General features: G+C 41.7%; 120 protein-coding genes, 2 tRNA genes, 1 other RNA gene and 1 pseudogene (2 of these 124 cut by a window edge). 59 read left to right on the plus strand and 65 right to left on the minus strand.

What is annotated here, in order from left to right:
• On the minus strand, positions 1–857 hold the 5' portion of the coding sequence (locus tag FJ354_00660; protein ID MBM3905183.1) for an ABC transporter ATP-binding protein. The gene continues 73 nt to the left of window position 1, outside the view; 857 of the gene's 930 nt are visible here — the first part of the coding sequence; it begins with the start codon at positions 855–857; its stop codon lies off the left edge, out of view.
• A gap of 54 nt (positions 858–911) precedes the next feature.
• Here FJ354_00660 and FJ354_00665 point away from each other — a divergent pair, with 54 nt between their 5' ends.
• The 4 genes from FJ354_00665 to FJ354_00680 all read left to right on the plus strand — a co-directional run bounded on the left by FJ354_00665 (position 912) and on the right by FJ354_00680 (position 3,959).
• Entirely contained in the window at positions 912–1,424 is a 513-nt protein-coding gene (locus tag FJ354_00665) for a transcription elongation factor NusA (GenBank protein MBM3905184.1), read from the plus strand.
• Positions 1,421–2,701 (plus strand): aspartate--tRNA(Asn) ligase, encoded by a 1,281-nt coding sequence (aspS, locus tag FJ354_00670; protein MBM3905185.1) that lies wholly within the window; start codon positions 1,421–1,423, stop codon positions 2,699–2,701. Before FJ354_00665 ends, aspS begins: the two co-directional genes overlap by 4 nt.
• Positions 2,702–3,250: 549 nt before the next feature.
• Positions 3,251–3,514 carry a hypothetical protein gene (locus tag FJ354_00675; protein ID MBM3905186.1) on the plus strand — a complete coding sequence of 88 codons (264 nt, stop codon included), beginning with the start codon at positions 3,251–3,253 and terminating at the stop codon, positions 3,512–3,514.
• 124 nt (positions 3,515–3,638) lie between these two features.
• The gene (locus tag FJ354_00680; protein MBM3905187.1) at positions 3,639–3,959 is read left to right on the plus strand and encodes a hypothetical protein; all 321 of its coding nucleotides are present in this window, start codon (positions 3,639–3,641) and stop codon (positions 3,957–3,959) included.
• Positions 3,960–3,979: 20 nt separating this feature from the next.
• Here the strand turns inward: FJ354_00680 and FJ354_00685 are convergent, their stop codons facing one another.
• The 6 genes from FJ354_00685 to ilvB all read right to left on the minus strand — a co-directional run bounded on the left by FJ354_00685 (position 3,980) and on the right by ilvB (position 9,599).
• Positions 3,980–4,156 (minus strand): class I SAM-dependent methyltransferase, encoded by a 177-nt coding sequence (locus tag FJ354_00685; protein MBM3905188.1) that lies wholly within the window; start codon positions 4,154–4,156, stop codon positions 3,980–3,982.
• 358 nt (positions 4,157–4,514) lie between these two features.
• A complete protein-coding gene (locus FJ354_00690; GenBank protein ID MBM3905189.1) occupies positions 4,515–4,784 on the minus strand; it encodes a hypothetical protein in 270 nt (89 codons plus the stop codon).
• 95 nt (positions 4,785–4,879) lie between these two features.
• The gene (locus FJ354_00695; GenBank protein MBM3905190.1) at positions 4,880–5,896 is read right to left on the minus strand and encodes an isocitrate/isopropylmalate dehydrogenase family protein; all 1,017 of its coding nucleotides are present in this window, start codon (positions 5,894–5,896) and stop codon (positions 4,880–4,882) included.
• A 2-nt stretch (positions 5,897–5,898) separates the two neighbouring features.
• The gene (locus tag FJ354_00700; protein ID MBM3905191.1) at positions 5,899–7,416 is read right to left on the minus strand and encodes a 2-isopropylmalate synthase; all 1,518 of its coding nucleotides are present in this window, start codon (positions 7,414–7,416) and stop codon (positions 5,899–5,901) included.
• A complete protein-coding gene (gene ilvN, locus FJ354_00705; GenBank protein MBM3905192.1) occupies positions 7,416–7,898 on the minus strand; it encodes an acetolactate synthase small subunit in 483 nt (160 codons plus the stop codon). Before ilvN ends, FJ354_00700 begins: the two co-directional genes overlap by 1 nt.
• A gap of 12 nt (positions 7,899–7,910) precedes the next feature.
• Positions 7,911–9,599 (minus strand): biosynthetic-type acetolactate synthase large subunit, encoded by a 1,689-nt coding sequence (gene ilvB, locus FJ354_00710; GenBank protein ID MBM3905193.1) that lies wholly within the window; start codon positions 9,597–9,599, stop codon positions 7,911–7,913.
• Between the two features lie 192 nt (positions 9,600–9,791).
• On the opposite strand from ilvB, the gene FJ354_00715 reads away from it, so the two are divergent.
• Complete coding sequence (locus tag FJ354_00715; GenBank protein MBM3905194.1) at positions 9,792–10,190, plus strand: nuclear transport factor 2 family protein; 399 nt, start codon at positions 9,792–9,794, stop codon at positions 10,188–10,190.
• Positions 10,191–10,274: 84 nt separating this feature from the next.
• Here the strand turns inward: FJ354_00715 and lsrF are convergent, their stop codons facing one another.
• The 3 genes from lsrF to FJ354_00730 form a co-directional block, all read right to left on the minus strand.
• Positions 10,275–11,504 (minus strand): 3-hydroxy-5-phosphonooxypentane-2,4-dione thiolase, encoded by a 1,230-nt coding sequence (lsrF, locus tag FJ354_00720; GenBank protein MBM3905195.1) that lies wholly within the window; start codon positions 11,502–11,504, stop codon positions 10,275–10,277.
• A gap of 43 nt (positions 11,505–11,547) precedes the next feature.
• The gene (locus FJ354_00725; protein ID MBM3905196.1) at positions 11,548–12,573 is read right to left on the minus strand and encodes a zinc-binding dehydrogenase; all 1,026 of its coding nucleotides are present in this window, start codon (positions 12,571–12,573) and stop codon (positions 11,548–11,550) included.
• 254 nt (positions 12,574–12,827) lie between these two features.
• The gene (locus FJ354_00730) at positions 12,828–13,067 is read right to left on the minus strand and encodes a hypothetical protein (protein ID MBM3905197.1); all 240 of its coding nucleotides are present in this window, start codon (positions 13,065–13,067) and stop codon (positions 12,828–12,830) included.
• Positions 13,068–13,422: 355 nt separating this feature from the next.
• Between FJ354_00730 and FJ354_00735 the strand changes: the two genes are divergently transcribed.
• Together FJ354_00735 and FJ354_00740 are read left to right on the plus strand one after the other, a co-directional pair.
• Complete coding sequence (locus FJ354_00735) at positions 13,423–14,469, plus strand: ABC transporter permease (protein MBM3905198.1); 1,047 nt, start codon at positions 13,423–13,425, stop codon at positions 14,467–14,469.
• On the plus strand, positions 14,470–15,816 hold the full coding sequence (locus FJ354_00740) for an ABC transporter permease subunit (GenBank protein MBM3905199.1): 1,347 nt from the start codon (positions 14,470–14,472) through the stop codon (positions 15,814–15,816).
• Here the strand turns inward: FJ354_00740 and FJ354_00745 are convergent.
• Together FJ354_00745 and FJ354_00750 are read right to left on the minus strand one after the other, a co-directional pair.
• The gene (locus tag FJ354_00745) at positions 15,806–16,135 is read right to left on the minus strand and encodes a hypothetical protein (protein ID MBM3905200.1); all 330 of its coding nucleotides are present in this window, start codon (positions 16,133–16,135) and stop codon (positions 15,806–15,808) included. The genes FJ354_00740 and FJ354_00745 overlap by 11 nt on opposite strands.
• Positions 16,136–16,474, minus strand: a complete 339-nt coding sequence (locus tag FJ354_00750) for a hypothetical protein (GenBank protein MBM3905201.1) — start codon at positions 16,472–16,474, stop codon at positions 16,136–16,138.
• A gap of 455 nt (positions 16,475–16,929) precedes the next feature.
• On the opposite strand from FJ354_00750, the gene FJ354_00755 reads away from it, so the two are divergent.
• Positions 16,930–17,328, plus strand: a complete 399-nt coding sequence (locus tag FJ354_00755) for a hypothetical protein (GenBank protein ID MBM3905202.1) — start codon at positions 16,930–16,932, stop codon at positions 17,326–17,328.
• Positions 17,329–17,330: 2 nt separating this feature from the next.
• Here the strand turns inward: FJ354_00755 and FJ354_00760 are convergent, their stop codons facing one another.
• The 7 genes from FJ354_00760 to FJ354_00790 form a co-directional block, all read right to left on the minus strand.
• A complete protein-coding gene (locus FJ354_00760) occupies positions 17,331–17,963 on the minus strand; it encodes a DNA-3-methyladenine glycosylase 2 family protein (protein MBM3905203.1) in 633 nt (210 codons plus the stop codon).
• A 3-nt stretch (positions 17,964–17,966) separates the two neighbouring features.
• Positions 17,967–18,335: a PPOX class F420-dependent oxidoreductase gene (locus FJ354_00765; GenBank protein ID MBM3905204.1), complete on the minus strand. Its 369-nt coding sequence runs from the start codon at positions 18,333–18,335 to the stop codon at positions 17,967–17,969.
• Entirely contained in the window at positions 18,328–18,729 is a 402-nt protein-coding gene (locus FJ354_00770; GenBank protein ID MBM3905205.1) for a hypothetical protein, read from the minus strand. Before FJ354_00770 ends, FJ354_00765 begins: the two co-directional genes overlap by 8 nt.
• A 28-nt stretch (positions 18,730–18,757) precedes the next feature.
• Positions 18,758–19,081: a hypothetical protein gene (locus FJ354_00775; GenBank protein MBM3905206.1), complete on the minus strand. Its 324-nt coding sequence runs from the start codon at positions 19,079–19,081 to the stop codon at positions 18,758–18,760.
• Positions 19,082–19,336: 255 nt separating this feature from the next.
• Complete coding sequence (locus FJ354_00780; GenBank protein MBM3905207.1) at positions 19,337–20,668, minus strand: protoporphyrinogen oxidase; 1,332 nt, start codon at positions 20,666–20,668, stop codon at positions 19,337–19,339.
• A 108-nt stretch (positions 20,669–20,776) separates the two neighbouring features.
• The gene (locus FJ354_00785) at positions 20,777–21,190 is read right to left on the minus strand and encodes a peptidase (protein MBM3905208.1); all 414 of its coding nucleotides are present in this window, start codon (positions 21,188–21,190) and stop codon (positions 20,777–20,779) included.
• A complete protein-coding gene (locus tag FJ354_00790) occupies positions 21,190–22,458 on the minus strand; it encodes a hypothetical protein (GenBank protein ID MBM3905209.1) in 1,269 nt (422 codons plus the stop codon). Before FJ354_00790 ends, FJ354_00785 begins: the two co-directional genes overlap by 1 nt.
• On the opposite strand from FJ354_00790, the gene FJ354_00795 reads away from it, so the two are divergent.
• Both FJ354_00795 and FJ354_00800 read left to right on the plus strand, forming a co-directional pair.
• Entirely contained in the window at positions 22,439–23,011 is a 573-nt protein-coding gene (locus FJ354_00795; GenBank protein ID MBM3905210.1) for an SRPBCC family protein, read from the plus strand. The two genes, FJ354_00790 and FJ354_00795, sit on opposite strands and share 20 nt — an antisense overlap.
• A 22-nt stretch (positions 23,012–23,033) precedes the next feature.
• On the plus strand, positions 23,034–23,351 hold the full coding sequence (locus FJ354_00800; protein ID MBM3905211.1) for a hypothetical protein: 318 nt from the start codon (positions 23,034–23,036) through the stop codon (positions 23,349–23,351).
• Positions 23,352–23,865: 514 nt separating this feature from the next.
• Here FJ354_00800 and FJ354_00805 read toward each other — a convergent pair.
• Together FJ354_00805 and FJ354_00810 are read right to left on the minus strand one after the other, a co-directional pair.
• On the minus strand, positions 23,866–24,672 hold the full coding sequence (locus tag FJ354_00805) for a ParB/RepB/Spo0J family partition protein (GenBank protein MBM3905212.1): 807 nt from the start codon (positions 24,670–24,672) through the stop codon (positions 23,866–23,868).
• A 101-nt stretch (positions 24,673–24,773) separates the two neighbouring features.
• A tRNA-Ser gene (locus tag FJ354_00810) sits at positions 24,774–24,871 on the minus strand.
• A gap of 77 nt (positions 24,872–24,948) precedes the next feature.
• On the opposite strand from FJ354_00810, the gene FJ354_00815 reads away from it, so the two are divergent.
• Positions 24,949–25,974, plus strand: a complete 1,026-nt coding sequence (locus tag FJ354_00815; GenBank protein ID MBM3905213.1) for a flap endonuclease-1 — start codon at positions 24,949–24,951, stop codon at positions 25,972–25,974.
• 130 nt (positions 25,975–26,104) lie between these two features.
• The gene (locus FJ354_00820) at positions 26,105–26,449 is read left to right on the plus strand and encodes a hypothetical protein (GenBank protein MBM3905214.1); all 345 of its coding nucleotides are present in this window, start codon (positions 26,105–26,107) and stop codon (positions 26,447–26,449) included.
• An 11-nt stretch (positions 26,450–26,460) separates the two neighbouring features.
• Here the strand turns inward: FJ354_00820 and acs are convergent, their stop codons facing one another.
• Positions 26,461–28,353: an acetate--CoA ligase gene (gene acs / locus FJ354_00825; GenBank protein MBM3905215.1), complete on the minus strand. Its 1,893-nt coding sequence runs from the start codon at positions 28,351–28,353 to the stop codon at positions 26,461–26,463.
• 193 nt (positions 28,354–28,546) lie between these two features.
• The gene (locus FJ354_00830; protein ID MBM3905216.1) at positions 28,547–29,365 is read right to left on the minus strand and encodes a hypothetical protein; all 819 of its coding nucleotides are present in this window, start codon (positions 29,363–29,365) and stop codon (positions 28,547–28,549) included.
• Between the two features lie 186 nt (positions 29,366–29,551).
• Between FJ354_00830 and FJ354_00835 the strand changes: the two genes are divergently transcribed.
• From FJ354_00835 to FJ354_00855, 5 genes are read left to right on the plus strand one after another with little or no spacing between them, the layout of a single operon-like run.
• Positions 29,552–29,830: a hypothetical protein gene (locus FJ354_00835; protein ID MBM3905217.1), complete on the plus strand. Its 279-nt coding sequence runs from the start codon at positions 29,552–29,554 to the stop codon at positions 29,828–29,830.
• 30 nt (positions 29,831–29,860) lie between these two features.
• Positions 29,861–31,474 carry a thymidylate synthase gene (locus FJ354_00840; GenBank protein MBM3905218.1) on the plus strand — a complete coding sequence of 538 codons (1,614 nt, stop codon included), beginning with the start codon at positions 29,861–29,863 and terminating at the stop codon, positions 31,472–31,474.
• Between the two features lie 37 nt (positions 31,475–31,511).
• A complete protein-coding gene (msrB, locus tag FJ354_00845; protein ID MBM3905219.1) occupies positions 31,512–31,904 on the plus strand; it encodes a peptide-methionine (R)-S-oxide reductase MsrB in 393 nt (130 codons plus the stop codon).
• Positions 31,905–31,948: 44 nt separating this feature from the next.
• Positions 31,949–32,959, plus strand: coding sequence for a homoserine dehydrogenase (locus FJ354_00850; protein ID MBM3905220.1), 1,011 nt, complete (start codon positions 31,949–31,951; stop codon positions 32,957–32,959).
• A complete protein-coding gene (locus tag FJ354_00855) occupies positions 32,956–33,429 on the plus strand; it encodes an RNA-binding protein (GenBank protein ID MBM3905221.1) in 474 nt (157 codons plus the stop codon). The genes FJ354_00850 and FJ354_00855 overlap by 4 nt, the downstream gene beginning before the upstream one ends.
• Before the next feature lie 387 nt (positions 33,430–33,816).
• On the opposite strand, the gene FJ354_00860 is transcribed toward FJ354_00855, so the two are convergent.
• The 7 genes from FJ354_00860 to FJ354_00890 all read right to left on the minus strand — a co-directional run bounded on the left by FJ354_00860 (position 33,817) and on the right by FJ354_00890 (position 40,858).
• Positions 33,817–34,398 (minus strand): proteasome subunit beta, encoded by a 582-nt coding sequence (locus tag FJ354_00860; protein ID MBM3905222.1) that lies wholly within the window; start codon positions 34,396–34,398, stop codon positions 33,817–33,819.
• Between the two features lie 63 nt (positions 34,399–34,461).
• Complete coding sequence (locus FJ354_00865; GenBank protein ID MBM3905223.1) at positions 34,462–35,772, minus strand: M20/M25/M40 family metallo-hydrolase; 1,311 nt, start codon at positions 35,770–35,772, stop codon at positions 34,462–34,464.
• A gap of 29 nt (positions 35,773–35,801) precedes the next feature.
• Complete coding sequence (locus FJ354_00870) at positions 35,802–36,665, minus strand: NAD(P)H-hydrate dehydratase (GenBank protein MBM3905224.1); 864 nt, start codon at positions 36,663–36,665, stop codon at positions 35,802–35,804.
• Between the two features lie 240 nt (positions 36,666–36,905).
• The gene (locus FJ354_00875; GenBank protein MBM3905225.1) at positions 36,906–37,106 is read right to left on the minus strand and encodes a hypothetical protein; all 201 of its coding nucleotides are present in this window, start codon (positions 37,104–37,106) and stop codon (positions 36,906–36,908) included.
• A 164-nt stretch (positions 37,107–37,270) separates the two neighbouring features.
• Positions 37,271–38,104, minus strand: coding sequence for a methyltransferase domain-containing protein (locus FJ354_00880; GenBank protein MBM3905226.1), 834 nt, complete (start codon positions 38,102–38,104; stop codon positions 37,271–37,273).
• A 177-nt stretch (positions 38,105–38,281) separates the two neighbouring features.
• On the minus strand, positions 38,282–40,159 hold the full coding sequence (locus FJ354_00885) for an arginine--tRNA ligase (protein ID MBM3905227.1): 1,878 nt from the start codon (positions 40,157–40,159) through the stop codon (positions 38,282–38,284).
• Positions 40,160–40,162: 3 nt separating this feature from the next.
• Positions 40,163–40,858 (minus strand): phosphoglycolate phosphatase, encoded by a 696-nt coding sequence (locus FJ354_00890; protein ID MBM3905228.1) that lies wholly within the window; start codon positions 40,856–40,858, stop codon positions 40,163–40,165.
• 79 nt (positions 40,859–40,937) lie between these two features.
• Between FJ354_00890 and FJ354_00895 the strand changes: the two genes are divergently transcribed.
• Positions 40,938–42,041 carry a TGS domain-containing protein gene (locus tag FJ354_00895; protein ID MBM3905229.1) on the plus strand — a complete coding sequence of 368 codons (1,104 nt, stop codon included), beginning with the start codon at positions 40,938–40,940 and terminating at the stop codon, positions 42,039–42,041.
• A 303-nt stretch (positions 42,042–42,344) separates the two neighbouring features.
• Positions 42,345–42,461, plus strand: a pseudogene (locus FJ354_00900) (histone).
• A 47-nt stretch (positions 42,462–42,508) separates the two neighbouring features.
• On the opposite strand, the gene FJ354_00905 reads toward FJ354_00900, so the two are convergent.
• Both FJ354_00905 and FJ354_00910 read right to left on the minus strand, forming a co-directional pair.
• On the minus strand, positions 42,509–42,793 hold the full coding sequence (locus FJ354_00905) for a hypothetical protein (GenBank protein ID MBM3905230.1): 285 nt from the start codon (positions 42,791–42,793) through the stop codon (positions 42,509–42,511).
• A gap of 1 nt (position 42,794) precedes the next feature.
• Positions 42,795–44,375 (minus strand): collagen-like protein, encoded by a 1,581-nt coding sequence (locus FJ354_00910; GenBank protein MBM3905231.1) that lies wholly within the window; start codon positions 44,373–44,375, stop codon positions 42,795–42,797.
• A 110-nt stretch (positions 44,376–44,485) separates the two neighbouring features.
• Between FJ354_00910 and FJ354_00915 the strand changes: the two genes are divergently transcribed.
• Complete coding sequence (locus FJ354_00915; GenBank protein ID MBM3905232.1) at positions 44,486–45,592, plus strand: tetratricopeptide repeat protein; 1,107 nt, start codon at positions 44,486–44,488, stop codon at positions 45,590–45,592.
• Here FJ354_00915 and FJ354_00920 read toward each other — a convergent pair whose 3' ends face one another.
• Both FJ354_00920 and FJ354_00925 read right to left on the minus strand, forming a co-directional pair.
• Entirely contained in the window at positions 45,593–46,390 is a 798-nt protein-coding gene (locus FJ354_00920) for a sulfurtransferase (protein MBM3905233.1), read from the minus strand.
• The gene (locus FJ354_00925) at positions 46,378–48,180 is read right to left on the minus strand and encodes a nitrite/sulfite reductase (GenBank protein MBM3905234.1); all 1,803 of its coding nucleotides are present in this window, start codon (positions 48,178–48,180) and stop codon (positions 46,378–46,380) included. Before FJ354_00925 ends, FJ354_00920 begins: the two co-directional genes overlap by 13 nt.
• Positions 48,181–48,346: 166 nt before the next feature.
• Between FJ354_00925 and FJ354_00930 the strand changes: the two genes are divergently transcribed.
• The 3 genes from FJ354_00930 to trxB are packed head-to-tail and all read left to right on the plus strand — an operon-like array spanning position 48,347 to position 50,949.
• Complete coding sequence (locus FJ354_00930) at positions 48,347–49,159, plus strand: thiazole biosynthesis protein (GenBank protein MBM3905235.1); 813 nt, start codon at positions 48,347–48,349, stop codon at positions 49,157–49,159.
• A 24-nt stretch (positions 49,160–49,183) separates the two neighbouring features.
• Positions 49,184–49,942 (plus strand): hypothetical protein, encoded by a 759-nt coding sequence (locus FJ354_00935; protein MBM3905236.1) that lies wholly within the window; start codon positions 49,184–49,186, stop codon positions 49,940–49,942.
• Between the two features lie 20 nt (positions 49,943–49,962).
• Positions 49,963–50,949 carry a thioredoxin-disulfide reductase gene (gene trxB / locus FJ354_00940; GenBank protein ID MBM3905237.1) on the plus strand — a complete coding sequence of 329 codons (987 nt, stop codon included), beginning with the start codon at positions 49,963–49,965 and terminating at the stop codon, positions 50,947–50,949.
• 6 nt (positions 50,950–50,955) lie between these two features.
• Here the strand turns inward: trxB and FJ354_00945 are convergent, their stop codons facing one another.
• The 5 genes from FJ354_00945 to serB all read right to left on the minus strand — a co-directional run bounded on the left by FJ354_00945 (position 50,956) and on the right by serB (position 55,008).
• Positions 50,956–51,945, minus strand: coding sequence for a PLP-dependent cysteine synthase family protein (locus tag FJ354_00945; protein ID MBM3905238.1), 990 nt, complete (start codon positions 51,943–51,945; stop codon positions 50,956–50,958).
• A 9-nt stretch (positions 51,946–51,954) separates the two neighbouring features.
• Entirely contained in the window at positions 51,955–52,191 is a 237-nt protein-coding gene (locus FJ354_00950; GenBank protein MBM3905239.1) for a sulfurtransferase TusA family protein, read from the minus strand.
• Between the two features lie 349 nt (positions 52,192–52,540).
• Positions 52,541–53,458, minus strand: a complete 918-nt coding sequence (locus FJ354_00955) for a PHP domain-containing protein (protein MBM3905240.1) — start codon at positions 53,456–53,458, stop codon at positions 52,541–52,543.
• Between the two features lie 43 nt (positions 53,459–53,501).
• Positions 53,502–54,233 carry a coenzyme F420-0:L-glutamate ligase gene (gene cofE / locus FJ354_00960; protein MBM3905241.1) on the minus strand — a complete coding sequence of 244 codons (732 nt, stop codon included), beginning with the start codon at positions 54,231–54,233 and terminating at the stop codon, positions 53,502–53,504.
• A gap of 127 nt (positions 54,234–54,360) precedes the next feature.
• Positions 54,361–55,008: a phosphoserine phosphatase SerB gene (gene serB, locus FJ354_00965; protein ID MBM3905242.1), complete on the minus strand. Its 648-nt coding sequence runs from the start codon at positions 55,006–55,008 to the stop codon at positions 54,361–54,363.
• A 102-nt stretch (positions 55,009–55,110) separates the two neighbouring features.
• Between serB and FJ354_00970 the strand changes: the two genes are divergently transcribed.
• Complete coding sequence (locus FJ354_00970; protein MBM3905243.1) at positions 55,111–55,401, plus strand: hypothetical protein; 291 nt, start codon at positions 55,111–55,113, stop codon at positions 55,399–55,401.
• Positions 55,402–55,410: 9 nt separating this feature from the next.
• On the opposite strand, the gene FJ354_00975 is transcribed toward FJ354_00970, so the two are convergent.
• The gene (locus FJ354_00975) at positions 55,411–56,616 is read right to left on the minus strand and encodes a PEFG-CTERM sorting domain-containing protein (protein ID MBM3905244.1); all 1,206 of its coding nucleotides are present in this window, start codon (positions 56,614–56,616) and stop codon (positions 55,411–55,413) included.
• 115 nt (positions 56,617–56,731) lie between these two features.
• On the opposite strand from FJ354_00975, the gene FJ354_00980 reads away from it, so the two are divergent.
• On the plus strand, positions 56,732–58,174 hold the full coding sequence (locus tag FJ354_00980) for a proline--tRNA ligase (GenBank protein ID MBM3905245.1): 1,443 nt from the start codon (positions 56,732–56,734) through the stop codon (positions 58,172–58,174).
• 28 nt (positions 58,175–58,202) lie between these two features.
• The gene (locus FJ354_00985; protein MBM3905246.1) at positions 58,203–59,033 is read left to right on the plus strand and encodes an ABC transporter ATP-binding protein; all 831 of its coding nucleotides are present in this window, start codon (positions 58,203–58,205) and stop codon (positions 59,031–59,033) included.
• A 107-nt stretch (positions 59,034–59,140) separates the two neighbouring features.
• Here FJ354_00985 and FJ354_00990 read toward each other — a convergent pair whose 3' ends face one another.
• Positions 59,141–62,665, minus strand: coding sequence for a chromosome segregation protein SMC (locus FJ354_00990; GenBank protein MBM3905247.1), 3,525 nt, complete (start codon positions 62,663–62,665; stop codon positions 59,141–59,143).
• A gap of 139 nt (positions 62,666–62,804) precedes the next feature.
• On the opposite strand from FJ354_00990, the gene FJ354_00995 reads away from it, so the two are divergent.
• The 3 genes from FJ354_00995 to FJ354_01005 all read left to right on the plus strand — a co-directional run bounded on the left by FJ354_00995 (position 62,805) and on the right by FJ354_01005 (position 65,148).
• Positions 62,805–63,542 (plus strand): carbon-nitrogen hydrolase family protein, encoded by a 738-nt coding sequence (locus FJ354_00995; protein MBM3905248.1) that lies wholly within the window; start codon positions 62,805–62,807, stop codon positions 63,540–63,542.
• A gap of 280 nt (positions 63,543–63,822) precedes the next feature.
• Positions 63,823–64,539, plus strand: coding sequence for a proteasome assembly chaperone family protein (locus FJ354_01000; protein ID MBM3905249.1), 717 nt, complete (start codon positions 63,823–63,825; stop codon positions 64,537–64,539).
• A complete protein-coding gene (locus tag FJ354_01005; GenBank protein ID MBM3905250.1) occupies positions 64,540–65,148 on the plus strand; it encodes a lysine transporter LysE in 609 nt (202 codons plus the stop codon).
• Here FJ354_01005 and FJ354_01010 read toward each other — a convergent pair.
• From FJ354_01010 to FJ354_01020, 3 genes are all read right to left on the minus strand, one after another.
• Positions 65,145–65,381: a hypothetical protein gene (locus FJ354_01010; GenBank protein ID MBM3905251.1), complete on the minus strand. Its 237-nt coding sequence runs from the start codon at positions 65,379–65,381 to the stop codon at positions 65,145–65,147. The genes FJ354_01005 and FJ354_01010 overlap by 4 nt on opposite strands.
• The gene (locus tag FJ354_01015; GenBank protein ID MBM3905252.1) at positions 65,365–65,667 is read right to left on the minus strand and encodes a DNA-binding protein; all 303 of its coding nucleotides are present in this window, start codon (positions 65,665–65,667) and stop codon (positions 65,365–65,367) included. Before FJ354_01015 ends, FJ354_01010 begins: the two co-directional genes overlap by 17 nt.
• Positions 65,668–65,749: 82 nt before the next feature.
• Positions 65,750–66,001, minus strand: coding sequence for a hypothetical protein (locus FJ354_01020; GenBank protein ID MBM3905253.1), 252 nt, complete (start codon positions 65,999–66,001; stop codon positions 65,750–65,752).
• A gap of 75 nt (positions 66,002–66,076) precedes the next feature.
• Here FJ354_01020 and dinB point away from each other — a divergent pair, with 75 nt between their 5' ends.
• Positions 66,077–67,165 (plus strand): DNA polymerase IV, encoded by a 1,089-nt coding sequence (gene dinB / locus FJ354_01025; GenBank protein ID MBM3905254.1) that lies wholly within the window; start codon positions 66,077–66,079, stop codon positions 67,163–67,165.
• Here dinB and artG read toward each other — a convergent pair.
• The 4 genes from artG to FJ354_01045 all read right to left on the minus strand — a co-directional run bounded on the left by artG (position 67,162) and on the right by FJ354_01045 (position 71,369).
• The gene (gene artG, locus FJ354_01030; GenBank protein ID MBM3905255.1) at positions 67,162–68,079 is read right to left on the minus strand and encodes a thaumarchaeosortase; all 918 of its coding nucleotides are present in this window, start codon (positions 68,077–68,079) and stop codon (positions 67,162–67,164) included. The two genes, dinB and artG, sit on opposite strands and share 4 nt — an antisense overlap.
• 34 nt (positions 68,080–68,113) lie before the next feature.
• Positions 68,114–68,659 (minus strand): hypothetical protein, encoded by a 546-nt coding sequence (locus FJ354_01035; protein ID MBM3905256.1) that lies wholly within the window; start codon positions 68,657–68,659, stop codon positions 68,114–68,116.
• Positions 68,660–68,666: 7 nt separating this feature from the next.
• Positions 68,667–70,061 (minus strand): cell division protein FtsZ, encoded by a 1,395-nt coding sequence (locus FJ354_01040; protein ID MBM3905257.1) that lies wholly within the window; start codon positions 70,059–70,061, stop codon positions 68,667–68,669.
• A 147-nt stretch (positions 70,062–70,208) separates the two neighbouring features.
• Positions 70,209–71,369, minus strand: a complete 1,161-nt coding sequence (locus FJ354_01045; protein MBM3905258.1) for a hypothetical protein — start codon at positions 71,367–71,369, stop codon at positions 70,209–70,211.
• 82 nt (positions 71,370–71,451) lie between these two features.
• Between FJ354_01045 and FJ354_01050 the strand changes: the two genes are divergently transcribed.
• Entirely contained in the window at positions 71,452–72,384 is a 933-nt protein-coding gene (locus FJ354_01050) for a cobalamin-binding protein (GenBank protein ID MBM3905259.1), read from the plus strand.
• A gap of 87 nt (positions 72,385–72,471) precedes the next feature.
• Here the strand turns inward: FJ354_01050 and FJ354_01055 are convergent, their stop codons facing one another.
• A complete protein-coding gene (locus FJ354_01055; protein ID MBM3905260.1) occupies positions 72,472–72,948 on the minus strand; it encodes a hypothetical protein in 477 nt (158 codons plus the stop codon).
• A gap of 209 nt (positions 72,949–73,157) precedes the next feature.
• On the opposite strand from FJ354_01055, the gene FJ354_01060 reads away from it, so the two are divergent.
• Complete coding sequence (locus tag FJ354_01060) at positions 73,158–73,430, plus strand: hypothetical protein (protein MBM3905261.1); 273 nt, start codon at positions 73,158–73,160, stop codon at positions 73,428–73,430.
• On the opposite strand, the gene FJ354_01065 is transcribed toward FJ354_01060, so the two are convergent.
• Positions 73,421–73,789 carry a C2H2-type zinc finger protein gene (locus tag FJ354_01065; protein ID MBM3905262.1) on the minus strand — a complete coding sequence of 123 codons (369 nt, stop codon included), beginning with the start codon at positions 73,787–73,789 and terminating at the stop codon, positions 73,421–73,423. The two genes, FJ354_01060 and FJ354_01065, sit on opposite strands and share 10 nt — an antisense overlap.
• A gap of 269 nt (positions 73,790–74,058) precedes the next feature.
• On the minus strand, positions 74,059–75,315 hold the full coding sequence (locus FJ354_01070) for an MFS transporter (protein ID MBM3905263.1): 1,257 nt from the start codon (positions 75,313–75,315) through the stop codon (positions 74,059–74,061).
• Positions 75,316–75,703: 388 nt separating this feature from the next.
• Here FJ354_01070 and FJ354_01075 point away from each other — a divergent pair, with 388 nt between their 5' ends.
• From FJ354_01075 to FJ354_01095, 5 genes are all read left to right on the plus strand, one after another.
• Entirely contained in the window at positions 75,704–76,084 is a 381-nt protein-coding gene (locus FJ354_01075) for a hypothetical protein (GenBank protein ID MBM3905264.1), read from the plus strand.
• A gap of 23 nt (positions 76,085–76,107) precedes the next feature.
• Positions 76,108–76,980, plus strand: coding sequence for an NAD(P)-dependent oxidoreductase (locus tag FJ354_01080; GenBank protein MBM3905265.1), 873 nt, complete (start codon positions 76,108–76,110; stop codon positions 76,978–76,980).
• Between the two features lie 165 nt (positions 76,981–77,145).
• Positions 77,146–77,352 carry a hypothetical protein gene (locus FJ354_01085; GenBank protein ID MBM3905266.1) on the plus strand — a complete coding sequence of 69 codons (207 nt, stop codon included), beginning with the start codon at positions 77,146–77,148 and terminating at the stop codon, positions 77,350–77,352.
• Entirely contained in the window at positions 77,353–77,832 is a 480-nt protein-coding gene (locus tag FJ354_01090; GenBank protein ID MBM3905267.1) for a tetratricopeptide repeat protein, read from the plus strand.
• A 33-nt stretch (positions 77,833–77,865) separates the two neighbouring features.
• Positions 77,866–79,083, plus strand: a complete 1,218-nt coding sequence (locus tag FJ354_01095; GenBank protein MBM3905268.1) for an NAD(P)/FAD-dependent oxidoreductase — start codon at positions 77,866–77,868, stop codon at positions 79,081–79,083.
• A gap of 296 nt (positions 79,084–79,379) precedes the next feature.
• On the opposite strand, the gene FJ354_01100 is transcribed toward FJ354_01095, so the two are convergent.
• Complete coding sequence (locus FJ354_01100) at positions 79,380–81,839, minus strand: ABC transporter substrate-binding protein (protein ID MBM3905269.1); 2,460 nt, start codon at positions 81,837–81,839, stop codon at positions 79,380–79,382.
• A gap of 112 nt (positions 81,840–81,951) precedes the next feature.
• Here FJ354_01100 and FJ354_01105 point away from each other — a divergent pair, with 112 nt between their 5' ends.
• Complete coding sequence (locus tag FJ354_01105) at positions 81,952–82,590, plus strand: hypothetical protein (GenBank protein MBM3905270.1); 639 nt, start codon at positions 81,952–81,954, stop codon at positions 82,588–82,590.
• Here the strand turns inward: FJ354_01105 and FJ354_01110 are convergent.
• The 3 genes from FJ354_01110 to FJ354_01120 all read right to left on the minus strand — a co-directional run bounded on the left by FJ354_01110 (position 82,568) and on the right by FJ354_01120 (position 84,945).
• Positions 82,568–84,310, minus strand: coding sequence for a DUF2070 family protein (locus FJ354_01110; GenBank protein ID MBM3905271.1), 1,743 nt, complete (start codon positions 84,308–84,310; stop codon positions 82,568–82,570). The genes FJ354_01105 and FJ354_01110 overlap by 23 nt on opposite strands.
• Positions 84,311–84,319: 9 nt before the next feature.
• A complete protein-coding gene (locus FJ354_01115; GenBank protein ID MBM3905272.1) occupies positions 84,320–84,490 on the minus strand; it encodes a preprotein translocase subunit Sec61beta in 171 nt (56 codons plus the stop codon).
• A 128-nt stretch (positions 84,491–84,618) separates the two neighbouring features.
• Positions 84,619–84,945, minus strand: a complete 327-nt coding sequence (locus tag FJ354_01120) for a hypothetical protein (GenBank protein MBM3905273.1) — start codon at positions 84,943–84,945, stop codon at positions 84,619–84,621.
• A 91-nt stretch (positions 84,946–85,036) separates the two neighbouring features.
• Between FJ354_01120 and yciH the strand changes: the two genes are divergently transcribed.
• Both yciH and FJ354_01130 read left to right on the plus strand, forming a co-directional pair.
• Entirely contained in the window at positions 85,037–85,345 is a 309-nt protein-coding gene (gene yciH, locus FJ354_01125) for a stress response translation initiation inhibitor YciH (GenBank protein MBM3905274.1), read from the plus strand.
• Positions 85,346–86,329 (plus strand): CPBP family intramembrane metalloprotease, encoded by a 984-nt coding sequence (locus FJ354_01130; protein ID MBM3905275.1) that lies wholly within the window; start codon positions 85,346–85,348, stop codon positions 86,327–86,329.
• 7 nt (positions 86,330–86,336) lie between these two features.
• Here the strand turns inward: FJ354_01130 and FJ354_01135 are convergent, their stop codons facing one another.
• Positions 86,337–87,695: a hypothetical protein gene (locus FJ354_01135; GenBank protein ID MBM3905276.1), complete on the minus strand. Its 1,359-nt coding sequence runs from the start codon at positions 87,693–87,695 to the stop codon at positions 86,337–86,339.
• Positions 87,696–87,821: 126 nt separating this feature from the next.
• On the opposite strand from FJ354_01135, the gene FJ354_01140 reads away from it, so the two are divergent.
• From FJ354_01140 to FJ354_01150, 3 genes are read left to right on the plus strand one after another with little or no spacing between them, the layout of a single operon-like run.
• Positions 87,822–88,739: a 2-phospho-L-lactate transferase gene (locus FJ354_01140; protein ID MBM3905277.1), complete on the plus strand. Its 918-nt coding sequence runs from the start codon at positions 87,822–87,824 to the stop codon at positions 88,737–88,739.
• A 1-nt stretch (position 88,740) separates the two neighbouring features.
• Positions 88,741–89,367, plus strand: a complete 627-nt coding sequence (cofC, locus tag FJ354_01145) for a 2-phospho-L-lactate guanylyltransferase (protein ID MBM3905278.1) — start codon at positions 88,741–88,743, stop codon at positions 89,365–89,367.
• A 3-nt stretch (positions 89,368–89,370) separates the two neighbouring features.
• Complete coding sequence (locus tag FJ354_01150) at positions 89,371–90,105, plus strand: hypothetical protein (protein MBM3905279.1); 735 nt, start codon at positions 89,371–89,373, stop codon at positions 90,103–90,105.
• A gap of 4 nt (positions 90,106–90,109) precedes the next feature.
• Here the strand turns inward: FJ354_01150 and rnpB are convergent.
• The 6 genes from rnpB to FJ354_01180 form a co-directional block, all read right to left on the minus strand.
• An RNA gene (gene rnpB / locus FJ354_01155) (RNase P RNA component) lies at positions 90,110–90,388 on the minus strand.
• A 30-nt stretch (positions 90,389–90,418) separates the two neighbouring features.
• On the minus strand, positions 90,419–92,767 hold the full coding sequence (locus tag FJ354_01160; GenBank protein ID MBM3905280.1) for an amino acid permease: 2,349 nt from the start codon (positions 92,765–92,767) through the stop codon (positions 90,419–90,421).
• 60 nt (positions 92,768–92,827) lie between these two features.
• Positions 92,828–93,331: a DUF367 family protein gene (locus FJ354_01165; protein MBM3905281.1), complete on the minus strand. Its 504-nt coding sequence runs from the start codon at positions 93,329–93,331 to the stop codon at positions 92,828–92,830.
• A 31-nt stretch (positions 93,332–93,362) separates the two neighbouring features.
• Entirely contained in the window at positions 93,363–96,641 is a 3,279-nt protein-coding gene (locus tag FJ354_01170) for a hypothetical protein (GenBank protein ID MBM3905282.1), read from the minus strand.
• 133 nt (positions 96,642–96,774) lie between these two features.
• Positions 96,775–96,969, minus strand: a complete 195-nt coding sequence (locus FJ354_01175; GenBank protein ID MBM3905283.1) for a hypothetical protein — start codon at positions 96,967–96,969, stop codon at positions 96,775–96,777.
• A 92-nt stretch (positions 96,970–97,061) separates the two neighbouring features.
• A tRNA-Pro gene (locus FJ354_01180) sits at positions 97,062–97,135 on the minus strand.
• A gap of 74 nt (positions 97,136–97,209) precedes the next feature.
• Here FJ354_01180 and FJ354_01185 point away from each other — a divergent pair.
• The gene (locus tag FJ354_01185) at positions 97,210–98,100 is read left to right on the plus strand and encodes a type II methionyl aminopeptidase (GenBank protein MBM3905284.1); all 891 of its coding nucleotides are present in this window, start codon (positions 97,210–97,212) and stop codon (positions 98,098–98,100) included.
• On the opposite strand, the gene FJ354_01190 is transcribed toward FJ354_01185, so the two are convergent.
• Both FJ354_01190 and FJ354_01195 read right to left on the minus strand, forming a co-directional pair.
• Positions 98,090–98,272: a hypothetical protein gene (locus FJ354_01190; protein ID MBM3905285.1), complete on the minus strand. Its 183-nt coding sequence runs from the start codon at positions 98,270–98,272 to the stop codon at positions 98,090–98,092. The genes FJ354_01185 and FJ354_01190 overlap by 11 nt on opposite strands.
• The gene (locus FJ354_01195; protein MBM3905286.1) at positions 98,269–99,321 is read right to left on the minus strand and encodes a DUF1512 domain-containing protein; all 1,053 of its coding nucleotides are present in this window, start codon (positions 99,319–99,321) and stop codon (positions 98,269–98,271) included. Before FJ354_01195 ends, FJ354_01190 begins: the two co-directional genes overlap by 4 nt.
• Positions 99,322–99,533: 212 nt before the next feature.
• Between FJ354_01195 and FJ354_01200 the strand changes: the two genes are divergently transcribed.
• Positions 99,534–100,094, plus strand: coding sequence for a TATA box-binding protein (locus FJ354_01200; GenBank protein MBM3905287.1), 561 nt, complete (start codon positions 99,534–99,536; stop codon positions 100,092–100,094).
• A gap of 5 nt (positions 100,095–100,099) precedes the next feature.
• On the opposite strand, the gene FJ354_01205 is transcribed toward FJ354_01200, so the two are convergent.
• Positions 100,100–100,423 (minus strand): tRNA-binding protein, encoded by a 324-nt coding sequence (locus FJ354_01205; GenBank protein MBM3905288.1) that lies wholly within the window; start codon positions 100,421–100,423, stop codon positions 100,100–100,102.
• Between the two features lie 128 nt (positions 100,424–100,551).
• Between FJ354_01205 and FJ354_01210 the strand changes: the two genes are divergently transcribed.
• The 14 genes from FJ354_01210 to lysS form a co-directional block, all read left to right on the plus strand.
• Positions 100,552–101,244, plus strand: coding sequence for a hypothetical protein (locus FJ354_01210; protein MBM3905289.1), 693 nt, complete (start codon positions 100,552–100,554; stop codon positions 101,242–101,244).
• 35 nt (positions 101,245–101,279) lie between these two features.
• The gene (locus FJ354_01215; protein ID MBM3905290.1) at positions 101,280–101,696 is read left to right on the plus strand and encodes an SRPBCC family protein; all 417 of its coding nucleotides are present in this window, start codon (positions 101,280–101,282) and stop codon (positions 101,694–101,696) included.
• A 3-nt stretch (positions 101,697–101,699) separates the two neighbouring features.
• The gene (locus tag FJ354_01220) at positions 101,700–102,899 is read left to right on the plus strand and encodes a glycosyltransferase (GenBank protein MBM3905291.1); all 1,200 of its coding nucleotides are present in this window, start codon (positions 101,700–101,702) and stop codon (positions 102,897–102,899) included.
• Between the two features lie 36 nt (positions 102,900–102,935).
• Complete coding sequence (locus tag FJ354_01225) at positions 102,936–104,111, plus strand: trypsin-like serine protease (GenBank protein MBM3905292.1); 1,176 nt, start codon at positions 102,936–102,938, stop codon at positions 104,109–104,111.
• Positions 104,112–104,136: 25 nt separating this feature from the next.
• A complete protein-coding gene (gene cofG / locus FJ354_01230) occupies positions 104,137–105,306 on the plus strand; it encodes a 7,8-didemethyl-8-hydroxy-5-deazariboflavin synthase subunit CofG (protein MBM3905293.1) in 1,170 nt (389 codons plus the stop codon).
• Positions 105,297–106,550, plus strand: a complete 1,254-nt coding sequence (gene cofH / locus FJ354_01235) for a 7,8-didemethyl-8-hydroxy-5-deazariboflavin synthase subunit CofH (GenBank protein ID MBM3905294.1) — start codon at positions 105,297–105,299, stop codon at positions 106,548–106,550. The genes cofG and cofH overlap by 10 nt, the downstream gene beginning before the upstream one ends.
• A gap of 21 nt (positions 106,551–106,571) precedes the next feature.
• A complete protein-coding gene (locus FJ354_01240; protein MBM3905295.1) occupies positions 106,572–107,897 on the plus strand; it encodes a TldD/PmbA family protein in 1,326 nt (441 codons plus the stop codon).
• A 429-nt stretch (positions 107,898–108,326) separates the two neighbouring features.
• Positions 108,327–108,671 carry a hypothetical protein gene (locus FJ354_01245; protein ID MBM3905296.1) on the plus strand — a complete coding sequence of 115 codons (345 nt, stop codon included), beginning with the start codon at positions 108,327–108,329 and terminating at the stop codon, positions 108,669–108,671.
• A gap of 24 nt (positions 108,672–108,695) precedes the next feature.
• Complete coding sequence (locus FJ354_01250; GenBank protein MBM3905297.1) at positions 108,696–109,421, plus strand: proteasome assembly chaperone family protein; 726 nt, start codon at positions 108,696–108,698, stop codon at positions 109,419–109,421.
• A gap of 21 nt (positions 109,422–109,442) precedes the next feature.
• Complete coding sequence (locus tag FJ354_01255) at positions 109,443–110,450, plus strand: phosphoribosylformylglycinamidine cyclo-ligase (GenBank protein MBM3905298.1); 1,008 nt, start codon at positions 109,443–109,445, stop codon at positions 110,448–110,450.
• A 53-nt stretch (positions 110,451–110,503) separates the two neighbouring features.
• Entirely contained in the window at positions 110,504–111,715 is a 1,212-nt protein-coding gene (locus FJ354_01260) for a cation:proton antiporter (protein MBM3905299.1), read from the plus strand.
• A gap of 51 nt (positions 111,716–111,766) precedes the next feature.
• On the plus strand, positions 111,767–112,138 hold the full coding sequence (locus tag FJ354_01265) for a hypothetical protein (GenBank protein MBM3905300.1): 372 nt from the start codon (positions 111,767–111,769) through the stop codon (positions 112,136–112,138).
• Between the two features lie 39 nt (positions 112,139–112,177).
• Positions 112,178–113,752 (plus strand): tRNA uridine(34) 5-carboxymethylaminomethyl modification radical SAM/GNAT enzyme Elp3, encoded by a 1,575-nt coding sequence (locus FJ354_01270; protein MBM3905301.1) that lies wholly within the window; start codon positions 112,178–112,180, stop codon positions 113,750–113,752.
• A 5-nt stretch (positions 113,753–113,757) separates the two neighbouring features.
• On the plus strand, positions 113,758–115,343 hold the 5' portion of the coding sequence (gene lysS / locus FJ354_01275) for a lysine--tRNA ligase (GenBank protein MBM3905302.1). 7 nt of this gene lie beyond the right edge of the window; only the first 1,586 of its 1,593 coding nucleotides appear in the window; its start codon is at positions 113,758–113,760; the stop codon falls past the right edge of the window.

Below are 115,343 nucleotides of genomic sequence, written 5' to 3' on the forward strand. Positions count from 1 at the left end.
ATTACACGATTGCACCTTGATGCGAACCGGCATCCAGATTTCGGGTTTACTAGTCCTGGGGGGGATCCCGTGATGTATTGTGGCTTTTGTAAATCGTTCATCCTTGGGATAGATTTGATTAGCGCCTGCGTGTATGGATGATTTGGATTTTGTATAATTTGCTGCGCTGTTCCAAACTCTACCATCTGCCCCGCATACATGATTCCTATTTTTTCGCAGACCTCGGATATAACCGCCAGGTCATGTGATATTACAACAAAGGAGACTCCTTGCTTTTTTAGCGACTTAAACAGATTTAGAATTTGGGACTGAACCAAAACATCCAGTGCAGTTGTTGGCTCATCAGCAATGACTATTTTTGGTTTTAGTAGTAACGCCATTGCTATCACTATTCTCTGCTTCATCCCACCTGAGAGTTCGTGTGGGTATTTTGTCAGTATGGATTCGTCGAGGCCGACTTTAGACAATAATGAATCGATTATTTCTTTATCATCGGATTGGTGTTGTCTTTGAATGAATGAGAATTGCTGCGATATTGTATAAACTGGGTCCAGCGAGTTCATTGCCCCCTGGAATATCATAGCGATTTTCTTCCAACGATATTCTGAGTCAAACTCGGATTCGGACAGATCCAAAATGGATTTGCCTTCTAGAGTAATATTACCTGACTCAATTTTGCCTCCAGGAATAGTCCTGATTATGGATAGTCCAAGCGTGCTTTTGCCGCATGCGCTCTCGCCTACTATTCCCACTGACTCACCCGGATTGATAGAAAAAGAGACATCCTGCACCGCCCTAACCGGCCCTTGTTCAGTAGGATATACTGCATTTAGATTTTGTATTGAAAGAAAACTCATGGATCGTTGAGCCAAGGGCAACATTTAACTTTGTTTTATTTTTGACTTGGAATGTTGCAAGTACCCATCTGTGTCTTTGATGCAAAAAACTCGGTTCTCTGTCCACAATGCGAGTCGAAGCTGGAATCTGGTCTTCTCACGCAGGCAGACGTTGACGCGTCAATGAAGCTTGCCAAGCTTGCCAAGACAATTCCGGAAATAGAGAAATTCTCAATGAATTCGTGTCGGCAAGTTATGTTGAATCATGTTTTGTATTTATCAAAGCATGATATTGACGCTACAAGAAAGAGCCGCACATTATACCGGACAATATCTAGCGAGTTTTCAGGTAAGGTCTGGCTTGTGGAATCGGAGGCATCTGACAGGAAATTCATAGAGGACTTGTTCTTTCCTGCCAAGCTATTGTCAATTAACGCTGTTTGGGTACCTGGAGGCCTACAGAAAACAAAGGTAATTGTGTCTGGCAAACGAACCAGCCGATTCCCAATTGACACAGAGCAGGTGGCAAAGATTGTAAAAGAGCTGCGCCAGTTGGATATTGTAATAGAATTTGAGGAAAAGAAATGAAGTTTAAAAAAACGCACGACATTGAATCCATATCAATATCGCTAGAAGGAAAGCAGATAGTAATTGGCGGTTGGATAGAAGACCTACGTAAACTGGGCAAAATGTCGTTTCTCACCGTGCGAGATGTAACTGGTCTAGCACAAGTAATAGTCAAAGACATTACACTGCCTGAGGACATGACTCGCCAGACCGTAGTAATGGTACAGGGAATAGTGCAAGCAACAAAGGCGCGTGACTTTGCGTATGAGATTAAGGCCGAGGCAATCGACATTTTAACCAGGGCGATCCACCCATTACCAATAGACCCAATTGGAAGGTTGGAGTCAAACATTGACAATCGACTAAATGCTCGTGCACTTGACTTGCGAAACCAGCGAGTCGCCGCAATATTCAAGATTCGCTCTGCTGTTTTGGCGTCACTGCGAAAGACATTCTTGGAGAAAAAATTCATCGAAATTACAACGCCGAAAATAATTGGTAGTGCAAGTGAAGGTGGTGCCAACCTGTTTTCATTGGAATATTTTGGAAAAAAAGCTTACCTTGCTCAATCACCACAACTATACAAAGAACAGATGACTATTGGATTAGAACGCGTATTTGAGATTGCGGCATTTTACAGAGCAGAAAAATCCCATACAGGTCGACACCTATCAGAATTTACATCAATCGATTTGGAGGCCGCATTCATTGACTATACCGATGTCATACAGATCCTAGAGGATCTGGTGATGCAGGTATTTCGCGATGTCATTGCAAACTGCCAAAAAGAGCTTGTCATATTGGAGAGAAAGTTGGAAGTTCCTAAAACACCATTTGATAGAATAACATACTCGCAATTAATTGATGAGCTCAAAACCAAAGGAGTCGATTTGAAATGGGGAGATGATCTATTGGATTCTCATCTAAGATTGGTTGGCGAGTCCCATCCAGGACTGTTCTTTTTGCTTGACTGGCCTATGGCGCTAAAGCCGTTCTATATCCATCCAAAAGATGACGACCCCAAGGTTTCACGCTCATTTGATTTGCAGTTTGGGCATTTGGAGCTGTCATCTGGAGGTAGAAGACTGCACGATCCTGCCATGCTCAAATCCAGAATAGCAGAGCAGGGACTGGACACTGCAACATTTGAGGATCACTTGCGTGCGTTTGACTGGGGCATGCCGCCTCACTCTGGATGTGGAATGGGACTAGATAGACTGATGACTGTGATAGTTGGAACGGACAATGTCCGCGAAGTAGTGCTGTATCCTCGCGACCCAGATAGATTATCGCCATAATTTAAATTCATAATTGAAATCTTTGATTATCAAAATTAGATCATTATTTAGTAATTTTACAATAACGAAAATTTGTGTGGACATAGTTCTAGAAGACATATCTGTCAAAACCAGAACCTCGTGAGTTTATGAGTCATTCAGATGGAATTATTTTTGTCTGTGTAAAAATCTTAATTATTGACGTACAAGTGATACATTTAGAGATACCCCTCGTATTTCTAAAATATCACAATCGCACTGATTGAATCTTCTGAGATCTTTTCTAGATAATCTATATACATTTACAATCTTCAATCATTCCTTCATCCTTCATTACATTTCTTTGTGAACGGATGTCACCTATTGCATCTTCTACATTGTTAAATCTGCTGGTGTATTATCAAGTCACTTTGCGAATTAATATTACAAGTTATTGAGCCATGAAAATTATAGAAAAAAGTAATAAGGTACAAAGTTCAATTGGTGTAATTGGGTATCTGTGAATTTTGTAATTCTCCATTCGGCGACAGAAAGTGTTACTTTTGCGGAAAAACATCTTGTACCTCATGCATGACCGATGACAGAACCCGCTGCAAAAAGTGCTACATCGGAAAGGCTAAGCTGTCATGGAAGCAAATAATCAGAAGAAATAAGCTCATAGTGGGCTTTGTCGCATTCATTTGGTTTTATGCAGTGTTTCCAGGGCCACTGATTCCAGGCCTGCACACGGGATACTATGTGGTGTTTGTCATTGCTGGTGTAGTATGCATGATACCATTATGTCTGATGATGTTTTTTTGGTCGCGCAATCCCCCGTCATCTGATGTAAAATAATCTTTGCGTTGATGCAGATTGGATAATTTCTAGTTTTGTATTTTTAGAAAAATTAGCACTAGAAGATTATTTCTCCACTTGGTTTTAATGTAAAAATAACGTATTATTGACCGAGGAGAAAAACATGCAAACACGAGTTCTAAAACTAGTGACTCCTCGAGTGCTTTTCACTGCACTCGGTGTCGCTGTGTTTTCCGTACTGGTATTGACTACCATAGCTCCAATAGCACACTGGCTCCCAGTCAGTGTCACAGAGACTGCAACCGTAATTGCAGTAACTGAAAAGGGTTGTGTGGTTGATGGAAGCAACGGATACCCAATATTGGTGGCTGACTGCAAATCAAGCCCTGGTGAGAGCATAAAGTTCTCTTACATGAGGCCCGCAATAACAGACAGCCAATACATGCAAAGAGTTCACGCAAGAGCTGACTATGTCACTCCCTAAACTTTTTGTTTTTTTCTAAACTATCTCCAACTATACTTGTTTGAGCGGTTTGTGCACCGTGAGCATTTGAGGCCGTCTGTCTTTGTGCCACATTTTTGGCAAAACATCTCAAATGAGTTTGATGGGAAAAGTATCTTTTTGAGGAGAAATATGGCAACTAGTATTGCAATTCCAATTCCAATATAGGCAAAAACCATAGATTATGATACACAGTCATTGCATAAAAAAAGCTCGCGTTATTCTATTGTACTAGTTCCCAGTCGTTTTTTGCGCACTTGCACACAAAACCGGAATCTTTGATATAGGATTGAAATTCCAAATCCGTGCAAGGTCCCATATCAGGGATGGTAAATTCGGTTTTGCAGTTACGGCATTTTGCCAAAAATCCTGTCATTACATAGACTATACTATACCACTTAACAATGTAGTGCAATGTTATATCTAATGAATTAATGGTGATACAGTTGAGTTTTCGTAAGTGTGCCCACAAAATAGGGAATTTGAGGACGTATTTGAAAAATATTTCTACTCTAGGGCATGCGAGTGCCAGATCTTCTAGACCTTTCTTAGCTTATACTTAATTTTTTTGCCACAGAAAGGACAGTGACTAATTGGAGTTTGCGTCGTGCCGTCATACGATATTGTGTTTACTATTGTGAATCGCCCCAATTCATAGCTCCAACTAGGGAACATTTTACAAAACTCTTCAAATGCAGTACAGCAGTATATTGTGTTTTTCGACAGGGTATGATCATTGTAGGACTTGCTCTCCGAGTTTGGGTCAGGCCTGCTAATCCTAGTGTATAGTGCATCCACGCATAACATTGGTAATGGTTCTATTTAGAATAGAAATGTGCAAAATCTAACCTCATAACTATACTCCCCTCACTAATGTGCACGGATCCAAATTTGAACCGAATCTATCGTAGTAACGAGATAATTTCTTTTGTAAATTCTGATGTTGTCTTTGTTCCACCAATATCCTGTGTCTTGATTCCTTTATTTACAACCCCATATACTGCAGACTCTAACTTTTTTGCCACAACAAAGCACTTCGAATCATTGTATTTTTTTCCTAGCCATTCCAGCATCATTTTTGAGGATAGTATAAATGAAGACGGATTTGCAATTCCTTTTCCTGCAATATCAAATGCCGCACCATGAACTGGTTCAAATAGTGCAAAATTATCACCGATGTTTGCAGCTGGCGCCATTCCCAATCCACCTACTACCTCAGATGACTCATCAGATAAAATGTCGCCAAATAAATTAGTGGTTACAATGACATCAAATGTCTCTGGTTTTCGAATTAGATTCATTGCGCATGCATCGACATACATTTGATCAAATTGTATGTCAGGATAGGATTTTGCGACATCTGCGCAAACCCTAGAAAATAATCCATCCGTCTTTCTCATAACATTTGATTTATGAACACATGTTACTCTTTTTTTGCCATTTCTAATCCTAGCTGTTTCAAATGCATATTTTGCAATCTTCTCAGACGCCTTCTCCGAAATAATCCTAAATGCCACTGCGGCACCTGACGTTTCAAATTCTTGTCCAGTATACAAGTCCTCTGTATTTTCGCGAACTATTACCATATCGATGTTGTCTTTTAGTGCATTCATGCCAGGATACGACTTTGCAGGGCGAATATTTGCATACAGGTCCAGTATTCTGCGCAATACCACTATAACATCTGCAGCTGATTCTCCAACTGGCGCCTTCATGCAAACATCTGACTTTTTGATTGATTCCAAAGTTTGATCCGGTAATGCTTTTCCGTATTGTTTTAGGGCAATGTCGCCTGCAAGTGATTTCTGAATGTCGAATTTTACATCCAGCTTGTCATGGATTATATTCAAAACAGAAATGACAGATTCGGATAATTCAGGGCCTATGCCGTCTCCGGTGATTAATGAAATCTTGTACATGGCTAACCCAGCTTTTTCTGCTTTAGCGTGTTTTTGAACATGATTCGGTTTATTCCCTCTATTACTGCCTGGACGCTTGTTGTGACGATATCCTCACCAATGGACTTTGCAGACGCTACATTTCCGTATGCATCCTCTACTTTTATTGTAACCTCACATAGTGCGTCTGCTCCACCAGAAATGGAATCAAGCTTGTATTCTTTTACTCGCACCTTTGCTATTTCTCCAGTGGTCTTCTGTATAGCATTGATTGCCGCATCAACTGGGCCTACCCCAAAGTCGGTTCCGCTATAGTCAGAGCCATCAATGTTTAGTTTGACAAATGCATACGGCATTGTACCAATACCAGTAGATACTGAGAATCCCGCCAATTGTACTATTCTTTTGATTGGGTGCTCAGATAAGATATCATTTGCAATTGACACTAGCTCCACTTCGGTTACCTGCTTTCCTTGGTCGCCTATTGCCTTGACCTTGTCTAGGATTTGCTTTAGCTGGTTCTCGTTTGGTTTCACACCATATTCTTCTAGCATTGCGGAGACTCCGTGGATTCCTGCGTGCTTTCCTACTTGGAGCCAGCGTGTTCTGCCAACTAGCTCAGGGCTAATTGGTTCATACGTCAAGGGATTATTCAAAATACCATGTGTATGAATTCCTGATTCGTGGCCAAATGCGTTCTCGCCCACTATAGCCTTGTTTGGTTGGACCTTGATTCCAACTAGGTTTGATACAAATTTCGAAGTCTCATATAGTAGCTTGGTGTTGATTCCAGTTTCCCATTTTTGTTCACCAAACTGTAGGCATTGCAATGCCATTACGAATTCCTCTAGCGATGCGTTTCCTGCCCGCTCTCCAATTCCGTTAATTGTTACATGTGCGCATGCCGCACCTGCCTGTATACCAGATATCGCATTTGCAACTGCTAATCCAAAGTCATTGTGACAGTGAACTGATATTGGTAGATTGGTTGCGATAATTGCATCTCTGGTTATTTCTGCAATATATTGTGGTGTGGAATATCCTACCGTATCTGGAATGTCTATTCTGTCTGCTCCAGCCTTTGCTACTTCGCCAAAGACATGCTTTAGAAATGCCCGGTCCGTTCTTGTCGCATCCTCTGCTGAAAACTCTACCTTCAATCCGTGGGATTTGCCGTATTCTACTGCCTCAATTGCCTTTGCCAGTGCCTGCTCTCGACTCATCTTTAGCTTGTACTGCAAGTGAATATCGGATGTTGCAATAAACGTGTGAATGTATTTCAAACCACAGTCAATTGCTGCATCAATATCTTTTTTGTTAGTTCTAGCCAGCCCACAAATCTCGGCTTTCAGTCCTGCTTTTGCGATTAGTTTGATTCCTTGTTGCTCACCTTCAGAAATTACTGGAAAGCCTGCCTCGATTGCATCCACTCCCAATTCATCTAGTCTTTTTGCTATTGCTAGCTTTTTTTCTGGGGATAGTGCAACTCCCGGGGTTTGCTCTCCATCCCGTAATGTAGTATCAAATATTCTAACTCGCATCAGTCTCCGCCCCTTTGTAGTGCTGCAACACCGGTCCTTGCAATGTCTAGTATTTCATAGGGAGCAAGTAATTCTTGAAGATTGTTGATCTGCTCAGGCGTGGCAGTGAGTGCTACCATTATAGAATCGCGTCTTGCATCATGAACCTTGGCACCAAAAGAGTTTGCTATATTGTTGATTTCCATGGAATCCGATGGTTTTGACACTTTGACTCTAAACAACGACAATTCTCTGAATACTGTTTTTTTGTCGTCTAACCGCTTTACCTCTATTGTGTCAATCATTTTGTCCAGTTGCTTTACAATTTGCTCTATTTGCTTTTCATCGCCTATTGTGGTAATTGTCATCTTTGAAAATTCCGGATTCTGAGTCACACCAACAGATATTGAATCAATGTTAAAGTTTCTGGAGCGAAACAAGTGAGTCACCTTGAATAGTATTCCAGGTTTGTTTTCTACTAAAATTGAAAGTATTGCCCACACCATTGTACACACCTAGGATGGTAGGATCATGTCCTTAAGTGATGTTCCAGGTGCCACAAACGGTAACACGTCTTCTTCTGGGTCGATTGGAATGTCAATTACTGTTGCAACATTAGATTTTAGTCCTGCCTTGATTGCTTGGCCTAACTCATTTAGATCGCCCACTCTGATTCCCTGCGCCCCATATGATTCTGCTAACTTGCAATAGTCGGGGCATTGTTTTTGGTCAACTCCAATCATTCTTCTGTCATAGAAAGTTCTCTGCCACTGGGCAACCATACCAAGGGTGTAATTATTTACCAAAAATACGATTACCGGTAAATTGTCTAGGACAGATGTAGCTAGTGAGTTTTCCGTCATGTTAAAGCTGCCATCACCTGCAATGTCCACTACTGGCAAGTCCGGTCTAGCTGCTTTTGCACCTATTGCTGCTGGGAAACCCCAACCCATGGTACCAAGACCAGTTGAGCTAAAGAAAGTGCCAGGAGATATTACATCATAGAATAATGACGCCCACATTTGGTGCTGGCCTACCTCTGTTGTGACTATAGATTGTGCTGGCATTACCTCACGTAGTTTGCGTAGTATTTTCGCTGCAGTTAATTCCCCCGGATGTAATTTTAGATTGTCTCGCCAGTATTGCTTTACTTCGGTTACGTGTTTTAGCCATTCGTTTTCTTCTGTCTTTTTGAATGCCTTCTGCATCAATAATTTGACAAATATTCTCAAGGATGCCTTGACATCGCCCACTATGGCAACACTCGTTGTCTGGTTTTTGCCGATTTCTGCCGGGTCGACATCTAGGTGTATGATTTTGAGATTTTTCTCAAATTCATCAAATCTTCCTACTGATCTGTCAGAGAATCTGGTTCCTATTGCCAGCACACAGTCGGCTTCAGACATTATCTTGTTTGCTTCTGCGTGTCCGTGCATGCCTATAGGACCTAGAGATAGGGTATGGTTTTCTGGAAATGCCCCCTTGCCCTTGAATGTAGACACCACTGGAATCATTAGCATTTCAGCCAATGACTGCAATTCCGCAAATGCGGATGATATTATGACACCACCGCCAGCTAGAATTACTGGCTTTGTAGATGATAGTAACAACTTGATTGCTTTTTCGATTGCGACAATGTCTGGGTCAGTCCACGGATGGTATCCGCGGATTTTGACTTCTTCTGGGAATGGAATCTCCGCTTCGTTTGTTTGAACGTCCTTAGGAATATCGATTAGTACTGCGCCTGGTCTTCCTGTCTCTGCAATGTAGAATCCTTTTTTGACTACCTCTGGAACGTCGGTTGCCTTGGTTGGCTGGAATGAATATTTTACAACGGGGTTTGCTATTCCAATAATGTCGCTTTCCTGGAAAGCATCGCGACCTATCATTGCAGTTGGCACCTGTCCGGTTATTGCCACCATTGGAGACGAGTCTGCGTTTGCAGTTGCAAGGCCTGTCACGATATTAGTAGCGCCAGGGCCTGATGTTGCAAAGCACACACCGGCTCGTCTTGAGACTCTTCCAAATCCGTCTGCCATGTGTGCGGCTGATTGCTCATGTCTAACTAGAATATGCCGAATGTTGCTCTTGTAGAGCTCATCGTACATTGGAAGGTTTGCACCTCCCGGTAGCCCGAAGATTTCTTTTACTCCTTGTTTTTCTAATGCTTTGATTAACGATCTTGCGCCTGAAATTTTTTCCATGATTTATTCACCACAAAAGCGCGCTGTAGTATAAATTTACAGCACCAGCTCGACTAGCAGTCCTACAAATGGTGCTGTCAAGCTAAATGACATATTCAAGATTAACGAACAAAATTAATCTTATAAAGATTGCTTGGTAATGCACAGTCAAACCCCAAGGCTTAAACTCTGACTCAGGCTCAAAAAAATCACTTGTCAGACAGAGAAGACATAATCAAAACTATAGAGACATTCTTTGAGGTAGGCAAGACCAAAGACCTAACACCGTTGCAGGAAATACAGCTAAATGATCCGGCATTTTCATCATACTCAGATTTACCACCATATGACCTCAAAGACTACAAGACATCAGTTGAATTACAAGAATTACGATTTGTCTCAATATCAGATTATGATTATTCCATTAGAAATCCAAAGATAAGTATCTTTGACTATGTTGCGGTGGTGGCATTTGAGCTGACACAAAAGGGAATGCTAGTTGACACAAAGGCATACACCGGCGAATTCATGGAAATACAGGGGCGAGCTACCTTTGTCCTAGTTAGAAAAGAGAATTGGAAGATAGTCCACATCCATCTGTCAAAGATCTAAAACATAGTTAGTCACATAAACAAAGGAAAGTGTTCAAAAGAACATACTGAATTCATGGGATATCTCTGAAAATAAAATGCAGTTTTATTGTGATTTTGGAGCTGCTGGTGCCGGAGTCGCCGGTTGTGCATCTGGTTTTGGTTGTTGTGTTGGTTTTGGTTGGTTTGGTTTTTGTTGTGATTTACTTTGCTGCTTGTTTTGGTTTTGTGGTTTTCCTTGGTTTGGTTTGCTTTGTGGTTTTTGTTGTGGTTTTTGTCCTTGTTTTTGCTGAGGTTTGTTCTGCGGTTGGTTTTGGTTTTGTGGTTTTCCTTGGTTTGGTTTTTGATTTGGTTTAGTTTGATTTAGTTGTCCTAGTTTTTGATTTGGTCGATTTTGATTGTTTGGTCTGTTTTGTTGTGGATGTTTTTGTAGTTGGTTTCTGTTTTGGTTTTGCCTGTTTCCTTGTGGATTTGGTCTGTTTACTTGGGGGCGGTTTTGGTTTCTATTTTGGTTTGGATTAAAGTTTCCCCGGTTTTGTGGTATTGGTTGTCCTTTTGATAGTTGTTGGAACAGCTTGTACGCTTGGTCCAAGTTGTAATTAGAGTGAACGATAGCTCGAACTGCCCTAATCATTGCCACGGGGTATTGTGATTGCCAAATATTTCGTCCCATATCAACGCCTGCAGCACCTGCCTTGATTGAATTGTATGTCAGGGCTAGTGCTTCGCGCTCTGGGATTTTTGGTCCACCAGCTACTATAATTGGAACTGGGCAAGAGTTGACTACTTTTTGAAAGTCATCGCAATAATATGTCTTAACCATATGTGCACCAAATTCTGCTGCAATTCTGCATGATAATGACAGGTATCTAGCGTCCCGCTTTGCCAGTTCTTTTCCAACTGCTGTAACAGCTAGTACCGGTAAGCCATATTCTTCTGCCTCGTTTACCAGATGCCCTAGACCGACTAGAGATTTGTGCTCATATTTTGCACCTACAAAAATAGACATTGTCACTGCGGTTGCGTTAATTCTAATTGCGTCTTTGATGCTTGTTGTGATTTCTTCATTGGACAAGTCTTCGCCAATGATGCTTGCGCCACCTGAGACTCGAAGCACTATTGGTACCGGGAAATTTGGATCAACTGAGCTTCTAACGACGCCTCTTGTTACCATCAGAGAGTCACAGTATCTCACAATTGGAGAAATTGTTCTTTTTGGTACTTCGAGTTTTTCTGTTGGTCCAAGAAAATAACCGTGATCTACTGCAAGCATTACTCCTCTACCGTTGTTTGGTTTCAGAATGCTTGCTATTCTGCTTTTTAATCCGTAATCCATATCTGTAAAATCCGACCTACCCAGACCCTTCTTAATCTTTTCTTCAGCCGTTTATTACTATCTTCATGGCATTGTGGCCAGTATGTGCATGCTCAAATGCTTTTTGTGATTCTGCCAGTGCATATCGATGTGTGATGAGCTTTTTTGCTGGAACTTTGCCTGAGGAAATTAGATCGAGTGCCTGCTTTGTGTCCATGTCTGATGCCGCATAGCTGGTGACTATTGTCAGTTCCTTAGAGTAAACAACACTCATGTCAATACTTAGTGTGGCGCCCTTTGATGGGACACCGAACATAACTACTGTGCCTCCCTTTCTTGTGAGCGCTATGGCATCAGTTACCGCAGACAATGCACCTGTTGCCACAATCGATACGTCGACTCCTTGATTTGCTGTTTCCTCTAGGATTTTTTGAATCGATTGAGGTGTGCCTGACTTAAGAGGAATCGCACAAATTGATTTTGCATAATCCAGCCTAAAGTCATTAATGTCGAGTGCAAATATTTTGGAGAATTCTTGCGCCTGTGCAAGCATCACATGCATCATGCCGGTCGGTCCTGCCCCAAAGATCGCCACAGTATCGCCTTTTTGGGACTTGAACTTGTTCCAGGACCTAATACAGCATGCAAGGGGCTCTATCAATGCCGCCTCGTCAAATGACATGGAATCGGGTATTTTCAGCACCCCGCCATGCGAGACATTCCATTCCGGCACGACGTATTCCTCTGATAATCCACATGGGGACAGATTAGTCTCAGAATATTTCTGGCACATGGTCTCATTTCCATGGTTACACAAATGACATGAATAACACGGTACATGATGATGTGTAAAGACTCGGTCTCCTTTTTTGAAATCTGCGACATTGGCGCCGACTTCGACTATTACTCCTGCTGGCTCGTGTCCTAGCCGCATTGATGGTTGACCGTATTTACCAAATACCTTTTCCACGTCAGAGCCACAAATTCCGCAGGAATGCATTTTTACTAAAATTTCGCCAGCGCCCACAGGCGGCTTTGTTATTTCGGTAACATCAACAAGAGCGGGCCCTTTGACTGATGCAGTCTTCATATTGTATGACATTCTTTTAGGGTATATGTAGTCTTTTAGATGATCAGACTTGCAGGTACAATTTTTCTGCATTAGGATTTTGTTTTGATCCTCATAAGAATCAACAAATATTTCAAGTAAATTCTCCTGTTCCAATCTAGAACTAAAAAACCCAATCTAGTTCCGCAAGAGATAGCCAGACCTAAAGAATGGATGACGTAACGTCATTACGAATAAGTCTAGTGACACCTAAACGATGATGGAATGATTCAGATCTAGTTTTTTTGCAAAAATATTCTCACGGCTTCTAGGTGTGAGCAGTTTGCTTTGATTCCTTTTCCGTGGTGAAACTTGTAAAAATTCTTAAAGCCAAGACAGTCGCACGAGTCAGGCGTCACCATATAGGACTTTTCGGGGTCAGACGATGATCTTACCTGAAAGATGTCATCTTCTACCTTGATTACATTTCCCTCATCGACAAGCTTTTTTGCCTTGCGTATTGTGCTTGCGCTCATGGGTATTTTAGAACGGCTGCGTTAGAATAGATTTCGATCATTGTAGGTTTTTTCTGCAAATAATTTACTCTGGGACACATAACAATAACAATCTGATTTTGATTTGAGGGTAGAGTGAAAATTCAATCAACCATCAGGAAACGCCAACATGCCATACTTGAGTATCTATCAAAGGTTTGAACATAGATGAATTTGAGGCAAATCACCACTGGAGCCACGAGCCCACCTAATCAGACAAAGACTTGGAGTCATTCTGGGGCTGTTAGCCATGGCGAACCTATTGGTCCAACTAGACATCAACCGACATTGGGCAAATAAGATTTTAAGCTAAATTTGCTAGTTTGATGTGATGGGCATCAAGCGGTATTTTGCCAAACGCGCGCTGGTTTTGTTTGGAGTCTTGATGGCAACCCTGTTTTTGACGGTTTTGCTTGTCGGCTCTAATATGGATTCCATACTAAAAAAGGGAATCGCAATACAGGTCCGAGCAGAAATAGTGGAAAATAAGGAGTTGATGTCTGGCTTTATTGGGACTGATGAGCTAAATCAGTACATTGAATCCCAGATAGAAAAGCGTACCAAGGCACTTGGTTTAGATGAGCCGTGGCATTCGCCAAACAGAATAGGCATTTCAATGTACAAGATTCTGATTTTGGATTTTGGGCATTCTGCGTTTCTGACTAGCGGCTCTGGCTCCACCAGTGTCGGGGACATAATTCTAGAAAAGATGCCAAGAACAATTCTTCTTTTTACAACTGCCACAATAATCATTTCAATAATTGGGATTTTGGTTGGTGCTGTAGCCGGAAGTAAGATAGGCTCTATGACAGACAAGATAACATCATCGTTTGCTATTATCAGTAGTAGTTTTCCCGTCTGGTGGATTGGACTCCTCATGATCTTTACGTTTTCATTTTGGTATGCAATATTTCCAGCAAGGGCAACACCACTCATTCCGCCAACAGACCCAGACTATGTGGCATCGTTATTGTACCACATGACACTCCCAATAATCACAATTGTTCTAATCGGATTTGGGACATGGGCATATTTGGTTAGAAACTTTATGGCAGGAGTAATGCAGGAAGATTTCATATTTGTAAAAAAGGCAATCGGTATCAAGCAACGCAAAATAATTTTTGGTAGCGCACTTAAGAACGCGGCGCCGCCAATTGTCACCATTCTCGCTCTAAGCCTATCCGGATCATTGGGTGGAGCAATAATCACAGAGGCAGTTTTTGATTGGCCTGGTATGGGTCGACTCTACTTTGAGGCAATCACGCTAATGGACTTACCAGTGATAATTGGTGCCACATATGTTTTGACTGTGTTCTTTTTGGTGAGCATCTTTGTTTCTGACTTGTTGTACGGGTACTTGGACCCAAGAATCAGGACTGGTTAGATGGATTATTCCGAAATCAAGGGTAGTTTTACAAAAAGCAGGATAGGTCTGGTAGGCCTTGCCATGCTCTCATGCTTAGTAGTTGCATCCACAGTTACTATATTTGCAATACCTGTTGATACCTACAAGCAATGGAATAATCCTGCAATGTGGACGGAGTTTCCCAAGTCTGCCCAGCCAGAATGGGTAAACTGGTTTTTGAGCAAAAAAATACCAGAGCACAAGATTCTTGATTCCCCAAACATAACGCTCAGGCAGGGACAAACAGAATCTACCATTATTCAAAAATTTGACACCGACTATACATCGGATTATTTTCCAGGCGAGTTTTTGCTTAATTTTAAATCAGAATATTCCGGCTCACCGATTCTCCAAATCAGTGTGATACGACCAGACGGAATAACTCTGAAGGTGTTATCATCATCGCTCCCATACTCTGAACACAAGGTAAATTATTTGGATAAGATATTTTCTACAAACGAGTCCATCAAAAAAAACCTCAGGCTACAGTCGGACTATTTTGCATATCCAATCCAGGAACTTAGTGCGAAAGAGATAATCTTTGCAAAAACAGACAGATATGAGATACTAAAAGGGAAATATGAATTTGTAATTACAGTATCCGATGTAGACAATTTTGACTCCAAGATTGTGCTTGGCGGCAAAGTATTTGGGCTTGCAGGAACAGACGAGCTAAGGCGCGATTTGGCAATAGGACTGCTCTGGGGAACACCAGTTGCATTGTTCATTGGAATTGTGGTGGCATTCGGCTCCGTCATTTCAGGACTAGTTTTTGGGGTTTATGCAGGATACAAGGGAGGAAAGACTGACGAGTCCATGATGCGTTTCAATGATGTGATTTATGCGCTCCCCGCCTTGCCATTTTTGATAATTCTTTCAGTAACGACATCAAACAGCATATTTTTGATGATCGGATTTTTGATGATTTTTGGATGGGTCGGAGTCGCCAAAGTCTCTCGCAGTATGGCACTGCAAATCAAGACGCGGCAATTTGTAGACGCTGCAAAGGCAATGGGGCAAAAGGATTCCAAGATTATTTTCAGGCACATTATTCCGCAGATAATGCCCTATGCGCTTGCGAGTATTGCAATTTCTGTTCCCGCAGCAATAACGACAGAGGCAGGCCTTAGCTTTTTGGGTCTAGGAGACCCAACATATCCAACGTGGGGCCAAATTCTGCATGATGCCAAATCCCACGGGGCAGCAGCTAGAGGATTGTGGTGGTGGATTGTGCCACCAGGAGTCATGGTTGCAATAACTGGCCTTGCCTTTGTATTTATTGGAAACTCGCTCGAGTCCACGGTAAACCCAAAACTTAGGCGTTAGTTTGAGAAGTGAAGTCGCGGATGACTTTGAGTGCACTGTCGTTAAGTTTTATTGTGTAAGCTGCGGCATTAGGATCTGTCAGTTGTGCCAAGGATTCTGCAAATGTGGTCTTGTCTTTTCCACGCTCGTACATTCCTCCAGTTTCCTTTATACAGAGTGGGAATTTTTTGAGTGACAGTCCGTGTTGGAGTAGGTGGGCGATAAATTTTTTATAATTTTCCGGCTCGTACCAGTCTACATTTTTTTCCTCGCATGCTGCAATCCAAGTATCTATTGAATTCTGATAGATTGCCTTTGTCCTAAGAGCATCAAGAGTCATTTAGAAATCTGCGCGCTTCATTTTGGAGCCGCATCTTGGACATGTGGCACCCTTGAATTTGTGGTTGCATGTAAGGCAGACATATTTTACTCCACCTCCACCCCCTTCAGAATTGAATCCAAAGAATCCTCCTCCTCCACCTGACGAGTCTCCTCCGTATCCGCGCATCTTGCTCATTTGGCTTCGTCTAATCCACAGTGGCAAGAGAATGAAAACTGCCAGCGCCACACCAAGACCCACATATGATGGAAGGCCCATGGCTGTGAACAATAATTGAATTCCTATGCTAAATCCAAGCGATGCAAGTAGGTAAATGAGGTATCTCTTGTAAGTATACAACACGTTATTTACCTTTAAAAAGGATTTATAGTTTTGTCGTAAATCTAAGAAAACTTTAAGGCCTGATTATGAATCAAGGGTATTTTGTTAATTCATCTTGAATCATAGTCATAATACGACGCTAAGAATTAATGATATTTTGCTTTCTTGGAATTACGTTTCTTATTCCGTCTATGGATTAGCCGTATCGCCCTTTCTTGTTGGAATGATGTGGATGTAACAGAGAAAAATTGTCTGTCCTGCATACATTCGGTCATTGAATCCAACAGTTTATCCTGTGATACCTTGTCTTTTTACGATAGTGTTTTTTTAGCCACCAGCTAGGTTTAGACATGGATTTACTTCTGCTGGAATAATCGCAAATTATGATTTGACATATTTCTGAATTGTGAGTCATCTTACCACTAGCAACCAAACCTACTCTATTTTATATCCAGGAATATATCAAAAAATTCGTGAATCTAGCACTTGTTTTGATCTTAATATCGCTGGGATTTATCGCCCTGTATGCGATCGACTACGGTATATCGTGGGTTAATCCTGAAGGGCTAATTCCAATTGATCCATTTAGCAAGGGCGTTGTAATCGGTGTGCCATCACTGGTATTGCCACTGATTTCATTTGCCATGCAAAAAAATAACCCATCAGCAAAACTCTCGCAACTCTTACTCACAAATGGAGGACTAGTGATTTTGGGAGGATTGGTAATGGCGGTAACTACAGCTGGAGAATCTTTTGATGCCATTAGATACCGTGTGATTTCAGAGCTTGTACTAATCTTAGCATTAGGAATAATTCAAATTATTTTGGGCTTTAAGAGTGGTAGAGCTTTGAAAGTAAAAGCGACGCGATAATTTCAAACATTTTTGAAATTTTTTACTCCCTTCCAGATATACCACGTGGCAATAGTTCTGTACGGACGCCAATTTGATGCAATCTTTGTAATCTGAACATCCGTGGGTTTTTCAATATCAAATAGTATGGCAATTCCATTTCTGAGCCCCAAATCACCTAGTGGAAGAATGTCTTGTCTTCCCATTCCAAAAATTAGAAACATTTCTGCAGTCCATCTTCCTATTCCGCGAATCTTTACCAGCTCGGAAATAATCTGCTCATCGTCTTGTTCATTTAGATATTCAAAATCTATTTTTTTTGAATCCACAATTTCGGCGATATTGTAAATGTATTCTGCTTTCATCCTTGATAATCCGGCCTTTTTGATTTGATGTATTTTTTTCTCTAGTACTTGGTGAGGTCGTGGAAAATTCCCGCCAAACAAATCCCTGAATCTGGAAGCAATGGCCTTACCAGCTGCATCAGATACTTGCTGTGTTATGATTCCATCAACTAGTGCCTCAAATTTGTTCTCAATAACCCTAATCTGACAGTTTCCAACCTGTTTAATTATTCTCCCAAGTTTTTTGTCTTTTTGAAGGTGGGCAACTGCCTTTTCGTAGGGATTAACTTTCACAGGAGGATCTTTATGCATTTTCTATTTTGAGTCATCCAGATCTATGGAAAATACTACATAACTTCCCTTTTTTGCAGAAAAAATTCCGACTAGTTTAGCCATGAATCCGTATTTTTTGTTCCTTTTTTGAATTATCTTGTTCGCAATATCACCCTGAACAATTGCTGCTATTCCTGCAGTCCAGGCAGACTTTGGCTCACCGGAAAAATTGGAAACTGCAATATTGACTTTGGGATTGTTCTTTATGCGCTTTACTTTGCCGGTTTTTTCCCTAGTGACGACCCAGACTAGTCCATCTTCTTCAACAAACCAAACGGGTGTCTTTACTCCGATCCCGTTTTTTCTGAAAGTTTCAACTGCAATGTATTTCTGGTTGGGAAATCTATCCATACCTTTTCAAAAAGGCAGATTCATCTAAATCTTGTTGGTATTTTGCCTCTACGGGCATATTGTTTGAATTATACGAAGAGTCAATCTGGTTTCCCATGAGATAAATTTTTGGAGGTTGCAAAAAATTGTATGATATAATTTTGAAATTATCCGGGTTGTGGATTTTTGGAAATCCCGCGGTTACGGTTTTAATGATATCTACTGCACCTTGATTATCAGATAATGGAGTTACCTGAAATGACAGTCCAAGTCTTTCCTGGTCTGACACTAAAACCTGTAGTATGGACTCGACAGTGCTAAGATCAACATTAGAATCGATTTGCGGAAAGACTAACACAGTAAATGCAATAAATGTCGGAAGTATTGTCGCGCAAAAAGGATAGACTTTTTTCAATGTTTACAATAGTATGGTGTCGGATTTATTATGTAAGTCCAGTAACGATTTCCAGATTGTCAAATTCATCCTGGTTGTCTGCAATAAAGTTTGTAATTTCATTTGAATCAATTTCTATCCATTCTGATTCTCCAGCAAAGGTCAAAAAATCCTCTACGTGCTTTTTAGAGCCAGTAAATGAAACTAGGATTTTCTCGCCAATTTTTTCCCTTGATGAAGGCAATAGTATTGCCTTGCCATATCTCCCCTCGTGTTGAATGTTAATGGTGTATTCGTTTCCTAATAGTTCTGCCTTGCCGACAAAATAGCTCTCTTGAATGTCCAGTTTTTTAATTTTAAGAGAATATTTCATAGTACTATTGAATTTTTTGGGTTATAGGTTACAATTATACATATCCAATGTCAGAAACAGAGTCCCATTTTAAACCACTTAAGTTCAAACTTTGTGTAGCGGATTTATAGAAGGAGAGTCTGACTCAAAGTTTGCTTACGATGCAGACGATAGTATGGATTTGTAGTCAAGATAGCCAGAGTTCTATGCAGACAGTACATGTCATTATAATAATCAATTAGGTGCTCTATTTCAGAATCTGAATAGGGGGAGAATTTATCCATATGTCAAATGTTCAATTATTTTTGGGTAGCAAAGAAAAGAGCTTTGTGCTGCAGAATCCGTACCAATACCATAGCTAATAGTTGAATCGCCAACAAAAAACAATCCGGTCACATTTGTCTGGTGTGGGAATTTTTGCTTCCAGACAAGTCCAGGTTCTTTGACTACAGATTCTACTAGATTCCATGCCATAGAGCGCTCCCAGATTAGAGATTTTGTAAAATTTGGATATATTTGCGAGATTTCATCTTTCATTTTTTCTGTAAGTTGTTTGATTTTTTGTGGATTCTTAGTATCTTCAGATGGAACTGGCGCTCCTGCCATGATAAGATATTCTCCTTTGGGTGAGACAGCACTTGCGATATTTGTTACAAAAAATATTCCTTTTGTCATGTAATCACCAACGGGAAAGACTAGTTGTCGAGTATCAAGCCTATCAGAGCAACAAAAATGCGCTTCAATTACGGATGTTGTTTTTTCTAGTTTTTTTGCCATTGAATATAATGACTGGTCCAGTAAATTTGGCTCAAAGAGCTCCTTTATTGCCAGATAAGCAGGATTTGTAACTACAACACAGTCAGAGTTCACATTAGTTCCATCTTCTAGTATAATTCCTTCTACCTTAGTATTTTGGATTTTGACCTGCTTTACTGATTTGCCTAGAAAAATTTTCCCACCGTTGCTGGTGATATAATTAGAGACTAGCTTGCATATGGTATCGTATCCTCCTTGTGCAGGATATGCAAGCTCGCTAGTTCCTCCTTTGAACGGATTAGCCCTGATGATCATTCTCATAAATTCACCGAGTGCGACATGCTCGGGGCTGTCTGCAAATGCAAGAATGCAGACCGCATCAAAAAATGCCCTAGTTTTTCTATCAAGCTTATCAATTATTTGCATCATTGATGTATTGTCAAATTTCTCCGATTTTTCTACAGATGTGAAGGCCATTGGTAGCATTACTTTCAATAAAGAAATTCTTCCAGATAATGGTAAAAGCGAGAATTTTAAAATGTCTGTAATTCCCTTCGGATATTTATGATATTTCTTGTTTTCATAAAACGCAATATCATTTACTTTGGCAAGCTTTAGATCATTTACAATCCCAATTTCTTCAAGCAGTTTGTATACAGCCGAAGTTTTGTAAAACGGCATTATGTGAAATCCATTATCTAGTATGTGGTTTTTGTATATTGAAGACTTAGTTCTACCTCCTACAAATCTGGATTTTTCATAAATAGAGATATCAAATCCTTTTTTAACTAAAAGAGCACCCATACAAAGACCTGATATTCCGCTGCCGATTATTGATACTGATTTATTCATATCTGATTTTGCTGAAATTATATAATTAAAATGAGTTTGCTTTAGCTAATACTTTGAAATTAATTTTTGCAACTTTTATGGTTTTACAATTGATTGACTGTTAATTATCTAAAAATTTTGTTCATCAGATGACTCGAAAATTATCGGGATTTGGTTTCCTTGACTATCCCATGCAAAAATGTCAGTATCATTCTCATATGGGGATTGCACAATTATTGACACTAACCCAAAAAAATTATGGAGATCCGTAATAGATGGCTCTGCTGAACCGCTTGGATGAGAGTGAGCGGTTCCCACATATGCCAAGTCTAATGGTAAGAACGACTGTGGAAAGCCAGCAAAGGTTTGGTCGCTGTAGGAAAACGGTGGAATTGAAAGTCCATCTATTGTGATCAGACCCTTTTTGGACTTGCCCTTGAGAATCAAAATTGCTTCGTATGGGTGCTTCATTTTACAATATGACAGAATACTGTCGTGTACTTCTTTTTTCAAAAATACCTTACGCTCTGGCTTTCCACCCATTATTGCGTCAGCTCGCCTTTTATTCCAAGTCTTTCTAGTGAGGTGTTTAGGTCTTGGTATAGTTTTTCTCTTTGTAATGATTTTTCCTCCAGCTCGGATTGTAGATATTTTATTTTTGCCTGAGCATCATCTACATCGGATTTGGATTTTGATAATTGTTTTTCAAGTGATTCAAGTTTTTTGCGATCAAATCCCGATGCTTGTTTTTCGAGTTCTTGGAACTTGGGCTGGATACTCTTTTTTTGCTGTATTAGATTGTCAAGAATTGACATCAGGTGTTTGATATTATCTACGGATTTGTCAGTTTCCTTGACAGATACCGTCCCAGCAACAATTCCTTTCAAGCATGATTCCAAAATTATGATTATAGACTCTTTGCTTTCTTTCGTAATTACTTGGGATGGTCGTTCCACTAATCTTTCAAGTATTGACTTGAGGTCCTTGTCCAGAGATGTTACATAGATGTACTTTCCAAGCGGGCGCGAAACCCTGGAGAACTCATCGTCAATTTGCCTGTCTAATTTTTCTTCCTGGGATTTTATCTGTGCAATTTTGTTTTCTGTCTCCAAGAGTTCGGCATACTCTGAGGAGGTATGTGTGTCTATGATTTGTTTTTGTGTGGATTCACAGATATTTTGTGCCGATTCCTGAGATTTGTGCAGCAGTGAAATATGATTTTCAATTTCTAATAGCTCCTGTGCGGAATTTTGGATTTTCGACATGGTGTCTTTGATCACCCCAGATGAGGATTCAAGTGTTGAATAGTCGGTAAGCATTTTTGTTATCAAGGTGTTGTTTTCTCTCAGCAATGCGAGGTGGTTTTTGAGGTCTTGGGCATATTTTTTAGCAAAAACGTGAATGATGCGACTGTGTTTGCCCAAAACATCTCCGATTTTTTTTAGGGTGTGTGATGATGCATCTGCGGTTTTTTCCACATCTTCAAATGTCGATATGGCAGGTAGTGACTTGATGGATTCTTTTGATATTATGTCGATTACTTCCGTTTTGGCCCTGACTACTACGACACGCAGAATCTTATCAATGTCATCTACTTTGAGATCGTCGTTTTTTAGATGATCAATTATCTTGTAGATGTGATTCAGCTCGCGCTCTATCTCAGAAAATAACGGCTTTGATTGTATTGTGATTTTTTTGCGCAATTCTTCCTTTCTCGAAGCCAGAATTGGCTCTAGATCGTCTATTCTTATAGTGTGAGATTGTGTAGGCGGTTGCTCTTCTTGCTTTTTTTTGCCCCAGCCAAAAACCATGTTTTCTGTGAATCTAGTTACAATGTATATTTGTCGTATCTTAAATTTTAAAGCCAGTCAGATCTTGAGCAAAAGTATGTCATCTGAGATTCTAAGCCAAAACAAAAACGGGAGTATTTGCGCAACGGTAAGCCAGAGCACCATAATCAACACGTCAATTTCAGCGTTGTGGAGGATTGTTGGGAACTATACTGGTCTGTCAGAATGGGTGCTCGATGTCAAAAAAACACAGTCTCTTTCTATGATCAAAAATGAGGTTGGTGCAGCACGAGACATAACCTTTGCAGACGGCAGCCATGTAATAGAATATGCTGTTGGTTGGAAGGACAAAGAATATCTATCATATGTTGCGACGAGTGGTCTACCACTGACTGGATATCACGCAACAATATCCATTTTAAAAAAAGGCAAGGCCTCCCAGATAACCTGGACTTCGTTTTTGATCAGTAATGACTCGGATAAAACACAGTTCCTAGAGTTTCTGGGCTTTATGGAATCGTTTTATGTCAAATCCCTAGAACGCCTCAAGGCAAAGATGGAAAAAACAACATAAGCAGGGACAATCCAGGAGTATCATGAGTGATATTCGTCTAACCTTGATTGGTGTGGTACTTGTTTTTGCAGGATTCTTAGTTCTTGGGATATTTGGTCAGGATCATTACAATTTTGCAATCCAAGAAAAAGAATTTGGCGATTGTTTTACATATGAAGATGGAAAACAAATCGAAGTCAGTTGTGCGGATCATATGCAGAATCGGGTGTTGTTTTTTGGTCTAGTCATTTCTATAATTGGTGCGGGAATATTTTTCCTAATCAAAGGAATACGGGGAAAGTGGGACCAGGACGTAAAGCCGCAAGATAAGGTTGGTCCGGATTCTAGCTTCCCAGGCTAATCCCAATCATTCCGTTTTGTATTAAATATTATTGTCCTTGAGCAAAGTTGCCGTTGTTTATTTTTCCTTCTGACCACCATTGCGTGTTGCTTTCCATGCAACCGGAAAACCAATTTAATCATCATATATCAATCTCGGAATTCGTTCTAGAAGTACTATTTTCATTCCACTTGAGCGAACAACTGAGCTTGGCAATCCGAACAGTTGGGTATTTTCTTGTTTTATTTAATTTTTGAATGTTTTATAGGCACTACAAAGTCAGACGATTGTAAACAGATAACGACGAATCTTTATTTTCATCAGATGTTTTTTTAAAATTTTTGATTCGCTCCCGAACCAGTACATTGACAAATTTTTGATATTGGTTTTTATTGCTTAGATTATCCTTTGTTTCTTCTGATTTTTCTCGACTATTTCCTACTTTTCTTGTGTTTTGGGCTTGTTTGCATAATTAATCTGTCAGTTACCGCATTGGCCAAATCAAACAGACAGTTTTTTGAAATTATGATGTGAACTATCGCTTTCTCTTTGCCAGCCAAGAAACCACGATTTGTTGGGCCAGCTTTTCTGGGTCTTCTTCCCTATACATTGAGATCCGCTCAAGTCTTTTTGCATAAGTCTTGGGTAGAGTGACAGGCACCGTCTGTCGGATAGCAAGTAATCGTGCCTGTCGTAGTAAAGTTGTATGGTTTGCTCTCGGGTGCCTGGATAAGGCCCTAAGGTAGGATCTCTGCATCCTAGCGTCAAGCCTGGATATTCTATGAGCTATTTTGACTGACTTTTTGACATTTGGGACTAACTGGTGTAATTGTATGGCAGTACCGCTAGTAATTGTTCCGGGAACTAGGCTCTTGAGCTGTCCTGGCAGGGCTGCAAAGCCGACATATTTTTTGAACGTTTTTCGTGAAATGCCTAGAGAGCTTGCGCCTTTGGATACGCCCATCTTTTCTGCCAAAAAGTTGCACGAGTGAGCCATGTCCTTAGGATTCATGCTTTTTCTGTGCAAATTCTCAATGACTGATGCCGCCTTAGCATTTTCTAGATCATAACCTTTAGTTAAAACCAAGACTGGTATCTTTTTTGCTCGCAGTCGTTTGAGTGCTGCCAGTCGTCTTTGGCCAGACATTAGTAAGAATTGTCCACGTCCGTCCTTTTGAACCATAGGTGGATTTTGGAGTCCTTCATTTTTTATCGATTTTGCTAGCTCTGCAATTCCTTCCCGGTCAAGGGATCTTGCTTGTGCTTCGTCCCAAACGCGGATCCTTTTAATTGGAATGATTTTTACTCGGTAGTGGATTTTTTGTCGGTATCTTGCAGACATCAACTGAGTTATGATGGAAACGGAGCTAGTAAATGGGTGGGTTAAATTGAATTTGCCTTTGTGTGTGAATTTTTCCTCTAGATTTTTGTGAAATTGAAAAGCGCCGGGTAAGGGATTCGAACCCCTGAGTGCAAATGCACAACCGCTATCCTGTGAGATTGATCTCGAGGCGGTCGCCTTACCGCTTGGCTAACCCGGCACCTACCCAACAAACAAAATCGTCCCTAATATAGCAAATCACACAATACAAAAACAGGTAAAAATAATACCATACCAATGGGCTTAGATCTAAAGGGACTGATCACCAAAGAAAAAACCACTCTAGATTCCTTTGCGTCCAAGGTAATCGCAGTTGATGCATACAATACCATCTACCAGTTTCTCTCAATTATTCGCGGACCCGATGGAATGTTGCTTTCCGATTCACAGGGGCGAGTGACAAGTCATCTAAGTGGACTGTTCTATAGGAGCATCAATTTTTTGTCATTGGGCATAAAGCCTGTTTTTGTATTTGATGGTAAGTCTCCTTCCTTGAAGGCAGCAGAAATAGAGAGAAGAAAACAGATCAAAAAAGATGCCACAGTAAAATATGAAAAGGCACTCGCCGAAGGAAACATGGAAGATATTCGAAAATACGCCCAGCAGACAACATCCATGCAGGACGGCATGGTAGATGACGCAAAGCACTTGCTGGAATTGTTTGGGATTCCATCGATTCAGGCGACAGCTGAAGGCGAGGCAACGGCAGCCCATCTGACCAAAACGGGTTTGGCTTATGCCTCTGCAAGCCAGGACTATGACTCCATACTGTTTGGGGCTAAAAAGCTGGTCCGCAATTTCACAAACTCTGGCAGGCGAAAGCTACCTAATAGGAACACCTACATCGAAATAGAACCTGAGATAATTGACACATCCAATGTCTTGTCTGATCTTGGGGTTACCGCAGAACAGCTAGTCGACATTGGGATTTTGATTGGTACAGACTTTAATCCTGACGGATTTGATAGGATTGGCCCAAAAACAGCACTGAAGATGATTAAAGAAAATGGCAGACTGGAAGAAATTGAACAAGTACAGGACAAGCTCCAAACAATTCCGTACCAGGAAATACGTAAGATCTTCTTAGACCCCAAAGTTGCCGACGTATCTGAGATAAAATTTGGCGAGCCAAACTATTCAGGTATTGTTAGTTATTTGTCTGGTGAGAGGAGTTTTTCTCGCGACAGGGTAGAGGCGTCTCTTAACCGACTCCAAAAAAGTACGATTAAGCGCAGTCACACCTTGGAACAGTGGTTTTCGTAAACAAACTCATTGTTATATTTCAAGTATGACTGTAATCATTGGTGAAACGATTCTATCTCGTACTAGAAGAATTTGATCCTAAGAGGGATTATACGCAATATTTTTTAATGATTGTAAAATGCTCCAAATTATGAAGACGGTACCAATACTGGCAACAGTCGCGGTTTTGCTTGTTTCATTTATGGTATTTGACAACGCCTTTGCCCAAAAATCCGGCAAAGAAGAGATCCAAAGCATAATGACGGCATACAAAAAGGCAATTGATTCGGCCCAAAAACAGTTCAAGGCAGCAGTGGATAAAGCCCAGGCAGATGCACGAAGCGCCGTAGCAAAAGGCTTACCAATTGATGAGATAAACGCACAATCCAAGGCAACAATCTCCAAGGCAAAGGCAGACCTCAATGCAGCAAAGGATGTAGCTAAAAAAGAGGCAAAAAGGAGCCTTGATCAGCTAAAGGTAACCAATAAGCCATAAACCCAATTTTTTTACTGGATTTGTTTTTTCAGTTCATCAAACGCAGTTTGTATTTCCGATACTGCAGCCCCATCTTCTAGTGTGCTGACATCTCCAATTTTTTCATTTGATGCAATTGATTTGAGTAGTCGTCTCATTATTTTACCACTTCTAGTCTTTGGTAGTTTTGATACAAAATAGATGGATTGTGGAGTAGCTATTGCACCAATATCTTTTCGTACAGTATCTACTACCTCTTTTCTTAGAGAATCTGTAACTACCACGCCATCTTTTGGAACTAGAAAAGCAATAATTACTTCTCCCTTGATATCATCTGGAATTCCACACACGGCAGCTTCTGATATTGAGGGATTTGATACCAGACTTGATTCCAGCTCTGCAGTACCAATTCTGTGGCCTGCTATTTTTAGAACATCGTCAGCTCTTCCTAAAAGCCAGAAATACCCGTCCTTGTCTTGTATGGCATAGTCACCTGTATAGTAGGTGTCTTTGTATTTTGACCAGTAAACAGTTTTGTATTTTTCATCATCACCCCATAGTGTAGTTAGCATTCCAGGCCAGGGTTTTTTGATAATCAGATACCCTTTGGTGTCTGACGGCAATACATTTCCTGATTCGTCAACTATTGCCAAATCAACTCCCGGAATTGCAAATGCCCCAGAGCCTGGCTTTAGCGGGATCGTTTCAATTCCTGGCAACGGCGAGATCATCATTGCACCAGTTTCAGTCTGCCACCAGGTATCAATGATTGGGCATTTTGATTTTCCGATTATTGTATAATACCACTTCCAGACTTCTGGGTTGATTGGCTCACCAACCGTTCCCAGCAATCGAAGACTGGACAAATCAAACGAGTTTGGAATAGAGTCGCCAAACTTCATGAACATTCGTAATGCGGTCGGCGTGGTATAGAATATGGTAATCTTGTATCTTTGAATCAGATCCCACATTCTTGCAGGGCTTGGATAGTCTGGTGCTCCCTCATACATTACCTGTGTTGCACCACAAATCAGAGGCCCGTATACAACATAGCTGTGTCCTGTTACCCAACCAATATCGGCAGTGCAAAAGTACACATCTGAATCTTTGATATCAAATGCCCATCGATATGTAGCAGAGACGTGAGTAAGATAACCTCCAGTATCGTGTAAAACGCCTTTAGGTTTTCCAGTTGTACCAGAAGTATATAGAATGTAAAGTGGGTGAGTGCCTTCCAGCTTTTCTGGAGGACAGTCATGCGATGATTTGCCCAGTAAATCGTTCCAATAAATATCTCGTTTTGTCATTGTGACTTGGTTATTGGTTCTGGTCAGAACAATTACATTTTGAACAAAATCCACATCAGAAACTGCAACATCAATTACATCTTTTAGCTTGACTATGCCCCCTCGTCTGTATCCGCCATCTGCAGTTATGATTAATTTAGATTGAGAATCAACCACTCTGTCTTTAATCGACTGGGCTGAGAATCCGGAAAATATGATAGTGTGTATTGCGCCGATTCTTGAGCATGCCATTATTGATATGATTAGCTCAGGTACCATCGGAAGATAGATTGTGATTCGGTCGCCTTTTTGCACCCCTAGTGATTTTAGACCATTTGCAAGCCTTTGAACTGAATCTAGTAGTTCGCCATATGTTACCACTCTTCGTTCATCGTTTTCTCCCTCCCAGAATATGGCGACCTTGTCTTGTTTTTGTATGTCTAGTGCGTTGTAGGATGCATTGATTTTGCCGCCGACAAACCATTTTGCAAACGGAGAGTTCCACTCTAACGGTGTGTGCCATGGCTCAAACCAATGGAGTTTTTTTGCCTGAGATTCCCAGAACTTGACGTAATCTTGGGAGGCGTCCTGTCTTGTTTTAGTGTCGTTATTTCCAAGACCAATAAGATACGAGTCCACAAATTAATACCATTCAAGTACTTTCTAAATTTTAGCGCCATGCCAATCTGTGAAGAACTAGGCAGTTTTGTGCCTAAAATCATACATCATATGCTAAACAACCAGAAAAACTAGGATGGTTTTGAAAGTGGTTCATTTTATAGTATGAATTAAACCACGAACTAAGATTAGAAAAAAGGGATGTTAGTGCCCCTTACTGTGCTTCCATGCCTGCAAACCAATCTGATCTCTCAGTTTGTTTAACAGTATTCGTCGGTGGCTGAGGCAGATTTGCGCTCACTACCTCTTCTCTATTTTCGGCCGGAGGAGGTGTAGTGTTTGCAAATATTGGCTGAGCCGAATTTGCGTGTTCTGAAGGTTTTTCAGGTGAATAGGAAGGTGCACTTGGAGTCTGCTCGACTGTCTGTCCGTTGTTTGTCACAAGATATGATACTGCAGATGTCTGGATTTGCGCTTGCTGGTTCACGTCGCTGCGAACACCATCCAAGGATAGATCCGACATTCTTCTCTGAATGTTTAGGATTTCTGCCTTTTCATGGTCGATGTGTTCCATTATTTCGCCGGTGTGCGTCTTGATGAGATCATATTTTGCTTCAGAGATTTCGTTGCTCTTGAATTGGACTTTGGCATCAAACAACAATGTCTTTACAGTCTTTAGCTGTGCACCTAGCTCTTCGAGACGTGAGCCTAGCGCTGATGAAATCTGCTTTTCAGCTTCTTCCAGCGATATCAGTTTGGACTTGTACTTTTCGTGTATGATTTCTGCGTCTTCCTTCATTTCATCGTTTTCAGAGACAATGTCAATTAGCGCCTTTAGACGTCTGATTGTCAGTCCCTTTTCTCTGAGGAATCGTTGTGCGTCGAGTCTCCATTTCGGTATATAGATTACGACATCGCCCTGAACTACTAGTTGTTCAAATGGGACCTGTGTTAGTCCTTGTAGACCACAGTCAACTCCCACAGTCTGTATGGAGCCATCAATATCGGTTAGAGTACCGATGACTTTACCCATCTGGGTGCCATACATGTCTTTGACTTGCTTGCCGATAATCTCTACTTCGTCCTTGTTCATTGGCTAAAACTTGAGCGTTGCGTATAACCGATAAAATGTGAATAAGTGTTCAATTTTTGGTAAGAAGAAATTAACCAAGGTAGTTCTGGTCGCAATTTTAAAATTTGAACACTTTTGGTTATACTCATGATAGAAAAGGATGGCTTGGATCAAATACTGAACTTTGTGGCAAAGCGCTGGATTGAGATTTCCAGGGATCCGGGAAACAAGGCACTGCAAAATCTGCCCTCTGAATTTTGGATGAATTCTGTCGGGGGCAAAGCAGGTGAAAAAGGACACTGGATGACGATGCTTTTGTATACAGAAAACGAGGCAGATGCGGCTGCACTAAAGGAAGTGTTGCTTAGATGGCAGTCAAAGGGATCGAGTCCCAAAGTAGATCTCATACAAATCAAGCGAAAATAGTTTAATTAGATTTGACCAGTCTGGAGTTTGTTGAACGAGTTTACCGAAAAGGAAAAAGAAAAACTAAAAAATCATTTCTCAAATTCTGACGATTCCGTGTTTGCCATTATAACGCCGCGACAGGTTGACCGAGGTGCATTGATGTCTCGATATTCGAGGACTGACAAAAGTATGAGAAGAATTTTTCTGGACGAGTTTTTGGCAAACGAAAATAGAGGCGAGGATTTTTACAACAAGGTACTATTGGAATATGGTGATGATTCTGTTGCGGAACTTGGAATTGCACAAATTGCAATAGAGGGAATTTCCAACATAGCCGTCAAAAAAATCGAGGACCGGAGAATTGGCTTGTCGTATTTGGAAAAATCGTCTCGCTATGTTTCTTGGGACAAAAAAGTAAACGGGCAGTTCAAATTTTTACGGGAAAAGAAAATTATGGGATCAAAATTTGCTGATTCGTACATTCAAGCGTGTGATTTGGATTTTGAAGTTTATTCCAAGAATATTGAACCGATGTTGAAATTTGTGCGAGAAAAGGAGCCAATTGAGAAGCTGAAATTCAAGGATTCTTCATCTGGAAACCAAACAGAATTCTCCAAGCTAAAATCAGAGTCCGATATCAAATCAGCTACATTCATCTATAATGCCAGTACAAAGGCAAAGGCGCTTGATATTTTGCGTGGCTTGCTTCCAGCCTCGACACTGACCAATGTGGGCGTCTCTGGGAATGGTCGCGCCTTTGAGTATCTATTGACCATATTGTACAGCTCTGACCTTGCAGAAGAGCAAGAGATTTCTGGTAAAATCAAGCATGAATTAGACACTACCATCAAGTCCTTTGTAAGGCGCGCTACCGACAAGTATGGTATTGAAATGCAGAACTATCTCAGGTCGCTGCAAAAAATTTCCCAGGAATTATCAAAAAAGCAGAAGATAGAGTCAAGACATCGAGGGGCGCTAGTCAAGCTAATCGATAATGAATCAGAAGAAATAGCTCAGGACAAGATAATTTCCGCAATTATTTATGAATCACAGACAAGACCATATGGTGAGATTTTAGGTATAGTTAAAAAAATGACCAAGTCTGCCAAGGCAAAAATAATTTTGGATTTTGCAAAGTTGCGCACAAACAGAAGACAGCGACCACCGCGTGCATTTGAGATGACAAACTATACCTTTGATGTGATTGGTAATTTTGGAATGTTTCGTGATCTGCACAGACATCGAGTTCTAACACTGGAGCGACAATTACTTACAACAGATCACGGATACAGTACCCCAAAGGAAATAGTTGAGCTTGGAATAAATTCAGAATACGATTCCTGCATGAAGAATACAAAGCAAGTGTTTGATTCGATACGCAATAAAATGCCGCAAGAATCCCAGTATGTAGTCAATTTTGCATACAATTATCCGTTCTTTATGAACTTAAATCTGCGAGAGGTAGTACACCTGATTGAGCTCAGAACTATTCCTCAAGGTCATATTGACTATCGACAGGTAGCACAGAAAATGTTCTTAGAAATTCAGAAAAAACACCCAAACCTATCTAAGATAATCAAGTTTGTCGATCTAAAATCGTACGAGCTTGAGCGATTCGAGTCTGAAAAAAGAATAGAGGAAAAGCGAAAATCTTCCAAATAGGAACAATCCTATAATATTACAATCATTATTTTCATCCATGGAAAAAATAGAAAAATCTGATTCTCAGTGGAAAAGCGAGCTATCCAAAGACGAGTTTAATGTCTGCAGAATGAAGGCGACCGAGCCACCATTTACTGGAAAATACACATACTGTAAAGATGATGGAATCTATCGCTGCACCTGTTGTGGAAATGAGTTGTTCAGTTCAAAGACAAAATATGATTCCGGCTCTGGCTGGCCAAGCTTTTGGGAGCCAATACATGAGAATAGTGTCAAGTACGAGCGTGATTCCAGCTATGGGATGACTAGAGTAGAGGTAATGTGCGCAAAATGCGGTGCCCACTTAGGCCATGTCTTTGAAGACGGTCCAAACCCGACAGGGAATAGATTTTGTATCAATTCTGTATCGCTTAAGCTGGAAAAGTCCTAGTCTAACCATTATAAATCAGGGCCGAGCCAAGTTTGAAGTAGAAAATGAGAATCATAGTTTGTGGATTTGGGACGGTTGCTCAGAGCCTGGCAAAGTTATTGGTCTCACGCTCTGATGACCTTTACGCAAAATATGGAATAATGCCTAGAATCGTCGGCGCATTTGACACCCATGGCGGAGCAGTGGAACAATCCGGCCTTGATCTAAACAGACTAGTCGAGGTGAAAAAGAAATATGGCTCTATCAAAAATTACGATAAATCAAAGAAAAAGTGGACTGGTCTGGATATAATAAAAAACATTGACGCAGATGTACTCATAGAGACCACTGCAAGTAACTATCGCGACGCAGAGCCCGGCATGTCGCACATCATAAGTGCTATGAAGCTTGGAATGCACGTAATATCTGTAAACAAGGGACCTCTTGCAATTGCGTTTCCTTCACTGATGGAGCTTGCCCTGTATAACCAGGTCCAGTTTAGGTTTTCAGGAACTGTTGGTGGTGGAACTCCCATTCTTAACTATGCCAAGAACAGTCTGCAAGGCGAACAAATTACATCGTTTGCAGGCATACTAAACGGAACTACAAATTACATTCTGACCAACATGGCTCATGGGATGAGCTTTACTAAGGCACTAAAAGATGCCAAGTCTCGTGGATATGTAGAAGCAGACGAATCATTAGATCTGGATGGATTTGATGCAGCTGCAAAACTAGTCATTTTGGCAAACTGGATTATGGGAATGAAGGTAACAATGCCAGACATTAAACGAATTGGAATACGTAAGGTAACACTAGATGACGTCAAAAAGGCAGCCAAAAAGAAAATGGCAATCAAGTTGATAGCATCATGCAACAAAGACTTGGAAGTGTCACCAAAAGAGATTCCAATTGAAGATCCTCTTTGTGTCAATGGCACCCTGAACGCAATATCATTTACATCAGAGCATTCCGGCACTCAGACCATTATAGGAAAGGGTGCGGGTGGAACGGAGACCGCCAGTGCAATTTTGCGCGACTTGTTAGATATTAGAAGGGAAATTTTGCGGGCTTGAAGTCAAATCTAATATCAAAGACGGAAACTGCTGAAGTGTTATCACAAATATCCAGTCAATGGAAAGTGGAATTGCCAAAAATAAAAAATCTCAAAATTTACGAATTTGAGGAAGGGCAAATAATAATGGGCGAAGGCCTGACTGCAATCAAAATAGGCGATAACTACCTACCATTTTTATCAGACAGTGTGACTCTTGCTAAGTTTCCAAGTGTAATGGTCGACATGGGCGCTGTGAAATTCATGTGTAATGGTGCAAATGTCATGCGACCTGGAATTCGCAGTTTTGGGGAATTTGAGAAAGGGCAGATTGTGTGCATTATTGAAGAGTCGCAGAAAAAATCTCTGGCTGTTGGTCGTGCGTTGGTCTCAAGCAAGGAAATGGCAGAGATGAGTAAGGGAATTGTTGTGGAGAATCTGCATTATATTTCTGATAAATATTGGGAAGCGAAGAAATTAATTAAAGATTAAGTTTTTTTATTATTTTGTTTAAGAGAGAAACATCATCTTTTGGAATGTTGTTTAATTATTGTTGAATATCTTTTCATTATTTTTTCTTTTATTTTTCTTACATGTTCTTATGTTATCATCTGTTGAATTATATCAAAAACGATGAGTTGATTTGTTTGGAAATGTGAATCTATCTGACAAACTATAGAAAATTCTTTATGGTTTTGCCAATAATGATCTCCGTTACGATTAGTTTCCCTACCTACGATTTTTCGCCAGTCGTATCTTCCATGAAATTTCATCATAGAAAAAAGTTGACGGGCCTATAAACAGACATCATAACATAGTCATTGATCAAATCATTCGTAATTGTTACATTATCGCAACAGAAAGGGTAGTTTTTTCTTTTTACAGTTTTTCAGTAAACTCTTTTGTGCCCTGCTTTGTCAATACCAAGACATCAATTCCGTCACCAGAAAACGAATCCCTCATTGTTGCTGCTTTTACAGACTTTATTGCAAGCTCTGTTGCATCTTTTTCTGACATGTTTGGTTTGAATTGATGATCCAAAACACCCAATGCCATTTCTGCACCTGTTCCAACTGCCGCATAATCATCTGGAAGAACAGAGCCTAATGGATCCAGTGTGAATATGGATGGCTTTCCAACCACTCCGCCAACAATAACCTGAGTCAGTAATGGAAAGAATCGTCTCTCATACATCATGTTTGACATCATTTTTGCTATAGAGTTCTGCGGAACGTCCCGCTTTAGCTCCATTTTGCGTATCTTGGCGAGTGCCTTTATCTGCAAGACCAAGATTTGCATGTCTGCAACTAGTCCTGCAACGCTTGTACCTACTTTATCGGTCAGTGTGTATGTCTTTTTGGTGTTCTTGGATACCAAGAAATTGCCATATGCTATTCTTTTTTCGCTTGCAAAAACTACACCGCCATCAAAAGTGATTCCCACTGCGGTCGCACCTGGCATGTACATTGACATGTTTTTGTTTGATTCGGATGCACTTTAAAGTCTTTTCTGGGTAATATAGGCTCAGAACCTATCTATAATATGGCACATGCATTTTGTTGTCTTTTTGAGTAGATCTATCCTTGCAAATTCGTTTGGTGAATGAATCCTTGCAAACATGTATGTCGATCCAATGGAAATACATGGGGCCTTCAAAACATTGGCAAAGGAGTGCATTGGGCCAGTTCCCGCATTGGAGACATTGACGATGTAGCTGCCAAAGGATTCCTTTGCCGCCTGCTTTACTATCCCTACAAACGGACTGGACGGGTCCGTCCTTGACGCTGCCTCACCATGAAATATCTTGACCGATATATCAGAAAATCCGTGTTTTTTGAGATGTGCCTTTAGGCGTGCGATTTGTTTTTTGGGATCCATCTTTGGTACCAACCTGAAATCAATTTTCACAGTTGCAGAAGACGGAAGTACCGTTTTTGCTCCTGGTAATGTATAGCCCGAAATCATGCCGGCAATGTTACATGTTGGGTTCCCTGCCAATGCCTTTTTGACATTAATGCCTTTCATGTTATTTACAAATTGTACAATTCCATATTCTGACTTGAATCCAGATTCGTCAAACGGCTCGCGCGATAACAGTTTCAAGTCTTCTTTGTTAAACGATGTTACTTCACGGTACCAGTCTTTGATGAGAATTTTTCCAGAAGAGTCTCGCAATGTCTTGAGTGCATCAATTAATCGCCATGCGGGATTTTTAATTATTACAGCAAGACTAGAGTGAGCATCTCGAATGGATTCTTTGGCGGTAAGCTCCACATATAGAAGTCCTTTCATGCCAAGTCCGATTATTGGTCTGGATTTTGCGTCAACATAACCAAATTCCCAGATTACACCATCACATGCAAATTTTTTGCGGTATTTTTGGAGATATTGCTCCATGTGCGTACTGCCAATTTCCTCTTCTCCCTCAATTACAAATTTTACCGTACATGGTACATCACCAGTTTCTTGCAAGAATGCCTCCACTGCCTTGATTCTGGTGATCAGCTCGCCCTTGTCATCCGCAGAACCACGGCCGAAAATCTTGTTACCTTTTACTATACCACTAAACGGCGGATCATCCCAGAGCTCAAATGGTTCTGCAGGCTGGACGTCATAATGGTTGTAGAATAGAATGATCTTGTTTGGGTTTTTCTTTGATTTTATCTCACCATAGACTAGAGGCGCTACTCCCTTTAGCCTGAGAATTTCAGAGTGTATTCCGGATTTTTTGAGTATTTTTGCGACTAGTCTTGCAGATTGTTCAATTCCCTGGTTTTTTGCAGAAACACTTGGCTGCCGTATCAAGGTCTGCAAATCAGATACCAAGTTTGGCATGTTCCTATCTACATGTGCAAGAATTTTTTTCATCGGATCACTTTGTCAAATGGCTTCATTGCACTTGAGATATTGTCAATCAGATCAGTTGCGACGATGTGGAATCCATGTTTTTTCTGTGTCAGCTTGCCAGCAGTACCGTTAACAAATGAAGCTGCGGCTGCCGATTCCAAAGAATTTCGATTCTTTGTTAGCATTGCAACAACTAAACCAGACAAGACATCTCCCGTCCCACCTACAGTCATTGACGGAAGATTCTTTGGGTTAAGATATGTCTGCTTGCCATCAGATATGACATCAATTGGCCCTTTGAGAAGTATTGTAACAGAATGCTCTCTGGCATGTTTTTCAACGAGTGTTACCCTTTCTTTGATTTTATTTGGAGGTAAAACCCCAAACATTCTTTGAAATTCACCTGCATGTGGAGTCAATACTATATTTTGCGGCAAAACTGGTAAGATGGAGTTAACCAATGCGCTTGCATCAAGTGACAATCTTACATCTTGGGCAGATAATTCCCTGACCAGTGTTTTGAGTCCTTCTTCGTCTGCTACTGCAAGGCCCATGCCGATTGTTGCAGAGTCCAATCCAGACTGGACTTGGCCTAACAGCTTGTTTGCAGAGCCGCGCGTAAGCTTGGCGTCAACCATCGGAATTACTATCAGGTTTGGAGAAATCGCCCTGGTTGCAGAGGCATTAATCTTTGGAACTGCAGTGTAAACAAGGTCGGTTCCCGCTCGAAGTGCTGCAAGTGATGCCAGAATTGGCGCTCCGTGGTATTTGTAGCTACCACCAACCACTAGGACCTTGCCGTTTTGCCCCTTGCGAGAGTCAATCTTTCGTCCTGGGATGAATTTCTTTACTAGGAGTGGTGTGAGTTTTTGGGCCACCAGTCTTCTAGATATGGTTTGGATAAATTTTCTTCGATTATTGCAGCTTTTCGTTTTTTATCAATTAGATGGTGGTGTCTTGTGCTTCCTTTGACTTTTGCTCTATTTGTTATACAAACCAATCATGTTCTAGCCTTAGCTACTCTTCTGAGATTTGCAGTTTTGGTAGAGTTTCATGGAGTTTTTTAATTAGCTCGTCCGATCTTTCTTTTTCTTCGTGATTATTCTGTTTGCTTTTTCAAGTTAAATTACTTTGGTTTTAAGCTTCGCGATTAGTCTTTGTAAAATGGATTCCTTCCAATTGTCTTCCTCCTCGATTTTCTCAAATTCTCGGATTTTGTCTTGAGTATACATGTCAGTTCCTCGAGCATTCGTTCTCGTTGGATTGATTTTAGCATACACATTCAACTGCAAAGCAAGTTTTGCAATGTCTTGCTTTGTCAAGTGGTTTTCTGATTAAATTAGGCCAAAATTATCCATACTCTTTTCGGTCTCACCAAACTTATTTTTTTCCGGATTTTTTTATGTGCATATAGTAATCGGAATTGTTTGTCTGAACATAAAAAAGAGTATTAGATAGTGTGTATGTCATACAAACAATCAGCACACTAGGCTGGTTCTGGGGCTTCTTCTGATTGTTCTTTAGATTGCTTTTTGGACTTTCTATCATAGAACGCCTTTCTTGCAAAGGCAATGTACGTGGTGTGTCCAATCCCATAAAACGAATGTCGTGTTTTTCCTTCCCTTGCCTCTATTGTTCGCAAGATATGTTCAGAGCACTCTATATCGGTAAACTCGTTTTCAATTAGGGACGCTGTGAGCTTTTCCAGCTGATTCATCGTAGGACAAATAGCAATAAATGCTCCAGAGCCCTTGAGCATCTTTCGCACCTGCGGGACTACAATCCACGGATCCCCCAAATCTACTACTGCCATGTCCATATCAGACAGTGGCATTTTCTTGGCAATCTTGAGGTCTTGCTCGTGCATTGTTACATATTTTATCATACCAGCTCTGGTGATGTTCTTTTTTGCAATCTCCATAAAGTCAGGTGCCACATCAAATGTGTAGACATGCCCCCTGGGCTTAACAATACTTGCCAAAAATGTAGTTAGTGCACCGCTTCCGGTGCCAATCTCTAGTATTTTCTGCCCCGATTGCACCCCTGAGCGGGCTGCAATATACCCTAGATCCTTTGGATATACAATTTGCGTACCGTGTTGGCTCCTCATTACAAAGTCGTGAACTGTCGGCTCTATCAGATACACGTACTTGTCCTTGTTTGTTCTCAGTCTGCTGCCAAACTCTTTTCCTATTGCATCCTTGTGTTTAATTACACCGACATGAGTATGCAATGACTGTTTTCTGTCTATTTTTTGGAGCCATTTCTTAGAATCATTATAGAAAAACAAAACATATGCGTTGTTTTTTATCTTCATAATTTGGCACTTTGCGGTTCGAATAATAAGCTATCTAGAACGTATTGGTCTTTTGGATCATACTTAACGCTTCCAAATAGTCATGAATTTGTGCATGTGTCTGATTCAGATCCATTAATTTATTCACATTTACGTACAGTTTGGAAGATACTCTTAGTTTGTTCAAAACAAACATCGCTATTACATTCTTTCAGGTGTATCTATTCCAATTAAATTCAGGGCTTTTTGTAGGCATCTCTGAAATGCAGACACGATGCATATTCTTGCATTGAGTAGGTAAGGCTCTGCGTCCAATACCCTTACATGCTCATAAAATCCATTAAACGACACCGCAAGCAAATAGCAATATTTTGCAATCACCTTAGGTGACAGGTTATTTGCAGCATCCTCCACTACCAAGTCAAACTTGCCAATTACCTTTACAAGTGCTGACTCGTATTGGTCTTGGAGCAACTCAAATTTTGCATCAAAGTTTGGCTTTGAATTTGATTTTTCTAAGATTCGACTAGCCCTTGCATACGCATACTGGATGTACGGCGCAGTGTCTCCTTCTAGGCTTAATGATTTTGTAGCGTCAAAGGTTATGATCTTGTCTAGATCCTGCTTTAACATTTCGTATCGGAGTGTGGCGACTGCTACATTTTTTGCAATTTTGTGCAGAATATCATTAGACAGTTCAGGGTTACGCTTTTTGGTCTCTTCTAGTGTTTTTTGCTCCAACGTATCCAAAATCTTGTCTGCATTGACATAGAGTCCTTTTCTGCCAGACATTTGCGCACTTTTTCCCCCAGTATCTAATCCTAGTGAATTTGCAGTATCTGACGATAACGTTACCGATTCGTATGACAAATGCACATATTCCTTTTTGTTTTGCCCAAACTTTGCCATCAATTTAGTGATTATATTTTGAAGTCTGGCTTGCCTGGAATCAATTACTGTGATAACTTTGTCTGAGGAATAGTTTTGTTTTGGGATATCATTTGGAATTAATGTGGTTTGGTATAGTGGTTTACCGTTTGGCTGATCACAATACTTTGTATAGTAGAATGGGTCTTCGACTAGTCCTAGCTTCCATGCCGCATAGGGAATATCTTTTGCAATGTATGTGGCAGTACCGTTGCTTCTAACCAAAATCTTGTCTTCTTCACCATCTACAAGTATTACCCAGCAGTCCTTGTTTTTTCCTTCGGACTCGAATTTTATTAGGTTCATCTGTTTTAGTTTTTCAAATATTTGTGGCCAAAGATGAGAGCGAATTATTTCAGACTCGAAATTCAGACAGTCATATGACACGCCAAACCTCCAGCAAGTCTTAAGCTGTTCAGAGAGAACCTGGCGGGTAATATTCGATGCAAAATTCGCAGTCTCGGAATTGCCGTCCTCGATTTCTTTAAGGATTTGGTTTCTTTTTTCTTGTAATTCCGGGTTTACCTGATAATTTTCTGTGGTCTTTACATAGACTTCATCTCCGCAGTAATGATCAAATTTCTGCCCTGCTGGAGGCTCCTTCGAAAACCCAAGGTGCCTAAAGCCAAGCAAAATGTCTGCTACCTGCAACCCAGAATCATCCACATAGTTTAGCGTGTTGATTCTGTATCCTGCCTTTTGCAATATTCTGATTATCGAATCGCCAACTACAACATTTCTTACATGTCCAATGTGTAGCGCCTTGTTTGGGTTGACACTTGTGTGTTCTACAGTAATTGTTGCACCAGACCCAACATTTACAGAGCCATAATCATCCTTTTGGGATTGTACAATGATGATTTTACCTAGCTTACCAGTATCTGCAAAAAAATTTACATAACCAGACGGGTGCGCCTCTACTTTCGAGACCAGTCCTCCTAGGAATAGTTGATATTCGGTTGCTATTTCTTGCGCTATCTCATTTGGCCTCTTCTTTAGAGCCTTTGCAGCCAAAAATGCAACATTGCAGCTTACATCCCCAAACCCTTCCTTTGCAGGTTCTAGTGAAAACGCAATGTCGGAAATCTTTTGCTGCTCCAGTATTATCAGGAGGTTTTTTCTAATTTCATCTAATAAAACTCGAAAGCTCAATGACTACAACTCCGAAAGGCTTGGCGCAAGCTTGTCTAATGCCTCAATTACTCCATCTCCAGCATGAGAAGACACAACCATCTTTGCCCAAGATTTTACATCGTCAAACGCATTACCCACTGCAATGCTGTATCCTGCCATCATAAACAATGGAACGTCTGTCTCGCTGTCGCCAATTGCGATTACGTCCTCTGAACGAATGTCCAGCTTTTTCATAACCTCTTTGAATCCCACAGTCTTGTCTATACCTGCTGAGTTTATGTGGATTGCATATTGGCTGTCTGCAATTACCACGTCCATTGATGCGTCTTGTGTTATTTTTTGCGCATCTGCAATGTCAAATGTTCTCTCTAGTACGACTTCGGTCATTCTAGGAAAAACTGGCTTTTCTTGCACATTGTTAATTTTTGTACGAATTAGTGACAGTGCCTGAAGGCATTTTTCCTTATTCCCAATCAGATGGTGTTGGTTTGTCCCATAAGTGATACATCCACCGTTTTCCCCAACGCCTACTGTGTCTAGTCCACCAAAGACCCCAAGTAAATATGCCTCAACTGATGATCTGCCAGAAACCAAAATTACATTGTGACCCATTTTCTTCATGTGGCGCAAAGAATTTAGTGCACCCAAATGAATTCTTCCTCCACCGTTTTCTGTTATTGTACCATCAATATCCACTGCGAATGTTCTGCGCCTCATGTGGGATTTTGTGCTAGGACCCAGATAATAATCAATCAAAAGATTTTATTGACAAACCAAGACGTCTTAATTGAAATCAATGGGAATTCCAGAAAAAATAAAGGCAATCCAAGATCAGATACACCAAACTCAGCTAAACAAGGCAACAGAGCACCACATTGGTTTGCTAAAAGCAAAGATTGCCAAGCTGAAACGAGAGCAAGAAACAGTTCAAACAAAAAAGACCGGAATCAGCTCGGACGGATTTGATGTAAAGCGCACGGGTGATGCAACGGTTGTGTTTATCGGATTGCCGAGCGTTGGAAAATCCACCTTACTTAACAAATTAACCGGCTCGCGTTCTGCAGTAGGCGCTTACCAATTCACTACGCTAACCGTAGTGCCTGGCATGATGGAATACAGGGGTGCTAGGATCCAAGTGTTGGACTTGCCTGGAATCATCGAGGGGGCATCGAGAGGAAAGGGACTTGGAAAAAGAATTCTTGCTGTTGCACGCAGTGCAGACTTGGTCATTTTGATACTGGATGTTTTTCAGCCATATCACGAAGATGTTTTACGAACCGAGCTTGGTAACATCGGCATACGACTTGACCAAAAGCCACCGAACATAGTAATAGAAAAGGCATCTACTGGAGGCATAGCAGTTGCACAGCAGGTAAAGCTGGAATCCATGTCCGAAAAACTCGCGCGTGAAATACTAAATGTGTATGGATATACCAGTGCCAGAGTAGTAATACGCGAAGATATTACTTCTGAGCAATTAGTTGACTATTTAACAGGTGACAAAAGTTACGCAGAATCTGTCACAGTACTAAACAAGGTGGACCTAGTAGACCCCAAGTTCGTCAAAGAGGTCACGGCCAAGGTAAAATCCAAGGTAATTCCAATTTCCGCAGACTCTGGCCTAAACATTGAATTTCTCAAAGAAAAAATCTACGAAAAACTTGATTTTATCCGATTATACATGAGACCAAAGGGTGGGGAAACGGATTTCAAAGAACCGCTAATCATTAGAAGAAACTCCACAGTAGAAGATGTCTGTAACAAATTACATCGTAGCATGAAAAAAGAATTTCGTTATGGACTGGTTTGGGGTAAAAGTGTCAAGTTTGGAGGACAGCGAGTGGGCCTGCAACATGTTCTGCAAGACGAAGATGTTTTGACAATAATTAAGATACGTTGAGTGTAAAAATGGATCAAGAATCAGAGAATCGCTGGTGCAATTACTGCATGATCAAGACAAAACAACAAATCATTTTCATTGCAAAGAACGCAACATACAAGCGTAGAAGACAATACAAATGCACAATTTGTAACCATACGAGTTGGTTGCAAGGAAAAAGGCCATCAGCTGAAAGTGTTTACTGAGATTTTTGCGATCAGAAATTTTTTGTAATAAAAAAAATCGTGTACATTATGTAATCAGTTGGTGTAATTTTGTTTAGTATTACTATAGAAAAACCAGCGAACATCACTTTTTGTAATGGCTACTAAACGTAAAGCAGCTAAGCGAAAGGCAGCTCCAAAGAAGAAGGCAGCTCCAAAACGTAAAGCAGCAAAGCGAAAAGCTCCAAAGAAGAAGGCAGCAAAGAAACGACGATAAGTCGTAAAGCGTCAATCAATAGATTGACGCAAAATATTCTTTTTCTATCAACTAAACATTTGACTCGGCGGTGGCGGCGCTTGTTTGTCTTTTAGATTTTTTTCTACAGAAAACTTCCTCTCATTTGGAATGATTGAAATTTTGACAGATGTATTGATTGCATAGTGAGGAGTTCCGTCTGGATTTTTGTGATTCAGTGCAATTCCGACTCGATCAAGATCGACTTTGACCTTTACTAGGGCGCCGTCTTCTAGCTTGAATGCAACAAAATCTCCACCGACTCGCTCATAGTCAAGCATTTTAAAATCAATTTTGTTTTTTGACTCGCTCATGCTAGTAAAGATAGCTCATCAGTTTTATCTGCTCTTCAGTAGAAATGATATTTTTGGTGGTAAGAACCTCGAGTAACTCCTTGAATAAAGCTTTTTGCTCATCCGACATCCCGGTTGCTCCTAGTGGGCCTGGTGGTCCGGGTGGTCCTCTTGGACCCTTGTCACCGGGCTGTCCCTGTGGACCCGTAGGTCCCTTGTCGCCTGAAGGTCCTTTTTGTCCTGCTTGACCTCGCTCGCCTTGAGGACCCTGAATTCCTTGTGGACCTTGTGGACCTCGCTCACCTGCCAATCCCTGTGGGCCTGGCTCACCTTGCGGGCCTTGCGGACCAGTCTGACCTTTGTCTCCTGGCGGACCTGTTGGCCCTGTAAGTCCTTTTTCACCTGCTGGACCTTGTGGTCCTCGTGGGCCTCGCTCGCCTTGGGGTCCTGGAACTCCAGTTAATCCTTTTTCGCCCGAAGGGCCTTGTGGGCCTTGTGGGCCTTTATCGCCAACATCACCCTGAATGCCTTTTGGACCCTTGTCTCCCGGTGTACCTGGTGGTCCCAGTGGTCCCTTATCACCCGCAGGGCCTTGCGTTCCTCGTGGGCCTCGCTCACCAATTGGGCCTTGAATTCCCTTGTCTCCCGGTGTACCTGCAGGACCTGTCGGGCCTTTTTCTCCCGGTGGACCTGGTGGACCCATTACACCCTTGTCACCTGGCGGTCCCTGAATTCCCGTTGGTCCTTTTTCGCCTTGCGGACCTATTGGGCCTGTTACTCCTTTATCACCAGACGGACCAAGTGGTCCTTTTTCTCCCTTGTCTCCAGGTGGACCTGGTGGGCCTTTGTCGCCCTTGTCTCCTTTATCGCCAGTTAATCCCTTGTCTCCTTTGTCTCCTTTGTCTCCCGGTGGGCCTTTGTCGCCCTTGTCTCCTTTATCGCCAGTTAATCCCTTGTCTCCTTTTTCACCTTTGTCGCCGGATGGACCAGTCGGACCTCTATCGCCTTTGTCTCCCTGTGGGCCTATTGGTCCTTTTTCGCCTTGTAGTCCTGCAGTGCCCATTGGTCCCATCGGACCTTTATCGCCTTGAACTCCGATTGGACCAGGTGAACCTATCGGTCCGCGCTCGCCTTGTGGTCCCATCGGACCTGTTGGGCCTTTGTCACCTTGCAAACCAGGAGCGCCACGCAGTCCGCGCTCACCCCTAGGTACTCGCTCCTCTGCAGTTTCTACTTCGCGTTTGCGTCTTGAAGTAGGCGGTACTTCTGACTTTTCCATCGGTGCAAAACTTGCCGGTGCTGAAACTCTAACTTCAAAGATAGAATGTAGTGATGAGAATTGATCGCTTACAATAATCCAAATTGTGGATAATCCAAAAACAGAGTCCGGGATGGGGTTTGTGTCAGAGCCCAGTGTTTGTGCAAATTTTGCCTCCTTGACATGTAGGTGGTAATGATCTTGCCATAATGGTGCAAACTGCTTTGAGACGATCTCATCCGTGGACGGCGCTGAATCGCAGATAGAAATTTGAACCTCGTAGACGCCAGACTGCTTAAATGGTGCTGTGCCAGAAACCTCGAGCCTCTTAGCCTCAGTAGACATCAAACAGGTTGTAATCTGCAAGTATATTTGGATTTTCCATATATGAGTTGATTTCCTTGCTTGTAAATGATCAGCTTGGTATTTATTCGAATTAACTCCAAAAATGACAAATGAAAAAGAGTTTGGAGGAAAAAGAAGACAAAAACCTTCCAAAGCCAGTAGATGAAACTAAGACAAGCCTAGTCAAGGCGGACTATCAGCAGACAAAGCTTCTCAAAAAAGGCATCCATCTAATGGCAGATGAGCGGCTTGAAGACGCAGTGAAGGTCTTTGATCAGATTATTCGAATTGACCCCAATAACATAGAGGCACTGCTCAAGATGGGCTATTCCAAATTCCACCTAGACGATTATGTAGGTGCCCTCCAAGCTTACGACAAAGTTTTGGATATCGATGTTGCAAATTCAGAGGGTTGGAACCTCAAGTCACTTGTTCACTATCAACAAAAACAGTACCCAAAGGCACTGGACTGTGTAGAAAAATCAATCGAGTCAGACCCGACATTTGGAATGGCTTGGTACAACAAGGCATGTTATTTGTCATTACTAAACGAGGTTCCTGATTCTATCGAGTCATTGAAAAGATCAATTGAAATTGACGTCAAAAACGCCAAGCGCGCAGTTCGAGATAAGGACTTTGCAAATATCAAAATCGAGGAAAGTTTCAGAAGAATCATAGAGCTTGTCGTCTTTGAATCATTGCGACAAGGATATCACACAATTGGAGCAATAGTGTGGACCACGTTTATCAGCAAGGCCGAAGTCGAAGACTCGCTCAGAAAACTAATGGAGAAGGGACTAGTCGTCAAAAACGAAAAGAGACAAGGCCTAAACAAGATTGACACTTATGATATAGAACCAGAGATGGCAACAAAAATTGGCGTAGAAAAGAAAAGTCTCATCGGCACAACAAAGAAACTTCCCGGAACAATCAAGTCACTCAAAGATGTCAGCGAGGCAATCCAATCAACCAAGCTTGCAATCGGGGAAGAAAATATTGAAGAGATTATCAAAAATTTAAGCTCGTTCATTGATGCAGAAAAACTTGGCGCTACGATGATTGAGCAATTCCTAGAAGAACATCGAGAAATCAGACTCTACAAGGTGAGACTAGAAGACAAAGGTCTAGACTATCTTAAAGAAAATAAGGAAAGGATTCTGGGACTATTTGATAGTGTAGAGGCAATAATTACAAAAAAACTACGCGGTCAAGTATAACTATTCTGCAGATAGGTCCCAATAGTTTGCATTTTCCTGTTTTAGTATTGGTTTATTGAGTCCCTTCCATTCTTTGAAAGAGCGCACATACAATTTTACATTTGGATAGTCAGCTGACTTAAGCGCATAGTACGCAAGGCCAGACAGTGTCCCAACGCTTCCACAATATGTGATGATTTCTGCGTTTTCTGGAATGTTTCTGTTTTTGAGCAGTCTCTTTAGGTCATCTTTTGGTTTTAAGATTTTTTCTTCAGACGCCAGAGTCCGATAAGGAATGTTGACTGCGCCTGGTATGTGTTGCTCCAGATAGTTGAGTCTCTCGCGATTATCAATCACTATGACATTTTTGCTCTCTTTTGCTTTTTCCAAATAGTCAGCGGTTGCCATGATTTCCGGCTGAAGTTTTACAGAGTGAGTCTTGGGTGATGGTGTGGCCTCTGCAGTGTCGGTTTCAAGGCCCAATCCCTTCCATTGTGAATATGTCATTTCCAATAGCGACACATCAGAATGACCCAAATATTGCAGAGTCCATGCTACACGTGATGCTAATGCGCCAAATGTGTCATCATACACCACAACAGGGGTTTGATCGTCTATGCCCAGTCGCTGTGCTATTGCGAGTACCTTTTCTGGTGAGTCGTCTGCCAACAGTTCTGCCAATGGTAAATTGACTGATTTTGGAATGTGATCTTTTTTGTATTCTTCTGCGCGTCTCACATCAATTACTCGGACGCTGTTATCGCGAAGATTTCCACGCAAGTGATCGGCATCAATTGTAGGCCTGCTCAAGCTGCGCATTCTCCCTTGCCGGTTCGTGCGTGGTAGCCAGATTCGCTTCCATAGTCGGCATAGAAGTCCTTGTCTTGTTCAATCGACGGCGCCTGTGTGAACGGCAAGAGAATTTTTTTAATATCATCTATTGTTTTGACCTGCGAGTCCGCATGTCCTGTTACAACTTTGTGGATCCAAGACTTGAAGTCATCTCCTTGCTTTTTGTTTGCTTTGAATGTCTCGACTAGCTTTAGTATGGATGGGATGACTCGCTTTGCTGGAATTCGCAGTATGTTTGCACCAAGCATTGTCTCGCCGTCGGATCTTCCGCCAAGCGACATTTGGTACACCGGATACATATCTTTGCCCGCTCTGCCCCCGCCCCCATAGAACCCAATTGTTGCTATTTCGTGCTGGCCACAGGAGTTTGGGCATCCGCTTATTTTGATAGAGGCCTCGCGCAGATCATCATCTTCGTCCAGCTTTAGCTCGATGAACTTTCTTTGGATTTCTTTTGCCATCCTATGCGAGTTTGTCAATGCCAAATTACACGATGTCGTACCAGAGCACCCAATTGGATGTACCATCGTAAGCGAGCCAGGGTTTGCAAGTCCTACTTCCAATAATTTTGCATACATCCTTGGCAAGTCAGATTCTGCTACATATCGCAGGTAAATGTCCTGTACAAAGCCTGTCCGCGCATATCCTTCTGCCGAGAATTCTTTGGATATTTCCGCTATAGCACGAAGCTGGCTTGCGGTGATATCTCCTGCCTCCAGTGTTATAGAGACTGAATAGTATCCAGGCTGTTTTTGTGCAAACGTGTTGCCCTTGCGCCACCTAGAAAACCCATCAGGAATTGATTTTCCATCAAATCCGGAAATTCTCACGTGTGATTCCAATTTTTGCGGAGTCTGATCAACTGATAACTTTACAATTACAGACTGTGTCATTCTTACTAGGGCACGCTCTTTGAGTACTAGGTTTTGGAATTGCTCCCATCCCATCGAGTCAACCAAATATCGCATTCTGTTTCGCTCCATGTGTTTTCTGTCTCCAAGTCTGTCAAAAATTCTAATTGTTGCAATCGAAGTGTAAAGTAGGTCTTCCTCTGGAGTCCAGTCCTCTAACTGGTGTCCAACAAATGACTTGTTTCCCAGGCCTCCTCCCAAGAACACCTTGAATCCACGACGCTGCTGTCCATTTATGGTTTTGATCTGCGGGATCAGGCCAACGTCAACCATTCTTGCCATTCCGTGTTTTTCACAGCAAGTGAAATTGAATTTGAATTTTCTTGGTAGCGACTGGTTTAACGGATTTCGAAGGAAAAACTTAGCAGTAGCCACTGCGTATGGTGTCACATCAAATTCCTCCTCTGCACAAACACCCGCAAGAGGACTACACATAACGTTTCGTACTGCGTTGCCACATGCTTCCCTTGATGTTAGTCCCACTTCGGAAAGACTGTGGATAATTTCAGAAACGTCTTCCAGTATTACCCAGTGTAATTGTACATTTTGTCTTGTAGATACATGTGCAGAACCAATCGAATATTGTTCAGACAATGTTGCTAATTTTTCTAGTTGGTGCGGATAGACTTCGCCTGCTGGAAGCTTTACTCGTACCATTGCATAATCATCAGTCATTCTAGTACCATATGCGCCGTTTTGAAGTCTGAATCTTCTGAAGAGGTCAGGCTCGATTTTACCCTGTCGGAATTGCTTTACCATGTTTGCAAAATGGTCTGCTTCCTCTACTCGCGCCCAGTTTACCCTAGCCTTTCTGCCTTCTTTGGACTGTTTTGTGACGGTACTCAATTCAACTAACTTCCCTTAAATTTGGATATAAATTTTTGATAAAAATTGGAATTTGCCGACATAGCAAATTTGCAGACAAATTTTTCCTATTTGCATTAGTGTCGCCTAAGTGACTTGTGCGTAAACGACAATAAACTATTAATGTCATTTAATTTGGGCTAATTTCGTGCAAAGCGTTCAGACTAAGACAAAAATTTTTGCAGACGTAAACGAGGCAAAAATCACTGCGGCGATTGCGGATGAATTCTTTGCAGTCTTCAAGGAGCGGATCACATCTGATGTCATCATTATTGGTGCAGGTCCAGCAGGACTAACAGCTGGACGAGAGCTATCGTTAATGGGTTACAAGGTTTTGATTATAGAGCAGAACAACTATCTTGGAGGGGGCTACTGGCTTGGTGGCTATATGATGAACCCAGTCACAGTCAGAGCACCGGCACAGAAAATCTGGGACGAGCTTGGAATTCCATACAAGCAAGCAACAGACGGACTATACATCACTGCAGGGCCCCACGCGGTATCAAAACTAATTGCGGCTACCTGCGATGCAGGTGTAAAATTTTTGAATCTAACTAAATTCGACGATCTTATTTTGAAATACGGGCGAGTGTCAGGCCTCGTGGTAAACTGGATGCCAGTGTCAGCACTACCAAGAAACATCACGTGCGTAGACCCAGTTGCCCTAGAGTCAAAAATGGTAATTGACGCATCAGGTCACGATTCCGTTGCAGTAAAACGACTAGTGGACAGAAAGCTAGTAGACTGGAAGGGAATGAATCCAATGTGGGTAGAAGACGGCGAGGACAAGGTTGTAGAATCCACCGGCGAAGTTTATCCAGGGCTGGTAATCGCAGGTATGTCAGTCACAGAGACTCATGGCTTGCCAAGAATGGGTCCGACCTTTGGTTCCATGTTATTTTCAGGCAAGCGCGCAGCAGAGATCACTGATCAAAAGTTAAAAGAACTAAACCGAACCTAAATCGTGCAGTTCTCTAAAATTTTCATCTACGACGAGCCATCCATACCGGAATTAAAGCTAGACTCACTAGCAGAATTTTTACAAAAAATATTCCACATACCAGTAGAAAAAAGAAAGAACATCTTTGCCAGTTTTGGACATAATACAGCACGTGACATAGCTGCTACCAGAATCTTCAACTATAGGCAGAAATTTCAGAGGTATGAACCAACACCAGAAGAAATACAATTTGAGATAGAGTCATTTGCAGACTCGGCCAAAACAGAAAATATTATTCTCTATGACGGATTTGAGTTTCACAAAATTGTATCAGGATTAATTCCAGACAAGGAAGCGACTTTGGATAACTTTCATTTGATATTTACAAATAAGCTTACCTGCACGTTTGATGATTCTGATTTTAGATACCACGGTAGAGCGCTGATTGGAGCAAATCCCGCAATCATATCCACCGCTGGAATAATCGAGGCACCGGCAAAGCCGCGCGAATACTACATGGATATGATGGCAAACTATGGGATGGGTCTAAACATTGATTCCATCAAGGAAAAGTACAGGGGCCAGTACCTAGAGTACCACGACCCAAGGCTGGATAAAATAATCCAAGGCTATGCACTGCAGGCAATATTCTATTATATCACAGGAGATCCGTTTTGCGAATTTATGGACTGCAGGTTAAACAATGCACACTGGCAGCGCGATCTTTTGTATTCACAGCTAGAGTTTGGCAAGCTTTGCCCAAAACATCAAAAAGTAGTCGACGATTGGTTGACTTTAAATTAATCAAATAATTAGGCACAATCATGATGGCTGCAGACGGTGGCTCCACCGTGATGATGGAAAAAGAGTTTCCCAAGACAGAAAAAAAGAAAACAAAATACGATGTCATCATCATAGGTGCAGGTCCGGCAGGATATACCGCAGGAATTTACTGCTCCCGCGCAAGACATGATACTTTGATATTATCTGGAGTGTTGCCTGGAGGACAGCTGGTCAACACTACAGAAGTCGAGAATTACCCTGGATTTGAAAATGGGATAATGGGTCCAGAATTGATGATTAGCATGAGAAAGCAGACAGAGCGAATGGGGACTACAATAATAGATGACGAGGTAATCGATGTTGATTTCAGACACAAACCATTCAAGATTCTTACAGCGTCCGAAGAATACGAATGTAGATCAGTAATCATTGCGACTGGCGCATCCCCTAGAAAGCTCGGCCTTGCAGGAGAGCAGACATTTGGAGGGCGCGGAGTATCATATTGCGCAACATGTGATGGGCCGTTCTTTAGGAATCAGGAGATAATTGTAGTGGGCGGTGGAGACTCTGCAATAGAGGAGGCTACGTTTTTGACAAAGTTCGCAAGCAGGGTCCACATCATCCACAGAAAGGACACATTGCGAGCAAGCAAGGTAATGCAAGAGCGCGCATTTTCCAATCCAAAAATCCAGATCCGCTGGAATAGTGTAGTCTCTGAGATTCAGGGCGACCAAAAGGTCCAAAGTGTTGTTTTGTCCGATACAAATTCCGGTCAAAAGACGACCGTTCAGGCAGGCGCAGTCTTTGTGGCAATAGGCCATGAACCAAACACAAAGATCTTTACGAACAGCTTAGAGCTGGACAAGCAAGGATACATCAAGCTCACAGATAACACAAAAACAAATGTTCCAGGTGTTTTTGCTGCAGGAGATGTCCACGATCACAGATACAGGCAAGCAATCACGGCAGCCGGCTTTGGTTGCATGGCAGCAATTGATGTGGATAAGTATCTAGCAGAGAATAGATAATTCAGACTACAAATAAGCAATATCGGATAAATGTTTTGCATTTTTTAATGCAGCATCAAATTCTTCTTCAGATATCACATGTTGCTTTGCATAAACACTTTTGAACTTTCTACCATCATCAGCAAATATCCCTACAACGCATGCATGTGAATCGATTTTGTATTTTTTCATACAGGCATAAACTGCAGCAGAAGATGGGCTGATCAACATTCCATCTTGTTCAAAAACCTCTTTGACTACAGAAAACGCTTCTTGGTTAGATACATGTTCCCAGTCATCAACTATTTTTTCTCTTCTCAAATACAAATCAGGCTTGGCGGATTCTTCGAAGTTTCTCCATCCTTGAATGAGATGATCTTTTTGAGGCTGACAACCTATGATCTTAATGTCGGGATTTTTTTCTTTAAGATATGTGCCGATTCCAGTAATAGTCCCACCAGTACCCACACCCGTGAAGAAATGCGTAATTTTTCCTTCTGTTTGTTTCCAGATTTCAGGCCCTGTTCCACGATAATGTCCTAGAAAATTCGCCTCGTTAGAATATTGGTTAGGTGAATAGTACTTGTCAGGACGTGAAGATGCAATTGACGTTGCTAATGCAATGCTCTGATCAGTTCCTGAGCCAACTTTGGGGCAGAGATCATCACTAGTTTCATAGATTTTGGCGCCTAGTTTTGCAATGATTTTTTTTGTTTCCTCAGAAGCTTTTTCAGGAATTACTATTTCTACTTCATATCCTAAAAGACTTGCAATTCCCGCCAGAGCAATTCCTGTGTTTCCAGATGTCGGCTCAATTATTATTGTGTGATTTTTTTTGAGTCTGCCCTTTTCTTCAGCATCTTTGATCATCCAATATGCCGCTCTATCTTTTACGGAACCAAACGGATTATGACTTTCTAATTTTGCAAAGTATTGTACGACATTATTTGATAAGCTTAGTTTTACAAGAGGGGTATTTCCAACTCTGTTTAAAATTTCTACATCAAGTGCAACTATGTCCAAAAATTATTTCACCTTTTTAATTTGAAATTCTAGTGCGTCGTCTTTTTTCTGCAAAGACAAAAGCTCGTGTCCGTTTCGCTTGACCCATCTTGAGACGTCTTCTTCAGCGTTTGGGTCGTCAGCTAGAACCGTCAGCGTTTCCCCCACTTGCATTCGCTCTACTTCGATTTTTGTTCTAAACACAGGTTCTGGGCAGAACAGTCCTCTAGCATCTAGCATTTTGGTCGTAGTACTCAATATTGTAAAAAGAGAAATTTGCATATTAAAATCTATTTAGAATTTTCCGTGTGTTTAGTGCTAGCTAATCGCATTGTACAAAATAATTGTGGGTAATTTTCCTGTGATATTATTACCTAGAATGCCTTAATTTACTGAGTAAGTGAATCTGCGAATAGAAAACGGTGGAAGATAAAGAAGCGTAGAAGATAAAAAAGAAGAAGATGACTCGTAGGTCCTGCGTTTAAGCGATTAAACAACCGTAAAAAGGAAGCCAAATACCAAAACATCTCTATGGGCACATGCACTGCAAAAATAAAGTTCGGCGATTTTACAAGTTCTCAACTGCATAATCTGACGGATAAAGATTTAGTCAGATTGCCATTTTCAGCATTGTTGAAAGATTTCGATTATACAGTTTTGATGCATCATAGCCTTGGATGTTTATTTTATTTGATACTCGCTTCATCAGATACACTGCCAGCTTGTACACAAGCGACCACATGTAGCTGTTTTGGTTTAGGTCATACATTTTCAGCAACAGCGACAGCATCCATTGCGAGTTTGGATAATGCTCGTGGATGTATTCTGCCAGATAGTCCTTAGAATTGTTGATTTTGTACTTGATGTGCTCTAAAGTCTCTTGCTCTGTCGCATATCCAGTCTGGTGAATTACAATCTTTTTGTGCCGCATTGAATATAGCACATCATCTAGCGTGTTTTCCGATTCTATTACATTGACACATCTACCAAGCGTGGATAAAACATGTGAGTCGCTCCCCACAACGCCGATTTTGTTGTGTTCTAGTGAGAATTGTGCGGCCCTTGCGTTTGATATTATGTCCACATTATTGCTGTTAAAGACCTCAATCATGTCGCATTTTGCGGCATCATCACGCAATGCGTCGAGCAGGCTAAACGGGTGGGGAGCGCACGAAATCCCATCCTGTTTTCTTATTTCGTCTATAATTTCTTCCAGTGGCAACCCTGCCTTGATTTCCTTGTGAATCCCGTATGCAATTACGTGTGCTCCTGTGTTTGTAGTGATTTCTTCTGCCTGAAAAATCCGAATGTGCTTATATTTTGAATGGTCATTTTTGTACTGGAGTAATTGTGAGTAGCCATCAAGTGTGTTGTGGTTTGTCACAAACAGTGCATCAAGGCCCAGTGAATGAGAGCGCTCTAGCTGTTGCGGTATTGTTATATTGCAATCAAACGGTGCATCATCTTCACCCACATGAAAGTTTGAAAATGAATTGTGACAGTGTAGTTCTGCCTTGATGTACCCCAAACCAACTAAATTTTTAGTGCAATGATTATAATCTTTTGTAGAATTATCGGAACAAGTCCGTATTTTTTGATCGTATCAGTGTTTGGATCGGTTCATCCGATGATTCGTACTCTAAATTCCTGATTATGGCGAACGGACAGTTTTTTGTCTTTTTCATTACAAGTTCAGCTGCACTACATAGCTCATCGATTTGTGCTATCTTGGTTACGCGCATGGTTTTGCCGTATGTATCTACCTTACCCTCATAATCATCAAGTGGTTTTATTCCCGCCACACCGATTGCTACATTTGTCTGGCCTTCCCGAAACGGCCTGCCAAAGGTATCAGAGATTATTACTGCTATTTTTTTGCCAGATTTTGTGAATATTTTTTGTGCAAATTCTGATGCTGACCCATCCGGGTTTTCTGGAAGCATTGAAGCAAATCCCATAGGCAGATTGCTCTCATCGACTCCTGAATTTGCGCAGACAAATCCGTGCCTTGTTTCAGTTATTATTATTCCAGATTCCAGGCGCACTATTCTTTTTGCCTCAGATAATATCACTTCGACTAGTTTTGGGTCCTTGTTATATTCAGCACCTAGGCCCACAGATAAAATGGATGGAATTACCTGCGCAAGCTCAATTACCCTGCCTTCCTGCTTTGATATTATTTTTTGCGCCACTACTATAATGTCACCATCCTCCAAGTCCTTGAAATTGGATGAAAAAATCTTTGCTAAGTCGTCTCCTTTTTTGATATCAGATTTGAATGGTATTGGGATTATTTGAAGCACAGAATCCGGTACTGTATTTGTAATTTAACTTGATTTGTTTGCGTGAATCCCCAGAAAAGATAGTAGGTACCATCTGACCGCATTAGATTTAAGCCAAACGTAGTTGACTATGCATAGTTCTAAGAATTTATGCTATTTGTAGTTCCAAGTCCAAGTTATACTTAGCATTGATAATTGGAATTAGATTTGTAAGATTTTTCTCTTCTATAATTTTGTCTGCCTTGTCCTTGACTATATCCTGTGCGCGAAATGCTACGCCAAGGCCGCATATGTCAAACAGTGTCAGATCATTTGCACCATCAACGGTTACAACGATGTTTTCCTTATTTTCCCTCCATTCGGCGATTTTATTTTTGGCTGACTTTGCCTTGTCTGATGTGACGTTGATTTTGACTCCATCCAGTTTTCCATCCTTGAATATCAGCTCATTAGAATAAACAAAGTCGAGACCCAGATGCTCCTTTAGTCTATCCGTCATAATTGTAAATCCGCCTGAAACTGCCATTATTTTCCAGCCTGCCTCCTTGAGTGCCCTGCATGTCTCTACTGCTCCAGTCATTATTGGTAATTCGTCTGCTACTTCCTTGCATGTATCATAGCTGAGTCCCTTTAGTGCCTCTACTCGGGTTCTCAGGCCTTCCTCCCAGTTTATGAGTCCCTGGATTCCTTTTCTGGTGATTGCCCAGATTTCGTCCTGCTTGTTTATTTTTTCTGCTAGAATCGGCAGGTATTCTGCGTCAAAGAGAACTCCCTCAACATCAAAAATGGCAAGCAATTTTTTCTAATTTTTTGGCTCAAACCTATCAATATAAAAGTTGAAGTCTATTTCATGATCGCAATCGTTAGTGTTAAATCATGGTACTCAAAATTTGACTCCATGGACGAGCTTGAACACAAGTTTGAAGTCGAAGTAAAAGAAGCAGAAAAATCTCAAAAGCTAGGCGATGAAATCAAGTCAGAGCTCAAGGCATCCGGAATGATGGATGATAAGGGCAAACTCAAGCTAAAGGGTGTATCCCCAAAGATGCTCAAGCGAATGAAGCAGGAATACGTTAGCTGTCCAGTTTTGAAATCAGACGTTGGATTTATCCAATGCTTTGTGTGCCCCAATTTCCAGTCAAGAGTAATGGGCAAAGTTTTGTGCAAAGGCGCACCTCTTAAAAAGTAAAAAAGAGTATTATTGTCTGGTTCCCCAGCCAAGTTGTACTAGTCTTTCTGCAGTTTCTGATTTAACACAAGCAGGAGAACCTGTGGATTTTTTGAAGATTAACTCCATGTATTCACCACACTCAACATCTTCTGGCGCTACACCAGATTCGATTTGTTTGAGTGGCGCCATTATACCATCATGTTCTTCTTCATGTTCCTCATGTTCTTCCATCGGGAGTAGGGCTTCGGCCTCTTCTAGCTTGACTAGAATTGCATCAACTTGTGAGTTTATCTCATCAGTAGATGCGCCTGCCTTTATCATGTCACGGAGTTCCTCGCGCATCATGATATCGATTTCTTCCATGAGTTCTTTGTCATGTTGTGCAATTGGTGCTTCAAGGAATTCGTAATTGTCCAAGTATGCTTTGGTTGCATGTGCAAGAGCTGCATCTGAATCACCATCTGCAAAAGTCTCTTTGACTTCTGCTAGGTGGTGCTCGATTCCCTCAAAATATGCATGCAGTCCACCTTCCTCGGATTCTTCCCCTAGGATTTCGGCTGCCTCGTGCTCGATTCCCTCAACATAGATTTGCACATTTTTTTCTGGTGCAATGTCTTTGATTGCGGAATCCAAGTCTGCAAAGAATTCCTCGATTTCCTCTGCCTCGTGTTCTGGCAGATCACCTTTGATTTCATCAAAGATTTGCTGTGCTCGCCAGACAAATGCCGAGCCATCTTGGTATTCGACCATCTCGGTTATGGTACCATCCTCTACTGCCTCTGCATATTCTGCTCCGGCAGTCTCTACTAGAGTACTGACTAGTGCCAGCCTAAAGTGAGGATCTGAGCTCAGATCTTCGCCGACTACGAGCATTCTTGCCTCATCAACTAGAGACTTCATCTCATCAATTGCTGCTTGTGCTTCCTCTCTTGGAGCACCCACTGTCTTGCCTGCAAGATTTGTCAATGCGGATTTGAATTTAGCATCAAAGTCTGCATCATGTTCCTGTAGTTCTGGCTTCATGGATTCATACAATTCCGCAATTGGGTGTGTTGCATGAGTCCTTGCCAGCTCTGAATTGGAATCATCCAGATTCAGCTCAAGTGCATGTAGGTGTCCAAGTGTTTCTTCCAGTGCAGATGCAAACGATTCCTTTTCAGATTCTTCTGCATGTGCATAGGAGAAGCCTACTGCAAAAAGTATTGCCGCTAGTGCTGCAATAGTTTTATTCATGTAAGGGCAAGCTAAGCATTTCGATTTAAACGGATTAACCGTTCTAAATTCTTGGAATTGGTCTTTGGAACAACTAGGAAACGCTCATTTACCAAGAATCATTCACAGAAACAAGTTGAGCAAAGAAAGTCCCGGGATTACAGTATCAAAGAGCCAAGACTTTTCTGAATGGTACACCCAAGTGGTACTCAAGGCAGAACTTGCAGACTATGCGCCAGTCAAGGGACTAATCGTACTGCGACCAGACGGATATGCTATTTGGGAATCTATTCGAGAAACACTGGACAAAAAATTCAAGGCAACTGGACACAAAAATGGCTTCTTGCCAGTATTGATTCCAGAGTCATTACTTGCAAAAGAGTCTGATCATTTTGCAGGATTTAATCCTGAGGTATTTTGGGTTACTCATTCTGGTGAAAACGAAATCGGTGATAGATTAGCACTGCGGCCAACTTCTGAAACACTGGCATATTCAATGTATTCAAAGTGGATCCAGTCCTGGCGTGATTTGCCGCTGAAAATCAATTTCTGGAACACTGCACTTCGGGCAGAAATAAAAGCAACAAAGCCATTTTTGAGAACATCGGAATTTCTCTGGCAGGAAGGCCACACAGTACACGCAACGCGGGAAGAGGCGGAAAAAGAAGTGCTGGACATTTTGGATATTTACAAAAAGACGGTTGAAGAAGAACTCGCAATTCCAGTAATTACTGGCAAAAAAAGTGACAAGGAAAAGTTTGTAGGAGCTGTATACACTACCACCATGGAGTCGATTATGCCTGATGGAAAGGCACTACAAATGGGTACATCGCATTTTCTAGGACAAAATTTCTCAAAGCCGTTTGAGGTAAAGTATCTGGACAAAAACAATTCCGAGACATTTGCATGGCAAACATCATGGGGCGTGTCATGGAGATTAATTGGTGCAATGATAATGATACACGGTGATGATAAGGGTCTAGTGTTGCCACCAAGAGTAGCGCCAATCCAAGTGGTCATAGTACCAATATACTATAATGACAAAGATTCAGACAGGGTCAACGTAGAGGCAGACAAGGTAGAGAAGATTCTCAAGGAAAAGGGCTTGCGAGTCCATGTCGATAGACGCGACCAACTAACACCTGGCTTCAAGTACAACGAATGGGAGATGCGTGGAGTGCCACTACGAATAGAAATTGGTCCCAAAGACATTGACAAAAACAAAGTCATGTATGCAACACGCCACATCAAGCAAAAGGTGGACTTACCAATGGAGAAAATATCATCAGAAATTGACGGAATTTTGCAGAAAATCCAGGATGAAATGTTTGAAGCATCCAAGAGACTACTAACTCAGAAAACCATCCAGACATCAGAATATTCCGAATTCAGAGCTGCTATCGAGTCCGGTAACTTTGTTGATGCTGGTTGGTGTGGAAGGCGCGAATGCGAGGAAAAGATCAAAGAAGACACCATGGCGGACATTAGAGTGATTCCGTTTAATGCGCAAAATTCTGGAAAATGCGCATACTGTAAAGGCGCAAGCGTTACAAATGCAGTCTTTGGCCGGGCATATTGATATACTGATTTTCTGTATTGTATAATACGTGAGCGAAATACTGCAGGTTGAGAATCTAGTAAAACATTATTCGAAAAAAAATTTCTTTGGAAAAGAGATCTCATTAGTAAAAGCAGTGGACGATGTTTCTTTTTCCATACGAGAGGGAGAAACTTTGGTCTTGGCAGGTGAGTCAGGCTCAGGCAAGTCCACAATTGCTAAACTTATCTTGCACGTAATACCTTCTGATTCTGGAAAAATAGTCTTTGATGGTATGGATATTTCTAATGATTCCCAGTCGCTGAAAAAGATCCGAACCGGAATTCAGATGGTCTACCAGGACCCGTATGATTCTATAAATCCACAAATGAAGGTGAAGGACATAATTTCAGAGCCGCTTGAAATCCACAAAATTGGAAATTCTAAAGAAAGGCAGGAAATGGTTGGCCAAGTTTTGCACGAAGTAAAGCTAGAGCCGGCTGAAGAGATAATGGAAAAATATCCACACATGCTATCAGGTGGCCAGCGACAAAGAATTGTTCTTGCAAGAGCATTAGTCCTAAAGCCAAAAATGATCATAGCGGATGAGCCTGTGTCAATGCTTGATGTTTCAATTAGGGCCGAGGTGTTGGAATTGATGAACGAGCTCCGGCAAAAACACTACATCTCGTTTTTGTATATTACTCATGATCTAGCAACTGCCAAGTACTTTGGGCAAAAAATCGCCATTTTACACGAGGGCAAGATAGTAGAGAGTGGGCCGATTGATGAGGTCTTGTTTTCTCCAAAGCATCCCTACACACAGGCGCTAATTGATGCAATTTCAGAGCCTGATCCAAATAATCTGAATAGAGAAAAGAAGATTCGGGCTTTTTCATAACTAGACTGAACTAGATAGTTTTTTGGCATGGTAAACTATGCAGAGTTGGGAAGTTTTGTGGTTAATTTGGCCGCATCATAATTAACACTGGTATTATCAGGGTTAAACTAGCTCGTAATGGACGGCATACGCTTGTCCTTGTATGTCACCACATGCGAGACACCGTTCTTTGGAAAGACGCCGTAAATCAGCTTGGCCTTTTGCACTACTGAATCCTTCAAAGATACCATGATGAACTGGCTTCCAGCAGAGCGCTGCTCTATTATTTTAGCGAGTTTTTCAGAGTTCGGAGCATCCAAGTGCGCATCCACTTCATCAAACAGGTAAAACACAGACGGCTTTAGTTTTTGGAGTGCCAGGACAAATACAATTGCCGCAAGAGTTTTTTCTCCACCAGAAATTGACGTTGATTCTCTTTTTGGCTTGTTCGGGAACTGTATCAGATATGATATGCCGGAATTGAAAATATCGTCTTCGTTTTGCAGCTCCAGCCAGGCCTCACCACCAGTCATAGTATGGAATGCATCCCGGATTTCCTTGTCTACCCTGTCAAATGCCTCTAGGAATGTCTGGCGCTTATCCTTGTCAATTTCTTCTATAAATCTCACAATGGCATTTCGCTCCTCTTCTAACTCGTTCTTTCTGTCCGACATGGAACGATAACCTGTTGATATCTCTACGAATGTCTGGGGCGCAGTTGCGTTCAGCTTTGATGTCAGCGAATTCATTTCGGATTCCAGTGCAGATAACATTGAATCCACCTCAAATGTCTCAGTTATTTCCTGATATCCATATTTTTCTAGAACCTTCTGTACTTTTGCCTCATTCTCTATTATATCCCGAATATCGCGTGAAAGTGAATCAGACTGGCGCTCTAGTGCGTTAATCTCTCGTGTTACCAGTCTCTCTTTTTCGTTGAGTAGTGATAATCTGTCGTCAAACTCCTGTAGTTTTGATATTGATGTCCCAGAGGTGGCAATGAGATTTTGCTCTTTTTCACGCAGTTTGATTAGGTTTTCGCTTGCCAATTCCTTGTCTTTGGCGATTTGGTTTAGTCGAGTTTCTATTTCGTACTTTTCATGATTCAGTGAGGATTGCTCTTCTCGTAGGTTTTGCATTTTTGTCTTTTCTCCCAGTTCTTGTGCAGATAGTGTCCCTATCTGGGATTCTTTTTCTCGCATCTCATTTACAATACTAGACTGGCGTGCCATGAGCTCAGAACGTTTCTCATTTACCCTGTTAAGTTCTGATGCAATCCTATGGTTTTCCCCGTCTGCATAGTTTTCATGCATCAATGTTATTCTCTCTTCTAGGGATGCAATGAGTGACTCCTCCTTGGAGTGATCTAGTGTTATTTTTTCAATTTGTTTTGTCAGATGACTGATTCTGGATTCTAGTTGTGATTTTGTCTTTTCTATTGTTGATACCTTTAGCTTCAGATCAGAATAGCTGATGTCTGCATTTGCAAGGCCTGTCTCGGATATTGAGAGTCGCTCCCTGTAGTTTTGGATTATTCCGTCCACTTTTTTGATTGACAGCCGCTTTTTGAGAATGTATTTTTTGAGTAGTGATATTGACTGGTGCAGTCCTTCAACGGAGGTACTCATTGAGATTATTTTTGTGACCTTTGATATCTTTGAGTTAATGTCAATTACCGCTGCAGATGTCTTTGCCTCAAAGAACTCTCCATCAATAGTTACTGTTTTGTAACCAGACTTTGATAGTCGTAATGCGGAATCCTGGTTTTTTACTAGTAACACGTTGCCAAACAAAAATGTCAGTAGTGGTGCGTATTTTGCATCGCATTTTACGTAATCAGACAATATCCCAAGTACGTTTGGGTCTTTGGGTACAGTCAGAGAAAACTTGGGGATTGCCTCCAGTGGGATGATTTTGAGTTTGGGAAGTTTTTTTGCTCTTGCCACTTCTGCAAGGCTAATCAGTGTTCCAAAGTCCTGGACTACAAAGGACTTAATCCAGTCCGATGCCGCAGCCAAAATTGCACGCTCGTATTCCTTGTCCCAAGATATCATCTCATATACTAGGCCCTCTATTCCAAGCTCCTCGCGGTGTTCCTTGAGGTGCGCTATCGTGTAATCTTCGTGCATTATGCTTTTGACTACTCTGATTTTTGCATCATATTGAGCAGCTGCCTTTGTTGCTTTTTCCAAAATGAAATTTAGCTCGTCGATGTCGTGCTCTATTTTGTCATGTTTTCCTGTATGCTCTGAGATTCTTCCACGCAGTTCTGAAACTGTTGCCTTGTGGTTTTCTATTATAGTCTCAAGTCTTGACTTTAGTGTTGCAAGCTTGGCTGACTCTGCAGCGATTTCTGTCAGTCTATTTTTGTTTGACTCTATTTTGGATTTGGAATCGTTGATTTCAGATTCTAGTTTTGCAAATTCCACCTTGGCGTGATTTAGCTTTTGTGTCAACCCTTGGATTTTGTTGTCAATTTCCTTTCTTTGCGAAATTACATGTGCTTGTTGCTTGTATACCGTCGATAATTCTGATTCAACTGATTTTATTTGTTCATAGATAAGGTTTTTGTCTTCTCTGATTTTTGATAATATTATTTTTTGTTCTGTACTCTGAACCTCAATGCTCAATCTGGCTTGGTGTAACGAGTCCAGGTCTGATGCTATAGTAGGTAATCTTGCATTGATCTGCTCTATTCTTCGGGATTTGGTGATAGCTTCAGTATTGGCTGACTCGTAGATCTGCATTGCCTGTGATAATTCCAAGTCAATTGAGGCCTTTGCCTGGTTGTAGGTGTTAACCTCGCTCATGAAAGTAAATTTTTGTGATTCAAGCTCAGAGATCTCCTTTTTGACCAGTATACGCTCTTCGTCGAGCTTTTTGGATTCAGATACCAACGAATGCATGGAGCGTTCCTTGGATACTTTTTCCACTTGGATTACCTTCATCTTGTTTGAAGCCGAGATTGCGTGCAACCTTCCAAGCTCAAAGTTGATGAATTCGTGCCTGAGTTTTTGGTTTCTCTCTGCTTCCAGCTCGTCAATTCTCTTTTTGATTTCATCCATTCTTGCCAATGCCACTTCGAGTCTTCTGTCGGCGTCCTCTAGTTGTCTGATGGACTCAGACTTTTTCTCATCAAAGTATGCTAGTCCGATTAAATCCTCAATTACTGTTCGCTTTTCTTCTGCAGTGAACTCTGAAATCCTAGTTACTGTTCCCTGCTGGACTGCGTTTAGTTGGTTCAGACTAGCATTTGCTACTTCGAGCAAATCCAGAATCTGGTTGCGGTTTGTCTGCTTTTGATTTAGATAATACACATTTTCGCCGTCCTCGCCCATTTCTCTTGTGATTACAACTGCATTAGAATCAACTGGGATCTTTCTATCCGAATTATCAAAGTGTAGTGATACACGAGCCATCTTGGTTCCACGCTTGTTTCCCTCTATGTCGTGAATTAGTGAACGAAGCTTGTCCACTCTCATGATTTTTGGCTTGTTCTCGCCGAGCGCAAAGATGATCGCATCCAGAATGTTGCTCTTGCCGGATCCGTTTGGCCCAGATATTGATACTAATCCAGGCTCAAAGCCGACCGTGGTGTTTGTAAATCCAAATGACTTGAAGCCATAGATCTCTACTTTTTTGATATGAACCAATAGAGTTTGTTGCCGTACAGGTTTGTTAATCAAATATAGACAAGTTTAGTTGACTGGCTTAACAAAATTCTTGTAATGCTATGAAAAATCTTGTCGCATTCATGTGGGCTTAAATTTGGTCATTATTGTGCAATGACAAATGATAAAGCTGGGCATAGCGCAAACCGTCGCAACACGCACCAACGAAGAGGGGATCAAGCAGGCATCGTACCTCCTAGAACGTCTAGGCAAAAACGAGGCAGATATTGTGTGTCTGCCTGAGCAATACCTGACAGACAACAAAATAGATGACTTTGAGGCTACGCTTTCACCCTTCGCCAAAATAGCAAAACAATATTCCATGAGTGTTATTGCAGGTGCATTTTACACAAAATCAGGCACAAGGCAGACCATTTCCGCACCGGTAATTGACGGTACTGGGCAGTTTATTGGAGTCCAGGACAAGATTCACCCGTTTGATTATGAAAAAGATGATGTAAAGCCGGGAGTTGAGGCCAAGGTATTTTCAACAAAATGCAAATTCGGCGTAATAATTTGCTACGACATGGTGTTTTCCGATGTTGCAGAGACTATGGTCAAAAAGGGAGTAGAGGTGTTGTTCTCGCCAGCCAGAATCGTTCGGCGTGGAATACACCCATGGCATCTGTACTGTCAAACACGCTCACTGGAAAACAGAATACCAATACTTGCTGCAAACACGCAGACGCCTAAGTTTGGCGGAAAAAGCATCATTGTAGACTTAGAGGAAAGTGATGGAGTCATGATACCAAAAACAAAGGTAACGGTAGGGCAAGGAATCAGGCTGGAATCATTTGACCTTGGGAAATACGAAAAATCCCGTAAAATCAGATATTCAGATCACAAAAAATTTTCCTAGCATTCTCGAGAGTGAAACCCATGATATACACCTAAATGCTTCTAATTGCGATAAGCCTGGAGTAAAAACCATACTCTACCTCAAATCGCTCTGCCTGCTCTGGTGGATATACTGAGAGCCATTATTGTGATTTTTTCTTCACTAGTATCATTTCCTTGCAAGTTTTCAAACTATCCTACCCGAAAAACATGCCAGGTTCAGAAGATTGCCATACCTTTTACACTTCGTTTTCGGTCAAAATATGGACAAAGTATATCAATGATTTTTCGCAAAAAACATCATGGCCCCAAAGTTATTGGTCAAGGAGACCAAGCCAATTAGCATAGAGGGAGGATATCTCATCGATGGATTTCCATCAGTAGGATTTACCAGCGCAATTGCAAGCGAGTCACTGATGCACGGAAATGATTATGAGTTGGTCGGATTTGTCGACTCTTACGATTTTCCAACTGTATCAATACTAAAGGACGGAGTTCCTAGCTATGCAACCAGAATCTACGTCAGCCCGTCACTAAAGGTTGGAGTGTTTTCATCATATCTGACAGTTAGCGAGCCGTATCACAGAACAATTGCAAAAATGATGCTGCTTTGGGCAAAAAAGCACAAGTGTTCTTTAGTGGTCAGCTCATCGCCTATGAACCTAGCAGATAATGACAAAAAACAGACAATTGCGGCCGGAAGCACCCAAGAGGCGCGAGAGAAAATAAAGCAGGCCGGAATGATGGTACTGCAAAATGGCACGATTCCCGGAATTCCAGGGGAGCTGCTAAACCAGGGAATGCTGTACGGCCAAAACGTCATTGTTGTTTTGGTGAACGTGGATGAGGCAGGTCCAGACTTTGGATCTAGTGCTGACTTGTGCATAGCAATGTCCAAGATTCTGCCTGGAGTGTCATGTGATCTATCCATGATGAGAAAGCAGGCCGAAGTAGCAGAAAAACAGATCAAGGAAACAGAGAAGGAAACGAGGGCGCTGCGCGGCTCTATGTACGGCTAGATGCAAGAATTTTTTGCGTTTGTTGCTACAGTCATTGTGGTTTCTGCCTCTGGTGTGATGGCGCCAGGACCGCTTTTTGCCTCTACAATCTCAAGCGGCCTGAGACAGAGGGTTGCAGGATTTAAGATTGCTATAGGTCATACCATAATAGAGCTGCCACTCGTGTTGCTAATTGGCCTTGGGGTCTTGACGGTTGAGAGTTTTCCGCAATTTCGAATCATAATAACAATACTTGGCGCGGCAAGCATCTTTGGGTTTGCCGGATTGCAGATAAGATCAGTACTCAGGGGAACAGTCACAAGAGACTCCAAGTATGGGCCGTTGCTTACCGGGGTTTTGCTTACGGGTCTCAACCCTTTCTTTTTGGTTTGGTGGTTTACTATTGGAGTCAAGCTGATTTTGGATGCCATGGTGATATGGTCGTTTTGGGGAATCCTGATGATGTTTGCACTGCACGTCTGGATGGACTATGCATGGTTGACGTTTGTCTCGGCATCATCAGCAAAGAGTGCAAAATTCCTTTCTGGAAAATCTTACAAAATATTCATACTTGGGATCAATGCTTTTCTGGTTTACTTTGGAGTAACTTTTCTACTGGATGTTCTCTAGCCACACTGTAAGGTTTCTAGGTTGGATGGGCATTCTGCGTTTAGGGTCTGGATTTTTTCTGCCAAAGACACGCACATGGAATAATCCATGGTGGATTCGTACTGGATTGTCTCATCAATTATTGCGAATTGTCTTGCTTGGCACGAGTTGAAATTCTGAAACATGATAAGTGATGCAATAATTATGATTCCACCGACTATGGATAATTTGTAATAATTACTCTTTTGAAACATCAATTTCTATTGTGGATACGTTACGAGTCTTGCCATCTTGGGATTGTAGTGAATCAGAAGAAATCCTGACGTCTTTGATGTAATATCCCACAGTGTTCATGCGCTTTACTATCATCTGGGACACATCCACTGCCTGCGTAATTCGCTGCCCGCGAGCTTTGATTGTTACCACTGGTTGAGTGGAAAGCTGAGTGAGCGTCGCTGTAACATATGTCATGATAGGCTTTAGGCCGACAAAAATCACGTCACGTGTCTTTTTTGCATTTTCATCCGCTTCTGTTCGCATCTTTTGTGAATCTTCCAAAATTTCTTGTGCTTCGGTTGGCTTGTCAGACTCGCTCATGATTTGCTATGTTGCCCTTTTGCTTTTATTTAATGCTTAAGTTATTTTTGGCCAAATAATCATTGATTATTTTTTCTATTTCTTCTGGGTTTTTGCACTGTTTTACTATTGAGACGATGTCTTCTTCCTCTATTTCGTAACAGTTGAGAAATTCTTGCTCGTCTTTGTATACCAGCATGACTTTGTTGTTGTGATAGCAATAATACATTTTCTCTGGTTCCATTTCTTGGGCGATGATTTTGATTCCTTTTTCGTCAGGAACCAGTGGATATCCCATAAGAATATCCGTAAAATCTGTTATTTAGACTCAGCTTGGCGATATTGTAATAAGGATTTTTTACGTAATGGTATCATGCGTGTGATATTTCACATTGACTTTGATTATTTTTTTGCCCAGTGTGAAGAGATTAGAAACCAGACACTCAAGACCAAGCCGGTCTGTGTTTGTATTTTCTCAGACAGGGGTGGGGATAGCGGTGCAATTGCCACTGCCAACTATATTGCAAGAAAATATGGTGTAAAGTCCGGTATTCCAATCAAGTTTGCAAAGGCAAGGCTAAGGGAGATTCCAGAATCTGTATTTTTGCCAGCGGACTTTCCGTATTATTCCGATATTTCGCAGAAGGCAATGGAGATAATGAAGTCATATGCTGATGTATTCGAGTATGTCGGGCGCGACGAGGCATACTTGGATGTCACAAAAAAATCAGAGGGCAGCTTTACCATTGCCACGCACTTAGCCCAACAGTTAAAAAACCAAATCCGTGCCGAACTAAAAATGACTTGCACTGTTGGGATTTCTGCTAACAAGCTAGTATCAAAGATTGCATCGGGTTTTAGAAAGCCTGACGGACTTACAGTTGTCGAGCCGGAAAAGACAGGATCGTTTTTGGCACATCTGAATGTAGGTGATATCCCTGGAATAGGCAAGGTTACTGGAGAAAAATTCGCAGAATTAGACATCAAGACAATATCGGATCTGGTAAGGCTTGATGTGTTTACCCTAAACAATATGTTTGGCAAAAAAATTGCTTCATACATCTACAATGCCGCCCGCGGAATTGATGATGATATCGTGTCAGAGCGGGCGCCAGCAGTCCAATATTCCAGAATCATAACGCTAAAGCAGGATTCAAAGGACTTATCCTTTCTTTTAGGTGCACTGGATGAGATTTGCGCAGATCTGCACGAAACAATACTAAAACACAAAAAAACATTCAAGTCCGTTGGAATCCAGTTTGTCCAGTCTGATTTATCCAATAAGACAAAATCAAAAATGCTCAAAAACCCAACATCAAGTCTGGATGAGCTCAAAAAGACTGCTGTTATTTTACTCCAAGAAGCCCTAGCTGATCAGGACCAAAGTGTGCGAAGGCTCGGAATTAGAATATCGGAATTGTCCGATGTTACTGGTCAAAGATCGATTGAGAATTTCTTCTAAGCTGCCATTTTTTTGATGCGCTTGGTCTCTATTGCAGTTACTGCAAACAAATACGCAAAGAGCCATGGGAGAAACATAATCTCTCCTGCGATTCCGTGAAATTCCTCAAATTCGACTGGGTTTGTAGAAACCTTGAGGGCAAATAGTGATAACGAAAATATTCTAATCATGTTGACAAAGATTGTTCCTGCAATTCCTATTGCAAAGTACATCGCCTTTCGCTTTGGTGCAATATTCATCTTTAGTAAAAATGCCATCATAACCAAGGAAAAGATAATAACCGAATGTACACCCGCAGACGGCCAAAATACCTGCAGTGCCATGGAGCCATGCTCGCCTTTGAGAAACATCAGATTGTTACGCGCAATTGCAGTTCCTAGATCAAAGAACTTGATTATCTCCACGTTTGCCTTGACCAAATATGGCACGATGTATTGTAACGGTCCGAGTGTATCGTACGGGAAAAACGCATCCAGTGAAAGAATAATTGCGCTACCACATAGAAAAATCGGGCCTGCCGGCGCAATTCTAATCCATCTTTTTCCAAACAATATGGTCACAGCGGCAATTACAAACGCTGCCATTATCACAAAGTCCCAAAGCCATGTCCAGGAATGAATCAGACTTACGTTATAGTATTGGGCACTATCCTGTACATATTGCCTGAGGCCATGATCAAGGGCTATCAAATACGCAAAGACTGCAGCTGCAAATGGAATTGTTGCTATGACTCGTTTTTGGGAAACTATGGTCTTGATTCCGAGTAGCTCTGCCACAATGAATGCCATTGCAAAGAGCCAGCCACCCCTACCTTGGTTCCAGCTTAGTGAAAACGAGTCAGGTTGGTAAGCCAGAGCAAAGAGAACTGGGCTGATTATGATAATAATAGCAAATGTCAGAGATTTGTTTTGCAATGATTAGAGGAATCTTGATTTGAATAAAAACCAATTATTTCTTCTTTATAGTAAGTGTCTTTTGGATCTCGCTCATCGAGCTGATGAATTTCTGCTTTGCCTCGTATTCGTTTGAGACCTTGACTATGACCTCAGTTGATGACAACAATACATCCTTGATAACTAATGGTGCAGACAATCCAAGTAATTCCGATAGAAAATCGAATAGATTATGGAATTTGGTTTGGTTCTTGTACTGATACATGACTCGCCCGTCCTTGAACATGGGTTTTGGATCAAGTGGAATTACCAGCTCTGGGGACGTCATGTCGTTGATAAATTTTGCAGTGTCGGTTTTGATGGATGTAGATAGTTCTTCTTTTTTTGTCTCCAAGTTTGATTTGGTCTTTTCTAGATTTGCCTGCTGGTCGTCATATTCTGTTCCAATCATTTTTGCAAACGCAGATTCTGTTGGCTTCTTGAGTGGGATTTCATGGAGATTCATGTTTATTATTTTGAGTTCGTCTTCTATTTGCACAAGGTATTTCCTATTTGCTTTGATCTGACCGGCAAGTTCCTCAAGATAGATAAAATCAGACATTATACCCTCACTGGCTAAACTGGTGAACTACGTCCATCAGAGATTGTTTGAAATCTTCAGTGGTCAGGCCCCATCTTCCGTATTCATCCTTGTATGCATCCCAGGCTTCTTCTGCCTCGCGGGCAATCTCTAGCACCTTTGGCCCTATTGCCTTTGTATTGACAAGAATTGTGATGTTTGCCTGTTCTTTATCCATGATTGGAATTTTGATAAATATCATTCTGGAATCCTCAATGTTGAATCTCTCCTTGATGAGTCTCTTGAGCAATTCGCGCTCTTTGATGTCAAATTCGCCTTTTACTTTAACTAGTGCACAGCAAGAGTCCTTTGCTCCGCCATAATTGCGAATGTCAGTCTCATCAATATCGAATAGAATCGCATCCTGCTTTTTGTTTAGATTCTCAATGATACTATCCATTGTGTTGTGCTTGTTACCAGTAATGGTGTTGAGGTTCCACTGGTCTTCATCAGGCAATACAGGTATGACCCATGGAATTGCAAATTTGGGTCTCTTTGTTGCAAGCCAGGTTCTATAATTTGACATGTCCCATTCTGTTTCTCTGGCAAATGAAGAAATGAACATGGAGATTGCGTTTGCAGCAATCAGATTCATACCCTTGTAGTCTTTCCATCCTACTTCGTGTTCCTTCGGCAGATCATCTATTATAGATGGAATCTTGTCCACTCGTTTTTCATACTTATGGGCAACTTCGCGCAGTCGTTTGTTTGAAAATAGTATTGAACAGTCAGAATACTTGATTTGGTATTCCAGATTCATTACTATATTGATTGCAGCTGCTTCCAATATGACTGGGTCCCAGCCAAATTCTGGCAACAGCCCTAGTGTTGCAATTGTTGCGTGTTCCTTGGTGTTGCTTCTAATAAATTCGATAAACGAGCAAGCAAAAGAGCTTCCAGTACCGCCACCCATTGCAAACGGAACAGTATAGCCTCGGACTTGTTCTGGCGATAATGCTGATAATTGTTTTCCAAAGTCCCATTTTTGGGTGACTTCGTTTTTGAATCTAGAGCGTCCTTCTGCCCAGTTTCTTGCGGCACCTCCAGCACCATGTATCACATGCTTGTCACGCAACGCAAAAAGGTCAGGATATGACTGTAAAATGAGATTTGCAGCCCTTGGGTCCAAGTCTACTAGTAATGCTCTTGGAATTAGCGGTGTTTCTCCACCAGTATATGCGCCTGGGAATCGAAGGATTGTGCTTCCATATCTTTTTAGGATTCTGGACTCGTCCTTTGTGTCCTTGAGAACAGGCTTTAGTGGATCGGCGCCAACATCAAGCAGTAATCTACGGTAGGATTCTGCTCCAAGACCAATTCCACAGTGACCAAAGCAGGTCATCAGAACTGGCGCTGGTGGTAGTGGGGCGCTTGCTTGTACCATGTTATTTGTTTGCCCCTTGGAGTTTAACTTGGTGTACTAAACAAAATGAAGTGATTGCTTGATCGTTGTAGACATGTTTCATGAATGGAATTACCATAAATGAATTTAATCATTAAGTATGAATTATCCGTAGTTATAATAGTAAAATCAGAAAAAATCCGTAATTGTTTTTTGTTTTAGCATCTTTAGTATAGTTCCCTTGGCAAGCCATTCATTTTTGCTTATGCTCATATTTTTGCATGCAAGATCAATCCCCTGATCCAGGGTATCCACCAAAGTCGGTATTTTGTTCATTGCAGTTCGGATTGCCTCTCTGACCTGCCACACCCCAACCGGAACTGCATATTCCGGTTGTATTTCTCGCAAAACCAAGACACCGGCTTGTATTTTTTTCTTTGAGAGGTATTCCGCTATTCCAAGCTTTGCAGCAAAATATGCACCTGCAATACTAGGATAATGATCCAGCCCGTTTGCGTCTTCTGCGTCTGAACCGAATCCAATTTCTCCCTTGTCGGTATGCCAAGCTTCTTGCATTTCGTAAATCCATCTATGCGGAAACAACAATACAGAAAACAGATTTCCCAAGTGTTCGTGCGTAAATACAAGATACGAATCAATCTCGGAATAATCTAAAATTTCATCGACTAGATTTTTTGATATCATGTCATCGGTTGCAGTAATGCTCCAACGTGTTGGTACTAGCTTGCGGTATTTGCCAAACATTCCAATGGAGAAGCATTTTTGGATCTTTGAAACCTCTATTCCGGAATTATACAAGACTAAAACTGCATCTTGGGCCTTTAGGTCTCTGTCATAGTAGGCTTTTTCAACTGGCTTGGATGTTGACATACCTGAAAATTTTGCCGATTTTATCTCACCTATTGGGCCAAATGGTGCAGACTCGCCGTCAATAAATGTAGTAGGTGTAGTATTTTTGTAAAATGTGATTTCAGAGTCCGGTGTGTTTGACGACATTGCAAGCTCTTGTAGATTCTCAATGTAGCGACCTTGAGGATTACTCACAGAAACATTTTGAGTTCCACGAACCAGATTTAGTCTAAAGTTCACAATTTCCTCCAAGGTTTTTCCAAGCCATCGCTCTGGCGAATCAAGCAGGCTTGTGTCTCCATGAATTGGAGGAACCATCGGGCCTACACCCACTTTTGGATAGTCAAAAGACCCTACAAAGACAGAGGGTGGACTGGAACCAGAAACTGAACTGGATGAAAACAGATTCCCATATTTAGAGAGATATTCATTCCAGTTTTTTTCTATTGACTTGCGAATGTTTGCTGCGGTTGGCTCCACGAGGCGTTTTAGGATGCGTATTATTTAGCATGATTCGTTGATGTAGTGCTACCCAAAAACGACATATTGTAGATTTGATTCAATCATATCAATGAGGATTGTCTCTTTTCTTCCAAGCGCAACTGAGCTTGTCTTTGAGCTTGGAGCTGGAGATGAACTGGTCGGGGTCACACACGAGTGTAATTATCCAGAGGAGGCAAGACAAAAGCCTCGCGTTATCAGATCCGTCTTTGATCCAGAGATAATGACTAGTCGCCAAATCGACGCAAAGGTAACCGAGCTTGCAAAGACGGACGCGCCAATTTTTCTAGTGCATGAAGACAATATCAAAAATGCCAAACCCGACCTCATAATAGGTCAGGGAACATGTGCCGTGTGTTCTGCATACACAAAAGAGGTGAATCGAGCGCTAGAGATTTTAGAAAAAAGGCCAGAGGTAGAAGTAATTGATCCACACAGTATTGATGATATCCTATCCAGTGTGGATACAATTGCAAAAAAGATTGGCCGGGAAAGTCATGGAAAGGCACTAATCGAGTCACTCCAAAAAAGAATCAATCGAATCAAAGATCAAAGCTATACCACAAGGCCCAAGGTGTTATGCATAGAGTGGGTAGAGCCGTTTTTCACGTCAGGTCATTGGGTCCCGCAAATGGTGCAAATTGCAGGCGGCACAAATCTGATAAGCAGTGCTGGCGAGCACTCTAGAAAAATGACATTAGATGAAGTAATATCAGCAGACCCAGACATCATAATCATGATGCCCTGCGGATTCGACACAAAAAGGACCATATCGGAATGCACTACAAGTCTGCAAAAAAACCCAGGATGGCGAAATCTCAGGGCGGTAAAGTCAGGCAAGATCTATGCAGTTGACGCAAACTCGTATTTTTCCAAGCCAAGCATCAGAACCATAACAGGAATAGAAATACTCTCAAAGATAATCCACATGGAGAAGTTTGCAGGGCTAGTTACGCCAGACGGTGCATTTGCTAGGATCAAGTCATGGGAATAATCATCATCAGAGTCTAGGATGTTCTTTGAGGGCTACCTCCTTTGTGCATATCTCGTGTCTTTCCCTTCATGTATGATTCACACGATTCTAATTTTTAATACTACAATTGTTTCGTAAAGACTTCGTTGTTTGATAGTAGGCAAGACCCAATATTCCAAGCGAAAGAATCCTCAGAGGTACCTCATAGGTGGTCAGAAATGCAGTTGCAGTCCCACCAATTGTGCCAAATGTCGATATTATTGAAACCCCCACAGGACCACAACTACATGCTCCGGCAGATGCGCCAATAATGGAACCTATGACTCCACCACTTGCGCGCTTTACTTTTTGTACCAATTTTATCAAATAGACATTCATTGGTATGACAAGTGAGGACATACTTGAAACCCCGATTACTAGTGCAAAGCTGAGTATTCGATCATCCGGAATGTAAAAAATAAAGTACGGCTCAAAGAATACAAACTCCGACAGGGTAGACAACACCATGAACATTACAATAAAGACCATACCTGAAAGGCCAATATACCCATAATTTGAAAAGACCAATCGTAGTGAATTTGCCATTTTTGGAATATTCTTAAAATAAGTTAAAAGGGTTCTTCCAATTATTTTTTCCTGAAGAGTCTTGCAATCATTTTTGGTATAGAGTCAAGTGGGCAGGACTCGCAAGCGACCTTGTCTGTTTTTTCTTCCATGATACAATATCAGCACTATACCATATAAGAAATTCCTAGAAAAGACAATCCTAAATATCAAAAATTCCCCATAAAACCATGCTTGACAAGATCATAACAGGATTGTTTGTCGGAGTTCTTGGGACATTGTGGTTTTTTACAAGAAGATGTGAGCTTCCACAGCCATACAGACTAGTCATATACGACAAGCTTGGAAGGCAAGCAAATTTGGATCTTAGAACGATATTCCACACACACACTGCAGCAGTAAGTTTTGCCAAGCATTATCGAGTATTGTTTCCCCAGTACGATTTTGTCCTAGAATCTGGCATTCCCCACCTTAGGCGCAAATTTCTGGTTCATCAGAAATAATGTATTTTCATGTGGTTTTGCAATAACACTTCGTATGGGGTAACGTAACCGCAATGACTGCATGAGAACATAGAGTTTGCAGGCTTTTCTTTTTTTATTGTCCCCTCATGGATTGATTTTATCATGATTATCTCGTCTTTTGGCAATACTCCATAGTTTGAGGTCTCGCCTATTGAGGCAAAAAACTCCCTTATTGCCTTGACCACGGATTCTGAGTATAGTTTCTTGTCATCCATGGTGCTGACCACGAATTCGTGAAGCTTCATGGTCGGAATTGCTCCTAGCCAATCAGATACGAATACTGCCATTTCGTGCATGAGGTGCTCTGCCTCACGGCAGTCAATTGTTATCAATGCCACGGATGCAATTGCGGCGTATTTTTAGATGTGGTTTTGTGATTTCCTAGACTCAGGGATTAATCACAAGTCCTGTCAAGAGCTAAATACAAAATCAAACACCACGTGGGATTGATGGCAAGAAGCCTGATTGCGTGTTCTGTGTTGCTGATCTTTTTTATGATCATTGGTACAGTATTCCCATCTTTGCAGACAAATCAAAACATCTGATTAAATCAAGAAAAATCCCACAATTATGGATACATTTGATGAGAAAGGTAAGATTTCGTGAACTAGTGAATAGATTTTTCCGACAATCTGTGGCTCAAATAGAACCTAAAGAGGATTACTGATCCAAGCAAGATAACCGATGACACAATGAAGGTCATTGTATAATCAAAGGCCGTAGCCACAAATCCCGCAGTCAGAGCACCTCCAAAGACACCCATTCCTACCATGGAGCTGTTTACACCCAGATACGTACCCTCAAAACCTTTTGGGATTGCATTGAAGAGTAAAACCGAGTTTGCAGTGGTAAATATGGAAAACCCAATCACCATCAGGCACATCGAAAATATTGCAAATGATAACAAGACATGGCCAGAAAACATTGTGATAAAAAATGCCGCAACCAAAACACCTGCGATCCTTGGCAAATAAGCAAGCATTGTGGCTTTTTCCTCGCCAAGCCTTGAGATAATTTTGGGCGCTACAAAAAAGATTGCAGCCATCATGGATGTCTGTATAAGATATAAAGTAAATACAGTCGAGTCCGAAAGTTTTAGTGTTTTAAGAAATGGAGTCAGCGCCGTAAAGTAGATGTTGCTTCCAAAATAAAACAAAAAGTTTGCCAAAAATAGAAATCCGATCTCATGTGAAACTTTGCCCTTTAGGATAGACAGAATATGCTTGTAGTCATGTATGCTTGGGGTTTTTGGAAAAACAAAGTGGTGATGTAACCTAAAGTGGCCAAAAGCATGCTGTACGCCATGTACCGAGTAAGCAATATTGTGTAGCTCTATGTGAAAATGTGTCTTGCTGATTTGCGTACAAATACCAAGTGCTACTGCGCTTGCAATCGCACATATTACAAAGTATTGCCGGCTATCAAAATACAGGCTCCACACAGCGCCAATTAGCATTGCGCCAAGGCTACCAAACGTGGAAAGAATAGACGTTCTAGCAAACAACCTGCTCCACTGATTGTTCATGCTAGTTTCCATCACGAGCATCTGAGTTACTGGACTGCGTGCAGTCAAAAAGAACCCAGAAAGTGGAGCCACAATGTAGAGCGGTCCAAGATCATTTGTAAAATACAGCCACATGCAGCACAAAATTATGACAGAAAAAGACACAAGTAGGACTGCCTTTTTTGCATGATACCTGTCAAGAATTTTGCCCCAGAGAATCGAGCCAAGTGCAGCGGCCCCATAATGAATTGCAATCATAATAGAGACTTCACGAATCCCCCCGCCCAATTGTATAACAAAGAGTGGAATTGCCGTATGTAGTCCTTCGGCTGCTATGTTAATGGGAGGGATAAACCAAATCCATTTTTTGCTTATCGTGGGCAATCCAAAGTCTGGCCAAGAGTCAAACTAATCTATGATGCATTAAAAATTCTTATATAGAATTGTGGATTAGTTTACACCCATTTCTATGGATTCACAAAGATCAATGGTGTGATTTTGTGGGGTGTTTATGTGCTGTTTCCAGAGGATGTGCTCTCTTCTACCTCAACTTCTTCTAGTTCCGTTACCACCAGTGTCGTTGTGATAGCACATCATTGTTTGATTCTATGATGCACGAAGGTATTGCAATTATACCAAATAACAAAGCAGTGTCAGTCCTGCATTGATTAATCTGAATTGACTTTTCATTCAACCCTTTTTATAATTATAGAATAAGTGATGAATCTATGGAATCAGTATCATGAAGATGGACTCAGAGACATTTGGCATAGAAGATGGATACGGCCAAGAAGCAATTGACTGGCTAAACGAGGAGGCAAAAAAAGATAAACTCAAATTCGAGGCAAGGTTATACGGCGAAGAAATAGAGACACAGAACTTCGGCACCTTTGAGATGTTTTCATGGATTGGTGATGTTCAGGTTGCCAGAAAACTGGTAATCAAGGCAAGTAAAAGATTCAAAATCAAGGTAATCGAGGGCGGCTACAAAACCAAAGACAAAATCTTCAAAATGTCAAAGCAGGACTATGGCTTAGTAAGAAAGGGAGATAAAGTAATCGGACGCCTAGCATTTACTGCGCCAATGTTGGGCGGTAAATGGAAGGTATCCGAGGAAGAGCTTCGCTAAAGCACAAATAATCTAGTGCTTCAATTTTTCTTGTGCGAGTAGGAATTGTCGGCACTGGTCTTTTGGGGAATGCAGTCGGCCTAAATCTTTTGAAGCGAGGACATACAGTTACTGCATACAACAGAACAAGATCCAAGACAAAAGAATTGGAAGAAAACGGTGCAAAAATTGTGGACTCGCCAAAAAAAGTCTCAGAGAATTCCGATGTTGTGTTTAGCATTGTAAAAAACGCAGATGCCGTAAGAAAGGTTGCATTTGGGGACGAATGCATTGCGTGCGGAAAGCATGACGGCCTGATTGTGTGTGATATGAGCACAATAAACCCAATAGCGTCAAAAGAGATCGCGCGGGAATTTGCAGGTAGGGGAATTCCGTTTTGTGACACGCCAGTGATGGGGGGCCCAAACGTTGCAATCACAGGTGACCTAGTAATAATGGTGGGTGGAGAAAAAGCGACATTTGAGAAATGCGAAAAACTTTTCAGTGATATTGCAAATAAGGTCTTTTACCTGGGTCAAAACGGCACGGCTCATTCTGTCAAGCTTGCAATGAATCTACAGATAGCAATGCTTGCGCTGGCAATATCGGAGGGAATTACGCTTGCGCGAGCATCAAAAATGAAACCTGAGACCTTTCTGGAGATTCTCAACTCGACTTATTTTAAGACGGGAATGAGTGAGAACAAGGCCTACAAGATGCTAAAGCATGATTATTCCCCGACATTTACGCTGTCAAATCTAAAAAAAGACCTCGACACAATCAACGAGGCGGCAAAATCATTTGGAGTAAATCTTCCCATGGCAACAAAGGCAAACCAGATTTATCAAGAAGCCGAAGAGGAATTTGGTAGTCTAGACTATACTGCAATACTGGAATACCTATCTAAATCAAAATGAAGGATCGAGTTTTTTCTTTGCAAGATATGCGCGATATGATATGCCGGTAACTAAAAAGAAAACGCCAGTAATGGTACACCAGATAATGAACGGGGCTGCTTGTAGTTCTGCCATGGTATGATTTACCACACAATAAATAAATAGATTTGAAGGTTGAGCAGCTACATGCTAGAGATAATCTGCAAAGACTGTGGAAAGAAAATGTTCCATGAAAACGAGGATACGCTCAAAATAGAAGAGGCAATCCACAAAAAGTTCTGCAGAAAAAGGCAAGGCGAAGGACACAGCTACATGCACCGCGATTCCAATCACATGTCCACATTTGATGAAGAGCGTTCAGCCGATCAAAAAGGCAAGCAGCTACTAAAATAATTGGATATTTTCGATTCTGCAATCATCGAGTTTAATCTTGGCAATTTCAAAAAGGCACTCGTATTATTTGATCAAGTGCTACTGCTAGAGCCATTCCATGTGACAGCACTGATCAAAAAAGGAAATATTTTGGGCAAGTTTGCCAGATATTCCGATGCCATAAAATGCTATGACAAGGCACTAAGTGTGGAGGCGAATAATGCACTTGCCCTCATAAACAAGGGCCTTGCACTGCATTATTTGGAAAGATATGCAGAGGCAATTGAATGCTATGATATCATATTACAGCATAAGCCAAACAGCGTACTGACCCTATACAATAAGGCATCAAGCCTAATTCGAAACTACCAGATATCGGAAGGCCTCGAAGTTCTAAAAAAGGTAACCAGCATTGATTTTTCCTACAAGTACAAGGCATGCGCTGATGTGGATTTTGAACAAATACAAAAGGTGCCGGAATTCAAAAGGCTAATTTTGTAAAAATATAATATTTGCAGATTGTTGCGGTTAGTATTGGTCAGAGAGATAAACTATGATATTGTTATAGTGGGAGCAGGTCCTGCTGGATCGTCTGCCGCATTTTCTGCCGCAAAGACTGGTGCCCGCGTGGCATTGCTGGAAAAAGAAGAAACAGTAGCACAGACTGTTCGCACAAGCGGAGTTACCTGGATGGACAGCATACGAGAATTTGAGATCCCGGAATACTGTTATAATCCGGTCAAAAATTACGGATTTTGTTCACCTGGAAACGAGGTCGTCGTATCATCCAATATCCCAATGGCCGCGGTGCTAGATGTTCGAAAGACATACCGATGGCTTGCTGAAAAGGCAAAAAAGCAGGACGTCGAACTATACACAAGCACTGCAGTAACAAATGCAATTCGAAATCCACATGGAATAACATTACACACGACGTCAAACAAGGAAGAGGTTTTGTTTCATGCAAAAATCGTAATTGATGCTAGTGGATTTCAAAGCGTTGTTGCAAAGTCATTAGGATTGGTAACGCAGTGGAAGCGGTTTGGCGCCGGCGCAGAGTACGAAGTCGAAGTGGAAAATGCAGACCCCGACACTTGGTGGCTCATGGTTGGTCAGGACTATTCTCCTGCAGGCTATGCGTGGATTTTCCCAATGGGTGGTAAAATTGTGCGAATCGGAGTAGGTATTGGAAAGCCAGAATCCACAATGGACCCAACTGAGCGTCTAGAACAAATAATGCAAAAAAAACTCGGGCCAATTTCCAAGCTTGGCAAAATCACACAGATAGAATTTCATTATGGATTGATTCCAAACGACGGACTAACAAGAAAAACAGTATATGATAATTTGATTCTAGTGGGAGATACAGCAGGGCAGGCAAACCCGCTAGTGTTAGAAGGAATTCGCTATGCAATACGATTTGGTAGGGTTGCAGGAGATGTAGCAGCCAATGCAATTCTAAGCGGCGATCTGTCAGAAAAATCCCTAAAGCCATACGAGGAAAACTGGAAAAAGGCAATCCAGAAAAAAATAGAGTCGGCATCAAAGGTCCAGGCTAGATGGATTAGACTCTCTGACAAAGAATGGGACGAGGAACTAGACATCATAAAGGAGCTCAGCATGGACGAGTTTTTGGACTTTATCAAGGCGGATTTCAGTCTTACTAGTATAATCAAGATGGCAGTCAGTCACCCGAAGATGGCAGTTCGGCAATTATTCAATATTGTCAAGAGTACTGGAAAATCATCTTAAATCTGGGTTTTCAAATCTATAGCGAGTTGTCTTTCTAGTATTTCCAATTAAGCAAACCATTCTTTTCCATATTTTATCAAATAGATCATGTTCAGTTCAAATGTGATTCCAGTACCGCATCAATCTAGAATGTTGTGGGTTTGGATGTTATTTGTGACATGGTAAAGACTAAGCTACCAGAGAAGTGCACATACCTTCTTTATCTCAACCCAGCACAATTTTTTAGGTTAATTCACTGGAAATTATTTTTGCGATTTTTGATATAAGGTTGCTTTAGAATTTTTATGAATGAAATATCAGTGGCTTGTGCGCGACTTACGTGATTTTCTAATATATAGAATGACTGCTACAATTATTGCGCCAAGTATGATGGAAATTATCCCATAGTTGTTTTGAGCCTCTGGTTTTTTTGATTCTATGATGGTTTCAGTGTAGGTCTCGTCTATTTTGTCCACCGCAGAGAAGCTCGTCAGGTAAATGTCAGGCCTGAAAACAGAGTCAGATATAGCATAGATTTTGATGTCGTGGCCTCCAATCATCATTGTATTGGTAATTTCAGAATCAACCAAGATCTCTGTAGATCCATTTTGAATTTGTGTTATACCGCTTGTGATTTCTGTGCCGGACGCGTCATTTACAAAATAATATAGATCAGTCGAGTGTTCTGTATTAATTGGAATTGTAATGTCTTGCCCGCGTATTATTTTGTCTGGTACATCAATTGATGTTATTTGCGGCAGGCTTACATGCTCAAATTTACTCCAATGTCCTACAGAAAACGGATAGGACTCATCATCAAATGCATGAATAGTAATTGTCCTTGCCTCTGGAGAATAATTGTCCAAGTAGAATGGGCCATTGCTTATTACTGCGTGGTTTTTCTCCTCTATCCAAAATATGGTACTCTGGTACCTAGAGTCATAGTATTGCGCAGTATTGGCAAATTTTTCCAGCGCAGGCGGCACATAGCCAGACTCTGAAAATTCCTTTAGGTATTTCGATATTAGTTTTGCATCACGTGGAATAATCATGGAAAACCAGTTGAGGTTTTTTGCTTGGGCGTCAGTTCTCGAAAACGAGGCCTTACCATCAATTACTGCCCGCTCCATTGCCGCCATTGGCTCCCAGGGCATTGTCACCCAGACTCCTCCCCAGTCGGCAATCTCGGTTTCATCAAAGTGCCAATAGTCAACATAAACTTCGATGGTATTATCATCAATTGGTCTGACAGCAACTAGTGTCTTTGCTGCCTGGCTTGCAGTGGGTGTGTATTCAGGATCAAATGTCTTGTCGTTTTGTGTTTGTGCAGAGCCCCATTCCTGTGTGAAATAAAGAGAATACAGGACATCATTCATGTCCATTTTTTGACCATTGTGCCAGTTTGACCAGAGAAGATCATATGTTACCTTGCTTTTTGCCTTTTTACCTTCAGCGGATTGCCATTTTTGTAGTGTCGGGTCCCAAAATATTGCATCGTCTGGCACATCTAGTTTTCCTGTAGGTCCTGCTGTTTTCACATTCCATTCTTGTCTGACTGCAAAGTTTTGGCCAGAATATGGATTTTTGAACATCCCGGGATCATACAGCACGTCCCAGATGTTCTTGGAGTATGCGTCTGCCAGACCCCGCACTGGATTCCACGCACCCTGATAGATTTGCTTGACGCCAATTTTGAGTGTATTATCGTTTGTCCTAGAGTTGATTGGTGTAAATCTGGTTTGTATTCCTCCCCCAAAATCATTGATTATACCATCTACGTTTTTGTTTACAACAAACGGATCCACCTTGGCTGCTAGAAATATTCTCACAGACTCGTTTACACCAAGAATTGTTGCCTGACGAATCAGCTCGGCTCGCTCAACATATGTAGTATAATTGCTTGAATAGATTTTCTGTGTAAGATCATCAAGTTTTTCGTTTTTGTAGTTCCAGTATTGTGGATTGTTAAAGCCAGGCATGTTTGAATACCACGGAGAATACATTTGTGCTAGACCTAGAGGATCATATTTTACAAATGCAGACCGTCCGGCATAGCCTTCGGTGTATAGACTCCATTTGAGTTCAGCAGGATCAGAACCATACACCAAAACATACGCCTTGTTCAAATCTCCAAAGTCTTTTCTCACAGTAAAGCCTAACTTTTCAAGCTCGGATGATATTACTTCGCCAATGGATTTTCTTACTGGATCATCATTTCTAATAAAAAACGTCACATAGACTTTTTTCCCATTATACATCCACTTGTCGTCGATTTTTTGTGCTCCTGCTTCTATCATTATCTCCGATATCATGGAATTTGCAAGTTCTGGATTATATCTAAAGTGGAACTTTTCAAGCTCGGATACAATATTTAGAAAGTCGGGATCAAATGGTCCATAATTTGATGTCATCATGACCCCCTGACCAGACATTAGTTCATCTACGATTAGCTTTCTGTCAACTAGATAATTCAATGCAAATCGCACTTTTTGATAGTAAAATGGATTGAACTCGTCTCCTTGTGCTGGATTTACAAGTAAGCTAAACGACCCGCCGGTCGTGTAAAATATTTTCAGGTCGCTAGTGTCTGTATCCGATATAAGCTCTGCTGGAATTCGCGAATAGTAAATGTCCAGGTTTTTCTTTTTTACCTCTTCGATTGCGGTGCTCTCATCTAGATACTGGATGAATTGTATGCTATCAACAAATGTGCCTTTTTCTGCAAACGCAATTCCAAACCCAGAGACAATTAATGCTGCAAAGAATAATACTTTCACGGGTTTGCTATGGCACCATCTAATTTAAAGCTCCAATGATGTTTTGTATAATATTATATTGGTACAAATCACATGCAATCCTTTTAATTTACAAAACACAAAACAAAACAAATTGAGTACAAGATCATGGCTTGACGGAATCGACGGAATAATACCGGGCGGAATATCAGTTGAGGATTTTGCAATTGTATCGAAGACAGATAAAAATACAGCAAGGCGCATGATTCAGGAGCTTGCCGCAAACGAAATTGGGAGCTTTGACGGAAAAATAATAGAATTTGAGGAAGGTGACAAGCTGCGAGCGGTAATTGTTGCCCTAAGTAAGGGGGTTTTGGTAGACGAAATAGCAAAACACTTGGACTGGAAGGATTTTGAGGGGCTGGCAGCAAAGATACTTGAAATTCACGACTTCGCCACAATGCGGAATCTAATCCTTACAAACCCCCGCATGGAAATCGACGTTGTAGGAATCAGACTTGGTATTGCGATGTTAATTGACTGCAAGCATTGGAAAAAAATGACGCCATCAGCACTAGATGAAATCGTCCAGAAGCAAATAGAGCGCACAAAACACTATGTCACAAAGACAAAGGGCGTAATTGCGGCCCCAGTCATAGTGACACTATACCAGGACAGGGTTAGCTTTGTGGACAAGGTCCCAATTGTTCCCATTTTCCAGCTTGGGAATTTTTTGGACGAGTTTTACGGGAACTTGGAAAATGTAGAAACTATAGGAAAAGAGAACCAATAAAAATTAGGAAACTTCCAATTGCAAATCCCTTGGTCAAAAGCAGCGACTTGTCTAGTGCTTTGGAGAAATCTTCGATGACTGCAGTACCCATAACTTTGACCTCCGCTTTGTGCTCTAGGATCTCAAAAGATGTTGGCTCAAGTTTGGAATCTGCCTGCTTTGCTATTGTGTAATACCAGTTTGTCAGAGTTTCTGGCGTTGTGATTTTGCCAAACGGATAGTAACCAGTTCTCGTGCGTACCACAATAGAGGCAAAGTGTGTATCTGATGTGCACAATTCCACTAGCACCATACCATTTTTTGCAAAATAATTCACTACGTGCTCGCGCACGCCATTTTCCATATTATTAGAGTCAGACCATCCAAAAAAGAACTTCTTGCCATTAATTTTCAGGCATAGCACTCCCAATCCACCAGGACCAAGATCAGTTGATTTTACGTCCATGCCGCTAGAATTTGCATAGCCAAACTCTAGGGGATAGGATTCTTTTGTAACCAAGGATTCGAGTGTTGCTTTTGCCGCCTTGAGCATGTCTTGCGAGTCTTCTTGACCAATTTCCGCTCCCATAGCGTTGTGGCAATCCACTATGAGGATTCTCTCAAAGTCGCGATTACTTGCAAGCTGCTCTATTTCCTTTTTGATGTTGCTTGGGACATCCTCCATTCCGTGTGGCGATAGCGACAAAAATAAGATTGTGGTTTTATCAAAGAGTATACCGGTTACGCGTGCCTTGTTCACAGTAACCGTTACGGGCTCTGTACAATTAGATCCTTTTTTGAGAACCACATTGGTTGAAAATGTTCCAAGGTAATCGTTTACCGCATTCTGCGACGGTAAATTCAGTGTGTGGTCAGAGACACTGTGCATTACCATTGCAGACGAGTTTAGCGTCTTGTAGATTCTATATGTGATATTGCTTCCTCCAATTGGATGGTATGGTCCTGGATGAACCTCTGGCAAGACCATCCTAAAGTCTCCATTATTTGACTGGAACCTAATTTGTGATGTCAGAACATTTGATGGATTTGAGCGCGACTCGATTATGGATTCTACTTCTTCATAGTTTTCTCTACCCCTAGATGCCAAATATGCCTGGATTAGCTCGTGTGTGCTTTTGACTTCTGGGCGGCCCGCTCTATCTGTAAGATACGACCAGACAGACGCAATTGCCAAAAACGTGGCACCTATTGCCATTACAATTGGGTCTATTAGTGAAGATATCCAGAGCTCCTGAGGAATCAAAACGAGATACATTGCAGCTGGTTGGACAAAGCAAATTACCCATGCCTTAGTCATCGATAGTCCCAGAGTTGTTGTGAGCAATCCGATTCTAAAGCTGGTAAAAATCAGCATTCCTTGTGTTACATACAACAATGACAATTCGGGTTTTCCCAAAATGAAAAATGCCACCATTCCCATTAGCACAATTGCAAGCCACGACATGTTGCCAAAAAGCGACATATGTAGCGCCTTGGAGTATTCCCTATTTCGAATTAGCCTTGCGTCGATTTTCTGTGTTATTAATAGAACTCCCATTAGGATCGGCAGGCGAAATATGAGCTCGTCTTGTCGCTCAAGATATGTTGTCAAAATTAAATATCCAGTTATTGCTGCAATAATTCCAGAAAATATCAGTGAATGGTATTTTGATGACGGTGTAAGTAATGTCAGGGAATAACGCTTGTGTATTTTAGATACATCATCGTATGATTCGGTCATTTTCGGTCTTTATTTTATTAAGAATAGGTCAAGCATCCAAGATACTACAATTAGGCCGACTGGAATTGCAAGGACGATTCGTGGATCGAGTCTGTATCCTTTAGTTTCGTCTTCAAAGAAGCGCAATAAACCTGCAGATGATGCGGGTAATGGTGCGCTTTTCTTTTTACTACTGCTCATTTGATTGTGAAGCTAGGCACTAAAGATAAAAACTTTATCATTTGAGGCCTCATTCGTTATCAATAAGTAGTGATGATGTAACTTTTGGTCAACGTTTAATGATGCAGAATATCCAAGACTACACAATCTCACTTTTGCAACTTGGATACAGTCTCCAATAGCGCATTAATCGACTTTAGTATTTGTTGTTGTTTTTCATGGTCTTTTTCCACCTCTAGTTCCTTTGTGAGAACTTCCAGCTTTTTGTTCATAGAGTTCAGGATTGAGTTTGCTGGCTGATCTATTTTCGGCGGTTCCACAACCTTGTTCTGGTCAGGTTCTTTGCCACAGCTGACACATAGGGCATTACCGTCCTTCATTACGCGGACTCCCTTGCAATACGGACATGGCTCTGCAAGAAGTGTTGCGCCCTTTAGCAACAGATCTACTGCCTTTTTTCGAAGATTCTCCGACATGATATGATACACCAAGTCTTTCATAAAAAAACTTGCAAGAAATCCCAATAAGGCTTAATAGTCGGCTCAAGGAAATTGTTTTAGTAAAATAATGGCAGTAATTTGCAACACATGTGGACTACCTGAAGATTTGTGTGCTTGCGGCGATCTTAACAAAGAATCAACTAAAATTGTTATTAGGCTAGAAGAGAGGCGATTTAAGAAAAAGGGCACGATGATTGATGGACTTGATTCGAAGCTAAACGACCTAAACGGAACGCTATCTGAACTGAAACGCAAGTACGCCTGCGGAGGTACGACAAAGGATGACTATATTTTCCTCCAAGGAGACCACCGCGATACCATGAAAGAAACTCTAGTCAGATTAGGATTTTCCGAATCAAGTATCGAAGTCCACTAAATGCAAGACCACAAAATTCTGCAAGGTTTAGCAATTCCATATTCCGCACTAGTATCAGTCATTTTTGGGCTGATGATACTCTCATTTCCAATAGGTGCGTATTTGTTTTTCAACTCCCAGATAGGAAAAAGTATTGACTATGCATTACCAGTAACAGAGATTGATTTTCTGAGTGGGCAGGACTGGTTTGGTTGGCTTGGAATCGGAGATGTCTTCATTGCCGCCTGGGCCGTATTCCTGGTTTTATTTGTAATATCCAGCATGGGTCCAAAAAAGAATTTTCTCAAGGTATTATCCCCCATTATGGCTGGCTCGTATGAGTCCCAGGACGGGAGCTACCTAGTCCAGATTATCAAGTGGTTCTCAATTATTGTTGTACTATCAGCACTAATCGATATTATACAACAGATGGTAGGAATAACAATAACGCCACCTGTCTTTGAGAACGACCTGACGGGATTTTTAGGAATCGCAATTGCGCCAATAATTGAAGAGTTAGGATTTAGAGTAATTCTAGTCGGCATTCCGTTGTTTTTTTTATATTCACGAAGGGCATCTGCAAAATTGTTCTTCAAGTCACTGTGGAACCCATCTGTAAATCTGCCAATTACCAGCCCAAAAAAGGCAATCATACTTGTCGTAGTGGTTGGTGTGATGTTTGGCGCAGCCCATGTTTTATCAGATCAGTGGAGCAATGGCAAGTTTGCTCAAGCGGCAATGGCAGGAATCATAATCGGCTGGGTATACTATAGGTATGGCTTTGTTGTGGCTTTACTAATCCATTGGGCGATAAACTATGTAGTGTATTCTTATGCGTATTTGGTGTCCAGCGTCAACGAAATAAGAGTGATGGACTCTTTTTCACATTCTTTAATTTTGACAATAGAGATACTTTTGCTTTTGACAGGCATACTGGCAATTACACTAAGTGTACTAGAGTATAGAAAGAACAAATTGGCAAAAAATTCAGAATATCTAAGTTAGAAATTTTCTAAGATGGTTTCCAGCCTTTAGGCATAGAGCCGCGGCTTGAGCTTGGCTTTGATTCGTCCTTTGGCTTGTCATATCCTGCTGGAAGTGAGCCACGTGTAGAACCTTGGTCATAGACACTAGTGTGTTGCTTATAGGATGAATCATCAGATATGAGTTCTGCTTCTCCTCTGTTGGTCTTGTATCCGCCAGATGCCTCGCTAGTATCAACTCCTCGTAGATATTTCGGGTCAATTCCAGTCTGGATGAGTTCAGAATCTTTCTTTGCTTTTTTGTTGCTCCACCAAAAGAATCCACCTGCGCCGGCTGCTGCCATGCCGGCCATTCCATATACGATGAATATTGGGAACGAGCCAGAAGATGTCTGCGCTCCAGTCGATGGGGTCGTAGGTGATACGCCCAGTACTTCGCCACCATTTAGTTGGTCAGGTGATGCATAGCCTGCGATGAAAATGTTTCCCGAGTCGCCAGACTCGATTGTTCTTATGTGATAAGTTTTATCGGAAGTAAATGTTGCCTCAAATTCCTTTTCCTTGATTTGTCCCTCACGGAAACTGCTCTCACCCATTGTAAACGACGATACTACTACTTTGGCGCCAGAAAATCCGTACTTGCTAGTCTCTGCAACAATGCCAGTCGGGTCTGCCAAAAAATGCCAGTTGCCAATTCCTAGTCTGCCAATACCTGATGCATCAATCAGTGGAATGTTCATTACATTTCTTGCCTCGCCAGTCATCTGGGCTGCAACTTCGGGATAGTTTTTCTCGTAGAATGAAATTGGTTTGTTTATTTCAACGTCGCCGTATTCTTCTGTGGTAATTACAATAGAGTCATTAACTTGTATTCCTCTCCACAAAATGTCAAAGAGTGCCGGAGAGCCTTCAGTGTACGGCTTGATCAGGTAGCCGTCAATTTTTGGAGTCAGAATAATTCTATAGTCAACTGATGTATTCTCACCTCTTCCAAAGAGCGATGCGTGATAGTCGATAGTGATATCAGATATGCGTGCTGAACTTTGTAATTCCTGTAAATTCTCATTTAGTTTTTCAATCAGCATATTGACACCGGGGGCAGACTTGTCTACGGTAAAGTCGATTGACTTTGATTTTCCTCTCAGTGCCTCTGCTATTGCACCCCCTTCCTCGTATTCAATGTAGGCAGTTCGCTGGAACTTGAAGTGTGGGACTTCGGCAGTTTCTGGGGTTTTTGCATCCCAGTTCAACTGAGCTGCAAATACCGGAGAGACAGAACCTGTAACCAAAATAGACAAAACTAAAAACGCTAATAGTGAACCCCTATTCACGATGGTACGCTTGTCTGCGCAGTAATAAATCTTGTCTTGGATAATGAAAATCGACAAGAAATTTTACAAAACAAATTTTCTTTGAATTTTTTACAGTTTTTCTTTGAGTTTATTGTTTTGTGTTGTTTTGGTACATTATTGAAAAGGTAATATTGATCCGTGGCATCATACAAAAAGGGTTTTATGATAACAATTCTGGCTGGTGGCACAGGTTCTGTTAAGCTTGTCCGTGGTTTGATCTCGCAGACCCGCGACGTAAATGTGGTGTGCAATGTTGGAGACAATTACTGGTTGTATGGACTCTATGTATGTCCTGACATTGACACAATAATTTATGGTCTGGCAGATATTTTGGATTATGAAAAAGGATGGGGAATTAGAAAAGACACCTTTGGATTTTTGCGACAAATGGAAATCTTTGGCGAAGAGACATGGTTTAGAATCGGCGACAGGGATGCAGCGACCCACCTAATTAGAACAAACATGTTAAAGAACGGCAAGAACCTAGGAGATATCACTAAGTGGATGTGTGAGAAATTCGCAGTAGAGGCAAAGATAATGCCTGTAACCGATAACACCATTGAAACCAGAATCACTACAGAAAAAGGAGAGATGCATCTGCAGGAGTTCTGGGTAAAGTACAAGGGCAAGGACAAAGTCCAAGGAATACAGTACATCGGTGCAGATAAGGCAAGGCCAAACCCAGAGGCAGTTAATGCAATTCATGATTCAGAACTGGTAGTTATCGCGCCGGGTAACCCCCTGACTAGCATAGGCCCCATGCTTCAGATAAAGGGAATTAGAAAAGAGCTCTCAAAGAACAGACGCAAGGTAATCGCAATAAGTCCAATTATTGGCAACAAGGCATTTTCTGGTCCGGCTGCAGAATACATGGAAGCAGCCGGAATTGAAGTCTCTCCATACGGCGTTGCACAAATGTATTCAGACGTTTGCGGAAGCATTGTAATTGATTCAAAGGATAAACTGCTGACGAAACGAATTCAGAATCTAGACATGAAGGTCTTTGACACTAGCATCAAGATGACTAATAAAATAGCAGAAGATGCATTGGCATCATTTGTTCTCAAGAACTCAAGATAGATTGCAAATAGCATCAATCATCCCAGTAAAGACATTTTCAAAGGCAAAAAGCCGACTGGGATTATCGCAAGACAAAACAGAACAACTATGCAAAATAATGCTAGAAGAGGTATTGTCCGCAATTTCCCAGTCCCAGATAAACAAGACAGTCATTGTATCGCGCGACGAATCAGCCTTCGAGATAGCAAAAAAATACAACACAATCCAGATCTATGACGAATTGGAAAATGGGGTAAACGCCGCAGTGGCACTCGCAGAAAAATACCTGCTTGAGAATAATTTTGATGTATCGGTTGTCTTCCCGCAAGACATTCCTCTGATTAGAGCCCAAGACATCAATGAACTTCTAAGATACCAAAAAACACCACATCTGATTGTTGTGCCATCAAGAAAATTTGACGGCACAAACGCGCTTTTGCGTAGTCCGATTAACATAATGGAGACTCATTATGATGAGGACAGCTATAAAATTCACCTAACCACTGCCAAGTCCCGCAATATTCCAACCACGTTTGCTCTAATTAGCAGAATAATGTGGGATGTGGATGACCAGTCCGACATAGAGTTTATCATGAGTAATATTGAAAAACCAGTTCTCGCAAACAAGCTCAAAAATGTACTAGGATAAACCATGATACAACTAATTGGAATATTTTTGACAGTGATGCTTCAGGCAAGCACGGTACTAGTGCCAGGAGGAACAGTCACATTCTTTTTGCATGACGATGATCTCAACAAGTCTCACCGAGGAATTGATGAAGTCTCTACATTAGGATTGTTGGAATTCAAGCTTGCAGGAACTAGTATTTCCGGACCATCTAAAATTGTAGAAACAGGTGTTAATTCAGGGGTCTTTCTAGGCAAGGTCTCAATTCCCACCACAATCAATGGCCGCGACATAACGCAGGGCGACGTTCTAGTGATAACATACAATGACGAATCTGATGCATCAGGCAACTCCCAGACAATATCAAAGTCAATCAAAGCAAAAAAATCAACGGCGTCACTAGAGACATCGCAAAAAAATATCCGAATAGGTCAAACATTTCAAGTCAGAATCTATGATCCAGACTTTAATCTGGATTCAAGGGCTGCTGACAACATTTCACTCAGCCTAATAGAGTTCAGGGGTGAAAATGGAATCCGAACTACTTTGAGAAATTCGGCATTTGAGGCAAAGACATCAGCATTAAGAGAGACGGGTGATAACACAAACCAGTTCATAGTAACATTAAAGATGCCAAAGGAAATTGACGGCAAAATAGTAAAGATTGGCTCTACTGCCCAGCTCAAATTCACGGACAATACGTCTCCTTCTGGTACAACTGAAAAGCTAAAGATCAACATCAGGATTGGTTTGAAATAAAATTGCGTGCTGGCCATAACCCTCCTTCTGTTTGTAAACGACATTTCGCTTTGCAGCCTACCTGAACCATAGGTGCAGAACCCGGCTCTGTTTGGCTTTTCTCTGTGTGGGGCAGATTTTTCATTCCATCTGCTGGAAATCTCAGGGATTCCCATCATAGTGCTCCAGTTCGGATTTTTTTCTGTTCTGTTGCCTACCATCTCTGGCTTTGCGTCACCGCAACACACATCTGCATTGAGGGAGGAGTTTCCTCTGCTTTCGCAGTAATCGTCCACCAGCTCGCATTGTGTTGTGGTATAATCAGATATTTACACTATTTGAACTTGGAATCAAAGTATTCCTCATCATACTTATGGGTGCGCTTTTCCTTAATGACGTAGCCAAGGTGTGCAAAGTCGACATAGATTTTGTAAAGATGTCTGTTTTCCCTCATCCTAGACGAGATTATTCTCCAAAATCTTCGGGTATTGAATTCTGAGAACTGGTGGTCGCGAATTACAAGGAGTGATTTTTTTGTCTTGTCTACTACCTCCAGTGTTTTTGGGGAAAATGCCGAGTCTGCCTGGTTGCCTGCACCCAAAATTATTGTCTCGTCCTGTATTTTAGAAAAGCTCTCAAGCAGTACTGGTGCAACATTTTTTGTTTTTGGGTAGACCTTTTCAAATTGGATCTTTTTGATGTCAAGATCAAACATAATCTCATTAATTCTGTTCATGATTTCAATTTCGGTTTCTGGCTTTTCCACAACACCGCGAACTATACGAATTCTAGACGAATGTACCCGGGAAATTGCATGTGCCACTCGCAGCCCGAGATCAGAGTGTCTCCCTTTATCATATGACACCACAAGATTTGCCAGATCCTGCTCAAAATTAGTACCAAGCCGAACACCAATAAAGTCACAGGTCGAAAGGGAAAGGAGTTTTCTGTTATTTCTCAAAAACGCGAAGTCAATTATGACCAGATTGATTCCCTGCTCTTCCACAGTAGAGAGTATTGCGTCGGTTTCATCGTGAGAGATGCGAACCAAATATCGGTGCCGAATGGATTGCGGAATTTGCTGCTTGAGTTCATTGAATTCTTCTATTTCTGATTCGGCAACCTTGTTTGTGGCATCAAGTGGTAGGTGCACTGGAATCTTTACTACACTCAAAAATGAAATTTCGCCTTGTTTTTCTTGGATGATGGAATTTGCTATTTTGTAATAATTGTTAACATATTTTGGGTGATAGACGATTAGAGTTCGATATTCCTTTCGCTCTTTGGGTCCCTGGTTGTACACAAGCGGGGCATAGTGCTGTATTTCTTTTTTTGAGGTGTAAGATTTGTAGATAACAAATCCAGATACAATCCAAATTATTGCAATTACCCATGATTCAGGCTCTGTAAATAGTAAATATACAGACAGCCCAATTGCGGACAAGATTCCAAGCGTTGGAATAATTGGGAAAAATGGCGTTTTGAAAGAATAGTCCAGCTTTTTTCCATATAGTCGACGTATTGTGATTGCCGCATAGTTGACTTGGGCAAACAAGAACAAGAACATGACACTTGCAGCAATTGCAAGGCCTGTCAGGTCTAACGACAATGCCATCACAAGCATTATGATCCCAGACGCAATAGTGGAAATCGCAGGAGTTTTGTACTTTGGATGAATCTTGCCAAAAAAGTGTGGGAGATTGTAATGAGTTCCCATGGCATATGAGACCCTGCTAGACGAGTACGTAGTTGCATTTAGCGCAGCAAGCGTAGAGACAAACCCTCCTGCTAGCACAAGCATTGCTCCAAATGGCATAAAGTTCTTTGCAGCCTCCAGTATTCCTAGCTCACCAAAGCTTCCAATGAACTCCCAAGATGGTTGGCCTACCTTGTCCGATGATAGTCCGCCAATGAATGAAAACGTAAAGAGAATGTAAATTGCAATTACGACAAACAGTGAAATGAAGATTGCCCTTGGGAGATTCTTCTTTGGGTTTTTGAGTTCGTTTCCCGTTTGTGCTATGACCTCATATCCCTCAAACGCAATGAAGGTCAGACCCATTGCTATTACAAGACCGGATATTCCATGCGGGAAAAAGTCTGAAAAGTTCGACGGCCATGTAGGATTTACAAAAGCCATTGCAAATAATGCTGCGACAATCAATACGCCAATTATCGTTATTTGCGTTATCGTGATTACATTTCCAACTTTGCTGGTTGGAGCAGTTCCACGAACATTGATGAATGTGAAGATCACCACTGCCATTGCCGCAAATCCTTTTTCTACCAAGTCGGATGATTCCAAAATCCCCGCCATGTCCAAAAGGTGGGCAAAAAAAGATGCAAATGCCACCGCGTAAAGACTGCCGGCTATGGTATGTGCAAACCAAGACATCCACCCACTCAAAAACGCATTAGGCCTGGGCATTCCTTCCCGAACCCAGCGATATCCACCCCCGGCGTCTGGAAGTGCAGAACTCAGTTCTGCATATGTGAAAGCAGTAAGGATTGTGATTATTCCGTTAAGTAAAAAGGCGAGCATTAGTGCTGGTCCTGCCTCGCCCATTCCTGGACCGACAAGGACAAAGATGGCGCCACCTATCATCGCGGCAACGCCCACCATAATCACATCTAACAGGCCTAGATTACGCGTAAATCCCGCATTTTGTACTTCATTTCCCATGTCTAACCGACCCCAAAGAGTGTTTGAATAAATCTTTACCCTGAATAGCTTATTTGCTACTCAGTCAATATTTTGTACAATTCCGTATTCTGCAAGCAGGGGCGGGATCTGCTCTTCTAGTTCTAGCTTGGAATAGTCTACTAGCAGCTCGGAATTTAGCTCATAAAATGTGTGGCCCCAGTTGAACTTTGATAGTAACTCCATTGCAAGGGCATCATATCGCAAAATGAATGCGGCACCTGCAATTGCCTCAACTGTTGTAAGCTTGCCAAGCTTGGCATAGTTTACGGGATTGCCTGCCAAAAGCGGTGGCAATTTTCTTGGAATTCCTCCAAATCTTTTTTTAAATGTTGTATCTGCCAAGTTCCATGAACAGTCAATTCCTGTAATGGAGTCGGCAATGTTTGCGTCATGGTACAATAGGGTTTGTTTTGCAAAAGGATCCAGTATGATTGTGTTTTGCGCCATCCTTGTGACAGATTTTGCCAGATTGAACTTTACCAGCTTAGCAGCAGTGCATTTTTTTGGATCATCTTGGTGAAACATCAGTACCTGGACGTTCATAATGCCGAATACAAAACAGGGAAATATCTTCCTACTGGACTTGTTTGTAGACTATCTCATAGTATAGTTTGGCAGACGGAACATGATTTTCGACTTGGATTATCCATGCAGAATCTGGAATGATGCCATTGTCTTGCTCTGGAGAAATGCTGAATTTCTCTAGGATTGGATTAGGACCTGAATATGTAACCTTGTAAGGCAGCCCTGCAATTGTCACAATTTGGTATACTGCATCTTTCGTCTTGGTGGGTTCTGAGATTAGGCATTCTTCTGCCTGTCCTATGATGCATGTTCCATCGTCAGCCAGAATTGTGAGGTTGGTAGTCTTTTCAGCCCCCCTTGACACAGCCATGGAGCCCTGTAGTGTATTTGGTGCAAGCACTAGATCATCTTTTATCTGCTCTACTAGGGCAACTTCCACTATTGGGTCAGTGATTCTGTTGAATTTTTCAGATATCTTCACGTTACTGGTTACCTTTTTGGCCAACTTTTCTACCACCTCAAAGGTAGTCTTGAAGGTGCCAAAATCCGTATCTGCGATCACTTCGTATGTTCCAAGTGCCGAGTTTGCCGGAATTTTATAATCATACGAGTAAAATCCGTTTTTATAACTTCGGGAAATATCGACTTTTTTATTGCCTAGACCACAGTAGAACGATCCACAGTCGATTTTGTCATCTTTTTTGTGTTCCACTAACAAGTCAAGTTTGTCCAAGTACAGAATCCTGTTAGTGGTACCGGTAATGTATGCAGTATCTCCCGGAAGATATGCGTCCTTATCTGTGGTAATTGTTAGCGTGGTTTTACCCGTGACTCCAAGAGGAACGTTGTTTTTGACTTCAAATGTGGCGTCTGCTAGTAGCTTTTGGTATGTTGCAACAATCTTGTATTTTCCATCCTTGAATATATTCAGTGGAAGATCGTACGTTGTCTTGAATGCGCCTCCATTGTCCAAATCTAAACTAGAGTTAAAGATGATCTTGTTAGACATTGATCGTACCTCAACGTTTACTCTCTCAGGTACCCCACCATATATGGTGCGAGTATCATCTTGTCTTTTAATCACAGTACCAGTCACTTCTAGCTTTTCGCCGGGACGATAGACTGCCTTGTTTGACTTCACTTCAATTGGTTTTACCTCCAATGTGTCCTGTGAGGGATTCCCAGATAGTTTGAAGAACAAGTCTATACTCTGCGAGGTTGCAATTACAGAGATTTTGTATGTTCCAAATACGGTTGGACGTGCCTGCCTTTGGTCCCTAATGTCTGCCAGATCAAAGTCCTTTGTTGGCGTAGTCCAGCTCCAAGTGAATTTGCTATTGTATATTTGTGCTCCACTGCCCACTGTTTTGCCATCAGGCTTTGTTATGACAATTTTGACTTTGTTTTGTCCACTGACTAGTGTTCCCTCCAGATTTACTGTTTCGCCTAGGCCGTAGACTTCCTTGTCTAATGTGGCTAGAATTTCCCTGTTTTTGACATCAATGTCTTTGTCCACCACAAATGTGGTCTCAAAGATTCTAGTGTCATACATTCCTCGAATTGTATACACACCAGGGGTAAACGATGACTGATTTATCTTAAAGTCAAGCTTGAAATTTCCTACAGCATCAGGAATTGCAGTAAACGAGTAAGTAGCTGCCTTAGTCACTACCTTGTCTTTGACTAGCTGTTTGGTGCCAGGAAGTGACACCTTGATTTGCTGGCCCTTGTCATTCATGACAGATATCGATATTGGTGCTGCCTCAAAGCTACTACGCGGTCTAAGCTCGACGTGTCCGTTGACTAGTACAGTTTCTCCTGGGACATATCGCTCCTTGTCGGATTTTACAAAGTATTTTGGGGTCGCCAAATATTCTTCTGGATTTTCTACTATTTTGAAATCAGTTGTCGCCTTGCCAAATTCTTTAGATACTGTTACTGTGAAATCACCAAGATTGATTTCTCCTGCTGGGATTTTGAGCTCGTACCTAAATGTGCTGTCACCCGCAAGCTTTACTTGGTCTTTGATTTTGAAGATATTATTTACGGTATTGCCAATGGAGCCAGTGCCTGTCTGAATCACTTCCAGGTCCAGTGCAACTACATGTTTGTTGCTCCTACCGGAAATTACAATTGGCTCGCCTGGTGCATATGCATCCTTGTCAGTTACCAGAATTATTTGCTCGGGATTTTTTTCGTCTTTTGCAAGCTCAAATGATGTTTCAGTGTGTTGCTTGCCATAGTCGGCCACAATATCTAGAGTGCCATAGACTGGCTTGGTTGGACTCATGTAGAAATTACCAGTGAATTCGCCGAACTTATCTGGGAATAGATTACCAGAAAATATCTGGATTCCATTTGGATCATATACCGTATACTTGAGGCCCGCCCCTGGAATGATATTATTAGTAGAGGCAGAAATCTTGACTGTTTGTCCTGGAATGTATGTAGACTTATCAGTGGAAATTGAAAGGTCCGATATTTCTTGTTCTAGGTCTGCTATGACTTTTTCTCCTACTGAGAATATTGTCGAGTCAGTCACATCCCCGTACTTTACATCAACGCGATATGTTCCTGCAACTGCACCGAGGACTCGGTCTAGTTTTATCTGGGTTTTGTATTCCAAATTCAGGTCAGGATAAATTGTAATTGTTTTTGTGAATTTGCCTGGACCGTCAATGTCTATTCGTAGTTGTTGTTGTGAGAAGAATGGTTTTTCCTGTGATACTCGCTTTGATACGTTTCCAGAGATAATTGCGACCTCCTCAAAAATGTAATTTTTCTTGTCCGACTTAACAAATACAGTTAGTTCTGTTGATTTTGTTCCAGCGCCAGGAATCTTGCCGTTAGAAGAGCCTGGAGACGACGACTTGAAAATCCAGACGTTTGCTTCAGATACTACGCCGTCGTATTTTCTTTGCCAAGACTGGAAATCATTTTTCTGATCAGTGATTACCTGGGTTTCATCAATGATTTCGCCATCCTTGTTCTTTAGCTGGACTTTTTCTGAGACATCAGTAAACCACATGCTTTGGTGAGAATAGACCAGGAACTGGCCTGGCTTTATCATTGTTCCAAATGGCAGAGTTAGGGTCTTTTTTGTGACAGTGGTTGATGCGATTTTCCATCCGCCAACATTCACCGTTTCATCTGTTGGGTTGTACAGCTCGACCCATTCTGAAATTGTTTTTGAGTCATCGCCTGCAGGATTCGTGTCTACCTCATTAATTACGACGTGGTTCGCCAAATCCTCTGCACCATATGATACTCCGATTATTCCAACGAATAGTAAAGCTGCAAATACGCCAGCTAGGGGCAAAGTCCTCATTTTTTCTACCTATGTAATTTCGAGCCGGATATCATTTTAGATCTAAATTGAGCAAAAGTTGAGTAAGTGGTGAATTGGGGGTACATTTTATCCATTTTGGGCTTTAATTGGTAAAAAAGAATGCGTATGATTCCTATTTTGCATTATCACAGTTTGGGCACTTGCCACCAGCGATTTTTGCCCCGCAATGAACACAGATTCCCTCTGGAATTTCTTTTTGGAGTTTGAGATTTTTCCGACCTACATACGCCTTGATACCAACGTATATTGCAACTGCAATCAGTACTGAATAGATTAGAGGAAGTCCTGCGCCAAGAAGACCAATCATAAAAAACAAAATTCCGGCTATTAGAATCCATTCGCGTTTTGCGCCCAATGACTCAGTATAAAAAATCTCAATTAAAAATGATTTTATTAAAGTGGGATCGGCCGGATTTGAACCGACGACCTCAGGTACCCAAAACCCGAATCATACCAAGCTAGACCACGATCCCGCTTGTGTGTGCAAATTTTTTGCCCCAATTTAAGATGTATGATTTTAAATAAGTATTCCAGTCCAGTCCACCTATTGCAATTAGATGATTACATCAAGGCAGGTAAAATAGCGTCTGAGGTTCGCGAGCTTGCAAGGGCCAAGGACTGGGTTGGAAAAACACTCTATGAAATCTGCGAAACAGTCGAATCTGAAATCAAGTCCCGCGGAGGAAAATGCGCATTTCCAGTAAACACAAGTCTAAACGAGATTGCAGCTCACTATACTGCAGAGCCAAACGACCCCAAGGTTCTGACCAGCTCGGATCTGATCAAAATAGATCTTGGAGTCCAGATAAACGGGTACATTGCAGACACAGCAGTATCTGTGTCTTACGATCCGGAATCCTCCATTTTGGTAGAAACCGCAGAAGAGGCACTCAAGGCAGCAATGACAATGGTAAAGGAGGGAACCAAATCAAGCGACATTGGAAAGACAATACAAAAAACAGTAACGCAGTACAATCTCAAGCCAATTGCAAACTTGTCAGGTCATTCCCTAGAACAATACACAATTCATGCGGGAAAATCAATCCCAAACATGTGGTCAATTGGCTCATTTGCATTATCTACAAAAGAAGCATATGCCTGTGAGCCATTTGTCACCACGGCAAAAGGGTTAGGGTTTGTCAGGGAGGGAAAGACAAAGAACATTTTTGGCCTCGTCTCGCGCAAAAAGACAAAGAATGAAAATGCAAACAAGCTAGTCGACTTTATCTGGGATAACTTCAGCACACTACCATTTGCCCTCAGATGGATAGTAAGGTCATACGAGGAAAAAGAAGCAAGAACACTGCTTGAGGAATTGATAAAAAACAAAATCGTTCGCGCATATCCAGTGCTCAATGAGGCTAACGGTCAGCGAGTAGCACAGGCAGAGCACACGTTCATCCCCAATGCAACTGGCGCAATAGTAACTACTCTATAGGCTGACCAAAAATCTTTGATATGTTAGTCGGGATTTTGCAGGAAGTACATTCCAAAGTAGGCGCAAAAAGGCAGTCACCTTCCTCAAATTTCCTTTTGGTCTCCTTTTTGCAAGATTGACATTTTTGCACAGTAAATGCAACTAGTGGTTTTTCTTTTTTTGAGAACATTATTGCGAGACACCTAGTGTGTTTCCAACGCCTACTACCAATACGGATTGGCCTTGCTTTGTATTTTCTTTGATCATTGCGTATACTTGGGATTCCACTTCGTCTGCCTTGTCTGCAATTTCTTTGGTCATTAGTGTGATTGCTTCCTTGATCGATTGTTTAATGACAATTGCATAAACTGGAATATTGTGTTTTGTTGCGACTTCTTCTATTTGGAATCTGTCTGTTCCAATTCCCCCAATTGCCGCACCAAAGCCATGCGCCACAGTGCCTGAGGTTTCTCCTTCCAGTTTTAGTCCGGCATCAACCATGATTATTAGGTCTAGCTTTTTTTCTGCAACCAGAATCTCTACTGCATCTCCAGGCCTGCCCACAGTAGCAGAAGGACCTTCTGCCTTGAGTAGAACTAGCTTTCTTCCCTCAAAGTCTGACTCTGCATAAACTGTCTCTAGACCTATTGGTATTTTTTCTGATTGCAGCATCATTTTTCCTATCACCATCGGGCCTATTCCGTCACCAAGTGGCTGACCTGACTTTATTGCCTGAACTGCTCCCCTGAGTGCCTCTGCCTGCTCCATCACAAATGGAAGCATCATTTGGAGCGGTAAGATAAGCGGAAAATTGTTTTGCTTTTTTGCTGTAAGGAAGAGATGTCTTACTATTTTGTGCAACAGATTCAACGATGTTACTACCTCCAATAGATTTTGAATTTTGCTTACCTCAAGCGGTGTGAGGTTTTGCGCAAGTGATACGACTTGGGCCCTAGTGTAATCCTCTCTAGAACGCAACAGGTGCTTTATTTTCAGCATTATTCCGTTTGGGTCGATATCCACCGGCATTATAGTAAAGTATTCCAAATAGCCATCAATTTTTTTTGTGACATCGTCTGAGGATTTCTTTTGCAAATAATCAGTGAGTTCCTTTCTCGTTTCATCCTTGTATCGGTTTAGCTTTTCAATTCCCTTTTTTATCTCACCAGATGTGACCATAAGCTGAATTCTCTGGCCGTAAAAGACAAAGATCACGATAGGTACTATCCAGATCAACCACATTATTGGATTTGATGAGTCGCTATTACTGCCAAACAGATTATCGAATGAAAATATCTCAGTATAGTTCAATTACACTGCAAGCCTTGGTTTGCCAAATTAATGGATTGTGTAAGGCGTACATAGAACCTGTGCGGAATTTCAAAGAAATTGGCTGTCGGGTTAACAAATAGAAAGTGCTCTTTATATAGCCTAGATAAGTCAAATGCTAACGTATGCCACAAACAAAGCCGATAGTAAGCATCGAAAACGTAGTTGCTTCTGCTTCAGTGGATCAGAAAATGGACCTTAACGAGATTACTCGTAATTTTCCAGATGTAGAGTATCATCCAGATCAGTTTCCAGGACTTGTCTTCAGACTAAAGAGTCCAAAGACTGCAACTCTGATTTTCACATCAGGTAAAATGGTCTGCACTGGCGCAAAATCTGAAGAGATGGCACGTAGTGCAGTAAAGTCGGTTGTTCAAAAGCTCAGAAAAGGAGGTATCAAAGTCAAAAAGGACGCAGTAGTTGATATCCAAAACATTGTTGCATCAATTAACTTGGGTGGAAAGATTCACCTCGAGCAAGCAGCAAGAACTCTACCACGTAGCATGTACGAGCCAGAACAATTTCCGGGTCTGATTCACCGAATGCTTGACCCAAAAACGGTAATCCTGCTTTTCTCATCAGGAAAGCTGGTTTGTACTGGAGCTAAAAAAGAACCAGATGTATACCGTTCTGTTAACAACCTGCATTCGTTGCTTGAAGAAAAGGACCTAATGATCTACGACTAGATCTTTTATTTTATTTTAGTACCCAAAGGAATTGACTCATCTACCGTCAACCAATACGGTTTGTCGTCCAGATCAGCTGCCAAAAGCATCGCATTTGACTCTACGCCACCAACCGTCTTTGGTTCGAGATTTGTAATTGCAATTACTGTTTTTCCCACCATTTCTTCCAGTGTGAAATATTGTGCGCCACCGATTATGAGACTTCTTGTTTCCTCGCCAAGGTCGATTGTGCCCTTTATGATCTTGGTTTTTCCCGGTATACTCTCCGTTGCGATGATTTTTGCCACTCTTATCTCGAGTTTGGCAAAGTCATCATATGTAATTACCATAGGAAGAGTTCTTTGGTAGCGCTTAAAATGAATTTCGACATCTAGGCGTAGTTTTGTAAAACAATCTTTGGTAGATTGGCAATATTGCCACACAGTTAATTTATCTGAAAAGAATTCACAAAATCCGTATGGGTCAGTTCTTTACAGACGACATCGACTCACTCCTCAAGTCGGGCCACGGAGATTCTGCCCGCCTAGCCAATATAAGAGAGGAATTTGTTCGTACTAAGCTAGTATCAATCGATGATAGAAAATACGTAGAAGGCTTGCTTGCAAGATATTCACAGACTGTCGAGGTAAAACAGGAAAAAATAAAAGAGTCCCGCATAGTCCCTCCTCCACCGCCGCCAAGAAATCCACCAACACTATTAGAAGTAAAACAGAAACCAAAGAAAGCGGAATCAATTCCAAAACTTCAAGGCGGCAAGACAAAGCTGCGAAATGTCGTAATTTCGGTTTGCGCCACAGTATTTGCTGTTCTGGTAGTATCGTTTGTTGCAATGAGTCAGGATTTGGAAACAGGCATCGTTGCGCCAAGTGTTATCAAGGTACTGGAGTTAGATTCTTCATCATATGTTAGAGGTGACATAATTTCAATCTCCGGCAAGACAAAAGAGGCGACAAGCATTGCAACATTATCCATTACAAATCCAGCGGGAAAACAAATTTGGACTGAGGTAGTCACTGTCAAGCCAAGCGGTACATTTGCCACACTTGTAATAGCTGGCGGAGAAGGATGGGATCAACTCGGAACACACACTGTTTCGGTGTCATATTCTGGCAATTCTGATACTGCCAAGTTTAGTTTTGATCCTAGCTAATCAAGACTAATATTTGCCGATCAAAAAATCACACCATGGCAACAATAGTGGTTGCAGTTAAAATTAATGCACCGGTAGATAAGGTCTGGGATGTTGTCTCTGATCTTGACGGCGAGCCAAAATTCTGGAAGGGGACAAAGTCGGTCCGAAATATTTCGAGGGACGGCAATACAATACAGCGCGAAATAATAATTGCATTTAGAGATTCCAAATGCATGCAGACAGTATTACTACAACCAAAGCAGAAAATTCTTGCCACATTCACAGAAGGCATCATAAACGGAACAAAGACAGTCCAGATAATACCGGAAGGGCAAAAAACAAAGCTAGAGGTAATTTGGGACATCAGGATGACAGGTATGCTAGGCATGTTTACAGGCATGGTCAAAAAGCACATCAAGAGTGGAACCGAACAAGCACTAGAAGCAATCAAGCAAGAAATCGAGAAATAAGTCATGATTTTAGATGCAATAAACTATGTTTTTGTGGTAATCCTAATCGGAATTTGCTTTGCATGGATTACGCTGATGAAATCCATGGTTGACTCGTTCAGATACACGCCGATTTTGGATAAATTCCATGCAAAGACACATCACATACCGCGAGTCTCAATAATACTTCCTGCAAGAAACGAGGAAGGATTCATTGCAAAATGCCTTGATTCCCTGATATCACAGGATTATCCCAATTACGAAATAATAACAATTGATGACTCCTCAGAAGATTCCACTGGAGAAATAATTTCAAAATATGCAGAGAAAAACTCCAAGGTCATTCATGTCACTGCCGGGCCAAAGCCTGAAGGGTGGATGGGAAAAAACTGGGCCTGTATGGATGGGTACAAAAGGGCAACAGGTGAATTGTTGTTATTCACAGACGCAGACACCGAATTTGAGAAAAATGTAATATCATTGGCAGTCTCACATCTGGAATCTTTAGGCCTAGATGCGCTGACAGTAATCCCAAAGATGGTCTGCCTTGATGTATGGACAAAAATCACACTTCCTGTGATTTCGACATTTTTGCACACACGGTTCTCCGCAATACGGGTAAACGATCCTACAAAAAAGACAGGCTACTTTTTTGGCAGCTTTTTCATCATCCGAAAGACAACGTACGATTCCGTTGGAACCCATGAGGGAGTAAAGCACGAAATCATAGAAGACGGGGCGCTGGGCAAAAAAGTCAAAGAAGGTGGATTTAGGATGAAGATGGTTCGAGGAGACCACCTAATTGAGGCGGTTTGGGCTCGCGATTGGTCAACATTATGGAATGCATTAAAGCGACTGATGATTCCATTGTTTTTGCAGAACGGCAGAATAGCAGTAGGCATATTCTTTGCGGTTTTATTTTTGCTCTTTATGCCGTACGTGTTTTTACTCTATTCCATACCGTTTGCGGCTAGTTCTGCATCGTTTTCTGCTGTCTTTGTGTCATCTGTAGTATCGTCTGCATTGTTGTTCTCAGCATGTGTAATAGATGCCAGAGCACTGCAAATCAAGATGAAATATGCCATTTGTGCACCTCTTGGAAGTCTAGTGGTTGTTGGCGGATTTTTGGTAGGCCTCATCCAGGCAAAGAGCAGCTCAGCAGTGTCATGGAGAGGAAGAACTTATTCCATGAAAGACCACACCCCAGACTTTATCAATATCTAGGCAAGGATTATAGGCGCACCAAAAAGAAACGAGTCATTGAGTAAATCAGCTGTAATTTTTGGAGGATTGCTTGCAACCGTGATTGTTCTGGTATCATACAGCATTTTTCTAAATCCTCCAAATCAAACCCCCACAATAGAAGACATTTCAGAGAATACAAAAAATTCAGTAATTGCGCAAGACAAAAAAGACCTATCATTGATTGAATTATTTGAAAAAAGCGAGGCAGGAGTTGTTCGACTAAACGTAAAGAGGCCTGCAACCGATATAAGAGGAATGGGTGGAGTCGGCTCTGGCTTCGTCTACGATTCCCAAGGGTACGTCATAACAAATGAGCACGTAGTGAAGAATGCGGAAAAGATCACAGTTACATTTTTGGATGGACGATCATACAAGGCCAAAGTAATAGGTCAAGACCTATACACAGACTTGGCAGTTGTTAAGGTGAATGCAAGCTCTGATGTTTTAGTGCCATTGCCTGTTGGGAACTCTTCAAAGCTTCGAGTAGGCGAACCAATTGCGGCAATTGGAAACCCGTTTGGATTATCAGGCTCCATGAGTTCTGGAATAGTAAGCCAGGTTGGAAGGCTGTTGCCATCCCAGGATAGTGGATTCCAAATCCCTGATATCATCCAGACGGATGCTGCAATAAACCCTGGAAACTCCGGAGGTCCACTCCTCAACATGCGAGGTGAGGTAGTTGGAATCAACACTGCAATACAATCAGAATCTGGCGACTTTGCAGGAGTCGGATTTGCAGTACCATCAAACACGGTTCAGAAAATCATCCCAGTTTTGATAGAAAACAAGACATACCACCACCCCTGGGTTGGAATCTCTGGAAGAGATATTGACCCAGACTTGGCAGACATTCTAAATCTCAAGGACGCCAGAGGATTCTTGATAATCAATGTAATAGACGACAGCCCAGCGCAAAAGGCAGGCGTACGAGGAACTACGGAAACAAGGGAGGTGGACGGAGTTCGACACCAAATAGGCGGAGATATTGTTTTGGGGATTGATTCCAAGACTGTTAGAAAAATTGATGATATTTTGATTCACTTGCAGCGAGAGAAAAAAGTCGGAGATGAAATGGTCTTGCAGATTTTGCGGGACGGCAAAGTAACTGATATTGTAATTACACTACACGAGAGGCCGTCATCTATACTTGCACTAAACACAACAAGCGCAACAAATTCAACGCAAAGATAAATACAACAATCAAAGATTAGCCTTGTTGAGTGATCTGGTGCTGACATGCGAGCCGCTAAATCATGTTCTAGATGGAAAAGATATTTCAAAAAAACAGGCCTATGAAATTTTCGAACAGACCAAAAATAATACCACGGAATTATACAAGACTGCAAGTCTTCTGCGAAACAAGCATAAATCCAACAATGTTACATTTTCAAAAAAGGCATTTTTCAATTTGGTGAATCTGTGTAGGGATGTCTGTGGATACTGCACATACAAGGCAGAACCAGGAGAGCAGAAACTCTCCCTTATGAGCAAGAAAAATGTGCATGAGCTGGTAGAATTGGCAAAAAAATACCATTGCACTGAAGCACTGTTTGTGACGGGCGAGCGACCAGAAGAAAAATACAGCCTAGCAAGGGAGTGGCTCAGAGAAAACGGATTTTCAAGCACCGCTGAATATTTGGTTCATGCATCTGAAATCGCACTTGCATCAGGTCTATTCCCTCATACAAATGCAGGAAACCTCACAAAATCTGAAATCAACTCACTCAAAAATACAAACGTAAGCATGGGGTTGATGCTAGAAAATTCCAGTGAAAGGCTAACAGAGAAAAAAATGCCGCACAATTTAGCGCCAAGCAAAAGCCCCAAGGCAAGACTCCGTGTATTGGAAAATGCCGGCGAGCTTGCAATGCCAATGACAACTGGAATTTTAGTCGGAATCGGCGAGGAGCCATATGAAATAATTGATTCATTATTTGCAATAAAGCAGCTCCATGACAGATTCGGTCACATCCAAGAGATAATTTTGCAAAATTTTCAGCCAAAACAAGACACCATGATGAAAAATACACCATCTGCGGAGGAAAACTATTTCAAAACAATGGTTGCCCTAGCAAGAATAATCATGCCTCAAATGAACATCCAGATCCCACCTAACTTATCGCCGGACTCGTACCAGTACTTTTTGGATGCCGGAATAAACGATTGGGGTGGAATATCTCCGCTTACTGCAGATTATGTCAATCCGGAATTTGGTTGGCCGCAAATAGACTTTGTAGAAAAGCACACAAACAATTCAGGATTTACGCTCAGGGCAAGATTTCCCGTATATCCAGAAATGATGGAGATGATTCCATCAGAACTATATCAAAAAATGACACCAATAATGGATAAAGATGGGTTTGTCTCAGAGGAATATTGGAGATGAATCTCGACTCGCTTCTAAAACACGCAGACCCGCTTATTGCAGAAGCCTTGGACCATGCATTGTCTGAAAAAGAAGTCACCATATCCGAGGCACTACGACTGTACGGGGCACGTGGTCTTGACTTTCACTTGGTTGGAATGGTGGCAGACGAGCTTCGAAAAAGGCGCGTAGGCGACATTGTGTCATTTGTGGTAAATAGAAACATCAACTTTACAAACGTCTGCATCAAGCAGTGCGGATTTTGCGCATTTAGCCGCGACTATAGAGAGGAGGAAGGATACTTTTTGCCAATAGAGGAAATTGTACGGCGCGCAAAGGAAGCCCACACACTTGGAGCAACAGAGGTCTGCATACAGGCTGGCCTTCCGCCAGACATGGACTCTAAAACATACGAGGACATTTGTCGTGCAATAAAATCAGAAATACCCGACATTCACATTCACGGATTTTCCCCAGAAGAAGTATTGTATGGTGCGACACGATCCAGTGTTTCCGTAAAGGAATATCTGATGCGACTAAAGGATGCTGGAGTCAACACCCTGCCCGGAACTGCAGCAGAAATACTTGACCAGGACATGCGCGATAAAATATCTCCAGGCAGAATCAGTGTAAATGACTGGATTGATGTAATAAAAACTGCGCACAGACTTGGAATCCAGTCGACATCCACGATAATGTTTGGTCACATTGAAACACCGGAAGACAGAGTGCGACACATTGCAAAGATTAGGGAAATCCAAAAGGAGACAGGTGGGTTTACCGAGTTTGTCCCGCTTAATTTCATTCATTCAGAGGCCCCAATGTACAAGCATCGGCTGTACGAAGAAATCAGTGATGGTGCATCGGCAAACGACGTTTTGTTAACACATGCAATATCTCGAATAATGCTAAACAACCACATCAACAACATCCAAATGTCGTGGGTAAAGGAAGGCCCCAAAATGGCACAGGTTCTCTTGATGTGGGGCGCAAATGATTTTGGCGGCACGTTAATCAATGAGTCCATTTCCACATCTGCTGGTGCATCGCACGGTCAGCTGTTGCGGCCAAAGGAAATGAGAAGGCTGATTCGAGAGATAGGTCGAATTCCCGCGCAGAGGAGCACTTCATATGACATACTAAAAACCTACGATTCCGAACCGGAGGAAGAGGAACTGGATAGAGTTGATGCATCCAAATTCGGGTCTTACTTTGAGCTAGTCAAGCTGGACAAGTACAGGTACAAAAGTCCAAGGACAAGCTAGTTGTCCATTTGTAGTGACATAATTTCTCGGGCGCAAAAAATAGACTTAGATGAATGCGAATCTGTATTTTGCACCAAAAAAACAATCACAGTACGAATCACAGATTCTGAGATTGCTGAAATCAAGGAGAATTATGGCAGTTCTGTTGGGATTCGTCTAGTCAAGGACAAGAAAATTTCATCTGCGCAGTCCAATGCTACAGATTATGACAAAATAATTGAAGAGGCATTGCACGCAGGAAAAAACCTCAGTCGTAGGGAATTTTGGAAATCATATCCTGTCGGATCTAAAGATATACCAATAGAGAAAACAAACGATTCCAAACTTTGGGAAATGGACTCTGCTAAAGCAATTGAGCTTGCACAATCCATGATAGACTCTGCTCTTCATCAAAAAATTACGCGAATATCAGGCTCTCTGAATATCGTATGCGACGATTTTGAAATAGCAAATTCATCCGGCCTGCAAAAGTCGGAAAAAGCCACATACATTTCAGGTCTCATCAATGCAGACTCTGAGACGGGAATTCCAGTATCAGGAATTGGCCAGACAAACTCTAGGGTATTGGACTTATTTGATGTTACAAAAATAGGCGCAGACGCCCGCCAAATGTGTGTAAATTCGATAAATCCAGACACCATACAAAACAAGATAACTAGCATAATCTTTGAGCCGCAGGCGGTAGGGGAACTGCTGTACTTTGTCTTGGGTCCGAACTTTAATCTCAAGACATTTTCTGAGGGGAGGAGTTGTTTTTCCGAGATTGGCGAAAAAATTGCAATTAATGGTTTTAGTCTGGTCGATGATCCGCATGTGCCAAACAGCCTTGGCGCAAAATCATTTGATGATGAGGGAGTGTCGACAAATCAGAGACATTACATCAGAGATGGAATATTGGAGGGGACGTATTCGGATACATATAACGCACTAAAAGAAAACACAATATCGACTGGAAATGCGTGCAGATTTGGTGTGCCGCTTGGACGATCTACAGACCCAATTCCAGTTTCTGCACCGCATAATCTCTCCATTGTACCAGGCAACCAGACTCGGAATGAAATCATACAAAACACTCAGGATGGAATTTTGGTCGGAAGACTCTGGTATACGTATCCGGTAAACCCAATCAAGGGCGACTTTTCATGTACAGCACGTAGTGGAATTTTTCAAATAAAATATGGCCAAATAAAACCAATCAAATCAGTTAGAATAATCCACAATTTGCCGATATTATTGAAAAACATTTCTGCAATCGGTAATGATTCCAAGGTAGTGTTACCCTGGGCCGGCCTGCCAGTGACATGTCCCACAATAAAGTGCGACGGAATTGCAGTCTCTTCAATTTAGGACAAGATTAATTATTGAATTGCATTGATTGGACTCATGTGCGAAACCATGGATGAGATCCACGCAGCCCAGCTTGCAAATATAATTGCAAAAAGACGCAGGGCAAAGCAGGCACAGCAAATCGCAGCTGCCTAGACTTTCTTTATATCGCCAAATGGAGTTTACTGGGGGGTTTGAGAAAATGCCTCATTTGCTCATACCCTAAAATGGAAAATAGTGGTGAATTTTTAGCAAAACACAACTAGGCAGAACTAGGCAGCTTTGTGCGTGTTTTGGTGGTCTTGTAATTTAACATCGGTTTTGTAGGGGTTAAACTGGACTAGTGTCGCCTTATGGTTTAACCACTAACCTAGCTCAAAAAAATTTACTGCAAATCAAAAAAAACGCAAACTAACCTTAATTAAGGTAAAGTACGGTACCATACAGTACATGAAAGCACGCCTCACATACATACCCCTTGAAGTAGCCGATCAGCTTGGCGACTTTATCATATCGCGCGATGTACAAGTAATGGACGCAGTCAAGGCTCGTGCGCGCGATTTCAGCACGCTGACTGTCATAAAACTACTGTACCAGCTGAGCTGCCGTCCGCTTACATTCTCAGAGCTCTATGAATCATCAAAAATTCGAATGAAGAGATCGTTTCTAAATTATCTGCATTTCTGCCTTGATTACAATTTCATAAAAAGAGAAACCGTCAATGATTCCGTGTACTATACCATTACGGAAAAGGGTAGAATCATGCTTGGGTTGTTTTTGCAGAAAAGTAATTAGAGACGCAAAAAACCTAAAAAACAATTGGTAAGAAAAATTCTGGATGAGTCAGTCCACGAAATAAAAAAAACCCTGGTAAAAAGCCCGATAATATTTGCAGGCTTTGTAGGCCCAGGTCTTGCAGGCCCGCTTGCCGTCGGACATATGATAGAAAAATTGAAAATGTTAGAAGTTGGATATTTGCGATCAAAATATCTGCCACCAGCTACTGTCTTCATTCAGGGGAGATTGCGACACCCGTTTCGATTTTACTCTAACAGAAAAGGAAACATTTGCTGTGTAATATGCGAGGTTCCACTAAAGGCAGAAGGCCTGTATAATATCGCATCCATAATTTTGGACTGGGCTCAGACAAAGGGATGTAGAGAACTCGTGATATTGGATGGGGTTGCATCTGAAGAGCACGATTCCAAGACGTTTTGTGCGGCAGAAGAAGACTTGTGCCGAATAATGCAGGACAAGGAAATATCGATGATTTCTCAGGGCTTTATCTCTGGCATTCCTGGCAGCATTCTAAACGAATGCATTATCCGCAAAATACGCGCAATTACTCTACTAGTCAAGGCAAGTCACGCCCATCCTGACCCGCTAGCTGCTGCCACCCTGATTGACTCTGTGAATAAAGTCTATGGCACGGTTATTGATACTGTAGACCTTAGAAAGCAAAAGGAGAAAATCGGAACAGAATTTCACGAGATGTCTGAAAAATATAAGGAGCACAGACAGGCGGATTCTGGAATGTATATGTAGAGAGGCCCAAGATACAACACCATGATAACCTACAAGTCCACAGGAGTTGACGTTTCTAAAATCAAGAAAAGCCAATCGGCAATCGGAAAAATAATTGCATCAACTCACTCTGGAATTGTAAAATCTGGATTTGGTCACTATGCTGGCCTTGTTGGGATTCACGGCGGAAAATACCTGGCAACGCACACAGACGGTGTTGGGACTAAGGTATTGATTGCAAATTTGCTAAAAAAATACGACACCATTGGTATAGACTGTGTCGCAATGAACGTCAATGATATTATTTGCATTGGTGCAAAGCCGGTATCATTTGTTGACTATATTGCCGCAAACCGCAACAACGAGTCCGTGTTTAAGGAAATCGCAAAAGGATTAGCTTCTGGCGCAAAAAAATCCGGCGTTCCAATTGTCGGCGGCGAAACCGCAATCATGCCGGATTTATTTGAGGAACAGAAATTTGCGTTTGACCTGGCAGGAATGGTTGCAGGTCTAGTCGACAAAACTAAGATAATACTTGGAAACAAGATCATGTCAGGTGACGCAATAATCGGAATTGCGAGCACTGGAATCCATTCCAATGGCTATTCACTGGCAAGAAAGGCCCTGCTGAAAAAATATTCAGTTTCTGACAATGTCAGGGGAGTGGGCAAAATTGGCCATGCAATGCTGACGCCAACAGAGATCTATGTCAAGCCCGTTTTGGATATCATATCAAGCTGTCAAGTGCACGGTCTAGCAAACATCACAGGTGGCGCATTTACCAAGCTTTTGAGGCTAAAAAAGACTGGATTTGTGCTTGACATGATGCCAGAGCCGCCAAAGATAATGGAGCTAATAGAAAATCTTGGAGTGTCATACGAGGAAATGTACAAGACATTCAACATGGGGGTGGGATTCTGCATCATAGCGCCAAAAAACCAGGTAAACAAGATAATGTCGATTTGCAAAAAGCACAGACTAGTATCATATGAGATTGGCCACATTTCTGCAAAAGTCGGCGTCTTTTTGGACAACAAAAAGCTGGCATAGCGTCAGATGTGTAATCATTTTTAATCTTGTATATTTTAATTAATTAAGGGAAAATGGAATCGCATTTTGTTCAGGTTATTATTTCTGTGTGTGTTTTGCTTTTTGCCGCCAAGCTCATGGCGGAATTATTTGTCAGGATACGACTACCAATAGTACTTGGAGAGTTGCTTGCAGGAATGATAGTAGGGCCGTTTGCAATCGGCGCATTTTTGGTTTTCCAGGGGGAACAACTATTCGTACTCACGGAGGAGGTAAAAATTCTGGGCGAAATTGGTGCAATTGTGATTTTGTTCATGGCCGGTCTGGAGATGACCCCAAAGGAATTCATCCGAGGTGGCAAGGCGTCATTTACCGTCGGAACGTTAGGTGTTGTGGTTCCGTTCTTTGTAGGGTTTTTGGTATTCCAGTTCTTTGGCTTTAATGCATTACAAGCAATGCTGGTGGCAACTGCACTCACCGCAACAAGTATTGCAATTTCGGTCCAGGTGCTAAGCGAGTTTGGTAAGCTAAAAACTCCCGAAGCCCGACTTATCATAGGAGCTGCTGTAATTGACGATATTTTGGCAATTGCGGTATTGTCTGTTGTGACATCAATTGGAGGAAGTGGAACCGAAGTGGACATCACCGATGCCGTCTTTACAATATTCAAGGTCCTGGCGTTCTTTGCAGCCATGGCAATTGCCGCAATATTTCTGGTTCCCCGCATGGTCAACTCGGAAATGTGGAAGGCAAGCGGAAGCATAGAAGGAATCGTGACTGCAGCGTTCTTTGGTGCTGCGGGCATTGCTGCATGGATTGGCCTCTCGCCGATTTTAGGTTCGTTTGTTGTAGGCATGGCGCTATCCACTACGAAAGTCTTTGAGAGAGTTGAGCACTATATTGGAAAACTGGGTCTGATATTTGCGCCATTGTTCTTTGCAATAATCGGTGCCCAAGTTGATTTCCGTGGAATAAATTCAGAGGTAATGTTAATTGCAGCAGTAATAATCGGTGTTGCAATTGCTACCAAGCTGTTGGGATGCGGTCTGCCCGCAATGCTGTTTTTGAAAAATAAGGCCCAGTCAAGGCGGGTCGGAATTGCGATGATTTCCAGAGGAGAGGTTGGCCTCATCGTTGCAGGCGTTGGCCTGTCCAGTGGTGTATTGATGCCAAACATCTACACCACTATCGTAGTTATGGTGGCAGTAACGTCGCTAATTACACCGATTTGGCTCAAGTTGGAATATCGAAAAGACATACAGCAAAGTACTGGTACTCAGAATTAGATCGCCTATTATTGACAGATATTAAATTAGAGTGGTCAAGTCTCTCAATAATTGGCTGATGAAAACTTTGTAGACATGTGCGCCGTCTGCAACCAAGGCGTTCCAAAAGTAACCATGGTTTACCAGAAGGGTCGAGTCTTTCATCCGCAGTGCTTTGAGTCCCAGGGAAGCGCATTTCCGGTAATAGACCTAGACTTGGCTCAACTATCTGCCAAAACCCGAATCGAGCTGGTGCAGATGAAAAACCTCAAGGTAAGATTAGATGATGGATCGCTATCGCCACCCAAGCCTGCAAATAAGAAGCCATCCAAGAAAGCCAAGAAAAAGACAAAGAAGGTAAAGAAAACCAAATCAAAGAAATCCAAGCCAAAGCGCTCAACAGCAAAAAGTTCCAGGAAACTAGCCTCGAACAGACGACGCTAGTTATAAGAAATTTAAGGCCAGATTCGCATTTTCAAGACAATGCCCAGCGCAATATTTTCACAAGCCTGCGTAGAGATTTCGCAAAACCTGCTCTCAATACAGGATGCTACAAAGGACCAGATCAAATCACAAATAAAAAGAATCTGCACAAAATATGCGCTGGAGAGAATCCCAAAGAACCACGAAATTTTATCAACGGTTTCCGGAAATGATTACATCAAACTCCAAAAAGTATTGCTAAAAAAACCAGTCAAGACAGCATCTGGTGTTGCAGTAATTGCATTAATGCCAAAGCCATATGCATGTCCGCACGGCAGGTGCACATATTGCCCTGGTGGAATTGAATTTAATTCTCCAAATTCCTATACCGGCAATGAGCCATCAACTATTAATGCAATTGAAAACCAGTATGATCCAAAAAAACAGATTACAAACAAGCTTGACAAGTTGGTAGCATACGGCCACGATCCATCCAAGATGGAATTGGTTATTGTAGGTGGCACATTTCTTTTCATGCCAAAGGACTATCAGACAAATTTCATAAAATCATGCTATGATGCTCTAAATGGATTTGACTCTGCAACGCTGGAGGAGGCAAAGCAGGCAAACGAAAAAGCGCAAATTCGTAATGTCGGGTTTACCATAGAGACCAAGCCGGACTATTGCAAGGAAGAACATGTCGACATGATGCTGGACTATGGCGTCACCAGAATTGAAATTGGCGTGCAGAGCCTGCAGGAATCTGTGTATAAAATTGTCAACCGTGGTCATACATATTCTGATGTTGTAGAATCGTTCCAGATTTCAAAGGATGCAGGTTACAAGATAGTAGCTCATATGATGCCAGGTCTGCCCACAGTCAGCCCAGAAGTTGACATTGCGGATTTTAAGAAACTCTTCTTAGATGATTCGCTAAAGCCAGACATGCTCAAGATTTACCCGTCATTGGTGTTGCAGCACACGCCAATGTACCAGGACTATCTTCAGGGAAAATACACGCCATACTCCGATGAGGACATGATTCACGTACTAATGGAACTTAAGAAAAACATACCAAGGTGGGTAAGAATAATGCGGGTCCAGCGAGAGATTGGCCCAAATGAAATCATTGCTGGTCCAAAATCAGGCAACCTGAGGCAAATAGTGCTTGAGAGACTCAAAAAGCACGGCATGTCCTGCAAGTGCATTCGATGTCGTGAAGTTGGATTTACTACACAGCCACAACAGGAGGCCAGGCTCCAACGGGAAGACTATACCTCATCCGGCGGAGAAGAAGTGTTTTTGTCATATGATGATTCACTAGACAGAATCTACGGATTTTTGAGATTGCGTAAGCCAAGCCCCAAGGCCCACAGAAAAGAAATATCGCGAGACTTTTGTATTGTGCGGGAGCTGCACGTATATGGAAAATCACTCAAAATAGGAGAGCGAGAAAACGGACAGATACAGCACTCTGGTCTTGGAAAGAACCTGATGAGTGAGGCAGAAAAGATCGCGCGCGAAGAGTTTGATGCCAAAAAACTCTTGGTAATATCCGCAGTCGGCACCCGGGAATATTATAGAAAAATTGGATACACTTCGGATGGCCCATATATGGCAAAAAAACTAGAGTGAGTGACTTGTCAGAGGAAGAAAAAATAATCATTGGCAGGGGAACCTGGATTGACAAGCTCGCATCAGAGATGATAGAGCGGGAAAAACAGTTGGGGCGAGAAACAAAACTCCTCAAAGTGGAATCAGGCCTTGGTGCGTCCGGCATTCCGCACATCGGAAGTCTGGGTGATGCAGTTCGAGCCTATGGGGTGAAGCTTGCACTGGAAAATCTAGGTTACAAGTCTGATTTGATAGCATATTCCGATGATCTAGATGGCCTCAGAAAGATTCCAGAGGGCTTGCCAGATACACTATCAGAGCACATTGCAAAGCCAGTGTCACTTATTCCGGATCCGTTTGGGTGCCATGACTCTTATGGAATGCACATGAGTAGTATTCTGCTTGATGGGTTGGACAAATTAGGAATAAAGTATAATTTCATTCGGGCTCGAGACGCTTACAAAAACGGCCTGCTTCGCGACCAAATCCATACAATTCTGATCAATTCTGAGAAAATAGGAAATAAGATAGCAGAACTGGTAGGACAGGAAAAGTACCAGAAATTTTTGCCGTACTATCCGGTTTGCGCAAAATGTAACAGGTTATACACTGCACAATCATACGAGTATGACCAGGAAAGAAGGGTTGTAAAATACAGATGTGTCGGAGCTGAAATAGGATCAAAAATGCTCAAGGGTTGCGGCCATGAGGGAGAAGCAGACATTTCAAAGGACTTGGGTAAGCTTGCATGGAAGGTAGAGTTTGCCGCAAGATGGCATGCATTTGACATCAGGTTTGAGGCATATGGAAAAGACATTATGGATTCAGTCAAGGTAAACGACTGGGTATCTGAGGAAGTGCTAGGCCATCCGCCACCGCACCACGTAAAATATGAAATGTTTTTGGACAAGGGCGGTAAGAAGATATCAAAATCTGCAGGAAATGTCGTCACATCACAGAAATGGTTCAGGTACGGAACACCAAAGTCCATGTTACTATTACTATACAAGAGAATCACAGGTGCACGAGAGCTAGGCTTTGAGGACATTCCAGCATTAATGGATGAATACAATGAGATAGAGGACATTTATTTTGGAAAGATGAAACTTGACAATGAGGCAAAGTTACTTAAGACCAGAGGACTGTACGAGTACACAAATTTGCTAAATCCGCCAAAGACTCCTCCAATGCATGTCAATTTCAGGCTGCTAATAGAATTGTGTAGAATCTTCAAGGATGACAGGATAGGACTGGTGACAAAAAAGCTCATCGACTATGGCTCTATCAAAAACTCCGAGCCCCACATTGAGCAGTTAATAGAGCTTGCAGGAAATTACGCTGACGACTTTGAGGATGAAGAGTCTGTAAAAATTGAAATCAATCTTGAAACCAAGGCGGCTCTGTCCAAACTTGTCACAATATTAGAATTAGACCAGGATCCTGAAGACTTGCAGAACACAATTTATAACATTGCCAAAGAGAACAATGTCCAGCCAAAGGACTTTTTCATGATATTATACCAGATAATAATCAACGCAAGCCGCGGACCAAAAATCGGGCCATTCATAATGGACATTGGGAGAAAAAAAGTCGCGCAAACAATATCAAAGCA

The sequence above is a fragment of the Nitrososphaerota archaeon genome, assembly GCA_016872055.1.
Classification (GTDB): Archaea; Thermoproteota; Nitrososphaeria; order Nitrososphaerales; family Nitrosopumilaceae; genus Nitrosotenuis.

What these genes read in the sequence shown, in the direction of transcription:
- FJ354_01005 (MBM3905250.1), top strand. Translation starts at nt 64,540, where the DNA reads ATGCAAGAATTTTTTGCGTTTGTTGCTACAGTCATTGTGGTTTCTGCC.
- FJ354_01120 (MBM3905273.1), bottom strand. Translation starts at nt 84,945, where the DNA reads ATGTCGGAGAATCTTCGAAAAAAGGCAGTAGATCTGTTGCTAAAGGGC.
- FJ354_01205 (MBM3905288.1), bottom strand. Translation starts at nt 100,423, where the DNA reads ATGGTAATTACATATGATGACTTTGCCAAACTCGAGATAAGAGTGGCA.
- aspS (MBM3905185.1), top strand. Translation starts at nt 1,421, where the DNA reads ATGAAGTTTAAAAAAACGCACGACATTGAATCCATATCAATATCGCTA.
- FJ354_00860 (MBM3905222.1), bottom strand. Translation starts at nt 34,398, where the DNA reads ATGCCAGGTGCGACCGCAGTGGGAATCACTTTTGATGGCGGTGTAGTT.
- FJ354_00915 (MBM3905232.1), top strand. Translation starts at nt 44,486, where the DNA reads ATGAAAAAGAGTTTGGAGGAAAAAGAAGACAAAAACCTTCCAAAGCCA.
- FJ354_01160 (MBM3905280.1), bottom strand. Translation starts at nt 92,767, where the DNA reads ATGGGAAATGAAGTACAAAATGCGGGATTTACGCGTAATCTAGGCCTG.
- FJ354_01210 (MBM3905289.1), top strand. Translation starts at nt 100,552, where the DNA reads ATGGGTCAGTTCTTTACAGACGACATCGACTCACTCCTCAAGTCGGGC.
- FJ354_01075 (MBM3905264.1), top strand. Translation starts at nt 75,704, where the DNA reads ATGGACTCAGAGACATTTGGCATAGAAGATGGATACGGCCAAGAAGCA.
- FJ354_00760 (MBM3905203.1), bottom strand. Translation starts at nt 17,963, where the DNA reads ATGCATAAAGATCCTCCTGTGAAAGTTAATCCCTACGAAAAGGCAGTT.
- FJ354_01175 (MBM3905283.1), bottom strand. Translation starts at nt 96,969, where the DNA reads ATGATTGGTCTTCTTGGCGCAGGACTTCCTCTAATCTATTCAGTACTG.
- FJ354_00680 (MBM3905187.1), top strand. Translation starts at nt 3,639, where the DNA reads ATGCAAACACGAGTTCTAAAACTAGTGACTCCTCGAGTGCTTTTCACT.
- yciH (MBM3905274.1), top strand. Translation starts at nt 85,037, where the DNA reads ATGGCAGTAATTTGCAACACATGTGGACTACCTGAAGATTTGTGTGCT.
- FJ354_01150 (MBM3905279.1), top strand. Translation starts at nt 89,371, where the DNA reads ATGATACAACTAATTGGAATATTTTTGACAGTGATGCTTCAGGCAAGC.
- FJ354_00865 (MBM3905223.1), bottom strand. Translation starts at nt 35,772, where the DNA reads ATGCCAAACTTGGTATCTGATTTGCAGACCTTGATACGGCAGCCAAGT.
- FJ354_01130 (MBM3905275.1), top strand. Translation starts at nt 85,346, where the DNA reads ATGCAAGACCACAAAATTCTGCAAGGTTTAGCAATTCCATATTCCGCA.
- FJ354_01015 (MBM3905252.1), bottom strand. Translation starts at nt 65,667, where the DNA reads ATGCGAACAGAAGCGGATGAAAATGCAAAAAAGACACGTGACGTGATT.
- FJ354_00745 (MBM3905200.1), bottom strand. Translation starts at nt 16,135, where the DNA reads ATGACTCTTGATGCTCTTAGGACAAAGGCAATCTATCAGAATTCAATA.
- FJ354_00830 (MBM3905216.1), bottom strand. Translation starts at nt 29,365, where the DNA reads ATGGGTAAAGTCATCGGTACTCTAACCGATATTGATGGCTCCATACAG.
- FJ354_00730 (MBM3905197.1), bottom strand. Translation starts at nt 13,067, where the DNA reads ATGAGCGCAAGCACAATACGCAAGGCAAAAAAGCTTGTCGATGAGGGA.
- FJ354_01060 (MBM3905261.1), top strand. Translation starts at nt 73,158, where the DNA reads ATGCTTGACAAGATCATAACAGGATTGTTTGTCGGAGTTCTTGGGACA.
- ilvB (MBM3905193.1), bottom strand. Translation starts at nt 9,599, where the DNA reads ATGGAAAAAATTTCAGGCGCAAGATCGTTAATCAAAGCATTAGAAAAA.
- FJ354_01215 (MBM3905290.1), top strand. Translation starts at nt 101,280, where the DNA reads ATGGCAACAATAGTGGTTGCAGTTAAAATTAATGCACCGGTAGATAAG.
- FJ354_01040 (MBM3905257.1), bottom strand. Translation starts at nt 70,061, where the DNA reads ATGGTACAAGCAAGCGCCCCACTACCACCAGCGCCAGTTCTGATGACC.
- FJ354_01245 (MBM3905296.1), top strand. Translation starts at nt 108,327, where the DNA reads ATGAAAGCACGCCTCACATACATACCCCTTGAAGTAGCCGATCAGCTT.
- FJ354_00905 (MBM3905230.1), bottom strand. Translation starts at nt 42,793, where the DNA reads ATGAGCGAGTCAAAAAACAAAATTGATTTTAAAATGCTTGACTATGAG.
- FJ354_00765 (MBM3905204.1), bottom strand. Translation starts at nt 18,335, where the DNA reads ATGGATAGATTTCCCAACCAGAAATACATTGCAGTTGAAACTTTCAGA.
- FJ354_00815 (MBM3905213.1), top strand. Translation starts at nt 24,949, where the DNA reads ATGGGCTTAGATCTAAAGGGACTGATCACCAAAGAAAAAACCACTCTA.
- FJ354_00910 (MBM3905231.1), bottom strand. Translation starts at nt 44,375, where the DNA reads ATGTCTACTGAGGCTAAGAGGCTCGAGGTTTCTGGCACAGCACCATTT.
- FJ354_01020 (MBM3905253.1), bottom strand. Translation starts at nt 66,001, where the DNA reads ATGGGATATCCACTGGTTCCTGACGAAAAAGGAATCAAAATCATCGCC.
- FJ354_00785 (MBM3905208.1), bottom strand. Translation starts at nt 21,190, where the DNA reads ATGGGTGGAAAGCCAGAGCGTAAGGTATTTTTGAAAAAAGAAGTACAC.
- FJ354_01000 (MBM3905249.1), top strand. Translation starts at nt 63,823, where the DNA reads ATGGCCCCAAAGTTATTGGTCAAGGAGACCAAGCCAATTAGCATAGAG.
- FJ354_00790 (MBM3905209.1), bottom strand. Translation starts at nt 22,458, where the DNA reads ATGGTTTTTGGCTGGGGCAAAAAAAAGCAAGAAGAGCAACCGCCTACA.
- FJ354_01255 (MBM3905298.1), top strand. Translation starts at nt 109,443, where the DNA reads ATGATAACCTACAAGTCCACAGGAGTTGACGTTTCTAAAATCAAGAAA.
- dinB (MBM3905254.1), top strand. Translation starts at nt 66,077, where the DNA reads ATGCGTGTGATATTTCACATTGACTTTGATTATTTTTTTGCCCAGTGT.
- FJ354_01220 (MBM3905291.1), top strand. Translation starts at nt 101,700, where the DNA reads ATGATTTTAGATGCAATAAACTATGTTTTTGTGGTAATCCTAATCGGA.
- FJ354_00820 (MBM3905214.1), top strand. Translation starts at nt 26,105, where the DNA reads ATGAAGACGGTACCAATACTGGCAACAGTCGCGGTTTTGCTTGTTTCA.
- FJ354_01140 (MBM3905277.1), top strand. Translation starts at nt 87,822, where the DNA reads ATGATAACAATTCTGGCTGGTGGCACAGGTTCTGTTAAGCTTGTCCGT.
- FJ354_01115 (MBM3905272.1), bottom strand. Translation starts at nt 84,490, where the DNA reads ATGAGCAGTAGTAAAAAGAAAAGCGCACCATTACCCGCATCATCTGCA.
- FJ354_01260 (MBM3905299.1), top strand. Translation starts at nt 110,504, where the DNA reads ATGGAATCGCATTTTGTTCAGGTTATTATTTCTGTGTGTGTTTTGCTT.
- FJ354_00835 (MBM3905217.1), top strand. Translation starts at nt 29,552, where the DNA reads ATGATAGAAAAGGATGGCTTGGATCAAATACTGAACTTTGTGGCAAAG.
- FJ354_01270 (MBM3905301.1), top strand. Translation starts at nt 112,178, where the DNA reads ATGCCCAGCGCAATATTTTCACAAGCCTGCGTAGAGATTTCGCAAAAC.
- FJ354_01165 (MBM3905281.1), bottom strand. Translation starts at nt 93,331, where the DNA reads ATGAACGTCCAGGTACTGATGTTTCACCAAGATGATCCAAAAAAATGC.
- FJ354_01085 (MBM3905266.1), top strand. Translation starts at nt 77,146, where the DNA reads ATGCTAGAGATAATCTGCAAAGACTGTGGAAAGAAAATGTTCCATGAA.
- msrB (MBM3905219.1), top strand. Translation starts at nt 31,512, where the DNA reads ATGGAAAAAATAGAAAAATCTGATTCTCAGTGGAAAAGCGAGCTATCC.
- FJ354_01200 (MBM3905287.1), top strand. Translation starts at nt 99,534, where the DNA reads ATGCCACAAACAAAGCCGATAGTAAGCATCGAAAACGTAGTTGCTTCT.
- FJ354_01110 (MBM3905271.1), bottom strand. Translation starts at nt 84,310, where the DNA reads ATGACCGAATCATACGATGATGTATCTAAAATACACAAGCGTTATTCC.
- FJ354_00780 (MBM3905207.1), bottom strand. Translation starts at nt 20,668, where the DNA reads ATGAATAAATCAGTATCAATAATCGGCAGCGGAATATCAGGTCTTTGT.
- lsrF (MBM3905195.1), bottom strand. Translation starts at nt 11,504, where the DNA reads ATGGATTACGGATTAAAAAGCAGAATAGCAAGCATTCTGAAACCAAAC.
- FJ354_00995 (MBM3905248.1), top strand. Translation starts at nt 62,805, where the DNA reads ATGATAAAGCTGGGCATAGCGCAAACCGTCGCAACACGCACCAACGAA.
- FJ354_01195 (MBM3905286.1), bottom strand. Translation starts at nt 99,321, where the DNA reads ATGTGGTTGATCTGGATAGTACCTATCGTGATCTTTGTCTTTTACGGC.
- FJ354_00850 (MBM3905220.1), top strand. Translation starts at nt 31,949, where the DNA reads ATGAGAATCATAGTTTGTGGATTTGGGACGGTTGCTCAGAGCCTGGCA.
- FJ354_00695 (MBM3905190.1), bottom strand. Translation starts at nt 5,896, where the DNA reads ATGTACAAGATTTCATTAATCACCGGAGACGGCATAGGCCCTGAATTA.
- FJ354_00775 (MBM3905206.1), bottom strand. Translation starts at nt 19,081, where the DNA reads ATGAAATATTCTCTTAAAATTAAAAAACTGGACATTCAAGAGAGCTAT.
- FJ354_00975 (MBM3905244.1), bottom strand. Translation starts at nt 56,616, where the DNA reads ATGAATAAAACTATTGCAGCACTAGCGGCAATACTTTTTGCAGTAGGC.
- FJ354_01035 (MBM3905256.1), bottom strand. Translation starts at nt 68,659, where the DNA reads ATGTCTGATTTTATCTATCTTGAGGAACTTGCCGGTCAGATCAAAGCA.
- FJ354_01055 (MBM3905260.1), bottom strand. Translation starts at nt 72,948, where the DNA reads ATGGCAAATTCACTACGATTGGTCTTTTCAAATTATGGGTATATTGGC.
- FJ354_00675 (MBM3905186.1), top strand. Translation starts at nt 3,251, where the DNA reads ATGACCGATGACAGAACCCGCTGCAAAAAGTGCTACATCGGAAAGGCT.
- FJ354_00895 (MBM3905229.1), top strand. Translation starts at nt 40,938, where the DNA reads ATGGGAATTCCAGAAAAAATAAAGGCAATCCAAGATCAGATACACCAA.
- FJ354_00920 (MBM3905233.1), bottom strand. Translation starts at nt 46,390, where the DNA reads ATGCGCAGCTTGAGCAGGCCTACAATTGATGCCGATCACTTGCGTGGA.
- FJ354_01170 (MBM3905282.1), bottom strand. Translation starts at nt 96,641, where the DNA reads ATGAGGACTTTGCCCCTAGCTGGCGTATTTGCAGCTTTACTATTCGTT.
- trxB (MBM3905237.1), top strand. Translation starts at nt 49,963, where the DNA reads ATGATGGCTGCAGACGGTGGCTCCACCGTGATGATGGAAAAAGAGTTT.
- FJ354_00800 (MBM3905211.1), top strand. Translation starts at nt 23,034, where the DNA reads ATGAGTGATATTCGTCTAACCTTGATTGGTGTGGTACTTGTTTTTGCA.
- FJ354_00970 (MBM3905243.1), top strand. Translation starts at nt 55,111, where the DNA reads ATGGACGAGCTTGAACACAAGTTTGAAGTCGAAGTAAAAGAAGCAGAA.
- FJ354_00890 (MBM3905228.1), bottom strand. Translation starts at nt 40,858, where the DNA reads ATGAGGCGCAGAACATTCGCAGTGGATATTGATGGTACAATAACAGAA.
- FJ354_00690 (MBM3905189.1), bottom strand. Translation starts at nt 4,784, where the DNA reads ATGTTATGCGTGGATGCACTATACACTAGGATTAGCAGGCCTGACCCA.
- FJ354_01010 (MBM3905251.1), bottom strand. Translation starts at nt 65,381, where the DNA reads ATGTTTCAAAAGAGTAATTATTACAAATTATCCATAGTCGGTGGAATC.
- FJ354_00805 (MBM3905212.1), bottom strand. Translation starts at nt 24,672, where the DNA reads ATGTCTGCAAGATACCGACAAAAAATCCACTACCGAGTAAAAATCATT.
- FJ354_00700 (MBM3905191.1), bottom strand. Translation starts at nt 7,416, where the DNA reads ATGCGAGTTAGAATATTTGATACTACATTACGGGATGGAGAGCAAACC.
- FJ354_00740 (MBM3905199.1), top strand. Translation starts at nt 14,470, where the DNA reads ATGGATTATTCCGAAATCAAGGGTAGTTTTACAAAAAGCAGGATAGGT.
- FJ354_00685 (MBM3905188.1), bottom strand. Translation starts at nt 4,156, where the DNA reads ATGGTTTTTGCCTATATTGGAATTGGAATTGCAATACTAGTTGCCATA.
- FJ354_00725 (MBM3905196.1), bottom strand. Translation starts at nt 12,573, where the DNA reads ATGAAGACTGCATCAGTCAAAGGGCCCGCTCTTGTTGATGTTACCGAA.